The organism is Cedecea neteri, from assembly GCF_000758305.1.
Taxonomy (GTDB): domain Bacteria; phylum Pseudomonadota; class Gammaproteobacteria; order Enterobacterales; family Enterobacteriaceae; genus Cedecea; species Cedecea neteri_C.
Window position 1 is genome coordinate 2,866,733 of the sequence record NZ_CP009458.1, and the last position, 112,182, is coordinate 2,978,914.

118 protein-coding genes and 1 pseudogene (2 of these 119 only partly in view) are annotated in these 112,182 nt (G+C 54.6%); 66 read left to right on the forward strand and 53 right to left on the reverse strand.

From position 1 onward, the window contains the following. The 4 genes from LH23_RS13410 to flgL form a co-directional block, all read left to right on the forward strand. Positions 1-443, forward strand: partial view of a flagellar basal body P-ring protein FlgI gene (locus LH23_RS13410; protein ID WP_039291860.1) — the 3' portion only. It extends 655 nt beyond the left edge of the window; only the last 443 of its 1,098 coding nucleotides appear in the window; the start codon falls outside the window, past its left edge; the stop codon is at positions 441-443. Further along, entirely contained in the window at positions 443-1,387 is a 945-nt protein-coding gene (gene flgJ / locus LH23_RS13415) for a flagellar assembly peptidoglycan hydrolase FlgJ (RefSeq protein ID WP_039291863.1), read from the forward strand. The genes LH23_RS13410 and flgJ overlap by 1 nt, the downstream gene beginning before the upstream one ends. A gap of 75 nt (positions 1,388-1,462) precedes the next feature. Next, positions 1,463-3,118, forward strand: a complete 1,656-nt coding sequence (gene flgK / locus LH23_RS13420) for a flagellar hook-associated protein FlgK (RefSeq protein WP_039291866.1) — start codon at positions 1,463-1,465, stop codon at positions 3,116-3,118. A gap of 14 nt (positions 3,119-3,132) precedes the next feature. Continuing rightward, positions 3,133-4,101 carry a flagellar hook-associated protein FlgL gene (gene flgL, locus LH23_RS13425; protein WP_039291869.1) on the forward strand — a complete coding sequence of 323 codons (969 nt, stop codon included), beginning with the start codon at positions 3,133-3,135 and terminating at the stop codon, positions 4,099-4,101. Between the two features lie 88 nt (positions 4,102-4,189). On the opposite strand, the gene LH23_RS13430 is transcribed toward flgL, so the two are convergent. From LH23_RS13430 to rne, 4 genes are all read right to left on the reverse strand, one after another. After that, positions 4,190-4,372, reverse strand: a complete 183-nt coding sequence (locus LH23_RS13430) for a DUF1869 domain-containing protein (RefSeq protein WP_008453480.1) — start codon at positions 4,370-4,372, stop codon at positions 4,190-4,192. After that, positions 4,372-4,728 (reverse strand): DUF1971 domain-containing protein, encoded by a 357-nt coding sequence (locus LH23_RS13435; RefSeq protein ID WP_039291872.1) that lies wholly within the window; start codon positions 4,726-4,728, stop codon positions 4,372-4,374. The genes LH23_RS13430 and LH23_RS13435 overlap by 1 nt, the downstream gene beginning before the upstream one ends. A 19-nt stretch (positions 4,729-4,747) precedes the next feature. Continuing rightward, positions 4,748-5,074 (reverse strand): DUF1971 domain-containing protein, encoded by a 327-nt coding sequence (locus tag LH23_RS13440; protein WP_039291874.1) that lies wholly within the window; start codon positions 5,072-5,074, stop codon positions 4,748-4,750. Between the two features lie 175 nt (positions 5,075-5,249). Next, positions 5,250-8,474, reverse strand: a complete 3,225-nt coding sequence (rne, locus tag LH23_RS13445) for a ribonuclease E (protein ID WP_039291877.1) — start codon at positions 8,472-8,474, stop codon at positions 5,250-5,252. Positions 8,475-9,043: 569 nt separating this feature from the next. On the opposite strand from rne, the gene rluC reads away from it, so the two are divergent. Further along, a complete protein-coding gene (gene rluC / locus LH23_RS13450) occupies positions 9,044-9,997 on the forward strand; it encodes a 23S rRNA pseudouridine(955/2504/2580) synthase RluC (protein ID WP_197062483.1) in 954 nt (317 codons plus the stop codon). A 34-nt stretch (positions 9,998-10,031) separates the two neighbouring features. On the opposite strand, the gene LH23_RS13455 is transcribed toward rluC, so the two are convergent. Continuing rightward, positions 10,032-10,616 carry a Maf family protein gene (locus tag LH23_RS13455; RefSeq protein WP_039291879.1) on the reverse strand — a complete coding sequence of 195 codons (585 nt, stop codon included), beginning with the start codon at positions 10,614-10,616 and terminating at the stop codon, positions 10,032-10,034. A 232-nt stretch (positions 10,617-10,848) separates the two neighbouring features. On the opposite strand from LH23_RS13455, the gene yceD reads away from it, so the two are divergent. From yceD to LH23_RS13565, 22 genes are all read left to right on the forward strand, one after another. Next, entirely contained in the window at positions 10,849-11,370 is a 522-nt protein-coding gene (yceD, locus tag LH23_RS13460; protein ID WP_039291882.1) for a 23S rRNA accumulation protein YceD, read from the forward strand. A gap of 16 nt (positions 11,371-11,386) precedes the next feature. Continuing rightward, positions 11,387-11,557, forward strand: a complete 171-nt coding sequence (gene rpmF, locus LH23_RS13465) for a 50S ribosomal protein L32 (protein ID WP_016535856.1) — start codon at positions 11,387-11,389, stop codon at positions 11,555-11,557. Between the two features lie 12 nt (positions 11,558-11,569). Next, positions 11,570-12,604, forward strand: a complete 1,035-nt coding sequence (gene plsX, locus LH23_RS13470) for a phosphate acyltransferase PlsX (RefSeq protein ID WP_071842724.1) — start codon at positions 11,570-11,572, stop codon at positions 12,602-12,604. 6 nt (positions 12,605-12,610) lie between these two features. Further along, positions 12,611-13,564, forward strand: coding sequence for a beta-ketoacyl-ACP synthase III (locus tag LH23_RS13475; protein WP_039291889.1), 954 nt, complete (start codon positions 12,611-12,613; stop codon positions 13,562-13,564). 17 nt (positions 13,565-13,581) lie between these two features. After that, on the forward strand, positions 13,582-14,511 hold the full coding sequence (gene fabD / locus LH23_RS13480) for an ACP S-malonyltransferase (RefSeq protein ID WP_039291892.1): 930 nt from the start codon (positions 13,582-13,584) through the stop codon (positions 14,509-14,511). 13 nt (positions 14,512-14,524) lie between these two features. Beyond that, the gene (gene fabG / locus LH23_RS13485) at positions 14,525-15,259 is read left to right on the forward strand and encodes a 3-oxoacyl-ACP reductase FabG (protein WP_008453466.1); all 735 of its coding nucleotides are present in this window, start codon (positions 14,525-14,527) and stop codon (positions 15,257-15,259) included. A gap of 154 nt (positions 15,260-15,413) precedes the next feature. Further along, entirely contained in the window at positions 15,414-15,650 is a 237-nt protein-coding gene (gene acpP, locus LH23_RS13490; protein WP_004157115.1) for an acyl carrier protein, read from the forward strand. Between the two features lie 85 nt (positions 15,651-15,735). Next, positions 15,736-16,977, forward strand: a complete 1,242-nt coding sequence (gene fabF / locus LH23_RS13495) for a beta-ketoacyl-ACP synthase II (protein WP_071842725.1) — start codon at positions 15,736-15,738, stop codon at positions 16,975-16,977. A gap of 109 nt (positions 16,978-17,086) precedes the next feature. Continuing rightward, on the forward strand, positions 17,087-17,887 hold the full coding sequence (gene pabC, locus LH23_RS13500) for an aminodeoxychorismate lyase (protein WP_039291919.1): 801 nt from the start codon (positions 17,087-17,089) through the stop codon (positions 17,885-17,887). A 10-nt stretch (positions 17,888-17,897) separates the two neighbouring features. Next, positions 17,898-18,920: a cell division protein YceG gene (gene yceG, locus LH23_RS13505; protein ID WP_039291922.1), complete on the forward strand. Its 1,023-nt coding sequence runs from the start codon at positions 17,898-17,900 to the stop codon at positions 18,918-18,920. After that, positions 18,910-19,551 (forward strand): dTMP kinase, encoded by a 642-nt coding sequence (gene tmk, locus LH23_RS13510; protein ID WP_039291925.1) that lies wholly within the window; start codon positions 18,910-18,912, stop codon positions 19,549-19,551. Before yceG ends, tmk begins: the two co-directional genes overlap by 11 nt. Beyond that, a complete protein-coding gene (holB, locus tag LH23_RS13515; protein WP_039291930.1) occupies positions 19,548-20,555 on the forward strand; it encodes a DNA polymerase III subunit delta' in 1,008 nt (335 codons plus the stop codon). The genes tmk and holB overlap by 4 nt, the downstream gene beginning before the upstream one ends. 10 nt (positions 20,556-20,565) lie before the next feature. Next, a complete protein-coding gene (locus LH23_RS13520; protein ID WP_039291933.1) occupies positions 20,566-21,360 on the forward strand; it encodes a metal-dependent hydrolase in 795 nt (264 codons plus the stop codon). A 301-nt stretch (positions 21,361-21,661) separates the two neighbouring features. Next, the gene (gene ptsG, locus LH23_RS13525) at positions 21,662-23,095 is read left to right on the forward strand and encodes a PTS glucose transporter subunit IIBC (RefSeq protein ID WP_039291936.1); all 1,434 of its coding nucleotides are present in this window, start codon (positions 21,662-21,664) and stop codon (positions 23,093-23,095) included. A gap of 171 nt (positions 23,096-23,266) precedes the next feature. Next, complete coding sequence (gene hinT / locus LH23_RS13530) at positions 23,267-23,623, forward strand: purine nucleoside phosphoramidase (protein ID WP_039291939.1); 357 nt, start codon at positions 23,267-23,269, stop codon at positions 23,621-23,623. A 4-nt stretch (positions 23,624-23,627) separates the two neighbouring features. Continuing rightward, positions 23,628-24,011: a YcfL family protein gene (locus LH23_RS13535; RefSeq protein ID WP_039291943.1), complete on the forward strand. Its 384-nt coding sequence runs from the start codon at positions 23,628-23,630 to the stop codon at positions 24,009-24,011. Beyond that, complete coding sequence (gene lpoB / locus LH23_RS13540) at positions 24,008-24,649, forward strand: penicillin-binding protein activator LpoB (protein WP_039291945.1); 642 nt, start codon at positions 24,008-24,010, stop codon at positions 24,647-24,649. Before LH23_RS13535 ends, lpoB begins: the two co-directional genes overlap by 4 nt. Then, positions 24,627-25,487 carry a thiamine kinase gene (thiK, locus tag LH23_RS13545; RefSeq protein ID WP_039291949.1) on the forward strand — a complete coding sequence of 287 codons (861 nt, stop codon included), beginning with the start codon at positions 24,627-24,629 and terminating at the stop codon, positions 25,485-25,487. Before lpoB ends, thiK begins: the two co-directional genes overlap by 23 nt. After that, complete coding sequence (gene nagZ / locus LH23_RS13550; protein WP_039291953.1) at positions 25,475-26,497, forward strand: beta-N-acetylhexosaminidase; 1,023 nt, start codon at positions 25,475-25,477, stop codon at positions 26,495-26,497. The genes thiK and nagZ overlap by 13 nt, the downstream gene beginning before the upstream one ends. A 21-nt stretch (positions 26,498-26,518) precedes the next feature. Then, the gene (gene ycfP, locus LH23_RS13555; protein WP_039291956.1) at positions 26,519-27,061 is read left to right on the forward strand and encodes an alpha/beta hydrolase YcfP; all 543 of its coding nucleotides are present in this window, start codon (positions 26,519-26,521) and stop codon (positions 27,059-27,061) included. A 215-nt stretch (positions 27,062-27,276) separates the two neighbouring features. Next, a complete protein-coding gene (locus tag LH23_RS13560) occupies positions 27,277-28,581 on the forward strand; it encodes an NAD(P)/FAD-dependent oxidoreductase (RefSeq protein ID WP_039291959.1) in 1,305 nt (434 codons plus the stop codon). Between the two features lie 213 nt (positions 28,582-28,794). Next, the gene (locus LH23_RS13565; protein WP_071842726.1) at positions 28,795-29,331 is read left to right on the forward strand and encodes a glycine zipper 2TM domain-containing protein; all 537 of its coding nucleotides are present in this window, start codon (positions 28,795-28,797) and stop codon (positions 29,329-29,331) included. Positions 29,332-29,376: 45 nt separating this feature from the next. Here LH23_RS13565 and LH23_RS13570 read toward each other — a convergent pair whose 3' ends face one another. The 6 genes from LH23_RS13570 to iucA all read right to left on the reverse strand — a co-directional run bounded on the left by LH23_RS13570 (position 29,377) and on the right by iucA (position 38,615). Continuing rightward, a complete protein-coding gene (locus LH23_RS13570; protein WP_039291965.1) occupies positions 29,377-30,396 on the reverse strand; it encodes a Gfo/Idh/MocA family oxidoreductase in 1,020 nt (339 codons plus the stop codon). 130 nt (positions 30,397-30,526) lie between these two features. Next, a complete protein-coding gene (iutA, locus tag LH23_RS13575) occupies positions 30,527-32,728 on the reverse strand; it encodes a ferric aerobactin receptor IutA (protein WP_039291968.1) in 2,202 nt (733 codons plus the stop codon). Positions 32,729-32,850: 122 nt separating this feature from the next. Continuing rightward, a complete protein-coding gene (gene iucD, locus LH23_RS13580; RefSeq protein ID WP_039291971.1) occupies positions 32,851-34,206 on the reverse strand; it encodes an NADPH-dependent L-lysine N(6)-monooxygenase in 1,356 nt (451 codons plus the stop codon). A 3-nt stretch (positions 34,207-34,209) separates the two neighbouring features. Then, on the reverse strand, positions 34,210-35,943 hold the full coding sequence (gene iucC / locus LH23_RS13585; protein ID WP_039291975.1) for an aerobactin synthase IucC: 1,734 nt from the start codon (positions 35,941-35,943) through the stop codon (positions 34,210-34,212). After that, entirely contained in the window at positions 35,943-36,890 is a 948-nt protein-coding gene (gene iucB / locus LH23_RS13590; protein ID WP_039291978.1) for a N(6)-hydroxylysine O-acetyltransferase, read from the reverse strand. The genes iucC and iucB overlap by 1 nt, the downstream gene beginning before the upstream one ends. Continuing rightward, positions 36,891-38,615 carry an aerobactin synthase IucA gene (gene iucA / locus LH23_RS13595; protein WP_039296671.1) on the reverse strand — a complete coding sequence of 575 codons (1,725 nt, stop codon included), beginning with the start codon at positions 38,613-38,615 and terminating at the stop codon, positions 36,891-36,893. Positions 38,616-38,747: 132 nt separating this feature from the next. Here iucA and LH23_RS13600 point away from each other — a divergent pair, with 132 nt between their 5' ends. Both LH23_RS13600 and LH23_RS13605 read left to right on the forward strand, forming a co-directional pair. Further along, the gene (locus LH23_RS13600) at positions 38,748-39,959 is read left to right on the forward strand and encodes an MFS transporter (RefSeq protein WP_039291981.1); all 1,212 of its coding nucleotides are present in this window, start codon (positions 38,748-38,750) and stop codon (positions 39,957-39,959) included. A 15-nt stretch (positions 39,960-39,974) separates the two neighbouring features. Then, the gene (locus LH23_RS13605; RefSeq protein WP_008453422.1) at positions 39,975-40,865 is read left to right on the forward strand and encodes a siderophore-interacting protein; all 891 of its coding nucleotides are present in this window, start codon (positions 39,975-39,977) and stop codon (positions 40,863-40,865) included. Positions 40,866-40,894: 29 nt separating this feature from the next. Here LH23_RS13605 and LH23_RS13610 read toward each other — a convergent pair whose 3' ends face one another. Then, positions 40,895-41,530 (reverse strand): TetR/AcrR family transcriptional regulator, encoded by a 636-nt coding sequence (locus tag LH23_RS13610; protein WP_008453420.1) that lies wholly within the window; start codon positions 41,528-41,530, stop codon positions 40,895-40,897. Positions 41,531-41,777: 247 nt separating this feature from the next. On the opposite strand from LH23_RS13610, the gene bhsA reads away from it, so the two are divergent. Then, positions 41,778-42,035 (forward strand): multiple stress resistance protein BhsA, encoded by a 258-nt coding sequence (gene bhsA, locus LH23_RS13615; protein WP_039291989.1) that lies wholly within the window; start codon positions 41,778-41,780, stop codon positions 42,033-42,035. 105 nt (positions 42,036-42,140) lie between these two features. On the opposite strand, the gene ldtC is transcribed toward bhsA, so the two are convergent. From ldtC to LH23_RS13630, 3 genes are all read right to left on the reverse strand, one after another. Beyond that, on the reverse strand, positions 42,141-43,115 hold the full coding sequence (gene ldtC, locus LH23_RS13620; protein WP_039291992.1) for a L,D-transpeptidase LdtC: 975 nt from the start codon (positions 43,113-43,115) through the stop codon (positions 42,141-42,143). Positions 43,116-43,265: 150 nt separating this feature from the next. Further along, on the reverse strand, positions 43,266-46,712 hold the full coding sequence (gene mfd, locus LH23_RS13625) for a transcription-repair coupling factor (protein ID WP_039291995.1): 3,447 nt from the start codon (positions 46,710-46,712) through the stop codon (positions 43,266-43,268). A 174-nt stretch (positions 46,713-46,886) separates the two neighbouring features. Beyond that, a complete protein-coding gene (locus tag LH23_RS13630) occupies positions 46,887-47,951 on the reverse strand; it encodes an acyltransferase family protein (protein WP_039291998.1) in 1,065 nt (354 codons plus the stop codon). A gap of 234 nt (positions 47,952-48,185) precedes the next feature. Here LH23_RS13630 and lolC point away from each other — a divergent pair, with 234 nt between their 5' ends. The 5 genes from lolC (at position 48,186) to cobB (ending at position 53,156) form a co-directional block, all read left to right on the forward strand. Beyond that, positions 48,186-49,385 carry a lipoprotein-releasing ABC transporter permease subunit LolC gene (lolC, locus tag LH23_RS13635; protein ID WP_039292001.1) on the forward strand — a complete coding sequence of 400 codons (1,200 nt, stop codon included), beginning with the start codon at positions 48,186-48,188 and terminating at the stop codon, positions 49,383-49,385. Then, entirely contained in the window at positions 49,378-50,082 is a 705-nt protein-coding gene (gene lolD, locus LH23_RS13640) for a lipoprotein-releasing ABC transporter ATP-binding protein LolD (protein ID WP_039292004.1), read from the forward strand. Before lolC ends, lolD begins: the two co-directional genes overlap by 8 nt. Next, positions 50,082-51,326 (forward strand): lipoprotein-releasing ABC transporter permease subunit LolE, encoded by a 1,245-nt coding sequence (lolE, locus tag LH23_RS13645; RefSeq protein ID WP_039292006.1) that lies wholly within the window; start codon positions 50,082-50,084, stop codon positions 51,324-51,326. The genes lolD and lolE overlap by 1 nt, the downstream gene beginning before the upstream one ends. A 93-nt stretch (positions 51,327-51,419) precedes the next feature. Next, positions 51,420-52,331 (forward strand): N-acetylglucosamine kinase, encoded by a 912-nt coding sequence (nagK, locus tag LH23_RS13650; RefSeq protein ID WP_039292009.1) that lies wholly within the window; start codon positions 51,420-51,422, stop codon positions 52,329-52,331. Between the two features lie 3 nt (positions 52,332-52,334). Beyond that, positions 52,335-53,156, forward strand: coding sequence for a Sir2 family NAD+-dependent deacetylase (cobB, locus tag LH23_RS13655; protein WP_039292012.1), 822 nt, complete (start codon positions 52,335-52,337; stop codon positions 53,154-53,156). A gap of 198 nt (positions 53,157-53,354) precedes the next feature. Here the strand turns inward: cobB and potD are convergent, their stop codons facing one another. Genes potD through potA form a run of 4 tightly spaced genes read right to left on the reverse strand, consistent with a single transcriptional unit; the run spans position 53,355 to position 57,163 of the window. Then, complete coding sequence (gene potD / locus LH23_RS13660; protein ID WP_039292015.1) at positions 53,355-54,401, reverse strand: spermidine/putrescine ABC transporter substrate-binding protein PotD; 1,047 nt, start codon at positions 54,399-54,401, stop codon at positions 53,355-53,357. Then, the gene (gene potC / locus LH23_RS13665; RefSeq protein ID WP_008453392.1) at positions 54,398-55,189 is read right to left on the reverse strand and encodes a spermidine/putrescine ABC transporter permease PotC; all 792 of its coding nucleotides are present in this window, start codon (positions 55,187-55,189) and stop codon (positions 54,398-54,400) included. The genes potD and potC overlap by 4 nt, the downstream gene beginning before the upstream one ends. Beyond that, a complete protein-coding gene (potB, locus tag LH23_RS13670; protein WP_039292018.1) occupies positions 55,186-56,043 on the reverse strand; it encodes a spermidine/putrescine ABC transporter permease PotB in 858 nt (285 codons plus the stop codon). Before potB ends, potC begins: the two co-directional genes overlap by 4 nt. Beyond that, entirely contained in the window at positions 56,027-57,163 is a 1,137-nt protein-coding gene (gene potA / locus LH23_RS13675; protein WP_039292022.1) for a spermidine/putrescine ABC transporter ATP-binding protein PotA, read from the reverse strand. Before potA ends, potB begins: the two co-directional genes overlap by 17 nt. Positions 57,164-57,447: 284 nt before the next feature. Between potA and pepT the strand changes: the two genes are divergently transcribed. Continuing rightward, the gene (gene pepT / locus LH23_RS13680; RefSeq protein ID WP_039292027.1) at positions 57,448-58,674 is read left to right on the forward strand and encodes a peptidase T; all 1,227 of its coding nucleotides are present in this window, start codon (positions 57,448-57,450) and stop codon (positions 58,672-58,674) included. 153 nt (positions 58,675-58,827) lie between these two features. Further along, a complete protein-coding gene (locus tag LH23_RS13685) occupies positions 58,828-59,808 on the forward strand; it encodes a DUF4062 domain-containing protein (RefSeq protein ID WP_039292031.1) in 981 nt (326 codons plus the stop codon). A gap of 425 nt (positions 59,809-60,233) precedes the next feature. Here LH23_RS13685 and LH23_RS13690 read toward each other — a convergent pair whose 3' ends face one another. Next, positions 60,234-60,629 (reverse strand): hypothetical protein, encoded by a 396-nt coding sequence (locus tag LH23_RS13690; RefSeq protein ID WP_039292034.1) that lies wholly within the window; start codon positions 60,627-60,629, stop codon positions 60,234-60,236. Positions 60,630-60,754: 125 nt separating this feature from the next. Between LH23_RS13690 and LH23_RS13695 the strand changes: the two genes are divergently transcribed. Then, complete coding sequence (locus LH23_RS13695) at positions 60,755-60,991, forward strand: hypothetical protein (protein ID WP_039292038.1); 237 nt, start codon at positions 60,755-60,757, stop codon at positions 60,989-60,991. A 318-nt stretch (positions 60,992-61,309) separates the two neighbouring features. Continuing rightward, on the forward strand, positions 61,310-61,840 hold the full coding sequence (locus LH23_RS13700; RefSeq protein ID WP_039292040.1) for a hypothetical protein: 531 nt from the start codon (positions 61,310-61,312) through the stop codon (positions 61,838-61,840). A 93-nt stretch (positions 61,841-61,933) separates the two neighbouring features. Here LH23_RS13700 and LH23_RS13705 read toward each other — a convergent pair whose 3' ends face one another. Then, the gene (locus LH23_RS13705) at positions 61,934-64,360 is read right to left on the reverse strand and encodes a DUF3772 domain-containing protein (protein WP_039292043.1); all 2,427 of its coding nucleotides are present in this window, start codon (positions 64,358-64,360) and stop codon (positions 61,934-61,936) included. 193 nt (positions 64,361-64,553) lie between these two features. Between LH23_RS13705 and LH23_RS13715 the strand changes: the two genes are divergently transcribed. The 3 genes from LH23_RS13715 to LH23_RS13725 are packed head-to-tail and all read left to right on the forward strand — an operon-like array spanning position 64,554 to position 68,263. Next, positions 64,554-65,531, forward strand: a complete 978-nt coding sequence (locus LH23_RS13715) for an ABC transporter substrate-binding protein (protein WP_039292050.1) — start codon at positions 64,554-64,556, stop codon at positions 65,529-65,531. 3 nt (positions 65,532-65,534) lie between these two features. Beyond that, the gene (locus tag LH23_RS13720; protein ID WP_039292053.1) at positions 65,535-67,247 is read left to right on the forward strand and encodes an ABC transporter permease; all 1,713 of its coding nucleotides are present in this window, start codon (positions 65,535-65,537) and stop codon (positions 67,245-67,247) included. Beyond that, the gene (locus tag LH23_RS13725) at positions 67,235-68,263 is read left to right on the forward strand and encodes an ABC transporter ATP-binding protein (protein ID WP_039292055.1); all 1,029 of its coding nucleotides are present in this window, start codon (positions 67,235-67,237) and stop codon (positions 68,261-68,263) included. Before LH23_RS13720 ends, LH23_RS13725 begins: the two co-directional genes overlap by 13 nt. Before the next feature lie 68 nt (positions 68,264-68,331). Here LH23_RS13725 and LH23_RS13730 read toward each other — a convergent pair whose 3' ends face one another. The 9 genes from LH23_RS13730 to rluE all read right to left on the reverse strand — a co-directional run bounded on the left by LH23_RS13730 (position 68,332) and on the right by rluE (position 76,717). Further along, positions 68,332-69,453, reverse strand: coding sequence for a cupin domain-containing protein (locus LH23_RS13730; RefSeq protein WP_008453370.1), 1,122 nt, complete (start codon positions 69,451-69,453; stop codon positions 68,332-68,334). A 73-nt stretch (positions 69,454-69,526) separates the two neighbouring features. Beyond that, positions 69,527-70,996: a two-component system sensor histidine kinase PhoQ gene (gene phoQ / locus LH23_RS13735; protein WP_039292058.1), complete on the reverse strand. Its 1,470-nt coding sequence runs from the start codon at positions 70,994-70,996 to the stop codon at positions 69,527-69,529. After that, the gene (phoP, locus tag LH23_RS13740; RefSeq protein ID WP_008453365.1) at positions 70,997-71,668 is read right to left on the reverse strand and encodes a two-component system response regulator PhoP; all 672 of its coding nucleotides are present in this window, start codon (positions 71,666-71,668) and stop codon (positions 70,997-70,999) included. It abuts the gene before it with no gap. Between the two features lie 380 nt (positions 71,669-72,048). After that, positions 72,049-73,419 (reverse strand): adenylosuccinate lyase, encoded by a 1,371-nt coding sequence (gene purB, locus LH23_RS13745; protein WP_039292060.1) that lies wholly within the window; start codon positions 73,417-73,419, stop codon positions 72,049-72,051. Positions 73,420-73,435: 16 nt separating this feature from the next. Further along, the gene (gene hflD, locus LH23_RS13750) at positions 73,436-74,065 is read right to left on the reverse strand and encodes a high frequency lysogenization protein HflD (protein WP_039292063.1); all 630 of its coding nucleotides are present in this window, start codon (positions 74,063-74,065) and stop codon (positions 73,436-73,438) included. Between the two features lie 22 nt (positions 74,066-74,087). Continuing rightward, complete coding sequence (mnmA, locus tag LH23_RS13755) at positions 74,088-75,197, reverse strand: tRNA 2-thiouridine(34) synthase MnmA (protein ID WP_039292065.1); 1,110 nt, start codon at positions 75,195-75,197, stop codon at positions 74,088-74,090. 53 nt (positions 75,198-75,250) lie between these two features. Beyond that, positions 75,251-75,712, reverse strand: a complete 462-nt coding sequence (locus LH23_RS13760) for an NUDIX hydrolase (protein WP_039292068.1) — start codon at positions 75,710-75,712, stop codon at positions 75,251-75,253. A gap of 13 nt (positions 75,713-75,725) precedes the next feature. Then, a complete protein-coding gene (locus tag LH23_RS13765; protein WP_039292070.1) occupies positions 75,726-76,055 on the reverse strand; it encodes a lysozyme inhibitor LprI family protein in 330 nt (109 codons plus the stop codon). Then, entirely contained in the window at positions 76,052-76,717 is a 666-nt protein-coding gene (rluE, locus tag LH23_RS13770) for a 23S rRNA pseudouridine(2457) synthase RluE (protein ID WP_071842777.1), read from the reverse strand. Before rluE ends, LH23_RS13765 begins: the two co-directional genes overlap by 4 nt. Positions 76,718-76,824: 107 nt before the next feature. Between rluE and icd the strand changes: the two genes are divergently transcribed. Next, on the forward strand, positions 76,825-78,075 hold the full coding sequence (gene icd, locus LH23_RS13775) for an NADP-dependent isocitrate dehydrogenase (protein ID WP_039292075.1): 1,251 nt from the start codon (positions 76,825-76,827) through the stop codon (positions 78,073-78,075). Between the two features lie 92 nt (positions 78,076-78,167). Here the strand turns inward: icd and LH23_RS13780 are convergent, their stop codons facing one another. Continuing rightward, complete coding sequence (locus LH23_RS13780) at positions 78,168-79,781, reverse strand: ABC-F family ATP-binding cassette domain-containing protein (protein WP_039292077.1); 1,614 nt, start codon at positions 79,779-79,781, stop codon at positions 78,168-78,170. A gap of 366 nt (positions 79,782-80,147) precedes the next feature. On the opposite strand from LH23_RS13780, the gene LH23_RS23480 reads away from it, so the two are divergent. Next, a complete protein-coding gene (locus tag LH23_RS23480; protein ID WP_071842727.1) occupies positions 80,148-80,357 on the forward strand; it encodes a DUF6434 domain-containing protein in 210 nt (69 codons plus the stop codon). 77 nt (positions 80,358-80,434) lie between these two features. Here the strand turns inward: LH23_RS23480 and LH23_RS13785 are convergent, their stop codons facing one another. Then, a complete protein-coding gene (locus LH23_RS13785) occupies positions 80,435-81,643 on the reverse strand; it encodes an MFS transporter (RefSeq protein ID WP_039292080.1) in 1,209 nt (402 codons plus the stop codon). A gap of 103 nt (positions 81,644-81,746) precedes the next feature. Between LH23_RS13785 and LH23_RS13790 the strand changes: the two genes are divergently transcribed. Then, a complete protein-coding gene (locus LH23_RS13790) occupies positions 81,747-82,655 on the forward strand; it encodes a LysR family transcriptional regulator (RefSeq protein ID WP_039292082.1) in 909 nt (302 codons plus the stop codon). Positions 82,656-82,714: 59 nt separating this feature from the next. On the opposite strand, the gene LH23_RS13795 is transcribed toward LH23_RS13790, so the two are convergent. Together LH23_RS13795 and LH23_RS13805 are read right to left on the reverse strand one after the other, a co-directional pair. Then, entirely contained in the window at positions 82,715-83,698 is a 984-nt protein-coding gene (locus tag LH23_RS13795) for a glycosyltransferase family 2 protein (RefSeq protein WP_052050228.1), read from the reverse strand. A gap of 194 nt (positions 83,699-83,892) precedes the next feature. Beyond that, complete coding sequence (locus LH23_RS13805; protein ID WP_039292088.1) at positions 83,893-84,648, reverse strand: DeoR/GlpR family DNA-binding transcription regulator; 756 nt, start codon at positions 84,646-84,648, stop codon at positions 83,893-83,895. A 107-nt stretch (positions 84,649-84,755) separates the two neighbouring features. Between LH23_RS13805 and LH23_RS13810 the strand changes: the two genes are divergently transcribed. Together LH23_RS13810 and LH23_RS13815 are read left to right on the forward strand one after the other, a co-directional pair. Further along, entirely contained in the window at positions 84,756-85,340 is a 585-nt protein-coding gene (locus LH23_RS13810) for a GDP-mannose pyrophosphatase (RefSeq protein ID WP_039292091.1), read from the forward strand. A 10-nt stretch (positions 85,341-85,350) separates the two neighbouring features. After that, on the forward strand, positions 85,351-85,710 hold the full coding sequence (locus LH23_RS13815; RefSeq protein ID WP_039292093.1) for a DUF4406 domain-containing protein: 360 nt from the start codon (positions 85,351-85,353) through the stop codon (positions 85,708-85,710). A gap of 245 nt (positions 85,711-85,955) precedes the next feature. Here LH23_RS13815 and LH23_RS13820 read toward each other — a convergent pair whose 3' ends face one another. After that, positions 85,956-86,201 (reverse strand): DUF7661 family protein, encoded by a 246-nt coding sequence (locus LH23_RS13820; RefSeq protein ID WP_039292096.1) that lies wholly within the window; start codon positions 86,199-86,201, stop codon positions 85,956-85,958. A 252-nt stretch (positions 86,202-86,453) separates the two neighbouring features. Here LH23_RS13820 and LH23_RS13825 point away from each other — a divergent pair, with 252 nt between their 5' ends. Further along, complete coding sequence (locus LH23_RS13825; protein ID WP_039292099.1) at positions 86,454-86,645, forward strand: hypothetical protein; 192 nt, start codon at positions 86,454-86,456, stop codon at positions 86,643-86,645. Positions 86,646-86,786: 141 nt separating this feature from the next. Beyond that, complete coding sequence (locus LH23_RS13830; RefSeq protein ID WP_039292102.1) at positions 86,787-87,062, forward strand: hypothetical protein; 276 nt, start codon at positions 86,787-86,789, stop codon at positions 87,060-87,062. 53 nt (positions 87,063-87,115) lie between these two features. Here the strand turns inward: LH23_RS13830 and LH23_RS13835 are convergent, their stop codons facing one another. Continuing rightward, positions 87,116-87,412 carry a hypothetical protein gene (locus tag LH23_RS13835; protein ID WP_039292104.1) on the reverse strand — a complete coding sequence of 99 codons (297 nt, stop codon included), beginning with the start codon at positions 87,410-87,412 and terminating at the stop codon, positions 87,116-87,118. 117 nt (positions 87,413-87,529) lie between these two features. Between LH23_RS13835 and fumD the strand changes: the two genes are divergently transcribed. The 4 genes from fumD to LH23_RS13855 all read left to right on the forward strand — a co-directional run bounded on the left by fumD (position 87,530) and on the right by LH23_RS13855 (position 90,105). Further along, a complete protein-coding gene (gene fumD, locus LH23_RS13840) occupies positions 87,530-87,745 on the forward strand; it encodes a fumarate hydratase FumD (RefSeq protein ID WP_039292106.1) in 216 nt (71 codons plus the stop codon). Between the two features lie 40 nt (positions 87,746-87,785). Beyond that, the gene (locus tag LH23_RS13845) at positions 87,786-88,139 is read left to right on the forward strand and encodes a DUF1304 domain-containing protein (protein WP_197062484.1); all 354 of its coding nucleotides are present in this window, start codon (positions 87,786-87,788) and stop codon (positions 88,137-88,139) included. A gap of 338 nt (positions 88,140-88,477) precedes the next feature. Then, on the forward strand, positions 88,478-88,636 hold the full coding sequence (locus LH23_RS23485; protein ID WP_008456722.1) for a YqaE/Pmp3 family membrane protein: 159 nt from the start codon (positions 88,478-88,480) through the stop codon (positions 88,634-88,636). 359 nt (positions 88,637-88,995) lie between these two features. After that, positions 88,996-90,105: an SDR family oxidoreductase gene (locus LH23_RS13855; protein ID WP_008456721.1), complete on the forward strand. Its 1,110-nt coding sequence runs from the start codon at positions 88,996-88,998 to the stop codon at positions 90,103-90,105. 81 nt (positions 90,106-90,186) lie between these two features. Here the strand turns inward: LH23_RS13855 and LH23_RS13860 are convergent, their stop codons facing one another. Beyond that, positions 90,187-91,035 (reverse strand): Vmh family MBL fold metallo-hydrolase, encoded by an 849-nt coding sequence (locus tag LH23_RS13860; RefSeq protein WP_039292110.1) that lies wholly within the window; start codon positions 91,033-91,035, stop codon positions 90,187-90,189. Positions 91,036-91,167: 132 nt separating this feature from the next. Here LH23_RS13860 and LH23_RS13865 point away from each other — a divergent pair, with 132 nt between their 5' ends. Both LH23_RS13865 and LH23_RS13870 read left to right on the forward strand, forming a co-directional pair. Further along, entirely contained in the window at positions 91,168-92,046 is an 879-nt protein-coding gene (locus LH23_RS13865; protein ID WP_039296679.1) for a LysR family transcriptional regulator, read from the forward strand. A 92-nt stretch (positions 92,047-92,138) separates the two neighbouring features. Then, positions 92,139-92,444 (forward strand): hypothetical protein, encoded by a 306-nt coding sequence (locus LH23_RS13870; RefSeq protein ID WP_039292113.1) that lies wholly within the window; start codon positions 92,139-92,141, stop codon positions 92,442-92,444. On the opposite strand, the gene LH23_RS13875 is transcribed toward LH23_RS13870, so the two are convergent. Further along, positions 92,438-92,791 (reverse strand): DUF488 domain-containing protein, encoded by a 354-nt coding sequence (locus LH23_RS13875; protein WP_039292116.1) that lies wholly within the window; start codon positions 92,789-92,791, stop codon positions 92,438-92,440. The two genes, LH23_RS13870 and LH23_RS13875, sit on opposite strands and share 7 nt — an antisense overlap. Beyond that, the gene (locus LH23_RS13880; protein ID WP_039292117.1) at positions 92,788-93,291 is read right to left on the reverse strand and encodes a DUF523 domain-containing protein; all 504 of its coding nucleotides are present in this window, start codon (positions 93,289-93,291) and stop codon (positions 92,788-92,790) included. The genes LH23_RS13875 and LH23_RS13880 overlap by 4 nt, the downstream gene beginning before the upstream one ends. 162 nt (positions 93,292-93,453) lie before the next feature. On the opposite strand from LH23_RS13880, the gene LH23_RS13885 reads away from it, so the two are divergent. After that, positions 93,454-94,161 carry a CTP synthase gene (locus tag LH23_RS13885; RefSeq protein ID WP_039296682.1) on the forward strand — a complete coding sequence of 236 codons (708 nt, stop codon included), beginning with the start codon at positions 93,454-93,456 and terminating at the stop codon, positions 94,159-94,161. Between the two features lie 54 nt (positions 94,162-94,215). Here LH23_RS13885 and LH23_RS24280 read toward each other — a convergent pair whose 3' ends face one another. The 5 genes from LH23_RS24280 to LH23_RS13905 all read right to left on the reverse strand — a co-directional run bounded on the left by LH23_RS24280 (position 94,216) and on the right by LH23_RS13905 (position 97,784). Then, positions 94,216-94,695, reverse strand: a complete 480-nt coding sequence (locus LH23_RS24280) for a hypothetical protein (protein ID WP_231560124.1) — start codon at positions 94,693-94,695, stop codon at positions 94,216-94,218. Then, entirely contained in the window at positions 94,692-95,054 is a 363-nt protein-coding gene (locus LH23_RS13890; RefSeq protein ID WP_039292121.1) for a tlde1 domain-containing protein, read from the reverse strand. The genes LH23_RS24280 and LH23_RS13890 overlap by 4 nt, the downstream gene beginning before the upstream one ends. Before the next feature lie 51 nt (positions 95,055-95,105). Further along, positions 95,106-95,585 (reverse strand): Hcp family type VI secretion system effector, encoded by a 480-nt coding sequence (locus tag LH23_RS13895; protein ID WP_039292124.1) that lies wholly within the window; start codon positions 95,583-95,585, stop codon positions 95,106-95,108. 227 nt (positions 95,586-95,812) lie between these two features. Next, the gene (locus tag LH23_RS13900) at positions 95,813-96,559 is read right to left on the reverse strand and encodes a class I SAM-dependent methyltransferase (protein ID WP_039292127.1); all 747 of its coding nucleotides are present in this window, start codon (positions 96,557-96,559) and stop codon (positions 95,813-95,815) included. Between the two features lie 22 nt (positions 96,560-96,581). Further along, positions 96,582-97,784, reverse strand: a complete 1,203-nt coding sequence (locus LH23_RS13905) for a CynX/NimT family MFS transporter (protein WP_008456706.1) — start codon at positions 97,782-97,784, stop codon at positions 96,582-96,584. A gap of 98 nt (positions 97,785-97,882) precedes the next feature. Here LH23_RS13905 and LH23_RS13910 point away from each other — a divergent pair, with 98 nt between their 5' ends. Then, the gene (locus LH23_RS13910; protein WP_039292130.1) at positions 97,883-98,683 is read left to right on the forward strand and encodes an AraC family transcriptional regulator; all 801 of its coding nucleotides are present in this window, start codon (positions 97,883-97,885) and stop codon (positions 98,681-98,683) included. Here the strand turns inward: LH23_RS13910 and LH23_RS13915 are convergent. Further along, positions 98,673-100,208, reverse strand: coding sequence for a methyl-accepting chemotaxis protein (locus LH23_RS13915; RefSeq protein WP_039292133.1), 1,536 nt, complete (start codon positions 100,206-100,208; stop codon positions 98,673-98,675). The genes LH23_RS13910 and LH23_RS13915 overlap by 11 nt on opposite strands. A 294-nt stretch (positions 100,209-100,502) precedes the next feature. Here LH23_RS13915 and LH23_RS13920 point away from each other — a divergent pair, with 294 nt between their 5' ends. From LH23_RS13920 to LH23_RS13935, 4 genes are read left to right on the forward strand one after another with little or no spacing between them, the layout of a single operon-like run. After that, on the forward strand, positions 100,503-101,360 hold the full coding sequence (locus tag LH23_RS13920; RefSeq protein ID WP_039292136.1) for an ABC transporter substrate-binding protein: 858 nt from the start codon (positions 100,503-100,505) through the stop codon (positions 101,358-101,360). Between the two features lies 1 nt (position 101,361). Further along, the gene (locus LH23_RS13925) at positions 101,362-102,183 is read left to right on the forward strand and encodes an amino acid ABC transporter ATP-binding protein (RefSeq protein ID WP_039292145.1); all 822 of its coding nucleotides are present in this window, start codon (positions 101,362-101,364) and stop codon (positions 102,181-102,183) included. Next, complete coding sequence (locus LH23_RS13930) at positions 102,183-102,941, forward strand: amino acid ABC transporter permease (RefSeq protein ID WP_039292147.1); 759 nt, start codon at positions 102,183-102,185, stop codon at positions 102,939-102,941. The genes LH23_RS13925 and LH23_RS13930 overlap by 1 nt, the downstream gene beginning before the upstream one ends. Then, positions 102,931-103,626 (forward strand): amino acid ABC transporter permease, encoded by a 696-nt coding sequence (locus tag LH23_RS13935; RefSeq protein WP_039292149.1) that lies wholly within the window; start codon positions 102,931-102,933, stop codon positions 103,624-103,626. Before LH23_RS13930 ends, LH23_RS13935 begins: the two co-directional genes overlap by 11 nt. Here LH23_RS13935 and LH23_RS13940 read toward each other — a convergent pair. After that, entirely contained in the window at positions 103,607-104,053 is a 447-nt protein-coding gene (locus LH23_RS13940) for a DUF441 domain-containing protein (RefSeq protein ID WP_039296685.1), read from the reverse strand. The two genes, LH23_RS13935 and LH23_RS13940, sit on opposite strands and share 20 nt — an antisense overlap. 149 nt (positions 104,054-104,202) lie before the next feature. Between LH23_RS13940 and yoaI the strand changes: the two genes are divergently transcribed. After that, positions 104,203-104,307, forward strand: coding sequence for a small membrane protein YoaI (gene yoaI, locus LH23_RS24285; RefSeq protein WP_231560125.1), 105 nt, complete (start codon positions 104,203-104,205; stop codon positions 104,305-104,307). Here the strand turns inward: yoaI and LH23_RS13945 are convergent, their stop codons facing one another. After that, a complete protein-coding gene (locus LH23_RS13945; RefSeq protein WP_039292152.1) occupies positions 104,308-104,811 on the reverse strand; it encodes a YbaK/prolyl-tRNA synthetase associated domain-containing protein in 504 nt (167 codons plus the stop codon). Between the two features lie 17 nt (positions 104,812-104,828). Then, on the reverse strand, positions 104,829-105,269 hold the full coding sequence (locus LH23_RS13950; RefSeq protein WP_231560126.1) for an NUDIX hydrolase: 441 nt from the start codon (positions 105,267-105,269) through the stop codon (positions 104,829-104,831). Positions 105,270-105,373: 104 nt separating this feature from the next. Between LH23_RS13950 and LH23_RS13955 the strand changes: the two genes are divergently transcribed. Beyond that, positions 105,374-105,799: a GNAT family N-acetyltransferase gene (locus LH23_RS13955; RefSeq protein WP_039292155.1), complete on the forward strand. Its 426-nt coding sequence runs from the start codon at positions 105,374-105,376 to the stop codon at positions 105,797-105,799. A gap of 53 nt (positions 105,800-105,852) precedes the next feature. Here the strand turns inward: LH23_RS13955 and LH23_RS13960 are convergent, their stop codons facing one another. The 3 genes from LH23_RS13960 to ycgZ form a co-directional block, all read right to left on the reverse strand. Next, a complete protein-coding gene (locus LH23_RS13960; protein ID WP_039296691.1) occupies positions 105,853-106,131 on the reverse strand; it encodes a biofilm development regulator YmgB/AriR family protein in 279 nt (92 codons plus the stop codon). Between the two features lie 37 nt (positions 106,132-106,168). Next, positions 106,169-106,447 (reverse strand): hypothetical protein, encoded by a 279-nt coding sequence (locus LH23_RS13965; RefSeq protein ID WP_039292158.1) that lies wholly within the window; start codon positions 106,445-106,447, stop codon positions 106,169-106,171. 158 nt (positions 106,448-106,605) lie between these two features. After that, entirely contained in the window at positions 106,606-106,857 is a 252-nt protein-coding gene (gene ycgZ / locus LH23_RS13970; RefSeq protein WP_039292160.1) for a regulatory protein YcgZ, read from the reverse strand. A 307-nt stretch (positions 106,858-107,164) separates the two neighbouring features. On the opposite strand from ycgZ, the gene LH23_RS13975 reads away from it, so the two are divergent. From LH23_RS13975 to LH23_RS13985, 3 genes and pseudogenes are all read left to right on the forward strand, one after another. After that, a complete protein-coding gene (locus tag LH23_RS13975) occupies positions 107,165-108,355 on the forward strand; it encodes a diguanylate phosphodiesterase (protein WP_039292164.1) in 1,191 nt (396 codons plus the stop codon). A gap of 129 nt (positions 108,356-108,484) precedes the next feature. After that, positions 108,485-109,212, forward strand: a pseudogene (locus LH23_RS13980) (MerR family transcriptional regulator). A 386-nt stretch (positions 109,213-109,598) separates the two neighbouring features. Then, positions 109,599-110,348 carry an SDR family oxidoreductase gene (locus LH23_RS13985; protein WP_039296694.1) on the forward strand — a complete coding sequence of 250 codons (750 nt, stop codon included), beginning with the start codon at positions 109,599-109,601 and terminating at the stop codon, positions 110,346-110,348. A gap of 127 nt (positions 110,349-110,475) precedes the next feature. On the opposite strand, the gene LH23_RS13990 is transcribed toward LH23_RS13985, so the two are convergent. Continuing rightward, positions 110,476-111,759: a YeaH/YhbH family protein gene (locus LH23_RS13990; protein WP_039292166.1), complete on the reverse strand. Its 1,284-nt coding sequence runs from the start codon at positions 111,757-111,759 to the stop codon at positions 110,476-110,478. Between the two features lie 71 nt (positions 111,760-111,830). Beyond that, positions 111,831-112,182 carry the final stretch of a protein kinase YeaG gene (gene yeaG, locus LH23_RS13995; RefSeq protein WP_008456669.1) on the reverse strand. The gene runs 1,583 nt beyond the window's last position, so 352 of the gene's 1,935 nt are visible here — the last part of the coding sequence; the start codon falls outside the window, past its right edge; the stop codon is at positions 111,831-111,833.

The window sequence follows — 112,182 nt, forward strand, 5'->3', positions numbered from 1 at the left end:
GTACGATCCAGATCCGCGTGCCAAGCGGCGGTAGCTCTCAGGTTCGTCTACTGGCGGATATTCAGAACCTTGAAGTGAGTATGCCGGTGCAGGATGCGCGCGTGGTGATCAACTCTCGCACAGGTTCCGTGGTGATGAACCGCGAAGTGACGCTGGATAACTGCGCCGTTGCGCAGGGTAACCTGTCGGTGACTGTTAACCGTCAGAACCAGGTCAGTCAGCCGAATACGCCATTTGGCGGTGGTCAGACCGTCGTGACGCCGCAAACCCAGATTGATTTACGCCAGAGCGGCGGTTCGGTACAGCGCGTTAATTCCAGCGCGAACCTGAATAACGTGGTGCGTGCGCTGAATGCGCTGGGTGCATCGCCTATCGATCTGATGTCTATCCTGCAATCCATGCAAAGCGCAGGCTGCCTGCGTGCGAAACTGGAAATCATCTAATGCTGACTGACGCCCGTTCACTTGCCAATGCCGCGTTTGATGCCAACTCGCTCAATGATTTAAAGGCGAAGGCCGGACAAGATCCTAAGGGTAACCTGAAAGAGGTGGCTCATCAGGTGGAAGGGATGTTCGTGCAGATGATGCTGAAAAGTATGCGTGAAGCGCTGCCGAAAGATGGTCTTTTCAGCAGCGAGTCCACGCGGATGTATACCAGCATGTATGACCAGCAGATAGCTCAACAGCTGAGTGCGAAAGGACTGGGGCTGGCGGATGCGATGGTCAAGCAAATGAGCAACGAGCAGATCGAGCCGTCGGAAACGGCGGGGCAGGTGCCAATGAAACTCGATCCGCAAACGGTCACCAGCTACCAGAACCAGACGCTAACGCAAATGGTGCGTCAGGCCGTGCCTCGGGCGCCTTCTAACGAAGAGCCGATGAGCGGAGACAGTAAAGACTTCCTCGCGCAACTCTCGCTGCCAGCGCGTTTAGCCAGTGAAGCCAGCGGCATTCCACACCACCTGATTCTGGCGCAGGCTGCGCTGGAGTCCGGCTGGGGGCAGCGTCAGATCCGCACCGAAAAAGGCGAGCCGAGCTTTAACCTGTTCGGCGTCAAGGCGACGTCGGGCTGGAAAGGGCCGACCACGGAAATCACCACCACCGAATTTGAAAACGGTGAGGCGAAGAAGGTGAAAGCGAAGTTCCGTGTATATAGCTCGTACCTGGAAGCACTTTCTGACTACGTTGGCTTACTGACGAAAAACCCACGCTATGCTGCCGTGACAAATGCATCTTCAGCAGAGCAGGGCGCTCAGGCGCTGCAAAATGCCGGTTATGCAACAGATCCGAACTACGCACGCAAGTTGACCGGCATGATCCAGCAGCTGAAAGCCATGAGCGACAAGGTCTCCAAAGCTTACAGCACTGATTTGTCGAATTTGTTCTGAACAGACTCAAGTCCCGTGGCCTGCTGCCGATAATAGGTAGCAGAACCTTTGACCACACGCTATCAAGGAACCTTCATGTCCAATAGCCTGATTAACAGCGCCATGAGTGGCCTGAGTGCTGCCCAGGCGGCATTAAGCACCGTCGGCAATAACATTTCTAACTATAACGTAAGCGGTTATACCCGCCAGACGACGATTCTGTCCCAGTCAAAAAGCACCCTGACCGGGGGCGGCTATATTGGCAACGGCGTGTATGTTAACGGCGTGCAGCGTGAGTACGACTCCTTTATTACTAACCAGCTGCGTGCGGCCCAAACGCAAAGCAGTGGGCTGACAACTCAGTACCAGCAGATGTCAAAAATTGACAATATTCTGTCCGGGACGACCAACTCGCTGTCAAAAACCATGCAGGATTTCTTCTCTGGCCTGCAGACCCTGACCAGTAATGCTCAGGATCCGGCGGCTCGTCAGGCGCTGTTGGGCAAAGCTGATGGCCTGGTAAACCAGTTTAAGGTCACTGACCAGTACCTGCGCGACCAGGACAAACAGGTTAACCTTTCGATCAGCAGCAGCGTGGACCAAATCAACACCTATGCTAAGCAAATTGCGAACCTGAACGATCAGATTTCCCGCCTGAAAGGTGTGGGCGCTGGTTCAGCGCCGAATGACCTGCTTGATCAGCGCGACCAGCTGGTTAGCCAGCTAAATCAGATCGTTGGCGTAGATGTCAGCGTGCAGGATGGTGGCACTTATAACGTGTCTATCGGCAATGGTATTACTCTGGTGCAGGGCGACACGGCTAACCAACTGGCGGCCGTTAACTCTAGCGCAGATCCTTCCCGTACGACGGTGGCCTTTGTCGATCCGATCGCCGGTAAAGTGGAAATTCCAGAAAGCCAGCTGAACACCGGTTCTCTGGGCGGATTGTTCACCTTCCGTACTCAGGATTTAGACAGCGCCCGTAACCGCCTGGGCCAGATGGCACAAGCCTTTGCCACGGCAATGAACAGCCAGCACACCCAGGGCTATGATGCTAACGGTGATAAAGGAACCGATATGTTTACTATCGGTGGCCCAACCGTAGTGAGCAACAGCCGCAATACCAGCGGCACGCAGCTCACTGCCACCACCACCGACAGCAAGCAGATTCAGGCCAGCGATTACAAGGTTGAGTTTGTAGGCGGAAACTGGAAAGTGACCCGTCTGTCTGACAACGCCAATATTAATCCCGGCACGACAACGGACGCAGGCGGCAACGTGAGCCTGAACTTTGACGGGCTGAAAGTTGGCGTGAGCGGCACCCCAGCCAACAACGAAAGTTTCACCGTTAAACCGGTATCCGACGCGGTGGTGAACATGAGTCTGGCCGTGAAAGATGAGGCGAAACTGGCGCTGGCAAGCGATCCTACTTCAGGCAAGAGCGATAACCGTAACGCCCAGGCCATGCTGGATCTGCAAAACTCCAAGCAGGTCGAAGGCAACAAATCGTTCAACGATGCGTATGCCACTCTGGTCAGCGATGTGGGTAACAAAACCGCAAGCCTGAAAGTAACCAGCACAACTCAGGGGAACGTGGTGACGCAGCTAACCAAGCAGCAGCAATCTATCTCGGGAGTTAGCCTCGATGAAGAGTATGGCAACCTGCAGCGTTACCAGCAGTACTACATGGCTAACGCCCAGGTCCTTCAGACTGCATCAACGCTGTTTGATGCGTTGCTGAACATTCGCTAACGGGAGCCAGAGTCATGCGTATCAGTACCCAAATGCTATATGACCAGAACATGCGCGGCATCAGTGACGCGCAGAGTTTATGGCTGAGTTATGGCGAGCAGATGAGCACCGGTAACCGCGTTAACCGGCCATCAGACGACCCTATCGCAGCGTCTCAGGCAGTGGTGCTTTCTCAGGCCCAGTCCATGAATGACCAGTACAAACTGGCGCGTACTTTTGCGACCCAGAAGGTTTCGCTGGAAGAGAGCGTTTTGCAGCAAACGGTCTCTTCAATACAAAGCGCCCAGGAGAAAGTTGTTTATGCTGCCAGCAGCGGAACGCTGAGTGATGACGACCGTGCCTCACTGGCAACCGATCTTGAAGGTATCCGTAACCAAATATTGAACCTGGCCAACAGCACCGACGGGAATGGCCGTTATATTTTCGCTGGTTATAAAACAGAAGCGGCGCCGTTTACCGGTGGGGCAGGTAGCATCACCTATCAGGGCGGAACGATTCCGATTACCCAGCAGGTTGACACCGCCAGGACTATGACGATTGGCCATACCGGCAATGATGTTTTCAATCGCATCTCCAGTAACGCCACGCCGGAACCCGATGGTTCACCGAGCGAGACTAACATCTTTAATATGCTGGACTCAGCTATCGCAGCCTTGAAAACGCCAACGGCCGGATTGGACGACGCAGGTAAGAAAGCTCTTGATGCGGCTGTCGCAAAAACAAACCGTGGCCTGAGCAATGCCCTGAGCAATGTGTCCACCGTGCGCGCTGAGTTAGGTACCCAGCTCAATGAGCTGAGCAAACTGGATGACCTGGGCAGTGAGCGGGCGCTGGCGCAAACTGACCAAATGAGCCAACTGGTGGGCGCCGACTATACGGCAACCGTCTCTAACTATGTCCAGCAGCAGGCTGCGCTCCAGGCTTCTTATAAAGTCTTCACTGATTTGCAAGGCATGTCACTGTTCCAGCTTAATAGCCGATAGCCTTTAACGTTTTGGGCGCGTTATGAAACTGAACGCGCTTTATATGCCCGCTTCCGCACCCCGGAGCGGGCTTTTTTTTGTATAAATTTCACCAGCCGCAAACTTCGTGCTCGTCTTCCGTGTCATAGGCGCGCACGGTATTGACCAGCTCTTTGACCACTTCGGCGGCGACGTCCGGGATCAGGAGCGTCATTGGCGTTTCGGTTTCATAGTCAACCGAGACGCCGTTGCTGTTGTTGGTGACGCTGACGGTATAGGTTGCTTTGCCCATCATGAGTGCCTCTGGCTGTTGACCACTTTACCCAGGCCGGTGCCTTCCAGCTTCGCTTCAGGAGAGGCGAAGAAATCGATATTGAAATAAGTGTCATCGGTCAGAAGCTCAATGCGGTGCCACTTCTGCGGCGGGGAAATAGCAAAGGATCCGGCCTCAATAACGATTTCCACGTCGGGAGCCGTGGCGTCGGCGTCGGGAAAACCAAAATATTTCACCGCGCCTTGCATGACGGAGAGGCGACCAAAAACGCCGGCTTTGGTGTTGTGGTGAGTAAATAAAGCGCCAGGGGCGGTCTCTTTCGTCCAGAACGGCGTGGCGCGGGTATGTAGATAGTTTTTGGGAATAGTCAGCATAATAAGATTCCTTCTTGCATTACATTGAGCGGAGCACTTCCGGGGCGACAAAAAAGTCGATGTTGAAGACTGCATCCTCGGTGATTAGCTCGAGGTGATGCCATTTCTCAGGTGGAAATACGCCGAAGTGGCCCGCTTCAACGATCAGTTCTGTTTCTGGCTCGGGCGTGGTGGCGTCGGCATAGCCCAGGTAGCGAACCTTGCCTTGCATGACGCTGAGGCGAGGGTAAACGCCGGGGCGAGTACCTTTATCGAGATGCCGCCGAAACAGGCCTGTGGGAGCAGAGTCTTTATCCCAGAAGGGAGAAGAGCGGGTATGAATGCAGTTTTGCGGTATAGGGAGCATGTTACGTTTCTCCTCAATAAATCCTGCAAGTATTACATCATACAATTGATGGTTGTTTTTATCATAAAGTGCATTTTAAATGCATCTTATGGATTGACGCTTATCTCACTTTTTAGCCCGTTCAGGGCAATAAAAAAGCCGGTCAAGTGACCGGCTTTTTACTTAGCGCTGGAAATTACTCCACGCTTTGTGGGCGAGTGGCTGGTGCCGTGGCCTGATGGCTGGCGCTATGACCGCCGGCAGAGCCTTTCCCGCTGAAGCCAAAGTCCGGGCGAACCCAGTCGCTTTGGCGCGGTGCTTCCGGAGTATATTCCGGAGCCGGGGCACGGGTCATTGGCGCTGTTGCGTGCTTAGCGGCAATTGGCTCGGCATGAACCTCTGGTGCTACAGGCGCGGTTTCTACCGCTGGCGCTGCGTCCACAACAGGTTTTACCTCTTCAACCACTGCAACCGGCGCTTCTTCAACCGTTGGAGCTTCTGCAGCCACCGGCGCTGGTTCGCTGGCTTCTGCAACCACTTGAACAGTTTCTTCCTCTGCAGGCGTACTCTGTTCCACGATCTCTGCGACAGGCGCTTCTTCCACTACGGCAACCGGCTGCGGCTCTTCAGCCACCGATGCTTCAATCACTTCTGGATGGGCTGTTTCCACCACGGCAGCTTCAACAACGGTTTCCACCGCTTTCACCGGCTCAATAACCTGAGTTTCTTCAACAGGGGCAACGGCTTCTACTGCTGCAGCCTCAGCCACGTTGACGTGCTGAACGTCTTCGTGAGCCTGGAAGGCCTCTTCCTGAACAAGCTGATCCTGTGGACGAGCAACAGGGTAAGTGATGAACACTTTCCCGGATGCCAGCTCTGGAGAGGCACAGGCGGCAGCCAGTGGCATTGGAGATACTGCCGGGTAACGCTCATCACGATAGCGACGGCGACGCTGGCCGCTGACGCGCAGGTGACGAGGGGAGCGACGTGAACGGCGCGGCATACCGGCAGTATCACGGTTTTCACCGTTTTCATCCTGTTGCTCTGCATTCACCGGGGTTTCTACAACCGCCGGCAGTGCAATCGGTGCCTGCTCGATGCTGGTCTGTGCAACCTGAGTTTCTTCCACAGCAGCGGTATCGGCAGATTCGAAGCGAACTTTCTGGTTCAGCTGACGCGGCTTACGGCGCTGCATAACCTGAGTACGTTCTTCCTGATCGGCATCCTGCTCAACAACGTTGTCCTGCTGCAGCGCTTTGACTTCCTGCTGTGCCTGACGTTTCTCATCAGAGCGACGGCGGTTACGCTCGCGACGTGGCTGTTGCTCGTCACGGGACTTCTGCTGTTTTTCAGCATCGTCAACGGCTGTTACAGCGTTCTGGCGAACTTCGCGTGACTCCGAGTTCTGCTGCTGACCGTTACGACGGTTACGACGATTGTCGTCACGACCTTCGCGCGGTTCGCGAGCTTCACGGGTTTCATTGTTGCGGTCATCGCGGTTATTACGATTGTCGCGATCGCGGTTGTTACGATCACCGCGTTCATTACGATCGCCACGATCGCGGCGGTTGTTCTGACGGCGGTTATTGTTACGACGATCCTGACGCTGGGCATCAGAGCCAGTTGCTTTTTCTTCCTTCACTTCTTTCACTTCAGCAGCAGCGCTGTCGCCGGCGAAGAGTTTTTTCAGTGCAGAGAAGAAGCGGCTAACCAGACCTGGCTGTGCCGAGGTATCTGCTTTTGGCTGAGCGGCTGGTTTCGCTGCGGCAACAGCAGGTTTCTCCGCCGTGGTTTCCTGTGGCGCAGGTGGCACTTCTGGCATCACAAAGGTGGCCAGAGCAGGCTGCTCAGGGCGCTTACGCTCGGTGTACTCTTCGTCGGATGGCACCGCCATCTCTTCTTCATGCAGCTTAGGCAGCATGTAGCTCAGAGTCTGCGTTTCTTCGCCTTTACGTACGCGCAGTACGGAGTAGTGCGGGGTTTCCATCTGATCGTTTGGCACGATAATCGCGCGCACACCGCCCTGGCGTTTTTCAATGGCGCTTACCGCATCACGTTTTTCGTTCAGCAGGTAAGAGGCAATCGGCACTGGGACGATGGCGTGAACTTCTTTGGTGTTCTCCTTCAGCGCTTCTTCTTCAATCAGGCGCAGAATGGAGAGCGACAGGGATTCGTTATCACGAATGGTGCCGGTGCCGCTGCAGCGAGGGCAGACGTGGTGACTGGACTCGCCAAGGGACGGGCTCAGACGCTGGCGTGACATTTCCAGCAGGCCAAAACGTGAGATATGGCTGATCTGGATACGTGCCCTGTCCTGGCGAACGGCTTCACGCAGGCGGTTTTCAACCGCGCGCTGGTGGCGAACCGGCGTCATGTCGATGAAGTCGATAACGATCAGGCCGCCAAGGTCACGCAGGCGCAGCTGACGGGCAATTTCATCGGCCGCTTCAAGGTTAGTGTTGAAAGCGGTTTCTTCGATATCGCCGCCGCGGGTTGCACGCGCGGAGTTGATGTCGATGGCGGTCAGAGCTTCGGTGGTATCGATAACGATAGAGCCACCGGACGGCAGACGGACTTCACGCTGGAAGGCGGACTCAATCTGCGACTCAATCTGGTAGTGGCTGAACAGCGGAATTTCACCGGTGTAGAGCTTAATTTTGCTGCTGAAATCCGGTCGGCCCAGGGCGGCAATGTGCTGGCGAGCCAGCTCAAGTACTTTCGGGTTATCGATCAGGATTTCGCCGATGTCCTGGCGCAGGTAATCGCGGAAGGCGCGGACGATAACGTTGCTCTCCTGGTGAATCAGGAAAGGAGCAGGGCGGTTCTCAGCGGCCTTCTGAATGGCTTCCCAGTGCTTAAGACGGAAGCTCAGATCCCACTGCAGCGCTTCGGCAGACTTGCCCACGCCTGCGGTACGTACGATAAGACCCATACCGTCTGGCAGTTCAAGGGAAGAAAGCGCTTCTTTTAATTCAGTACGGTCATCACCTTCGATACGACGAGAAATGCCACCGGCGCGAGGGTTGTTTGGCATCAGCACCAGATAGCTGCCCGCAAGGCTGATAAAGGTGGTTAAGGCCGCGCCTTTGTTGCCACGCTCTTCTTTATCAATCTGGACGATCACTTCCTGGCCTTCGCGCAGAACGTCTTTGATGTTCGGGCGACCGTGGGAAGAGTAGTTCGAAGGGAAGTATTCGCGAGCGATTTCTTTCAGAGGAAGGAAACCGTGTCTTTCTGCGCCATAATCAACAAACGCCGCTTCCAGACTTGGTTCAATACGGGTGATTTTGCCTTTATAGATGTTTGCTTTTTTCTGTTCGTGTCCTGGGCTTTCAATATCCAGATCGTACAGACGTTGCCCATCTACAAGGGCGACACGCAACTCTTCTTGCTGAGTTGCGTTAATTAACATTCTTTTCATCGTAACTTACTCATTATTCTTACATTGGCGACAGAGCTGCGGGCATGGTGACGCTAACCGGGAGTGAACCGATGGCCTCGTGACTAAACGCGTGTCGCCAACCTCACGGTTGTCGTTTGCTGAGAGGCGCAAAGTGTCGGTTGCCTGTATTTCATACGGAAATACAGCGCAATTATCGTGGGAATAACCTTAGAATATTTCTTAAGAGTTGATTCCATATTACCGGTCAGGCTGCAACCCGCAGCCCGCTAACTGCCTGAAAGTACAATACGTCTTACGCCATTGCTGCGTGGATGGACGTTCAGGCAAAATGGGTATTCCGCAAACTTTCTTGTTCTAACAAGATTCAACACGGAAAACCGCAACATTATTCCACTGCTAACCTTGTTATAGCAAGATGACTTTTGCTATTAACGTCCCGTTTCTTACAGTTTTTTAACCGCTATTTTAACCTTGCCACAAACGGCATGAAAAAAGGCGGTCTGGACGGTTTAAAACAGAACAGATTGTCAGTTAAGCACATAAAAATGAGTGGCGCTATGCGCCAGGGCTATTTAGAATCGCCGACCATGAAAACAGAGACTCCATCAGTAAAAATCGTTGCAATTTCGGCCGATGAGGCCGGGCAGCGTATCGACAACTTTTTGCTCGCCCGTCTAAAAGGCGTGCCAAAAAGCATGATTTATCGCATCGTCCGCAAGGGCGAGGTGCGGGTGAACAAAAAACGCATCAAGCCAGAATACAAACTGGAAGCGGGCGATGAAGTACGCATTCCGCCGGTGCGCGTTGCCGAGCGTGAGGAAGAGGCCGTTTCTCCGCATTTGCAAAAAGTTGCTGCGCTTACCGATGTCATTCTTTATGAAGATGACCATATTCTGGTACTCAATAAGCCTTCCGGGACTGCGGTTCACGGTGGCAGCGGCCTGAGCTTCGGGGTGATTGAAGGTCTGCGCGCTCTGCGTCCGGAAGCCCGTTTCCTTGAGCTTGTGCATCGCCTTGACCGCGATACTTCCGGCGTTTTGCTGGTCGCTAAAAAACGCTCTGCGCTGCGCTCCCTTCATGAGCAGCTGCGTGATAAAGGCATGCAGAAGGATTACCTTGCGCTGGTGCGCGGGCAATGGCAGTCGCACGTAAAAGTCGTGCAGGCGCCGCTGCTGAAAAATATTCTGCAGAGCGGCGAGCGCATCGTAAGAGTGAATAGCGAAGGTAAGCCTTCCGAGACTCGCTTCAAGGTTGAAGAACGCTACGAGTTCGCTACGCTGGTTCGCTGCAGCCCTGTCACCGGGCGCACGCACCAAATTCGTGTGCATACTCTGCACGCAGGTCACCCGATTGCCTTTGACGATCGTTATGGCGACCGTGAGTTTGATAAGCAGCTTGCGGGTACCGGGCTGAATCGTCTGTTCCTGCACGCTGCTGCGCTGAAGTTTACCCATCCGAACACCGGGGAAGTGATTCGCATCGAAGCGCCGCTGGACGAACAGTTAAAGCGCTGCTTACAGGTTTTACGCAACGCCAAATAAAGAAAAATGCTCCGCGTTGACGGAGCATTTTTTATTAGGCCATAAGCGGGTTACAGTCTTCGTTGCGCAGCATTTCACACAAACTGATGAGCGGTAGCCCGATTAGCGTGTTCGGATCTTTTCCTTCCAGCCTTTCAAACAGCGTGATGCCCAACCCTTCGCTTTTAAAACTCCCTGCACAATTGAGTGGCTGCTCTTTTTGCACATATCGGCGAATTTCATCTTCCGTCAAATGACGAAAATGAACGTCAAAAGGTTCACACTGCGTTTGTAGCTGCCCGTTGGCCGAATTATACAGAGCCAGTCCGGTATAAAAGGTCACGATAGTCCCCCGGGCCAGCAATAGCTGCTGCACGGCATTTTCTTCCGTGTGCGGTTTTCCCGCTATTTGGTTATTCAGAACGCAAACCTGATCGGAGCCGATAATGAGGTGATCGGGAAAGCGTTCTCTTAAGGCTTGTGCTTTGGCCTGAGCCAGACGAGTCACTAAGTGTCGTGCATCTTCCCCTGCGAGCGGCGTCTCATCGACTTCCGGAGCGGCTGTAATAAAAGGCATGCCAAGTTTTTCAAGCAGGCTGCGGCGGAAAGGGGAGGTGGAAGCCAGAACAATCGGTTTCATATTTTTTTCATTAAAGATAGCGAATTGGATGAAGGCATTTTAAACTGTGCCACCGCAATGTGTGCGAATATACCCGTCATATTTTAAGCCGCAGAGGTGTTACCTGCGCTCACTTACCTGAGCCGGGCGGCTGTCTGCAACTTAAACTATTTAGGGTAGAAATGGCAAAAGGCGCTGTTTCCAGGCCTTTTTCTTTGACTCTATGACGTTACAAAGTTAATATGCGCGCCCTATGCAAAAGGTAAAATTACCCCTGACTCTTGATCCGGTTCGTACGGCTCAAAAACGCCTTGATTATGAAGGAGTGTATGCTTCCGATCAGGTTGAGCGTATCGCCGAGTCTGTAGTCAGTGTGGATACTGATGTAGAATGCTCCATGAGATTCGCTATCGATAACCAGCGCCTCGCGGTCTTGACCGGCGATGCAAAGGTCACGGTAACGCTCGAATGCCAGCGTTGCGGGAAACCGTTTGAACATCATGTTCACACAACGTATTGTTTCAGTCCGGTCCGCTCTGACGAACAGGCTGAAGCACTCCCGGAAGCGTATGAGCCGATTGAGGTTAACGAATTCGGTGAAATCGATCTGCGGGCGCTGGTAGAAGATGAAGTTATCCTCTCCCTGCCTGTGGTTCCGGTGCATGATTCTGAACACTGTGAAGTGTCCGAGGCGGACATGGTCTTTGGTGAACTGCCTCCAGAGGCGGAAAAACCAAACCCATTTGCCGTATTAGCCAGTTTAAAGCGTAAGTAATTGAGGAGTAAGGTCCATGGCCGTACAACAGAATAAACCAACCCGTTCCAAACGTGGCATGCGTCGTTCCCATGACGCGCTGACCACCACCACCCTGTCCGTGGACAAAGTTTCTGGCGAAACTCATCTGCGTCACCACATCACTGCCGACGGTTTCTACCGCGGCCGCAAGGTTATCGCTAAGTAATCTGGCGCAACCTTGAGACGTCTAACCCTAGCGTTAGATGCCATGGGTGGGGACTTCGGTCCTTCCGTGACAGTGCCTGCAGCTTTGCAGGCACTGGACTCTAACTCTTCGCTTAATCTTCTTTTAGTCGGCAATCCCGACGCAATCACGCCATTACTTGCCAAAGCTGATTTCGAGCAACGCTCGCGTCTGCAGATTATTCCTGCGGAATCGGTTATTGCCAGTGATGCCAGACCTTCTCAGGCGATCCGTGCCAGTCGAGGGTCGTCAATGCGCGTTGCGCTGGAGCAGGTTAAAGAAGGGCGAGCAGAAGCCTGTATCAGTGCCGGAAATACTGGCGCGCTGATGGGGCTTGCGAAATTACTGCTCAAGCCTATAGACGGGATTGAGCGCCCGGCGCTGATGACGGTATTACCTCATCAGCAAAAAGGTAAAACGGTGGTGCTTGACCTCGGGGCCAACGTTGACTGCGACAGCACGATGCTGGTGCAGTTTGCCATTATGGGGTCCGTGATGGCAGAAGAGGTGCTGGGTATTCCTCGTCCGCGCGTTGCGCTGCTGAATATCGGCGAAGAAGAGACTAAGGGGCTGAACAGCATCCGAGATGCCTCTGCATTATTAAAAACAATGCCTTCAATGAACTATATTGGATACCTTGAGGCTAATGAATTGCTCACCGGCAAGACGGATGTTCTGGTCTGTGACGGTTTTGTCGGCAACGTCACACTCAAGACGATGGAAGGTGTTGTCAGAATGTTCCTTTCACTGCTCAAATCGCAGGGGGAAGGAAAAAAAAGGTCGTGGTGGCTGATTATATTGAAGAAGTGGCTACAAAAGCGCCTGACACGGCGATTCAGTCACCTCAACCCCGACCAGTATAATGGCGCCTGTCTGTTAGGATTGCGCGGCACTGTGATCAAGAGTCACGGTGCGGCCAATCAGCGAGCGTTTGCTGTCGCGATTGAACAGGCAGTGCAGGCGGTGCGGCGGCAAGTTCCCACCAGAATTGCTGCCCGCCTGGAATCTGTATTACCCAAGAGTGACTGAGCGTAAATGCATACGAAGATTATTGGTACCGGCAGCTTCCTGCCTGAACAAGTGCGTACTAACGCTGACCTGGAAAAAATGGTTGATACGACTGACGAGTGGATTGTCACCCGTACAGGTATCCGTGAGCGCCGAATTGCGGGCCCGAATGAAACCGTTTCAACCATGGGTTATGAAGCTGCGCTTCATGCACTGGATATGGCTGGCATTGATAAAAATGACATCGGCCTGATTGTTGTAGCGACAACCTCTTCCACGCACGCTTTCCCAAGCGCGGCTTGCCAAATTCAGGCGATGCTGGGAATTAAAGGTTGCCCGGCGTTTGATGTGGCGGCGGCATGCGCAGGCTTTACCTACGCGTTAAGCATTGCCGATCAGTACGTGAAGTCTGGCGCAGTGAAAAATGCGCTGGTTATCGGGGCCGATGTGCTGGCACGCACCTGCGATCCTGAAGATCGCAGTACCATTATTATTTTTGGCGACGGCGCGGGTGCCGTTGTACTAGGGGCGTCTGAAGAGCCAGGTATCATTTCTACCCATCTGCATGCAGACGGTAGTTATGGCGATCTGTTGACGCTGCCGAACGTCGATCGCGTGAATCCTGAAAATTCAGTTCACCTGACGATGGCCGGGAACGAAGTGTTTAAAGTCGCGGTGACCGAGCTGGCTCATATCGTCGACGAAACCCTGGCTGCGAACAACCTCGATCGCACGGCGCTCGACTGGCTGGTACCGCATCAGGCTAACCTGCGCATCATCAGCGCGACCGCGAAGAAGCTCGGTATGCCGATGGATAATGTTGTCGTGACCCTGGATCGTCATGGCAACACCTCTGCTGCATCCGTCCCTGCTGCGTTGGATGAAGCGGTACGTGATGGCCGTATTAAACGCGGTCAACTGGTGCTGCTGGAAGCGTTCGGTGGCGGCTTCACCTGGGGCTCTGCACTGGTTCGTTTTTGATTAAAGGAATTTTCGACATGACGCAATTTGCTATGGTGTTTCCGGGACAGGGTTCCCAGTCCGTTGGCATGCTGGCCGATCTCGCGGCAAGCTATCCGGTGATTGAAGCCACGTTCCGCGAAGCCTCTGACGCGCTGGGCTACGACCTGTGGGCGCTGACGCAGCAAGGGCCAGCGGAAGAGCTGAACAAAACCTGGCAGACTCAGCCTGCACTGTTGACGGCTTCTGTCGCCCTGTGGCGCGTTTGGCAGCAGCAGGGTGGTAAAGCGCCTGCACTATTAGCTGGCCACAGCTTGGGTGAGTATTCCGCGCTGGTTTGTGCGGGCGTGATTGATTTCGCCGATGCTGTTCGCCTGGTTGAGCTGCGCGGCAAGCTGATGCAGGATGCCGTTCCGGAAGGAACTGGCGCGATGTCTGCCATTATCGGTCTGGACGATGCTTCTATTGCAAAAGCCTGTGAAGAGTCAGCCCAGGGGCAGGTTGTCTCTCCGGTGAACTTTAACTCCCCGGGCCAGGTTGTGATCGCCGGTAACAAAGAAGCCGTTGAGCGTGCAGGCGCTGCGTGTAAAGCAGCGGGCGCAAAACGTGCGCTGCCATTGCCGGTTAGCGTGCCGTCCCACTGCGCACTGATGAAGCCTGCAGCGGATAAGCTGGCAGTGGCTCTGGAAAACATCACCTTTAACACACCGGCAATTCCGGTCGTGAACAACGTTGACGTGAAGTGTGAAACTGCGGCAGACGCTATCCGTAGCGCGCTGGTACGTCAGCTCTATAGCCCGGTCCAGTGGACGAAATCCGTGGAATTTATGGCGGCGCAGGGCGTTTCCCAGCTGCTGGAAGTGGGCCCAGGTAAAGTATTGACCGGGCTGACCAAACGTATTGTTGACACCATGACGGCAACGGCCATTAATGAGCCTGCAACGCTGTCAGCGGCGCTTGAACAATAAAACGAGGAAAACCATGAGTTTTGAAGGAAAAATTGCGCTGGTCACCGGCGCTAGCCGTGGTATCGGCCGCGCCATCGCAGAGACCTTAGTGGCTCGCGGGGCAAAAGTTATCGGGACTGCGACCAGCGAAAGTGGCGCGCAGGCCATCAGCGATTATCTGGGCGAAAACGGCAAAGGCTTCATGCTGAACGTGACCGACCCGGCTTCTATTGAAGCCGTGCTGGACAGCATTCGCAAAGAGTTTGGCGAAGTGGATATTCTGGTGAACAACGCCGGCATCACTCGTGATAACCTGCTGATGCGCATGAAAGAAGACGAATGGAACGACATTGTCGAAACCAATCTGTCATCTGTTTTCCGTCTGTCAAAAGCGGTAATGCGAGCTATGATGAAAAAGCGTCATGGGCGTATTATCACTATCGGTTCTGTGGTTGGTACCATGGGAAATGCTGGTCAGGCTAACTACGCTGCGGCGAAGGCTGGTTTGATTGGCTTCAGTAAATCGCTGGCGCGTGAAGTCGCGTCCCGCGGTATTACTGTGAACGTTGTTGCTCCGGGCTTTATTGAAACGGACATGACGCGTGCGCTCTCTGATGAACAGCGTGCGGGTATTCTGGCGCAGGTTCCTGCGGGTCGCTTAGGCGACGCAAATGAAATCGCCAGTGCTGTAGCATTTTTAGCCTCTGACGAAGCTGGGTACATCTCTGGTGAGACCCTGCACGTCAACGGCGGAATGTATATGGTTTAATCACGGTGAAAAATATTTGCGTTATTTGGGCGAATGCCCGCAAAATAGCGTAAAATCGTGGTTTGACCAGCCGGGATTTGGTTGCATCTTTTTCAACATTTTATACACTACGAAAACCATCGCGAAAGCGAGTTTTGATAGGAAATTTAAGAGTATGAGCACTATCGAAGAACGCGTTAAGAAAATCATTGGCGAACAACTGGGCGTTAAGCAAGAAGAAGTAGTGAACACCGCTTCCTTCGTTGAGGACCTGGGCGCTGATTCTCTTGACACCGTTGAGCTGGTAATGGCTCTGGAAGAAGAGTTTGATACTGAGATTCCGGACGAAGAAGCTGAGAAAATCACCACCGTTCAGGCTGCCATTGATTACATCAACGGCCACCAGGCGTAAGTGAACATCTCCAGGCGGTCATTCGACCGCCTGAGTTTTATCTGAATTGTCCCACTAGTATTTTTTCCCTCCCTGGAGGACAAACGTGTCTAAGCGTCGTGTAGTTGTGACCGGACTGGGCATGTTGTCTCCTGTCGGCAATACCGTAGAGTCTACCTGGAAAGCTCTCCTTGCCGGTCAGAGTGGCATCAGCCTGATCGACCATTTCGATACTAGCGCCTATGCAACGAAATTTGCTGGCTTAGTAAAGGATTTTAACTGTGAAGACATCATCTCGCGCAAAGATCAGCGCAAGATGGATGAATTCATTCAATATGGAATTGTTGCTGGCATTCAGGCCATGCAGGATTCTGGCCTCGAAGTAACGGAAGAAAATGCGAACCGCATCGGCGCTGCAATTGGCTCTGGTATCGGTGGCCTGACGCTGATTGAAGAGAACCACTCTTCTTTAGTTAATGGTGGTCCTCGTAAGATCAGCCCGTTCTTCGTGCCTTCAACGATCGTCAACATGGTGGCAGGTCACCTGACCATTATGCTGGGTCTGCGTGGTCCGAGCATTTCCATTGCCACGGCTTGTACCTCTGGCGTACACAATATTGGCCATGCAGCACGTATCATTGCCTATGGCGATGCAGACGCAATGCTGGCAGGTGGTGCAGAAAAAGCCAGTAGCCCGCTGGGCGTTGGTGGCTTTGGCGCGGCGCGCGCACTGTCTACTCGTAACGACAACCCGCAAGCGGCGAGCCGCCCGTGGGATAAAGATCGTGACGGCTTCGTACTGGGCGACGGCGCAGGCGTCATCGTACTGGAAGAGTACGAACACGCGAAAAAACGCGGCGCGAAAATTTATGCAGAAGTTGTTGGCTTTGGTATGAGCAGCGATGCCTACCACATGACTTCTCCACCAGAAAACGGCGCAGGTGCTGCGCTGGCGATGGAAAACGCACTGCGCGATGCAGGGATCTCCGCAGGGCAGGTTGGCTACGTCAACGCCCACGGCACCTCTACACCAGCAGGCGATAAAGCCGAAACGCAGGCGGTTAAGTCTATCTTTGGTGCTGATGCAAGCCGCGTGATGGTGAGCTCAACCAAATCGATGACCGGCCACCTGTTAGGTGCGGCGGGTGCAGTAGAATCTATCTACTCCATCCTTGCGCTGCGCGATCAGGCCGTGCCGCCAACCATCAACCTCGATAACCCGGATGTTGGCTGCGATCTGGACTTCGTGCCACACGAAGCACGTCAGGTGAGCGGTCTGGAGTACACTCTGTGTAACTCCTTCGGTTTCGGTGGTACCAACGGTTCGTTGATCTTCAAGAAGATCTAATCGTTTCGTAAAGGGCCCGCTTGCGGGCCCTTTTGCTGTTCAGAATTCCCCTCTTGTCGTTCACGAATCCCTCTGGCAACCTTACGCTTCCGTCTCCTGAGGAATCCTTATGTTTCTTATTAATGGTCAATGGCAGGAAACGCTACCGGCGAACGACCGGGCGATTCAGTTTGGTGACGGCTGCTTTACCACCGCCCGCGTTATTGATGGTGCAATATGTTTTCAGGCGGATCATCTTCACCGCCTGCAGCAAGCCTGCGAAGCATTAATGATAGGGCCGGTTGACTGGGAAGAACTCAACGATGAGATGAACATGCTCGCAGCCACTGAAACCAGTGCCGTACTCAAGGTGATTATTTCTCGCGGTGCCGGGGGGCGTGGCTACAGTGCGTCAGATTGCACACAGCCTACGCGAATACTCTCTCTTTCGCCTTACCCTGCCTTTTATTCCGCCTGGCGCGAGCAGGGGATCACACTGGCGCTCAGCCCGATAAAGTTAGGGATCAATCCTGCGCTGGCAGGCATTAAACATCTTAACCGGCTTGAACAGGTTCTTATTCGTACGCATCTTGAACAGACAGCCGCCCAGGAGGCGCTGGTTCTTGACAGTCAGGGGAGCCTGGTGGAATGCTGTGCGGCTAATTTATTCTGGCGCAAAGGCGATGACGTTTATACGCCGCGTATTAACGGTGCGGGCGTGAATGGCACGATGCGTCAGCGCATTATTGCGTGCCTGGCTGATTCCTCCTGGCGGCTGCATGAGGTCAATGAAGGCCTGGAAACGCTGGCCGATGCGGATGAAGTCATCATTTGCAATGCGCTCATGCCGGTTGTACCGGTGAACCAGGCCCAGGACTGGCACTATACATCGCGTGAACTTTGCTGTTTCTTAGCGCCACTTTGTGAGTAACCGATTACCGATGAAAAAAATGTTTCGTTTCTTTCTGGTTTTGCTGATTGTGCTTGGCATCGCCGCCGGTGCAGGCATGTGGAAAGTGCGCCAGCTGGCAAAAGCGCCGCTGCCCATTAAACAGGAAACCATTTTCACCCTGAAGCAGGGCACCGGACGTTTAGCTCTGGGCACCCAGCTTTATGAAGAAAAACTGATTACTCGCCCGCGAGTTTTCCAATGGTTGCTGCGCGTTGAACCGGAGCTGGCCAAATTTAAGGCGGGTACATACCGTCTTACTCCAGGAATGACGGTTACCGACATGCTCCGCCTGCTGGCCAGTGGGAAAGAGGCGCAGTTCCCGCTGCGCTTTGTGGAAGGTATGCGCCTGAGCGATTTACTCGAGCAGCTGCGAGATGCCCCATACATTCAGCACACGCTAAAAGACGACAGCTATTCGACCGTGGCGGAGGTGCTGAAATTTGAGCACCCTGAATGGGTCGAGGGCTGGTTCTACCCGGACACCTGGATGTACACCGCCAACACCACAGATGTCGCTTTGCTTAAGCGTGTGCATCAAAAAATGGTTAAAGCTGTGGGGCAGGCCTGGGAAAGTAAAGCTGATGGTCTGCCTTACAAAACCGAAAATGATCTGGTGACGATGGCTTCGATCATTGAGAAAGAGACTGCTGTCGCCGCCGAGCGTGACCAGGTGGCCTCGGTCTTTATTAACCGCCTGCGTATTGGTATGCGCCTGCAAACCGATCCCACCGTTATCTACGGGATGGGGGAAAGCTATAATGGTAAGCTCACGCGCAAAGATCTCGAGACGCCCACGCCGTATAACACTTACGTGATTAGCGGCCTGCCGCCAGGCCCGATTGCGGTGCCGAGTGAAGCGTCATTGCAGGCGGCTGCGCATCCGGCAAAAACGCCGTATCTCTATTTTGTTGCTGACGGCAAAGGTGGCCATACGTTTAGCACAAACCTCACCAACCATAACAAAGCGGTGCAGGTGTATATCAAAGCTCTCAAGGATAAAAATGGACAGTAAATTTATCGTCATCGAAGGCCTGGAAGGCGCCGGGAAAACCAATGCCCATAATGTGGTCGTGGCGACCTTAAAAGAGCTGGGTATCAGCGAGCTGACGTTCACGCGTGAACCTGGCGGCACACCGCTTGCCGAGCGCCTGCGTGAGCTAACGCTCAACAATGCCGGGATCGGTGATGAGAAAGTAACGGATAAAGCCGAAGTGCTGATGTTCTACGCGGCGCGCATCCAACTGGTAGAGACGGTGATCAAACCGGCGCTGGCGCGTGGTAGCTGGGTCATTGGCGATCGCCACGATCTCTCCACTCAGGCCTATCAGGGTGGCGGACGTCAGATTGACCAGCAGTTATTGATGGCGCTGCGCAACACCGTACTGGGTGACTTTTATCCTGACCTGACGATTTATCTCGACGTGACGCCTGAAGTGGGGCTGACCCGTGCCCGTGCCCGGGGCGAACTTGATCGTATCGAGCAGGAATCTATCGACTTCTTTAACCGTACGCGCGCGCGTTATCTGGAACTGGCAGGTCGCGATAGCCGCATTAAAACCATCGACGCCACTCAGCCGCTGGATGACGTTTCTCTGGCCGTGCGTGAAGCCTTACTCAGCTGGTTCCGGGAGCAGCAACAGTGAAATGGTATCCGTGGCTGCGCGGCGCGTTCGAGCAGCTTATCGGCCAGTATCAGGCGGGCCGTGGGCATCATGCGCTGCTGGTTCACGCGCTGCCGGGCCTGGGGGATGATGCTTTAATCTACGCCTTGTGCCGCTGGCTGATGTGCCAAAGCCCGGAAGGCAATAAAAGCTGCGGCCACTGCCATAGCTGCCAGCTGATGCAGGCGGGTACGCACCCTGACAGCTACTCCCTTGAAGTAGAAAAAGGCAAATCCAGCCTCGGGATTGATGCCGTGCGAGACATCACCGAAAAGCTTTACGGCCACGCTCAGCAGGGCGGGGCAAAAGTTGTCTGGCTTAAAGATGCCGATCTGCTCACCGAAGCCGCGGCGAACGCGCTGCTGAAAACGCTGGAAGAGCCGCCAAAAAATACCTGGTTCTTTCTGAGCAGCCGCGAACCTGCTCACCTGCCCGCGACGCTTCGCAGCCGCTGCCTTTACTGGCACCTTGCGCCACCGGACGAACGTTTTGCTCTGGCATGGCTGGGGCGCGAAATAACGGCCTCTGTAGAAGAGCTTCAGGCGGCGCTGCGGCTTAGTTCCGGGGCACCTGCCGCAGCGCTGGCTCTTTTACAGCCCGAGCAGTGGAAGGCCCGCCAGCAGCTTTGCGAGAAGCTGACTCAGGCAGGAGAGGCGAACAACATGCTGGCTCTTTTGCCTGCATTAAATCATGAGGATGCTGCCCGCCGCGTCCACTGGCTTTGCGCGCTGCTGGTTGATGCCCTCAAGTGGCAGCAAGGGGCAGGGGCATGGCTCACCAACGCGGATGTGCAGCCGCTGGTGGCAAGCCTTGGCGGACGCTATTCTCCGGGCGTGTTACAAAGCCTGCTTCACCACTGGTTCACCTGCCGCGATGCTTTACTTAACGTAGTCGGCGTTAACCGCGAGCTTCTGCTCACGGAAAGCCTTCTTACGTGGGAGCGTCTGGCTCAGCCAGGCGCACTGCTTCACTCACATCATCTCTAAGAGTATTACTATGTTTCTGGTCGACTCACACTGCCATCTCGATGGCCTGGATTATCAATCCCTGCATAAAAACGTCGATGACGTTCTGGAAAAAGCGGCCGCCAGGGACGTGAAGTTTTGCCTGGCTGTGGCGACTACCCTTGAGGGTTATCGGGGAATGCGTGAGCTGGTGGGGGAGCGTAACAACGTGGCCTTCTCGTGTGGCGTACATCCGCTGAACCAGGACGAAGAGTACGACGTTGAAGAGCTGCGCCGCCTGGCCGCCGAACCCGGCGTTATCGCGATGGGGGAAACCGGGCTGGATTACTTCTATACGCCGGAAACAAAACCGCGCCAGCAGGAATCTTTCCGTAACCATATCCGCATTGGCCGCGAGCTGAACAAGCCGGTGATCGTCCACACACGTGATGCCCGCGCCGATACGCTGAGCATTCTGCAGGAAGAAAAAGTGACAGAGTGCGGCGGGGTACTACACTGTTTCACGGAAGACAGAGAAACGGCGGGTAAACTGCTGGATATGGGGTTTTACATCTCTTTTTCCGGGATAGTGACCTTCCGGAATGCCGAGCAGCTGCGTGACGCCGCGCGTTATGTCCCGCTGGACAGAATGCTGGTGGAAACAGACTCCCCGTATCTTGCACCAGTGCCACATCGCGGGAAAGAAAACCAGCCGGCCATGACGCGTGATGTTGCCGAATATATGGCCGTACTGAAGGGCGTTTCGCTGGAAGAACTGGCTATTGCCACCACGCAGAACTTTGCTGATTTGTTCCACGTCCCCTTATCCCGCCTGCAATCTCTCTGAAATTCATAGTTATTTTAAAGCTCGTAATTAATAGCCTAAGCGAGTAAAGTGCACCGCCATAAAATGAGCGGTGCACGCTCATTTTGAACCATTTGTACGCGTGTTATGTAAATTAATGAAAGTTTTTCGCGCGATCGGCTGAGAAACGTGATAGCCGTCAAACAAAGTTTTCGTTATTTATTTTACTCTGCGTAATAAATAAAAGGACACTTAGATGTCCTGTTTATGAACCGGTTCTCCCCCCGGTTCGATGCGTAAATGCGTACAAAAAAAGCACAAATACTCAGGAGCACTCTCTATTATGTTTAAGAATGCATTTGCTAACCTGCAAAAGGTGGGTAAATCGCTGATGCTGCCAGTCTCCGTACTGCCTATCGCAGGTATCCTGCTGGGCGTCGGGTCTGCAAACTTCAGCTGGCTGCCGGTCGTTGTCTCTCACGTTATGGCGGAAGCGGGCGGTTCAGTCTTCGCCAACATGCCGCTTATTTTTGCTATCGGTGTGGCGCTGGGCTTCACTAACAACGATGGCGTATCTGCCCTGGCGTCGGTTGTTGCCTATGGCATCATGGTGAAAACCATGGCCGTGGTCGCGCCTCTGGTCCTGCACCTGCCTGCGGAAGAAATTGCAGCTAAACACCTGGCGGATACCGGTGTGCTTGGCGGTATTATCTCCGGTGCAATTGCGGCCTACATGTTCAACCGTTTCTATCGCATCAAGCTGCCTGAGTATCTGGGCTTCTTCGCCGGCAAACGCTTTGTACCGATTATCTCCGGTCTGGCGGCTATCTTCACCGGCGTAGTACTGTCCTTCATCTGGCCACCAATCGGTACCGCTATCCAGACCTTCTCTCAGTGGGCTGCATACCAGAACCCGGTTGTTGCCTTCGGTATCTATGGCTTCATCGAGCGCTGCCTGGTACCGTTTGGTCTGCACCATATCTGGAACGTTCCATTCCAGATGCAGATCGGTGAATACACCAACGCTGCGGGCCAGGTATTCCACGGCGACATCCCTCGCTACATGGCAGGCGACCCAACTGCGGGCAAACTGTCCGGTGGCTTCCTGTTCAAAATGTACGGCCTGCCGGCTGCGGCTATTGCTATCTGGCACTCTGCTAAACCAGAGAACCGTGCAAAAGTGGGCGGGATCATGATCTCCGCGGCGCTGACTTCGTTCCTGACCGGTATCACCGAGCCAATCGAATTCTCCTTCATGTTCGTGGCACCGATTCTGTACGTGATTCACGCGATTCTGGCGGGTCTGGCATTCCCTATCTGTATCCTGCTGGGTATGCGTGACGGGACGTCCTTCTCTCACGGTCTGATTGACTTCATCGTACTGAGCGGTAACAGCAGCAAGCTGTGGCTGTTCCCAATTGTCGGTATCTGCTACGCGATCGTGTACTACACCATCTTCCGCGTACTGATTAAGGCACTGGATCTGAAAACCCCGGGTCGTGAAGACGCCACCGCAGAAACCACCGCTGGCGCAACCAGCGAAATGGCACCTGCTCTGGTTAGCGCATTCGGCGGTAAAGAAAACATCACTAACCTCGACGCTTGTATCACCCGTCTGCGCGTTAGCGTGGCCGACGTGGCTAAAGTTGACCAGGCTGGCCTGAAAAAACTGGGTGCAGCAGGTGTGGTTGTCGCAGGTTCCGGCGTTCAGGCTATTTTCGGCACCAAGTCCGATAACCTGAAAACCGAAATGGATGAGTGGATCCGTAACAACTAAGTTTGTTCGGGGAGCGATAAGGGAGGCGAAAGCCTCCCTTTTTTGTTGCAGAAAAAAGACGAATTTGTTTTAAAGGCCAGCACTTAACGAAAGAAAAGCGCGCAGAAGGTTGAGTCAAGTGAGCGCCTCGCTCATACTCCCAACACCGTTTTCTCCTTCAAGGAACCGCTCATGGCCGAAGAAACTATTTTCAGTAAAATTATTCGTCGTGAAATTCCGGCGGATGTAGTTTACCAGGACGATCTGGTTACCGCGTTTCGTGATATTTCCCCTCAGGCACCGACCCACATCCTTATCATTCCAAACGTGCTTATCCCAACGGCCAATGACGTCAAAGCTGAACACGAGCTTGCGCTAGGGCGGATGATGACCGTTGCAGCTAAAATTGCGGAACAGGAAGGTATCGCCGCTGACGGCTACCGCCTGATCATGAACTGCAACCGTCACGGTGGGCAGGAGGTGTACCATATTCACATGCACCTGCTGGGTGGCCGTCCGTTAGGCCCAATGCTGGCGCATAAGGACTGATCCCATGTCGCGCTTTTCCCTGAGTCTGTTAGCGATGCTGCTGGTGGCGGGCTGTAGTTCTCGCCCTGCCATTCCGGTAAACAACGACCAAACCCTGGTCATGGAATCTGCGGTGTTAGCGGCCGGGATTAGCGCGGAAAAACCGGATATCTCTCAGCAGAACGGTGCCACGGTGGCCGAATCATCGCTGTATAATGAGCAGCATAAGCCGGTCACGCTGTACTACCGTTTCTATTGGTACGATGCAAAAGGGCTGGAAATCCACCCGCTTGAAAAAGTACGTACCGTTACCCTCCCGGGGCAGTCTTCGCAGCGCATTGACTCGACTGCAGCCTGGCCGGGGGCCAAAAAAGTACGTCTTTCTCTCTCTGTAAGGAGCGAATTTTGATTAGGGGACTTCATCGTTATCTGGCCGTCACTGCGGTGGCGCTGATCCTGACCGGGTGTATTAATCGCGGCGAACAGCCTGCCCCGGTAGAAGAAGCCAAACCTGGCGTAGAGCAGCCTGCTCAGCCGGAGCCTACCGTGCCAACGGTACCGACCGTGCCGACACAGCCTGGCCCTGTGGAACAGCCAGAGCCGACTATTCCGGCTCAGCCTAAGGTTCGCACCTACGACTGGAACAGTGCCATGCAGCCGATGGTCGGTAAAATGCTGCAGGCTGATGGCGTGACGCCGGGTAGCGTGTTGCTGGTGGACAGCGTCAACAACCGCACTAACGGCAGCCTGCAAACCAGCAGCGCGACGGAAGCCCTGCGCGGTGCGCTGGCCAACAATAATAAGTTCACGCTGGTCTCTGCGCAGCAGCTCTCGATGGCTAAGCAGCAGCTTGGGCTTTCCCCACAGGACAGCTTAGGCACGCGAAGCAAAGCCATTGGGATTGCGCGTAATACCGGCGCCCAGTACGTGCTTTACACCAACGCCAGCGGCAACGTGAACACGCCTACGCTGAAAATGCAGCTGATGCTGGTGCAAACCGGCGAAATCATCTGGTCGGGTAGCGGTGCTGTTCAGCAAACCAACTAAAGCATCGCTCGATGCGGCAGTGACTCGATACCTTCCGGCGGCTCAGGCCGCCGGTTGTGTTTCTGCGCTCGAAGGATTGAGCGGGACAAGTTACCGCGTGGATACAGGATCAGGGCTCTTTACGGCAAGAAAGCTGCCCGAACAGCGTTTACCTGGGATTTCCCTTCGGCGGCATCATCGCGCGCTCAGGCAGTTGCCTGGCGGTATTGCGCCTGAGCCCTGGTGCCTGGCGGAAGGCTGGCTGTTCACCCGCTGGCTTAACGGCGAGGTTTTGCCGAACCTGGCCCCGCTCACTGAATTAACGGGCTTATTGTATTATCTTCACCGGCAGAAACCGTTTGGTTGGCGCATAAGCCTGGTCCCGCTGCTTGAGTTTTACTGGCAGGAAAGTGACCCGAACAGGCGAACCCTGGCCTGGCTGCGTGAATTAAAACGCCTGAAGCGTTGCAAGGAGCCCCGGCCTCTTCGGCTGGCCCCTCTGCATATGGATGTTCACGCGGGCAATCTGGTGCGGCAACCAGGCAATCGTCTGGGGCTTATAGACTGGGAATACGCCGGAGACGGCGATATTGCGCTGGAGCTGGCCGCCGTGCTGGCGGCGAACGCTGTCGACAGCGAAGCGTTGCTGGCGCTATATGCTGCCCAGGCTTCACTGAGTCTCGAAGCCCTGCGCCTGCAGGTTGCGCGCTGGCGGCCATGGATAACGTTACTTATGGCGTCCTGGTATGAATGCCGCTGGCGGCAAACCGGGGAGCAACATTTTATTACGCTGGCAGACGACGCATGGTGCGCGCTGCGGGCGAGCAAACATCAGGAGAGAGTATTGTGGGCCCAGTAATGTTGGATGTGGCTGGCTTCGAGCTGGATGCGGAAGAGCGTGAAATTTTGCAGCACCCGCTGGTGGGCGGTTTGATTCTTTTTACCCGCAACTACCACGACCCGGAGCAGCTGCGTGAGCTGGTCCGCCAGATCCGTGAAGCTTCGCGTCATCGTCTGGTTGTCGCCGTCGATCAGGAAGGCGGCCGCGTGCAGCGCTTCCGCGAAGGGTTTACCCGTCTGCCTGCGGCACAATCTTTTGCGGCACTCCGCGGCCTGGAAGAGGGCGGCAAGCTGGCGGCAGAGGCAGGCTGGCTAATGGCGAGCGAAATGATCGCCATGGATATCGACATCAGCTTTGCGCCGGTGCTGGATATCGGGCACATCAGCGCGGCCATTGGGGAACGCTCTTACCACGAAGATCCGGCCAAAGCGCTGGCAATGGCCACGCATTTTATCGACGGGATGCATGCTGCGGGCATGAAAACCACCGGCAAACACTTCCCGGGCCACGGGGCGGTCACCGCCGATTCCCACAAAGAAACCCCGCACGACCCACGCCCGAAGGCGGAAATTCGTGAGCATGACATGCGCATTTTTGCCTCGCTGATTAGCGAGAATAAGCTGGATGCCATTATGCCTGCGCACGTTATCTATGATGAAGTTGATCCTCGCCCGGCAAGCGGCTCTGAGTATTGGCTGAAAACGGTCCTGCGCGGCGAGCTGGGCTTTAATGGCGTGATTTTCTCCGACGATTTGTCGATGGAAGGCGCGGCTATCATGGGCAGCTATGCCGAACGCGGTCAGGCATCGCTGGACGCCGGTTGCGATATGATCCTCGTCTGCAATAATCGTAAAGGGGCGGTGAGCGTGCTGGATAACCTGTCGCCGGTCAAAGCAGAGCGTGTTACAGGTTTGTATCATAAAGGGTCATTTACCCGCGATGAGCTGCGTTCATCCGATCGCTGGAAGCAGGTGAACCAGCAGCTGGAAGCGCTGCACGAGCAGTGGCAGGCGCATAAAGCGGGCTAATATTCATGTGGTGAGGATGCGATGATTATCTATTTGCACGGTTTTGACTCAAACAGTCCCGGTAACCATGAAAAAGTGCTGCAGCTTCAGTTTATCGATCCCGATGTGCGGCTGATTAGCTACAGTACGCTGCATCCGAAGCACGACATGCAGCATCTGCTGAAGGAAGTCGACAAGATGCAGCAGCTTACCGACGACGAACGCCCCTTAATTTGCGGCGTGGGTCTCGGCGGGTTCTGGGCGGAACGCATTGGTTTTCTCTGCGATATGCGGCAGGTTATTTTTAACCCGAACCTTTACCCCCATGAAAACATGGAAGGGAAGATCGACCGGCCGGAAGAGTACGCGGATATCACCACCAAGTGCGTGCAAAACTTCCGTGAGAAGAACCGCGACCGCTGCCTGGCTATTCTGTCGCGCAACGACGAAGCGCTGGACAATCGGCGCACGGCAGAGGCGCTGCATCACTACTATGAAATCGTCTGGGACGAGCAGCAAACCCACAAATTCAAAAATATTTCCCCGCATTTACAGCGCATTAAAGCTTTTAAAACCCTGGGCTAATTTTTCCCGCGCAATAACATAGGCCAGCCTCGTGCTGGCCTTTTTGTTTATCTTTTCGGCATAAAAATTGATGTACATCAATTTTGGTATGACCAATGCACCCTTCATGTTATTCTCGATAAAGTTTGGCGTTAAACGTGCAGTAACCCTTTGTTAATTAAAGGTTATTTAGATAACTTTTAATTAACAATTGGTTAATATTTTAGGGGGTCAAGTTGACTACACCATTGAAAAAAATAGTGATTGTTGGCGGCGGCGCTGGTGGTCTGGAGCTGGCGACTCAGTTGGGTAAAAAACTGGGACGCGGCAAAAAAGCCAAAATTACTCTGATCGATCGCAACCACAGCCACCTGTGGAAACCGCTGCTGCATGAAGTGGCCACCGGCTCGCTGGATGAAGGCGTGGATGCGCTGAGCTACCTGGCCCACGCGCGCAATCATCATTTCCAGTTCCAGCTGGGTTCCGTGGTGGATATCAACCGCGAAAGCAAAACGCTGACCATCGCCGAGCTGCGCGATGAAAAGGGCGAGCTGCTGGTGCCTGAGCGCAAGCTGCCTTACGACACGCTGGTGATGGCGCTGGGGAGCACCTCCAACGACTTCAACACGCCTGGCGTGAAAGAGAACTGCATCTTCCTCGACAACCCGCATCAGGCGCGTCGTTTCCATTCTGAGATGCTGAACCTGTTCCTGAAATACTCCGCCAACCTCGGCGCGAACGGGAAAGTTAATATCGCTATCGTGGGCGGTGGCGCGACGGGCGTTGAGCTGTCTGCGGAACTGCATAACGCCGTTAAACAGCTGCACAGCTACGGCTATAAAGGGCTGACCAACGAAGCGCTGAACGTCACGCTTGTGGAAGCCGGGGAACGTATTCTGCCTGCGCTGCCGCCGCGTATTTCTGCCGCCGCGCACAGCGAACTGACCAAGCTTGGCGTTCGCGTGCTGACGCAAACCATGGTCACCAGCGCCGATGCACATGGCCTGAATACCAAAGACGGCGAGTTTATTGCAGCGGATCTGATGGTCTGGGCGGCAGGTATTAAAGCGCCAGATTTCATGAAAGAGATCGGTGGCCTTGAAACTAACCGCATTAACCAACTGGTGGTTGAGCCGACGCTGCAGACCACGCGTGACCCGGACATCTACGCTATCGGCGACTGTGCGTCCTGCGCTCGCCCGGAAGGCGGTTTCGTGCCTCCTCGCGCTCAGGCAGCGCACCAGATGGCTTCCCGCGCGCTGACTAACATTCTCGCGCAGATGAAAGGCCAGCCGCTCAAAGCTTACAGCTATAAAGACCACGGCTCGCTGGTTTCCTTGTCCAAATTCTCTACCGTGGGCAGCCTGATGGGTAACCTGATGCGCGGCTCAATGATGGTGGAAGGCCGCATCGCCCGCTTCGTGTACATCTCTCTGTACCGTATGCACCAGATTGCGCTGCACGGCTACTTCAAAACCGGCCTGATGATGCTGGTGGGCAGCATCAACCGCGTGATTCGTCCGCGCCTGAAGCTGCACTAAGTTTTATTTCCTCCTGAAAACCCGGCCATCGCGCCGGGTTTTTTATTGCCAATGAACAGCATAAAACTCGGCATATTCCTGGCTGATTGATCGGAGTTGTCTTAAACACGCGTTTTCACCGCACGATCCCGCACTTTTGATCCGTTGTCTGATTTCTCAATATTGTCACCGCAGTGCAAAATTAGGTTAACAACAAGGTCAGGAGGATGTCCTGTGAATAAATCAATGTTAGCGGGTATAGGTATTGGCGTGGCCGCTGCGCTGGGCGTGGCTGCGGTAGCCAGTTTGAATGTGTTTGACCGTGGTCCTCAGTATGCACAGGTGGTGTCAGCGACGCCAATCAAGGAAACGGTTAAAACACCGCGTCAGGAGTGCCGCAACGTGGCCGTGACGCACCGCAAACCTGTTCAGGATGAGAACCGTATTTTAGGTTCTGCTCTGGGCGCGGTAGCCGGAGGCGTGATTGGTCATCAGTTTGGCGGTGGACGCGGGAAGGATGTTGCCACGGTTGTGGGCGCACTGGGCGGCGGTTATGCCGGGAACCAGGTGCAGGGCGCGATGCAGGATGGGGACACCTACACCACCACCCAGCAGCGCTGTAAGACCGTGTATGACAAATCAGAAAAAATGCTCGGCTATGACGTAACCTACAAAATCGGCGATCAGCAGGGCAAAATCCGCATGGATAAAGACCCTGGTACTCAGATCCCGCTGGACAGCAAAGGCCAGCTGGTGCTCAACAAAGCCTGATATCGAGGCTTAAAACAAACCCGCCCTCCGGCGGGTTTTGTGTTTCTAGTGCTCGCCGCGCAGCGTTTGCTGCAGCGTCAATAAAGCCCTGACTTCCTGAATTCTGCGGCGGGTTAAGGCGGGAATCGCCTCTGGAGCCTGCTCAAACAGCGTTTTACCAGCAAAAATAATCTCTCCGAGGCAGCGGTCGTACAGCGGCCCGCTTATATCCAGTTTTACCTCGTCGTCAATGCTCAGGGTTTCATCCACTCCACGTCGGTCAACGGCAATCACTCTGCCATCTTTTAGCACGATATTGATGCCTTTTTGCCCACCGGCTGGCCCGGCATATTTGTTCAGTTGCAGCACGCAGGGGATGCCGCCCATCTCCCCTCGTAGCAGCGCCTGGCCTTCTGCCGTGGTGACATCGCCGGGCAAAATACCGTTGCCGAGTCGATCTTTGGCAAGCAGCAACTCAAGCTCGAGCGCTTCACCAGCACCCACCTGCATCAGCGTTTCCCGCATCATCGCCAGCACGTGCGTGCCGATGTCCACGATAACGCCGTCCGGGTGGCGCAGCTCGCGAGTATCGGGCTCGCCGGTGGCAAAATTCAGCGCAATGGGCTCTCCGGCGGCATTAAACCCGCTGGGTTCTAGCAGGAATCCCTCGATACGATCGATATCTTCAAGGCGGTCGATAAAACGTGCCGCATCGGTTCTTACCATCCAGTGATCCAGCGCGAGCACTCGCGCGGCAATGGCCGGTTCGCATAACAATGATGCCAGTTCGTCGAGTTGCTGAAGCGTTGCCGCGACGGGTTTTTCCACCACGATGGGCACTGAACTTTGCTGTAAAAACTGTTTCAGCATCGGCCAATGCTGGAGCGATGAGGTGGTGATAAACACCAGATCAAGCGGCAGCGCCAGAAGCTGGGTTAAGGAGGGGAGAAGCGTGATGGCATCAGAGCGGTAGCGCGGGGCGGGATCAAACCCATAGCAAACTACATCATGTCGGGAAAGCCGCTTAATCGCCGGCAGGTAAGCCGTTTCTATCACGCTGCCCACGCCAATAAAGCCAATTTGCATATTGTCTCCGGTCATAAGAGAGGAAAATATCCCTTATTTTTAAAAGACTATTTTGCGAGGGTCGAGGGATAAACTGTTAGGAAGGGTAAGCGGGTGAACTTGCCCGGCGACTGCCGGGCAAGGAAGAGGCTTAGAACAGGACGGAGTAGTTCATGCCGAAGGTGCGGCCACGGCCTTTATAGTCATACAGCGAAGCAGGACCGTAGCCTGGGCTGTAATACAGTGGCGCACGCTGGCCCCAAACAGTGGTGTAGTCGCGATCCAGCAGGTTCTCAACGCTGAAGCTGAGTTTACCCACCGGTAGCTGGTAGCTGCCGAGCAAATCAAGCGTGGTGTAACCCTTAAGTTCATTCCCCACATTGTCGCTCTCGCTAAACGATGTTGTGCTCTGTACGCGAAGACTCCACGGATCCGGCGCCCAGCCAATATAGGCAGTTGCCTTCGACGGGCTGGCGGATTTAACGTCAACCTTTGCCCAGCTACCGTTCACTTTTGACTCGGTTTTTAAGACGTTGAAGTTAGCCCCAGTACTCCAGTCGCTGTCAGGGATAAAGTAATCCACCGCGCCTTCCACGCCATAAACCCGGCGTTTGTTGTCATTCACGCTAATGGTCAGGTCGGTATTGGGGACGACTTCCTTATTGGACAGGGAGTAATAGGCGGCCATCTGCGTGCGCAGGTTGTCCCCGGTGTAACGCCAGCCCAGCTCGTAAGAGTCAACCTTTACGCCCTGCAGTTTGCTCGCGCCGACGTTGACGCTGTTGGTCAGCGGCAGGTGGCCATTAACCGCCGCTCCGTAGGTGCCACGACCGTAGTATTTACCTGGATCCGGCAATTCTACGCCCTGGGAGAAGTTCAGCCACGTCTGCTGGCGCTCGGTGAGGTGCACCAGCAGGCCGGCGTTGAACAGGAAATTGTCGTAGTTTGTGGAGCCGCCAGGGATAGCATCGGCGGATTTCACTTTACCAGAGGCAATTTGCTGTTGCTGCGCGTAGCCGATGAAATCATCAATCTTGTTCTCGGTGTACTGGTAACGCACGCCGCCGCTCAGGGTAAAGATCTCGTTTATGTCATAGCTGGACTGCAGGAACGCCGCCATGTTGCTAATGTCATACGCCGGGTAACGTCCGGTGGTATAGATTTTCTGGTTGTTCAGGCCGCCGGAAGCGCTGGCCTGCGCCAGATCGAAGAACATCTGGTTAGAGGTGAAGCGCTCGTGGTCCGCGTCCAGACCGTAGGTAAGCTGCCAGCCGTCGAGCGGTTTGCTGTTGAAGGTCAGTTTCGCGCCGTACTGGTTAGTGTCCTGCTGGGAAGAGGAGAAGGCGGTCGCTTTTTTGTTCGCGTTTACCGTCGGGAACGGATAGAACAGCAGCGACTCATCACGGTAGTAAACCTGGCCCACCAGCTCCTGGCCGAGGAAATCGCTGTTGGAATACTGCATGCTGATCAGGTGGCGTTCTGTGCCCGGCACACGGTCAGAGTTCAGCCCTTTGCTGACGTACGGGCTGCTCGTCCCGCTGATGGCTGAGAAGTTTTTCCCGAGGTTCAGGCCGTAATCGTCGTCGCCCTGACTTTTGTAGTATTGGGTGACTAACTGCAGCTGCTGGTTTTCATCGATGTTCAGCGTCCCGGTGCCCATCACGTCCAGGCGATCGGAATACTGTAAACCGGTCTGGGTGTTGTCGAGCAGGGTGGCATCGCCGTTGCCGTCAAACCAGCCGCCGAATTTCTGATAGGCCACTGACGCACGGCCAGAAATATGGTCGTTCCCGCCGGAAATGGCGCTGGCGACGCGCTCATCGTGGTCTTTGCTGCTGTTAAAGCCGCTCTTGATACCGGTTTCAAACTCTACCTGCGTATCTTTCTGGCCTTTTTTGGTCACGATGTTGATAAGCCCGCCGGTACTGCCGCCGCCGTACAGCGCGGTCGCACCGGAAATGACTTCAATATGATCGATGTTGAACGGATCGATAGAGTCCAACTGGCGGGTGTCGGTACGGGAAGAGTTGAGACGCACGCCGTCAACCAGCACGACCAGCGGGCGACCACGGACGTTCATGCCGTAGTTGGTACGGCTCTGGCTGCTGACGTCGAGGCCGGGGATCAGCTGGGCCAGCGCATCTTTAAACTCTTTGCCGCCCTGGATCTGCTGCTCCAGTTCGGCTTTCTCGATCACCCAGGTGGTTTGGGCCATTTCGGCGACGGTGCGGTTGCTGCGGTTGGCGGAAACCACCATCGTCTCGTCACTGGTTTGCTGTGCTACTGCCGGCGCCATCATGGCGAGCAGTAACGGATTGAGCGCCCAAAGCGTTTGCTTTTTGGTTATCATCATTGTTCCTTCATACGGGCTGACAAACATCGGCCCAAATATGCTGTGTCCTCGTCATTCTTCAATTTGACGTGGGGTTAACGGTTGCCCCCGTCCCGCAGCAGCCTGCGTTCCGGGGGATAAACTCAGTTAGCGCCAGGCTGCATTTCGAATGATTTTGAGGAGTAGTGAGTTAAGGACGCAGCGCTATGCTGCGGTTTTTCCCGGCTGCCGCTGCGCCATTGAATCAGCGCGGGCGGCGTACTGAGATCGAACAAATCACGCCCCAGCGCGCGATTCAGAATTTTGGCGGAGCGCCACGCCATCAGGCTCAGCTGCGGCTCGGCAATGCCGTGGGTTTGCATACTGGCGTTGACCGCAAAAATGTTATTGCCGGCCGGGCCATTCCACTCCAGCGTAAAATCGTCGCGCACTTTGAAGTTGCACTCATCAAGCATCGTCATGCGTGGCATTAACGGCGAAAGCATCTGCGGCAGCGTCGGGCGGTAGCCAGTGGCGAAAATCACCACGTCGCTGTCCAGCGTGTCATAGCCCTTGTCCAGATGGTGCTCCAGCAGCAGTTGCCAGCCCTGGCCACGGCTTTCCAGGCCGGTGACTGAGCGGCTCGGCAGCAGGCGCGCATTGCGCGGCAGCCCCAGCACTTCAAAGCGGTGATACAGCTCGCGGTAGATGGTCAACAGCGAATCGGCGGTAATGCCGTCGGAGGTCATCTTCTGCTCATCGAGCATTTTTTGCCGCGCGTCTTCATTCAGGCCCACAAAGCCGGTGACGTATTCCGGCGTGAAGTATTCGTTGGCAAACGCGGCTTCATCCAGCGCGTTAAAGTTATTGCGGCGTGAAACCCAGTTCACTTCGGCGACTTCGCCCCAGGCGCCACGGAACGCATTCAGGAACAGATCGGCGCCGCTTTGCCCGCCGCCGACAACCGTAACGCGTTTCCCGGCCAGATTCGGCAGGCGCAGGCTCATTTCGCTGGCGTGGAAGCAGGTCGGCGTGGCGGTTTTTACGCACGGCGGCAGGTGAGGCTGTTTGCCAATCCCGAGGCAAATGTTGCGCGCCAGCGTTTCCCCCTGGCCGGTTTGCACCACAAACAGCTTGCGCTGCTCGTCGAAGTCAACGCGCTCAACCGTCTGGTTAAACTGCAGGTTATTCATGCCCTCTGCGGCCCAGCGAAGGTAGTCCGAAAACTCATCGCGCGAAACGGTGCGCAGCTCGGTAGTCAGAAAACGGTAGAATTTTTTACGTTTCACCAGGTAGTTCACAAAGCTGAACGGGCTGGTGGGGGCCACGGCGCTGACCAGGTCTTTCAGGAACATGGTCTGCATATGGCAGTCCGGCACTAGCATGCCCGGGTGCCACGCAAAGTCAGGGCGGCTGTCAAAGAACTGGCTGCTAAATCCCTCTGCTTCGTGAGACAGCGCCGCAATGCTCAGGTTAAACGGGCCGATACCTACGCCAATAAAATCAACAGTGTTTGTCATAATTCAATCCCTGGTTACCAGCCACAGCGGGTTTTGCAGATCCTCGAGGTAATTCGGCAGCATGCGGCTGCCGCCGTCCTGGTCAGGCCAGGTCAGTTTTACCGGGTTCAGCACAACGCGGATGATTTGTGGCTTAAAGAGTGAGAAAAGCGCAAAACGCGCCGACATTTGCGGGTGTTCCTGCATGTAATCACTCAACACTGCGGCCAGCAGCTGATAAAAGCGTCTCTCCGGCACGCCAAGGCGGGCCATGAGCGGCGAAACAAAACGCAGCACCGTCACAAAATGGCCGGTCTGCAAATCATGAATTAAATAGTCGGCGCTCAGGCGGGCGGTTACGTCCCGTACTTCCTGAGGCAGGGAGTCCATCTCCGGGAACTCATCCTTCACCAGACGCATATCACCCTGAAAATCTTTCAGTAGCACGCGCTGCGGCACGCCGTCTTTCATGGCGAGCGTAATATTTTGTCCGTGGGCGATCAGCGCCACGCCGTAGCGGCAGAGCAGGTGATACAGCGGCACCACCACCACGCGGAACATCTGCGTCAGCCAGGCTTCTGCATCCAGGCCAGAGCGGGCAATATAGGCCCCAATCAGCGGCTGATTGTTCTCGTCGCACTCCATCAGGGTCGCCATCAGAATCGGCGTCTCATCAGGCTTCAGCCAGCGAGTCGGGTTCTCGCGCCAGATAACACCCAGCATCTCCTGGTAGCGATAGGGCGCCTGAGCCAGCGCGGCGTAACCTGTATGAGAAACATAACCGGCAGCCGGTTCGCCGAGGATCACCGCGCCGGTTTTCACCAGCGTGCTGTCGGTAGCGAAGACGTTTTGCAGCCAGCGGGAAGCCAGCGGCCCGGCGGCAATGTACTTGCCCGGAATACCGCGATAGCAGGAGGTGTTGTAAATCGTCAGCGGCAGCTTGATGTCTAAACCGCCCTGGCGGCTGACGTTGGTCAGGGTGCGCAGCGACTGCTGGGCCAGCCACTGGTCGCCAAATTCGCCCAGAGAAACCATCTTGCCTTCGGCGAGATCGGCCACGAAATCCAGCGCAATTTTCTGCTGCCACTGCCACGGATGCACCGGCAGAGGAAGCCAGCCATCATCCAGACCATTTTCCTGCCACGCCTGCGTAAAGCGGGCCAGTTCCTGCACGTCCATCGCGGCGGAGATAAGCTGCTGAATATCCAGCTCGCTGTCGCAGCGCCAGACCATATGATCGCGTTTGACCGCCAGCCAGTGCAGTTGGAAGGTATTGGCATACTCCGGCGCATAACGCTCCAGCGCCTCTTTGCCCCAGCCGCGACGCCCTTTGTTAAAGGCAAATTTCGGGTGACCGCTCAGCAGGCACTGCAGGCGGTCGGCGTCGAGGTCGATCAAGTCTTCAGCGCTCATGCCTCGGCGCGCATTCAGCAACTGCAGGTCGCCCAGCAGCGTGGCGTACAGATCCTGCATATGCTCGGCCACGGTAGCGTCGCTCATCGACAGCACCGGCTTGAGCTGCATGAGCAGCGTCTGCGCCAGCACAGGCTCGTCCGCGCAGCGCAGCGTCTGGGCGTCTACCCATAGCCAGCCCCAGATGCCGCGTTCGGCATTAAAATGCCACTCGGCCCCGGCTAAGCTGATGCAGTAGCGATTGTCGCCCAGCGATTCGGCCTGAAAAACCTGCTCGTACTCCAGCTCAGCCAGCATTTTTGCTACCAGCTGGCGGTTAACGAAATCCCAGTCCTTGCGATTCATTACAGGCCTACCTCGCTAAAGAAGTTGTGACGGTCCGCCATGACCAGGCGTGAACGCTTGTGCGGGAAGTCAAATTCCTTGCGCGTCGCATAGCCCGCTGGCTCCAGATGTTTGAACAGGCGCTGGTTGTCAGCGCGCGGCTCCAGCACGGTGCGCTGGGTGCGCGGCTCGTCCAGCAAGAGATAGTGAGTCAGCCCACGCAGCCAGCTTTGCACATAGTGCGCGCCGCGCCACTGCTGCTCGCCCACCAGCAGATGCAGGCCGCGATCAAAGGGCTGCCACGGGTAATGGCGGCCAATGCGATCTTCCGCTGCCCAGTAAATTTCGAAGTAGCTGAACGGCTGGTCGTCAAAGCAGCCGATCAGCGGAAACGCATGTTTCCCGGTGAGCTGACGCTCCAGATACGCGGTTTGTACCTCCAGCGAGCCGCTTTGCTCCCAGAAATAGTCCACGCGCGGATCGTTCATCCAGCGGGTAAAACGTTCGGCGTCCAGCGCCGGATCGGCCACGCGGAAGCTCAGCGTTTTGCGAACGCGCGGATCGTAGCGGCGGTAAACTTCCCCGGACGGGCGGGCAGGGCGCAGCGGGAAGTAGATCTCGCGCTCAGCGTCAAACACCATTTCGCCGGAAGCGTGCTTCGCCGGAGCACTGAGCCACAGCGGTAGCTGCCAGAAGGTTGCGCGGTGAACGATATCGCTTTTCAGCAGATCGAACAGCACCAGCGCCTGCGGCTCTTCCCGCCATTCGACGTAAGGCAGCACGATGGACGTAAGCTGCGGTGCCGCGACGAACATCTGATCCAACGCATCGCGTAGCCAGCCTGCGGGCAGTTCGCCCGGCCAGTGCAGAACCGCGCCGCCGTCCTGGCCCCAGCTCAGATTCAGAGGCTTATTGAGTTTTTCACAGCGCAGCCCGTGCCCGCCGTGAACAATAGATGCCTGAAACATTCAGCCCTCCTGAGCCAGCAGCGGGTTCACAAAGTCGAAGTAAATCACTGACGGATCGACGATGGTGTTTTCGTTATGGTCGTGCAGGTAGCAGAAGAAGTTCCCCTTCACGTTCCAGTGCGGGCTTTCCAGCACATAGTCGAGGCAGGTTTTATGCGTCACCTCGTCGCGCACGGCGCTAAGCGCGGTGCGAACACGGCTCATCAGGTTCACTTCGCTATCCAGCCCCGCAGCACCCAGCGCGGCGGTGACGGCGAAGGTCGAATTGACCAGCAGGTAGTAAGGGAAGTAGCGCAACAGTTGTTCGCGGGTAAAGACGTTTTCCGCCTGTGCTTCGCCAATCATGTCGAGCCAGCCGGCGGCATGCGGCATAAAGGCGCTGCCCTGGCAGTCACGGTAGATAAGCCCGACCGGCAGATCCTGCTGCATCTCCACCAGAATGTTTTGCTGGTGAGCCAGCAGCACCAGGCCGTAATCCGCTTCGGCGGTAAACAGCGGCTTCAGTACCTGCTGGCAATAGGCATCGACCCAGGCGTGTGCGGCCTGTTTCGGCGTGATCCCCAGGCGAGTGCTCAGGCGGTTCACGGCGGCAACCAGCAGGGAATCTCCTCCATCAGGGGCTGACTGGGTCAGGGAAACCAGCACGTTAGTCTGGCTCTGCGGCTGCTCAACCAGCAGGTTTTCGCGCAGGGCAAGCAGGCTTTCTTCCATGATGTTGCCGTGGAGATCACGCAGCCCGGCCCAGCCGTCTTCCTGCATCACGCGGAAGGTCGGGAAACGGGCCTGCAGCGTTTGCCAGCGGTCAGTTTGCGCCAGACGTGCCAGGCGCATGCCGCGTTTAACTTCTTTCACCGACAGCGTGCGCACGGAGTTGGTCAGGCGCACGCTCAGGGAGAATTTGATCATGTCACGGCTGGTGGCGCAGTACAGCGAGCGTGAAGACGTGGTCGGTAACCACGGCGCGCCCGCCTCGCCTAAATCTTTCACCAGCCCTTTAGCGACCAGTTGCTGGCACCAGTCCTGCTCTAGCAAATAGCCCGCCTGCCACGGATGCAGCGGGAACAGCCATTGGTTATCGCTCAGTTCACTCAGCAGCTGCGGCGCATTTTCAGCGGCAAAGCGCGTCAGGCGCTGCTGCAGATTGAGATGCAGACTTTCACCCGCCAGGTAGCTTTTATCTACGGCAAACCAGCGCAGCGGGAAGTGGGGGGCGAAGTCAGGCAGGTAGCGCTCGGCTTCCTGCTGGTTAAACGGTTCGTGGGATTTCGGCGCCGGGTGGAAGGCGTGTCCCACCAGCAATGCCTGCTCGGCTTCACCAAAATTCAGCGCTTTTTCGCGCAGCCCATTCCAGTCATGACGGGCTTCAATCGCCTGCTGCGTGTGGGCATGGCTTTCCATTACGCGTTGATAAAACGCCTCGCAGCCTGTGGCCGGCAGCATTTGCTGGTGCTGGAGTTTGTCGACAATCAGCTGGGAAAGGGTGGCGAAATCTATCGGCTGGCTGCCGGTGGCATTGACCAGACGAGCCGGGAATTCGAAGCGGTGATGCTGGGTGGGGGAGAAGTAGGCCACCTTGAAGTGGAGCGCCTGCTGTTCCCCCAGGGGGATAATAAGTTCGGCTGGATGGCTGTCGGTCAGTCGCCAGTCGTTGGTTTCACGGACAAGGGAATTAAGAAAGCACTGTGCGGCCACATCCCAGGCCAGCGTTTTATTTGGCAAAGTCATCATCAAACAGTTTCCACGCGTTATGATAATGCGAATTCTGCCGATAACGTTTCTCATTATCAATAACAATTGTTAGAATAGATAAAATTAATTTTACAAATACGCACAATAACTCCACGGATTAGTAACATTTTGACATCGCTTGAACTGGCGGATTCGCCGCAAAAATCCCTTTCCTGTTGGCCACTTGCGCTGAGCGCCGGGCTGCTTGGCGTCGGGCAAAATGGCCTGCTGGTCGCTATCCCGGTGCTGGTGATGCAGACACATTTGAGCCTGTCCGTCTGGGCGGCATTGTTAACGCTTGGGTCGATGCTGTTTTTACCCTCCTCGCCGTGGTGGGGGAAACAGATTGCGCGCCTGGGCAGTAAGCCCGTGGTGCTTTGGGCACTCGGAGGCTATGGCGTAAGCTTTATGCTGCTGGGGCTTGGCTGCCTGCTGCTGGCCACGGATGCGGTCGCGGGTTATCTCGGATTGGGCATATTGATTGTGGCGCGGATTATCTACGGGTTGACCGTCTCGGCGATGGTTCCGGCCTGCCAGGTCTGGGCGCTGCAGCGTGCCGGGGAAGGAAAGCGCATGGCGGCGCTGGCCACGATCAGCTCCGGGCTGAGTAGCGGGCGCTTATTTGGCCCGCTTTGCGCCGCTGGCATGCTGGCGATTCACCCGCTGGCGCCGTTGGGACTTCTGATGATCGCCCCGTTGCTGGCGCTGGTGATGCTGTTACGGTTACCGGGTACACCGCCGCAGCCCGCAGCCGAACGTAAAAGCGCTCGCCTTCGCCCGGACTGCCTGCCTTATCTACTTTGTGCTTTGCTGCTTTCCGCCTCGGTCAGCCTGATGCAGCTGGGGCTTTCTCCGGCGCTTGCCCGCCAGTTTGCGACGGATACCGCCGCGATTAGCCATCAGGTAGCCTGGCTGCTGAGCCTGGCTGCGGTGGCCTCGCTCTCCGCGCAGTTCGGCGTGCTCCGGCCTCAGCGCCTGACGCCGATGGCGCTGCTGTTAAGCGCCGGACTGCTGATGATCGTCGGCCTGGCGATGATGATTTCTGTTCAGCTGTGGCTGTTTTACGTTGGCTGTGCGCTACTGTCGTTCGGGGCGGCGCTGGCGACCCCGGCCTATCAGCTGCTGCTGAACGACAAGCTTGCCGATGGTGCGGGGGCCGGCTGGGTGGCGACCAGCCATACCCTGGGCTACGGGCTTTGCGCCATGCTGGTGCCGCTGGTGTCTAAAACCGGGGCCGAGGCGGCGCTGATTATGGTGGCCTTTTTAGCCGCCGTATTATTTACCGTGGTGTCTGGCGTTATCTGGCGCAGTCGCCACCGTTCACGTCATTCTGCAATTTAAGCGTAAGGAAAAGTTATGGCTGGAGTTCAGGGCTATCGTCTGTTTAACGTTCAACTGGCGCGGAAAACGGCCGTGTCGCCTTCGCTGCTGAGTCTGGTGTTTAGCGGGCCTGATGTGGCGCAGATGAAATGTGACTCGCCGGATCAGCGTATTAAAATGCTGTTCCCCTCCGAAGACGGGACGCCGCCGTCACTGCCTGCCGAAGGGCAGTGGTACCAGATTGCCCAGGGGATGCCGAAGGAGAAGCGCCCGGTGATCCGTACCTATACGCTGCGCCATGTCGATCCTGCCCGGCAGGAAGTGACGGTGGAATTTGTCAGTCACGGCACCGAAGGACCGGCCTCCGCCTGGGCGATTAATTCTGTCCCCGGTGATGCTATCCAGATTGTGGCCCCCAACGCCGCCCACCCGGAAGACAGCGGCGGCTATGAGTGGACGCCGCCTGCCGGGCTGCGCAATGCGTTGATTATCGCTGATGAGACAGCTTTACCCGCCGCTCGCGGCATTCTGGAAATGCTGGCTCGCCAGGCTCAGCCACCAAAAATACAGGCCTTTTTTGAAGTGCCGGACGAAGGGGACTGCGTGGACTTAAGCGCCTATGGCTTCGCCGAGATCAACTGGCTGCCGCGCAAAACCGTCTCTGCCACCCACGGCGAATGCCTGATTCAGGCGGTGAAAATGCAGGCGAGGGTGCCGGAAAGCGGCCATCACGAAGCCGTTCAGGAAGAGGCCGAAGGCGAACTGCTGTGGGATAAAGCCACCACCGGCAGCAACGAGTTTTACGGCTGGGTAGCGGCGGAGTCGACGGTGGTTAAGCTGCTGCGCCGCCATTTGATTGGTGAACGCGGCGTTGAGCATGAAGCGATTAACTTTATGGCCTATTGGGCGAAAGGGCGAGTTCGTTAGTAAAAGGGCGGCCATTGGCCGCCCGATAATCAGATCTTCTTCAACTGCGGCATTAACATCACCGTGGTTTTCACAATCTGCATTAACTCTTCATAGCTGGCGTTCTCGCGGGCGCTGACCGACATCCCCTGAATGATGCAGCACAGGTATTTCGCCAGGCAGCGAATATTGCGCTCCGCCGGGATCTCGCCTTTTTGCTGGCGCATTTCAAGGAAACGCACCAGCGTTTGTTCCTGCACGGCATGGCGGGCTTTTATCGTCGCGGCGATGTCTTCCGACGACGCGGCCAGCACGGATGAGGTGCAAATGATAAAGCAACCAGCGGGCGTGCTCTTATCGGTAAAGCATTGCGCAACCGCGGAAAGATAGTTCTCCAGCGCGGCTTCCATGGTCTGCTCCTCACAAAACAGGCAGGCCTCGTGCTTAGCCGCAAAGCGCGCGATATAGCGATCCAGCACCGCGCGGAACAGCCCTTCTTTGTTGATGAACTCCGCATAGAGCGTTGGGGCTTTTGCCCCGGTGGCTTCTACCAGATGCGCCATGGATGTTGCTTCATAGCCATGCTGCCAGAAGAGTGTCATGGCCTTGTCGAGTGCTGCTTCCCTGTCAAACACCTTTGGACGGCCACGGCTTTTTTTGCTGCAACTTAATGTCTCGGTTGCCATACCTGCCGTTTAACCTCTGTCTAATTAGTGAACACTTATTATAAAAATAATCGGCGGCGGTAGCCAGCGCCATGTTATGAAAAATAATTATTTCTTATCACAATGAAAAATAGCGTTTTTTTTAATTAATTAACGGTCGTTATTAAAATGTGTTGACGCGTGATGTAGATCACGTTTATGATTTAGTTATCGATCGTTAACTAATTAAGTTTAACGACCTAACATTCACCTGCTTAGGACCTGAATCATGAAAACCTTAACTACGCTGTTCGCTGCCGCCGTCATTAGCTCACTCTCATTTGCAAGCTTTGCGGCTGTAGAAGTCTCCGCCACGCCTGCCGGCCAGCAAAAAGTCGGCACTATCAGCGCCGATGCGGGCAGCAACCTCTCTTCCCTGGAAGAACAGTTGGCCGCGAAGGCCGATGCAATGGGCGCTAAATCGTTCCGTATTACCTCCGTTAACGGTCCGAACACCCTGCACGGTACTGCCGTCATCTATAAATAAGCCAGACGTTAACCCTCAATACGTTTGACCTTATTCGTTATATGCCACTGCAAGCAAAAGGCCCTGTCTTTCGACAGGGCCTTTTTTTACGTCTAAAACCTGAACTTAGATTTCGTTTGCTGGCTGGTCGGCCGCATGGGCATTGACGTTGACCGGCATCCCGGAACGATGCTCCATGGCCTGTTCCATCACCTGCGCATCGGTTTTAGGTGCATTGCGGAACTGCGTCATCTGCTCGTTCAGCACAATCGGCAGGACTTTCGGGTCGTCATCAATCGCTTTGGACAGCGGCTGGTGAACTTCAACCAGGCGGGAGCCGTCCGGCTCAACGGAAGCTTTGATTGGCGTGTTGATGATGCGAACCGAAGTGCCGACCGGAACCGTGTTAAACAGCGCTTTAATATCGCCGTCGCGCAGGCGGATACAGCCGGAGCTGACGCGCATACCGATGCCGAAGTCGGCGTTGGTGCCGTGCAGCAGGTACACGCCGCCGAACGCCGCCAGGCGAATCGCGTGGTGCCCCATCGGGTTATCCGGCCCGGCAGGAACTACGGCCGGGAGCTTGATCCCTTGCGCCAGATAACGCGCACGAATATTGGCCGTTGGCGTCCAGGTCGGGTTAGCGCGTTTATCGGAGATTTTTGTCACCATTGTCGGCGTCAGCGTGTCGCCGCCCAACTGGCCAATACCAATCGGGTAAACGGTGACGCTGTTTTTCCCGGCAGGGAAGTAGTACAGGCGCAGTTCGGCAAGGTTAATCACAATGCCCTCGCGCGGGACGTCCGGCAGCAACATCTGGCGCGGGATGGTCAGCACGCTCCCGGCACGGGGAACATAAGGATCCACGCCCGGGTTGGCCTGCAGCAATGCCAGGAAACCGACGTTGTATTTTTTGGCAATAGCCTCCAGTGAACCACCATCGTTTTCAACCTGATGGAACAGGTTTTTGCCGATAAGGCGGCTGTTAGCGGCGGGAAGCGGATAATCGTTAGCGCTGGCGGGCAGCGCCATGGCCGCGGCACCCAGTAAGGCTGCGGCGGTAAACCAGCGGCGGAAAGACAAAGTACGCGATGCAAACATAGCTTAAACCCTGCGATATTAATGGCTAATTTTTTAGGCAGATAAACGCCAATTATCGCTGAGCTGCGTGTCGGGAAATCCTGGGGATTGCAAAGGATGTGTAAATGTCACAGAAAATTGCGCCTTACCGGGCGGTAAGGCGCAGAGGCATCAGGCCGCAGCGTTTTCCGCCAGGTTGCGCATAAAGTTACGCACCCATTCCATGCGCGTTTTCCGGTCCTCAAGCTCCTGGAAGAACTTCAGTCGGGTAGGGCCGTCCAGGCGGTAGTGCTGCGGCTGCTTCTGCAACAGGCCAATCAGCCACACCGGGTCAACGTGGTTTTTCTCCGCGAACTCGATGGTGCCGCCTTTTTCATTGCCTTCAATCTTACGCACGCCCAGCTTTTGTGCCTGCTGGCGCAGCGCGGCGATATCCAGCAGATTACGCGCCGCATCCGGCAGAAGGCCAAATCGGTCGATCAGCTCGACTTTCAGCTCGTCCAGTTCGTGCTCGCCTTTGGCGCTGGCGATGCGCTTATAGAATGACAGGCGCGTATTGACGTCGGGAATAAAATCATCCGGCAGCAGGGCGGGCATCCGCAGCTCGACTTCCGTCTGGCTGTTGGTAAGGTCTTCCAGAGAAGGCTCTCGGCCCTCTTTCAGCGCATCGACGGCGTTTTCCAGCAGCTCCATGTAGAGCGAGAAGCCGATAGTTTCCATCTGCCCGCTCTGGTCTTCTCCCAGCAGCTCGCCCGCGCCGCGAATTTCCAGGTCGTGGGTGGCTAATGCGAACCCGGCACCTAAATCTTCCAGCGAGGCAATGGCCTCCAGGCGCTTTTGCGCGTCCGTGGTCATCGCTTTCGGATGTGGCGTCAGCAGCCAGGCATAGGCCTGGTGGTGAGAGCGCCCGACGCGGCCACGCAGCTGGTGAAGCTGCGCCAGACCAAAGTGGTCGGCCCGCTCAATAATAATGGTATTGGCGGTCGGAATATCGATCCCGGTTTCGATGATCGTGGTGCACACCAGTACGTTAAAACGCTGGTGGTGGAAATCGTTCATCACGCGTTCCAGCTCGCGCTCGCGCATTTGGCCGTGGCCGATGGCAATACGTGCTTCCGGCACGAGTTCCGCCAGGCGGTCGGCGGCTTTCTGGATATTTTCGACGTCGTTGTAGAGGTAATACACCTGGCCACCGCGCAGCACTTCACGCAAGATGGCTTCCCGCACCACAAGATTGTCGTACTCGCGCACGAAGGTTTTCACCGCCAGGCGGCGAGCCGGCGGCGTGGCGATAATCGACAAGTCACGCATGCCGCTCATTGCCATATTCAGGGTGCGCGGAATTGGCGTTGCGGTCAGCGTCAGAATGTCCACGTCGGCGCGCATCGCTTTAATACGCTCTTTGTGGCGTACGCCGAAGCGGTGCTCTTCATCGACGATCAACAGCCCCAGATCGCGCCATTTCACGTCGGCCTGCAGCAGCTTATGGGTGCCGATCAGAATATCGATTTTCCCTTCGCTTGCCTGTTCCAGAATTTGCGTCTGCTCTTTGGCGCTGCGGAAGCGGGAGAGCATCTCAATGCGCACCGGCCAGTTGGCGAAGCGGTCGCGGAAGTTGTCGTAGTGCTGCTGAGCCAGCAGGGTCGTCGGCACCAGCACCGCCACCTGCTTGTTGTTCTCCACCGCCAGGAATGCGGCGCGCATAGCTACTTCGGTTTTACCGAAGCCCACGTCGCCACACACTAATCTGTCCATCGCCAGCGGGCGACACATGTCGCTCAGCACGGCGTTGATGGCCTGGGCCTGATCCGGGGTAGTTTCAAACGGGAAGCTGTCGCAGAACAGCTGGTACTGCTCGCGATCGTGCTTAAAGGCAAAGCCTTCTTTGGCGGCGCGCATCGCATAGATATCCAGCAGCTCGGCGGCGACATCGCGCACTTTCTCCGCTGCCTTCTGTCGGGCGCGGGACCAGGCATCGCTGCCCAGTTTGTGCAGCGGCGCATTTTCATCGGCACCGCCTGCGTAGCGGCTGATCAGGTGCAGGGACGAAACCGGGACGTAAAGTTTGGCGTCGCCCGCGTAGGTCAGCATCAGGTATTCGGCGGTAATGCCCCCGGCTTCCAGCGTGGTCAGTCCGGCGTAGCGGCCCACGCCGTGTTCCAGGTGAACCACCGGCTGGCCCGCATGCAGCTCGGCCAGGTTGCGGATCAGGGTGTCCGGGTTAATGGTGCGGCGGCTGTCCTGGCGACGGCGGCTGACGCGCTCGCCCAGCAGGTCGCTTTCGCAAATCAGCGCCCGGTTGCGCAGGGTATCTATAAAGCCGTGTTCGCTGGCACCAATCATCAGGTAGCGGCCAGTGCCTTCGGCTTCTTCCAGGCGGTAAATGCGTTTTGGTGCGATTTTGATGCGCCCGAGCAGTTCGCCCAACGCTTCACGGCGGCCTTCACTTTCGACCGAGAAAATCACCGGCCCGGTGAAGGACTCGAGGAACTTCCGCAGACTGTCCAGCGGGGCTTTTTGCTGAGCCTGCACGGCCAGATCCGGCAGCGGCTGGTAACCCAGGTTCACGTTGGCGGCTTTCTTCGCCAGCGAATCCGTTTTGAGCTGTACGCGCGGCCAGGCTTTCAGCTCGCTAAACAACGAGTCGGTTTTCAGCCACAGATCTTCCGGCGGCAGAAGCGGGCGCATAGGATCTACGCCGCGATTCTCAAAGCGCGCATTCGCGTCCAGCCAGAAGCGCTCGGCGCTGGCTTCCAGATCGCCGGTATTCACCAGCAGCGTGTTGGCCGGGAAATAGCTAAACAGCGTCGGCAGAGGTTCGCTGAAGAACAGCGGCTGCCAGTATTCGATCCCGGCAGGCAGCGTGCCTTTGCTCACCTGCTGGTAGATATGTTCGGCGTCACGCTTGACGTCAAACTTGTCGCGCCACTGGCTGCGGAACAGCTCAATGGCGTTCTTGTCGGTCGGGAATTCATGGGCCGGCAGCAGATTGATGGCGTCCACTTCTTCCAGTGTGCGCTGGGAATCCACGTCGAAGACGCGCAGGCTGTCGATTTCATCGTCAAAGAAGTCAATGCGGTACGGCTGGGCGCTGCCCATTGGGTAGAGGTCAAGCAGGGCACCACGGGTGGCGAACTCGCCGTGCTCCATGACCTGATCGACGCTGCGATACCCGGCCTGTTCCAGCTGTGCGCGCAGGTTATCGCGCGACAGGCGCTGGCCTTTTTTCATCACCAGCGCGTGGCCGTGCAGGTAGCTGTGCGGGCAAACGCGCTGCATCAGCGTGTTCACAGGCATGATCAGCACGCCGCGCTGCATGGTCGGCAGTTGATAAAGCGTGGACAGGCGCGAGGAGATGATTTCCTGGTGCGGCGAGAAGCTGTCGTAAGGCAGCGTTTCCCAGTCGGCGAGATTGACCACCAGGTTGTCGGTGAACTGGGTGATTTCATCATGCAGGCGCAGCGCGTTCTGCATATCCGGGGCAATCAGCACCACCGGGCCGCTATGGCGTTCAACGATTTCGGCGACTTCGGTCGCACAGGCCGAACCGGTCAGCTCGCCCAGCAGGCGTTGTTCGGCGGCTTTTACGGGTAAGGAATAGCGATAGTGTTCAGGCATAGATTGCGTCAGGATCTCGTAAGTTGTGCCGTCAGCCTGAGGGCAAACGGTGCGCGAGCCATTGATAAGCAGTTGGATATTATTATCCCCGATCGCTTTGTATAAGCAACCGAATCACCGAAATAGGGACGCTGGGGTAGAAAAGCAACCCGCTCAGGCGGGCTGCTGAAGTATTTACCGGCTGGCGGCGATTTGTGTGGGAGGGGAGAAAAACAGATCGCCGAACAGCGCGACGGAAAGCTTGCGGAAACCGAGGCCAACCAGCGTACAAATGCCCAGGCTAACAAACGGGTAGACCAGCAGAATCGCCAGCACCAGCGTGTCAGAAAACTCACCGCTGTTGATTTTAGCCAGCATCACCAGGCTTATGGCTTCGATCAAAATACGGTGCGTGGTGTAAATGGCAATCGTATTCGAGCCTACCACGTTCAGGAGGCCGTCTTCACGTGCTTCGCGCCAGCCGTTCAGCAAATAGAACCCGCGCAGGATAGCCACAATAGACACCAGAGAAATCACCAGCGGCACGTTTACAAAGTAAAGCGCCAGCGATCCCAGGGCTATGCCTGCGCAGACAAACGGGTGTTGCGAAAAGCGGAAGTCCTTCATCCAGGCCATCAGCAAAGGGCCAAACCACGCGCCGAGGCCGTAATACACCATATTACGCACCACGCTGTTCAGCCCCCACCACGGCAGCGGCACAAAGGCGATAACAACGTTGATGCCCATCAGCGCCAGCAGCACCGGGATGCGGTAGCGGCGCAGGGCTTTAAACATTACGAAGTAAACCAGCAGGGCGTAGAGGTACCACAGGCTGGTGCTGGCCTTCGCCATGCTCAGAGCAAACTGCCCCAGCGAGTCGGCGTAAGCGGCGTTAGATGCCGGATTGCGCTCAAGATCGGGTGCCAGCCACTGGTTAAGGTGCGTCAGCGCGATCCACTGGATCAAGCCCCACAGCAGCAGTACGTAAAAAATGTTCCACAGCCGCTTGTCCACGCTGTCGCGCCATTTCACTTCATGGATGTAGCGGGTGATCAGGTAGCCGGAAATAAAGAAGAACACCGGCATTCGGAAGGGAGCGAGGTAGAGATTAAGGTAAACCCAGAGTTTGGCGACATACAGATTCAGGCCGGGCTCGAGAGATGTGAGGTGAGGGTAGAAAGTAATCACCGAATGGTAGATAACCACCAGGCAAATGCATAATCCTTTGATTTGGTTGATCCAGAGTTGCTTTTTCTTCATGCGATATCCGCGTCGTGACGGGCTCCAGTTGTCATGGGCCTGCTATCCTGGTGTCAAACCGATGCGATCTCGACCTCAATTGTCTGTTTTTGGCGCTGATTTGGTAAATTTAGGAAAAGGTGCAGGCACTTGAGATGTAACGGGAATAATTTAGTCGACGGAATTCATTTGGCCGGGGAGGTGTCGTATACTTCCCGGATCTTTGCTTAGGCAACCCGCAACAAGACGGATTTCATGTATCAACCTGTCGCGTTATTTATAGGCCTGCGCTACATGCGTGGGCGAGCAGCGGACCGCTTCGGTCGCTTTGTCTCCTGGCTGTCGACGATTGGTATCACCCTCGGGGTGATGGCGCTGGTCACGGTTCTTTCGGTGATGAATGGCTTCGAGCGTGAGCTGCAAAACAACATCCTCGGCCTGATGCCGCAGGCGTTAATCACGTCACCTTCCGGCTCTATTAATCCCCAGCAACTTCCCGCCGATTCCCTGAAACTTCAGGGCGTGACGCGTATTGCGCCGCTGACTACCGGTGACGTGGTGCTGCAAAGCGCCCGCAGCGTGGGCGTGGGTGTAATGCTGGGCGTGCAGCCGGACGAGAAAGATCCGCTTTCCCCGTACCTGGTTAACGTCAAGCAAGCCGATTTGGTGGCCGGGCAGTACAACGTCATCCTCGGCGAGCAGCTCGCCGGCTCGCTGGGCGTTAAGCGCGGGGAAACCATTCGCATTATGGTGCCGTCCGCCAGCCAGTTTACGCCGATGGGGCGTTTGCCGAGCCAGCGTCTGTTCACCGTGATTGGTACCTTCGCCGCCAGCAGCGAAGTGGACGGCTACCAGATGCTGGTCAACCAGCAGGACGCCTCGCGCCTGATGCGCTACCCGGCGGGGAATATCACCGGCTGGCGTCTGTGGCTGGCTGAGCCGCTCAAGGTCGATGTGCTGAGCCAACAAACGCTGCCGCAGGGCACCGAATGGAAAGACTGGCGCGAGCGCAAAGGCGAGCTGTTCCAGGCCGTGCGCATGGAGAAAAACATGATGGGGCTGCTGCTGAGCCTGATCGTGGCCGTCGCCGCCTTTAACATTATTACTTCCCTTGGCCTGCTGGTGATGGAAAAGCAGGGCGAGGTGGCGATTCTGCAAACCCAGGGGCTGACCCGCCGCCAGATCATGACGGTGTTTATGGTGCAGGGCGCGGGTGCGGGCGTGATTGGCGCGCTGCTCGGGGCTTTACTCGGGGCGCTGCTTGCCAGCCAGTTGAATAATTTAATGCCGATCATCGGCATCCTGCTTGATGGCGCGGCCCTGCCGGTCGCCATTGAACCGGTACAGGTTGTGGTGATTGCCATTGTGGCGATGGCCATTGCTTTGCTGTCCACGCTTTACCCTTCGTGGCGCGCCGCCGCGACCCAACCCGCTGAGGCTTTACGTTATGAGTAATTCTGTCCTGTTGCAGTGTGACAACCTGTGCAAACGCTATCAGGAAGGCAAGGTGCAAACGGATGTGCTGCACGATGTCAGCTTCAGCATCAACGCGGGTGAACTGATGGCGATTGTCGGCAGCTCTGGCTCCGGCAAAAGTACGTTGCTGCACCTGCTGGGCGGCCTGGACACGCCGACTTCCGGCGACGTGGTGTTCAACGGCCAGGCGATGAGCAAACTCTCCTCGGCGGCGAAGGCGGAGCTGCGTAACCGCGAGCTGGGCTTTATCTACCAGTTCCACCACCTGCTGCCGGACTTCACCGCGCTGGAAAACGTGGCGATGCCGCTGCTTATCGGCAAGAAAAAGCCGGAAGAAGTGCAGAAGCGAGCGCTGGAGATGCTGGCCGCTGTTGGGCTGGATCACCGCAGCAGCCACCGCCCGTCGGAGCTGTCCGGCGGCGAACGTCAGCGCGTGGCCATTGCCCGTGCGCTGGTGAACAACCCGCGCCTGGTGCTGGCGGATGAGCCGACCGGTAACCTGGACGCGCGCAACGCCGACAGTATTTTCGAGCTGCTGGGCGAACTGAACGTGCGCCAGGGCACCGCATTCCTGGTGGTAACCCACGATCTGCAGCTGGCAAAACGCATGTCCCGCCAGCTGGAAATGCGCGATGGCCGCTTAACCAGCGATCTGACCTTGATGGGAGCGCAGTAATGGCTTCCCCGCTTTCTCTATTGATTGGCCTGCGTTTCAGCCGTGGGCGACGCCGCAGCGGCATGGTGTCGCTGATCTCGGTGATCTCCACGCTCGGCATCGCGCTGGGCGTGGCGGTGCTGATCGTCGGCCTGAGCGCGATGAACGGCTTCGAGCGCGAGCTGAAAAACCGCATTCTTGCCGTGGTGCCCCACGGTGACATTGAGCCGGTGAACCAGCCCTTTACCAACTGGCAGCGGGCGCTACCCGAGGTGGAAGGCGTCAAAGGCATCGTGGCCGCCGCGCCGTATATTCGTTTTACCGGGCTGGTGGAAAGCGGGGCGAATCTGCGCGCCGTTGAAGTGAAGGGCGTTGATCCCGTGCAGGAAACGCAACTGAGCGCTCTGCCACAATACGTCCAGAACAATGCCTGGGCGAACTTCAAGGCCGGGCAGCAGCAAATCATCATGGGCAAAGGCGTGGCGGACGCGCTGAAGGTGAAGCAGGGCGACTGGGTGTCGATCATGATCCCCAACAACGACGGCGGAACCAAGCTGATGCAGCCCAAGCGTGTCCGACTGCAAATCGCCGGTATTCTGTCCCTGAGTGGCCAGCTGGATCACAGCCTGGCGATGGTGCCGCTGCAGGATGCGCAGGGTTACCTGGACATGGGCGATAGCGTCACCGGGATAGCCATCAAGGTAAATGACGTGTTTAACGCCCGGCAGCTGGTACGTGACGCGGGGCTGGCAACCAATTCCTACGTGCGTATCAGCAGCTGGATTGATACCTACGGCTATATGTACCGCGACATTCAGATGATCCGCGCCATCATGTATCTGGCGATGGTGCTGGTGATCGGCGTGGCCTGCTTTAACATCGTTTCCACGCTGGTGATGGCGGTGAAAGACAAGAGCAGCGACATCGCGGTGCTGCGCACGCTGGGGGCCAAAGACGGCCTGATTCGCGCTATTTTCGTCTGGTACGGGCTGCTGGCCGGGCTGCTGGGCAGCGTCAGCGGCGTGGTGGTTGGCGTGCTGGCTTCGTGGCAGCTGACCAACATTATCGGCGTGATTGAAAAACTCATCGGGCACCATTTCCTGTCCGGTGATATTTATTTCATTGATTTCTTACCTTCTGAGCTGCACTGGCTGGACGTGGTTTATGTTCTGGTGACAGCGCTGGTCCTTAGCCTTCTGGCTAGCTGGTACCCGGCCCGGCGCGCAAGCAATATCGATCCGGCAAGGGTGCTAAGTGGACAATAAATTCAATTAACTATAATTTGCCCTACATCATTCGAGCTGTGACCCGGCAGAACCCAGGCGCAGCTTGAAGCACAGCGGGCATTGGGAGCAGCGATGTATTACGGATTTGATATCGGCGGCACTAAGATTGCACTCGGCGTTTACGACCAGCAGCGGCGTTTACTTTGGGAAGCCCGGGTTGCTACTCCTCATGACAGTTACGAAAATTTCCTCGACGCGGTGGTCGGGCTGGTGGCGCAGGCCGACGAGAAGTTTAACTGCCGCGGCTCGGTCGGCATTGGCATTCCGGGCATGCCGGAAACCGACGACGGCACGCTGTATGCCGCTAACGTTCCGGCTGCCAGCGGCAAACCGCTTCGTGCAGACCTGAGCGCCATGCTTGAGCGGGACGTGCGCATCGACAACGACGCCAACTGCTTTGCGCTTTCCGAAGCCTGGGACGACGAATTCCTCAACTACCCGGTGGTGATGGGCCTGATCCTCGGCACCGGCGTCGGCGGCGGCATCATCATCAACGGCAAATCTATCACCGGCCGCAGCTACATCACCGGCGAATTCGGCCATACCCGCCTGCCGGTGGACGCGTTGGAAATCCTCGGGCGCGACATTCCGTTTACCCGCTGCGGGTGCGGGAAAAACGGCTGCATCGAAAACTACCTCTCCGGGCGCGGCTTTGCCTGGCTGTGGCAGCACTTCTACCAGGAGCCGCTGGACGCGAAAGAGATCATCTCCCGCTACCGCCAGGGCGACGAACAGGCCATCGAGCACGTGGACCGTTTCCTGGAGCTGCTGGCCGCCTGCCTCGGAAATTTATTGACCTCAATTGACCCGCATCTGGTGGTGATTGGCGGAGGATTGTCTAACTTTAGCGATATCTACGCTCAACTGCCGGAACGCCTGCCGAAGTACCTGCTGCCGGTTGCCGCAGTGCCGCGTATTGAACAGGCTCGCCACGGTGACGCAGGCGGTATGCGTGGCGCGGCATTCCTCCACTACACGGAGTAAGTCATGCTTTCTCGTCGTCAGCACCGGCTGAGCCGGTTTCGGAAGAACAAACGCCTGCTGCGCCAACGTTTGCGTCAGCGCATCTTTTTCAGAGACAGGACAGGGCCGGAAGCGATGGACAGACCAAGAGTTGTTGTACTGACCGGGGCGGGGATCTCCGCCGAATCAGGTATTCGTACCTTCCGGGCTGCCGATGGGCTGTGGGAAGAGCACCGCGTTGAAGACGTGGCGACGCCGGAAGGCTTCGCGCGTGACCCGGCGCTGGTGCAGCGTTTTTATAACGACCGCCGCCGCCAGCTTCAGCAGCCGGAAATCCAGCCCAACGCCGCGCATCTGGCGCTGGCGAAGCTGGAAGAAGCGCTGGGCGACCATTTTGTGCTGGTCACCCAGAATATCGACAACCTCCACGAGCGGGCAGGGAGCAAAAACGTCATCCATATGCACGGCGAACTGCTCAAGGTTCGCTGCGCCAGCAGCGGCCAGGTGCTGGACTGGCAGGACGACATTACCCCGGAAGACCGCTGCCACTGTTGCCAGATTTCCTCGGCGCTGCGCCCGCACGTCGTCTGGTTCGGCGAAATGCCGCTGGGCATGGACGAGATTTACCAGGCGATTGCCACCGCAGATTACTTTATTGCCATCGGGACTTCCGGGCACGTTTATCCGGCGGCGGGCTTTGTGCACGAGGCCCGTTTGCAGGGGGCGCATACCGTGGAGTTGAATCTGGAACCAAGCCAGGTTGGCAGCGAGTTTGAAGAGAAGCATTACGGGCTGGCGAGCCTGGTGGTGCCGGAGTTTGTGGATAAGCTTTTGAAGGGGTTGTAGTCGGCGGTTAACCCTCACCCCGGCCCTCTCCCTGGAAGGGAGAGGGGGAAAACCGAAGGTTTATGCTCGATCAAGTCCCTTTGTTTTTTGGGGAGAGGAGTGAAAACCGAACTCGATCCAATTCCCTCTCCCCTTTGGGGAGAGGGTTAGGGTGAGGGGAAAATATCAACCTCGATCCCGTTTTTGGCGAAGTTAGACCTACCGCCCCGCCTTCAACCGCTGATAATAAGACTCATACAGCGCGCTCGCGTCACCCACATCATTCTGCCACTCGCCAGCCTTAATCACCTCCGCATCCGGGTACAGCGACTTATCTTCCGCCACGTTCTTCGGCAGCAGCTTGCGGGCTTCGAGGTTTGGCGTCGGGTAACCGATGGTTTCCGCCACCTGCTTAGCCACGTCCGGGCGCAGCAGGAAGTTGATCAGTTTCAGCGCACCGTCGACGTTCTTCGCGTTGGCCGGAATCGACAGGTTATCCATCCAGAAAATCCCGCCTTCCTTCGGCCAGACGATCTCCAGTGGCGTCCCGGCCTGGCGAGCCACGTAGGCCGAGCCGTTCCACACCATGCCAAGGTTCACTTCGCCTTCCATATACGGGTTGGCCGGGTTGTCGGAGTTAAACGCCGCCACGTTTGACATCAGCTTTTGCAGCTCGTGGTACGCGGCCTCAATCTCCTTCGGATCGGTCGTGTTGCCGGACAGGCCAAGCTTGCGCAGCGCCATCTGGAACACTTCGCGCGCGTCGTCGGTCAGCAGCAGGCTTTGCTTATACTCCGGCTTCCACAGGTCGGCCCAGCTGGTGACGCTTTTCGGATCGATAGCGTCGCTGTTCACGCCAATTGCCGTAGCGCCCCAGATATACGGGATGGAATAGTCGTTGTTCGGGTCGAACGGCTTGTTCAGCATATCCGGGTCGAGATTTTTAAAGTTGCTGAGCTGGCTCTTGTCGATCTTCTGGATCATCCCTTCTTTGCGCATCTTCGCCACAAAGTAGGTGGACGGCACCACGAGGTCGTACGCGCCGTCTTTGTAGGTCTTGAGCTTGGCGTACATGGTTTCGTTCGACTCGTAGGTCGAATAAATCACCTTGATGCCGGTCTCTTTGGTGAACTGCTCCAGCAGGCCTGGCGGCACGTACTCGGTCCAGTTATAGAAATAAAGCGTCTTGCTGTCGTCGGCATGGGCGGCGCCGAGGCTGAGCGCCAGAGCGCCCGCAGCAAGCAGGTGGCGTGGCCATTTTTTCATTTTAACGTCCCCTGAGGTTGAGTTTTATCGCGAAGAATCAGCTGGCTGGCGATCACCAGCAGCAGTGAAAGTAACAGCAGAATGGTGGCCAGGGCGTTCACCTCCGGCGAAACGCCGACCTTGACCATCGAGTAAATTTTTAGCGGCAGGATCTCGTAGCTTGGCCCTGTAACGAACGAAGACACCACCACATCGTCCATCGACAGGGTAAAGCTTAGCAGCCAGCCAGCGGCCACGGCGGGCATCGCCAGCGGCAGAATAATTTTGCGCAGAATGGTCAGCTCGCTCGCGCCGAGGTCACGCGCCGCTTCCAGCATCTTCACATCGAACCCTTTCAGGCGTGAGTAAACGGTGACCACCACAAACGGCAGGCAGAAGGTGATGTGGGAAAACAGCAGCGACCAGAAGCCGAGCGACACGCCCAGCAGCATAAACAGCACCAGCAGCGAGATAGCCATCACGATGTCCGGGGACATCATCACCACAAACAGCATCCCGCTGACGAACGGCTTGCCGCGAAAGCGATAGCGGTACAGCGCCACGGCGGTAAGCGAGCCGATAAGCGTGGCGGCGCTGGCGGAAAACACCGCCATCGTCAGCGAATGCTTTGCGGCCTGCAGCAGGCTGTCGTTATTCATCAGCAGGCTGTACCAGTTAGTGGTAAAACCCTGCCAGTTAATGCCGAAGCGCGAACTGTTGAACGAATTCACGATCAGAATGACGATCGGGATATACAAAAAAGCGTAAATGGCGGACATAAAGCCGCCGCGAAGCAGGCGTCCGATCATTCCAGTTCCACCTTCTTGTTAAGCAGGCGCGCCGCGCGCCAGTACACCAGCAGCATCAGGCCCATTACCAGCGTCAGCGTAATACTCGTCGCCGCGCCAAACGGCCAGTCGCGAATGTTGAGGAACTGGCTCTTAATCACGTTGCCGATCAGCAGGTTCTTCGCGCCGCCCATCAAATCCGAGACGTAGAACAGGCCCATCGCCGGCAGCATCACCAGCAGACAACCGGCGACAATCCCCGGCATGGTCAGCGGCAGAATAATGCGCACAAAGGTTTGCAGCTTGCTGGCGCCGAGATCCCGTGCCGCCTCAAGCAGCGGCTTGTCCAGCTTCTCAATGCTGGAATAAAGCGGCATCACCATAAACGGCAGCAGGATATACACCAGGCCGATAATCACCGCGCTCGGGGTGAACATGATGCGGATCGGCGTGTCGATAAGCCCCAGCCACAGCAGGAACTCGTTGAGATAGCCCTTGGTGCTGAGGAAAATCTTCAACCCATAAATGCGGATCAGCGAATTGGTCCAGAACGGCACAATCAGCAGGAACAGCAGCAGCGGGCGCACCTTTTCCGGCAGCAGCGCCAGAAACCAGGCGAAAGGGTAGCCGAGCACCAGGCAGGCCAGCGTGGCTATCGCCGCCATATTCAGCGAGTGCAGCAGCACCTGGGCGTAAAGCGGGTCGGCCAGCCGGGTGTAGTTATCCAGCGTGAAGACCATGCTCACGAAGTTGTCATTATCGCGAGTCAGGAAGCTGGTAACGATGATCATCAGGTTGGGCAGGAAGACAAACAGCAGCAGCCAGCCCACCACGGTGGCAATCACCACATTCTGGAATTTACGCGAGCTCTTCATCTGCCAGCACAACCTCCCAGCTTTCTACCCAGGTCACCGCCATTTTTTGATCAAGCGAATGGTCAAAGTCCGGGTCGTCTTCGTTAAAGAACTCGCTGACCATCACCATCTTGCCGTTTTCCAGCTCGACGGTGGACTCCAGCGTCATGCCTTTGTAGTTGCGCTCGCGCACGTAGCCAATCAGCCCGTCCACTTCGCGGGCGTCGTTGATCTCTTCCACGCGCAAATCTTCCGGGCGCAGCAGCACCTTCAGGCTTTGCCCGACGGTCACCGGCTGATTCACGAAGATGTGGCATTCGCGGCCTTCCACGTTCGCCCGCACGCGCTGCTCGTCGATGCGCTCGAGCACCGTCGCATCGAAGATATTGATCTCGCCGATGAAGCTCGCCACAAACAGGTTCTTTGGCTCTTCGTAAATTTCTCGCGGCGTGCCGTCCTGCTCAATCTTGCCGTCGCGCATCACCACGATGCGGTCGGACATGGTGAGGGCTTCTTCCTGATCGTGCGTGACGAACACAAACGTAATGCCGAGCTTGCGCTGCAGGGCTTTCAGCTCGTTCTGCATCTGCTTGCGCAGCTTGTAGTCCAGCGCCGACAGCGATTCGTCGAGCAGCAGCAGCCGGGGTTTATTCACCACCGCACGGGCGATGGCGACGCGCTGCTGCTGGCCGCCGGAAAGCTGGTTCGGCTTGCGCTGGGCGAACTCTTCCAGCTGCACCATTTTCAGCGCTTCGGTCACGCGAGGGGTGATTTCCGCCGCCGGGGTTTTCTGCATCCGCAGGCCAAAGGCGACGTTTTCAAACACCGTCATGTGCGGAAACAGGGCATAGCTCTGGAAAACGGTATTCACGTGGCGATGCTCGGCAGGCACATGGGTGATGTCCTGATTATCGAGCGTGATTTGCCCGGCATCGACGGTTTCTAACCCGGCGATAAGGCGCAGTACGGTGGTTTTGCCGCAGCCGGAAGGGCCGAGCAGCGTCAGGAATTCACCATGATTAATGGTGAGGGAGAAGTCAGAAATTACGGATTTACCATCAAAGCGCTTGGCGACTCCCGCCAGGTTGACCAGCATGGAGTGCGAACGAGGCTGTTTTTTCAATTTTTTACGCTGTCCCATAAATGACGTATCCGGAGCGAAGGATACGGGGTTTGTGATTAACCACCTTGGGTTTTGGCACGTTGAGTAAGGGCTGGCATTCTACGGCAAAGCGGCGGGATCGCCAATCCCGATGGCCACAAAGCCTGGCCGTTATCGTCTACGGTTAAAGGTACGTTTTACCCTGACTTTGTTACGTTCTGCGAAAACTATTTTTTTCCGTAACCGACTAAAAGTGACCTGACGCAATATTTGCCCGATGCGGCTTATTGATAATTGATGTCACTAAAAACGAGGGTGGCTAAATGGATAAATTACTTGAGCGCTTTTTGCAGTATGTCTCTCTGGATACACAATCCAAGCCCGGCGTTAAGCAGGTGCCGAGCACCGAAGGGCAATGGAAGCTCCTGCGCCTGTTAAAAGAGCAGCTGGAGCAGTTGGGGCTGGTGGACGTCACGCTCAGCGACCACGGCACGGTGATGGGCACGCTGCTGTCGAACGTCGGGCACGCTGTCCCGGCCATTGGTTTTATCTCCCACGTTGACACCACGCCGGACTTCACCGGCAAAAACGTGAACCCGCAGATCGTCGAGAATTACCGCGGCGGCGACATCGCGCTCGGCATCGGCGATGAGATCCTTTCCCCGGTGATGTTCCCAGTGCTGCATCAGTTAATGGGCCAGACGCTGATCACCACCGACGGCAAAACCCTGCTGGGCGCGGACGACAAAGCGGGCGTGGCGGAAATCATGACCGCGCTGGCGGTATTAAAAGGCAAAAACGTGCCGCACGGCGACATCCGCGTGGCCTTTACCCCGGACGAGGAAGTTGGAAAGGGCGCGCATTTCTTCGACGTCGAAGCCTTTAACGCCGAATGGGCCTACACCGTGGACGGCGGCGGCGTGGGCGAGCTGGAAAGCGAGAACTTCAACGCTGCCTCCGTGACCATCAAAATCATCGGCAACAACGTGCACCCCGGCACCGCCAAAGGCGTGATGGTGAACGCCCTGTCGCTGGCGGCGCGCATCCACGCCGAAGTCCCGGCGGACGAAAGCCCGGAATGCACCGAAGGCTACGAAGGCTTCTACCACCTGAACACCATGAAAGGCTCCGTCGACCGCGCCGAGATGCACTACATCATCCGCGACTTCGACCGCGAGCAGTTCGAAGCCCGCAAGCGCAAAATGATGGAGATCGCCAAGAAAGTCGGCAAAGGCCTGCACCCGGACTGCTATATCGAGCTGGTCATAGAGGACAGCTATTACAACATGCGCGAGAAGGTGGCCGAGCATCCTTATATTGTCGAGGTGGCCCAGCAGGCGATGCGCGACTGCGACATCGAGCCGATCATGAAGCCGATCCGCGGCGGCACTGACGGCGCCCAGCTTTCCTTCAAAGGCCTGCCGTGCCCGAACCTGTTCACCGGCGGCTATAACTACCACGGCAAGCACGAGTTCGTAACTCTGGAGGGGATGGAGAAAGCGGTGGCGGTAATTGTGCGGATTGCTGAGCTGACGGCGAAGGCGGGGTGAGCTGATTTAAAAACTACTAATATTGGGAGGGGCTTTTAGCCCCTTTTTATCGTTTTTCAGTTTCAGAATTCCTCAGGTAATTTTAATATCATTATCTGGAAAATAATTTAAGGAATGATTACTTTATTACTTTAATGTATAAGGGGTTTATTCGTGGATAAAAGATATCAAGTATTTGTAAGCTCTACCTTTACAGATTTACAAGAAGAACGTAGCAATGTAATACAAGCTCTTATGGAAATGGACTGTATCCCTGCTGGGATGGCGCTTTTTCCTTCGATTGATGTAGAACAATGGACTTTTATCCAAAAAGTAATCGACGATAGTGATTATTACCTTCTTATTATTGGTGGTAGATACGGAACTCTTGCCGAAGATGGTTTGAGCTATACTGAAAAAGAGTTTGATTATGCTATATCTAAAGGACTCAAAGTTGTAGTTCTTGTCCATGAAGATCCCGATGCTTTACCTCTTGCAAAATCGGAAAAAGAACCGGCATTACGTGAAAAACTTCAACAATTCATCGAAAAAGCTTCATCCGGAAGACTCAGAAAAACATGGGTTTCGGCCAAAGATCTCCCTGGAATTGTTGCATTAAGTTTAAATAAAACTATCAAATCTTATCCTGCAATAGGATGGGTTCGTGCTGACAAAGCTAGTAACGAAAGAACTTTGTATGAATTAAATGAATTGAGAAAAAAGAATGAAGAACTCCTAGAAAAAGTTGAAGAATTAAATAATCTCTCTAATGTTATGAGTTTAGATAACTTGGCATTTTTTGATGATATTTATGAGTTGCCTTATGAAATAAGTTCTTTTAATTGGGCAGATTCAAGTGTAGTTAAAGAGAAAAAAATAATGGATATAAAATGGATGTATTTATTTTCTATAATCAGTCCGTTTTTAATAGAAGAGTCAACGGATCATAATGTTCATGAAATAATTAAAAAACATATTGAAAGATATTTGCCTCATTCATATACTCATACCACAATAGATGCGCAGGATATAAAAACAATTTACATTCAATTTAAAGCATTAGGACTGCTGGAATATAATGATGTAAGTTGGAAATTAACATCTAAAGGGAGTAAGTTAATGATGCAGCTTAGAACTATTAAAAATAATGAATGAATTTTTTATTTTACTTCTAATCTAGTGGGTGTTAAATAGTATACGCTGACCGCTGCAAATGGTCAGCTATCATTTGGAATAATATTTTTGGTGTAATTGTTATCTATTATTGTGAGTGTAATTAAATTTGCATGATTGGTGATTTTAAAGTTTTGCAATGTCATGTGTTTTTAGAATTATCATAAATTAATTAATGATGTGGGTTAAATACATCCTATTAGCACGTGATTTAATTATTGAGAGAGTGTTTTTATATGTTATGCTGAGGTTGTTAGTTATTAAAGTAAGTTTTTTATTTTTCTAGTGCTTAAGGGGTAATTAACAGCTGTAAACTGACCGTATAATAAGAATGTGAATAATAGGGATTAAACCGAACTTTTCTAAGGTTTCACTTCTTGTTAAAAAGGATTTCTATATCCTTATTATTATATGAAGTTTTTCATTTGCCCTTGACTAACCCCAATCCGCATAACATCATGTGGAAACAACGATTTTATCACCACCTCTTCATTGAAAATGAATAGTTTAGGAGATAGCGCCATCACATCGTAGATATTGCTAATCACCAAATTTAGACGGGTTTTGAAAACGGGAATGTCCGCATCATCTGTGATGGCAAAAACAGCCATGTCCTTCAATGCCATATCTCTCAGCAGCGTATCCGTGATGTCATAATCAATAAAATCCATTTTGGACCACTCGATGTCTCCGTTTTGCCATGGATATTGATGAAAAATACCCATGGCTTGATTCAGCTGCTCGCCTTCAACAATAGTGAAATCGTCTTTAAGTGCAGTCCTACATTCTTCAAATAACGTCATACTCTTCCCATGGCAGATTATGTAGCTTAATGTTAATGCTCATTTTAGCAATTTTCTGGTATAAATATAGCCATTGAACCGCTCTTATGATTGAAAGTTTACCTTAGATCAGGAAAGTATATTCCATGATGCATGAACTTTGGACAAATGAAGAAGGGCTTGATTTGTTTTGCCTTGCCGGTCAGCAAGGCGATTCAACTCGCGGATTGCTCGAACCTGGATCCAGATTGGTTTGGTCCTGCGAGGCTGGCTCCCACTTTGAAGCCATGACGCAGTACTATCATTATCGTGGTTGGGGAGAATATACAACGGATTTTCCGGAGCAGGATAAACAAACATACAGGGAATTGGGGTGGGAATAATATTTGTTGGACAATAATTAGATAAAGTTTCCATATAACAAATAGAGAGAGTTAAATAGAGCTCTAAAAGAGTAATTGAAGTGAGAATTATTTCCCAATGCAACCCAAGTTTCCAAGTATCACATTTCCGCGATCCCCCTCGAATTTTTTAGGTTTCCAATAATTTTAAACCAAACCACTGTTGACTTATCCAGTACAAAAAACAGAGGATAATACCCAAGAAGCAATCAAAGGTAACCGAAGAAAGAATTCGCCCCCGAAAGGTGCGCCAACACCAGACGAGGGCTAACCACAACGTAACTTATAGGGAGTCACATCATGGCTAACGCCGATAGTAACACATTCACGCACGCGGAAATGACGAAGGATCAAACGATTATTGCTATGGACATCGCAGCGTTATTAAAAATGCCGCTGGGCGCAAAGGACGATTTATTTCATGTGCTGCATATTTGCAGCTGTTGGATGGATGAATTAGTCGAAAGACATAGCCACGCTGAATATATTGCGCTGGTGGGGCGTTTGCAGGCGGGGTTTAACGTGCTGAGGGTGGTCTTAACGCATCAACTGCCGCCGCACCTCATTGAGCTGTTAACGGTGGAAGAGGGGCAAGAGGCGGCGCCCTGCACCGTGTCGGAGGCCGATTCGGATGTACTCTGCGAATATTGCTGCGCCGTAACCCAGGTGCTGTTGGGCCAGCAGCTTGGGCAGGCTCAACAGGTGCAGATGACAGATCTTCTCAGCCAACTGTTCAGCCTGCTGGAAGAGAATTTAACCGCGCCGCGCTTCGTGCGCACGAAGAAAGGGCTGGCGTGGATGAGCGGAGAACTGGTGCAGGGTCTGCACTAAATAAACGGCGTCCCGCCTTCGCTGTGACAAAGCACGGCGAAGGCGGGTTGAGCACCGGAGAGTCAGGTAAGTAGCCCGAAAACCCGCCTCAACCTAAGACGAAAACTCATCGTCATCGTCCAAAGCTTTCGCCCGCTGCTTCATAAAAACAACTTCCTGCGGGCTGGACAGGTTCACCTCATTTTTGCGCAGCAGCTTGAGGATATTAAACAGCAGTTCGCTTTTGCTGGAGCCGACCATCCGCGGGCTGGCGACGTAGCCGGTCACGCTCAGGATAATGCCCTCCGGCCCCAACTGGCTGAAGCGCACATACGGCGCAGGCGTCGGCAGGATCACCTCATAATCCTGGTAGGCGCTGAGCAGTAAATCGCGCACCAGCTCCGGGTCAATATTGGTCGGGAAGGTCAGGGCGATGGTGACCACCCCTTGCGCGTTGCCCATCGTGGCGTTGCGCACGTTCTGGGAAATCAGCTGCGAGTTGGGGACGATCATCGTCGAGCGGTCGCTGAGCTGGATCTCCGTGGCGCGCACGTTGATCCGCCGCACGTCGCCCTCGATGCCGCCGATGCCGATCATATCGCCGACCTTGACCGGGCGTTCGGTGAGCAGGATCAGGCCGGAGATAAAGTTCTTCACAATCTCCTGCAGGCCAAAGCCAATCCCCACCGACAGGGCGCTGACAATCCAGGCCAGGTTGTTCCACTGAATGCCCAGGGCGGCCAGGGTGATGAGGATCAGCAGCACGTAGCCGACGTTGGTAAACAGCGTAATCAGCGACGCGCGAATGCCGATATCGGTAATGGTTTTGGGCAGCAGCTCCTGGCTGAGCCAGCGCTGGGTTACACGCAGAATGTACAGGCCAATCACCAGGCAAAGCACGGCGTTCAGCAAGTTGCCGGGCACGATGTGCAGTTGCTTCAGCCCGTCGCCGCTTAAAATCGCCACCAGCTTGCTGATCAACAGGCTTGGCGTGGTGGTGCCGAAGGTGCCGTTAAACAGCGCGATGATGGTCATGAGTATCAGCGCGCATTTGGTGAAGGCGGTAAACACCACCGCCAGCTGTTCAAGGTGCCGATCTTTAAACCGCAGCGACTTTTTCATCGCCTGGCCGGTGGTGGTGTGTGGTGAAAACACAGCGGCGAAAAAGTCGGTGGCGAAGGTCACCAGATAATAAAACGCCACCAGCACCATGCCGAACCAGATGACCTGGTAAGTCAGGTAGCGGGCGAAGGCGATGTAACCCACCAACAGCGAAGCCAGAATCGCCAGCGAGGCGAGCATGACCAGCAGGCAGACCAGGGCGTCGAGCCGGGAGCGCTTCTCGGCAGAGTCGCCGTTTCTTTCCAGCAGACGGTGGGCGTGTTGTACGCGCAGCATCATGGCCAGCAGCACGCTGGCCATAACGGCAGAAATCAGCCCGTTGGCGCGGATCGTGGTGCCGAGGCTGGCACCAATCGTATTATTAATCAGGTCGAGGCAGCCAATGAGCAGGCCGAGAATTGCCAGCAGCGGCGGGAAGTAACGCACGCTTTCGGCCACGCTATCGTCGAGCTGCACCAGCCGCCATGAAGGGCGGTTCAGGGACAGGAACGCGCGGCCTGCGCCATAGATCAATGAGCAGAACACGGCCAGCTGGACGAAGCCGTCGACAAAATCGCTCACCTGGGGAGAGAACTCTGCCACCCGTAAAAAGGCACTTTTTACAATCGAAAGTGCCAGCACAATGGTAAACATGGTCACTAACGTGCTGGCCAGCGTGTTGAAGCTGCGGCGCAGGCGGCCATCCGGCAACCAGGTGATGTTGATCCAGACCAGCAGCCGCTCAATCAGAAAGCAGCCGGAAAACGCAATCGCGGCCGCGGCCACGAACAGCCAGAAGGTGCCCCAGAACCACTCTGGTTCCCAGGCTGCCTGCCAGGTTTCCAGCAGCTGATTGCCAAAGGCATTGAAGCGCTGGATATCCACCGCCTGAGTATCGGCTTCCTGGAGCCAGAAGGTGGCGCTCAACATGCTCCCGCTGTTTGACGCCAGCTGGGATTTAAAATAGGTGCGGCGGAGATCGTTAATCTGGATGCCCAGCGCGCGAATGTTGGTTTGCAGGCTTTGCGAGGTGCTGATGGCCTCATCAATCTGCTTTTTGTCGCTGTTCAGCGCGTTGCGCTGCTGAGACACGCTGGCGGTTTCATTCCCTGCGCCAGACTCCGGGGCCGGCCCCAGCACCTGTAGCTGAGCCTGCACTTTGTCGTGCATCGGCTGCAACAGCGCGGCCAGGCTATCCACCTCCACGCCCAGCTTTTGTGTGGTGTCGAACAGCTTGATCAGCCGGCTGTCAGTGTTGGTCTGCGAAACCTGCTGCTTAATGTTGTCTATCTGCGTTTTGTATTGTTTCAGCTGCCCGGCAATTTCTTTCAGGCTAGGCTCCTGGTCTTCGGTCGGGGCCGCCAGGCTGCTTTGGGCCGTCAGAAACAGGCCGACAAATAACAGGCAGGAGAGGAGGAAAGTATGCAGAGATTTGCTCATGGGATTACGCTCAATGTCCCTATTAACGTTTCCCAAGTATGGGCAGACGGCGATCGGATTGCCATTTTTTATCACCGGCAGGCCAGAGGGGTTACTTATCCTGCTAGTCTGAAAGATCTGCTCGCCAGGTTCTGGTCATACTCTTGTCAGATTCGGCTGTTTTAATCGTCGCAACGGAAAAAAGGGACATAAAATGATGAAAAAACATGTGTTGTTGACGATGCTACTGGCGGCAATGAGTGCTTCAGCCCTGGCTAAATCCACCTTAACGCTTTACACCAGCCAGCCCAATGAAGATGCGCAGACCACTGTCAGCGCCTTTGAAAAAGCTAACCCGGACATCGAAGTGAAATGGATCCGCGACGGCACCAGCAAGCTGACCGCCCGTTTACAGGCGGAAATGGCCGCCGGGGGCGCCGCTCCGGACGTGCTGCTGATTGCCGACAGCGTGACCATGGAATCCCTCAAGCAGCAAAACCTGCTGGCGGCCTACAAATCGCCGGAAGCGGCGCGCTTCGATGCCCAGCTGTATGACAAAGACGGCTATTACTACGGCACCAAACTGATTACCACCGGCATCGCGTACCACAGCAAAGCCCCGGTCAAGCCCACTTCCTGGCTCGATTTACTCAAACCTGAGCTGAAGAACATGACCACGCTGCCAAGCCCGCTTTACTCCGGCGCGGCGCAGATCCACCAGGCCGCGATCATGGGCGCCCCGACGCTGGGCTGGGATTACTACGAAAAACTGAAGGCCAACGGGGCGATGCCACAGAGCGGCAACGGCGCGGTGATGAACGCCATTGCCTCCGGCAGCAAAGCCTACGGCATGCTGGTTGATTACATGGCGATCCGTGAGAAAGCCAAAGGCGCGCCGATTGAGTTTGCCTTCCCGACCGAGGGCGTGAGCATTGTCACCGAGCCGGTGGCAATGATGAAGGGCGCTAAAAATCCCGAAGCGGCGAAAGCATTTATCGACTTTGTGCTCTCCAAAGCGGGGCAGGAGCTGGTGCTGAAACAGGGCTACCTGCCTGCCGATGCCAGCCTGCCGGTTCCGCAGGGCTTCCCGCCGCGCGACAGCATCAAAATCATGCCGTTTGATGCCGCCAAAGCGCTGGCGGACACCGCCGCGAACAAAAAGCGGTTTGCAGACCTGTTCGGTAGCCGCTGATTGATGATCAGCCCGGCATTGTCTCGTCCCGACGACGGCAGCCTGATGAAAGGGCTGCTGCGCCTGCTTATCGTCGTCATTGCACTCTTAAGCCTGCTCCCCAGCCTGCAGCTGCTGATCTCTGCGTTGGTGGACTGGCGGCTCGGCGGACAGAGCAGCCTGGGCCGCGTGCTCAGCAACCCAAACACCTGGGTCGCACTATGGAATAGTGTGTATACCAGCGGCCTGGGGGCGCTGCTTTCCCTCCTGCTGGGCAGCCTGTTTGCCTTTTGCCTCGGCCTGATGAACATCCGGGGCCGTCAGGCCTGGGCGTTTCTCTTTATGCTGCCGATGATGATCCCGCCGCAGGTCACGGCCCTGAGCTGGCTGCAGCTGTTCGGCCCCGGCAGCGTGCTGCTCAACAGCCTCGGCCTGGCGCCGGGGTTTGGCAGCCCCAATCCGCTTTATTCGGCGGAGGGGATCGCCTTCCTGCTCGGCATCCAGCACGCGCCGCTGGTGTTCCTGACCCTGCGCACGCAGCTGCAAAGTTTGCCGCAGGAGCAAATTGAGGCGGCGAGGCTGAACGGCGCTTCTCTCTGGCGAGTTTTCATCGATATTATTCTGCCGCTGTGCCGACCCGCGCTGTGGGCCGGGGCGGCGCTGGCCTTTGTGTCCTCCCTCGGCAACTTCGGCATCCCGGCGATGCTCGGTATCCCCATCTCCTATTTCGTGCTGCCCGTTTACATCTACCAGACGCTCTCCAGCTTTGGCCCGTCGATGCTGAACGAGGTGGCTTCGCTCTCGGTGCTGATGGGCGTGCTGGCCGTCGCCATTGTGACGCTGCAGGGCATCATGCAGCGACGATACGCTTTGCCGCTGATAGGCATGGCCGGGCGGACGGCAAGTATTGCGACAGGGAAAGGGCGGCTGGCGGTGGAGATCCTGCTCGCGCTCGTGCTGGGCGGGATGCTGGTGGCCCCGTTGCTGGCGCTGATCGCCACCTCGCTGGTGCCAACCCTGGGCGTGCCACTCAACGGCGACACGCTGACGTTTGCCGCCTGGACTGGCATTTTTGATGAGCAAAGCGCCACCTGGCGGGCGCTGACTAATAGCTTGCTGCTCTCCGTCAGTGCCGCCGCGCTGTTGATGGCGCTGAGCCTGCCGCTGGCCTGGCTGCTGGTGCGTCGCCCCAGCCGGCCTTTGCGCTGGCTGCACAGCCTGATCGACATTCCCTACACGCTGCCCGGCGTAGTGCTGGCCATCGCCTGCATTCTGTTGTTTGCGCGCCCGCTGCCGCTTCTGAACGTCAGCCTCAGCGGCACGCTGACGATTATCTTCTTCGCCTACCTGACCCGCTTTCTTACCGTCTGCCTGAAGCCGGTTCACACCAGCATGCTGCAGCTGGATCCGGCGATGGAAGAGGCCGCGAGCCTGGCGGGCGCGGATGCGTCCCAACGGTTACGCCATATCGTGCTGCCGCTGCTGGCTCCGGCGGCCTTTGCCGGTGCGCTGCTGGTATTTCTCACGGCGGTGAACGAGCTGACTGTCTCCGCGTTGCTCTGGAGCGCCGGGAAAGAAACCCTCGGCGTGGTGGTTTTTAACCTCGACGAAAGCGGTGACAAGGTGATGGCCTCGGCGATTTCCGTGCTGGTGGTGGGGCTGGTCGCCGTGGTGATGCTGTTGCTCGGCGCGCTGGGCCGTTATTTACCGAAAGGAGTTATTCCATGGCAGAGCTAAGGCTGGACAAGCTCAGCAAATTCTTTGGCGAGCAGGCCGTGGTGAAGGATCTCAGCCTGACGATCCCGTCCGGGGCGTTTACCGCCCTGCTGGGGCCGAGCGGCTGCGGCAAAACCACCACGCTGCGGATTGTGGCCGGGCTGGAGTCGTTGAGCGGCGGTCGCCTGTGGCTGGGTGATAAGCTGCTGGCCGACAGCGGCACTCACGTTCCGCCGGAACAGCGTGACATGGGCATGGTGTTTCAGTCCTACGCCCTGTGGCCGCACATGACCGTCGGCGAAAACGTCGGCTACCCGCTGAAGCTGCGGCAGGTTAACGGCGCGGCGCGGCAGAAACGGGTGATGGAGGCGCTGGAGATCGTGGAGCTTGGGGCCTATTTCGGGCGCTCGCCCCAGGAGCTCAGCGGCGGGCAGCGGCAGCGGGTGGCGCTGGCACGTTGCCTGGTCTCGGAGCCGCGCGTGGTTCTGCTTGATGAGCCGCTGGCGAACCTCGACCGCCATCTTCGCGCCACCATGGAACAGACTTTCCGCGAGTTTCACCGCCGCACTGGGGCGACGTTTGTCTACGTCACGCACGACCAGGCAGAGGCGATGGCGCTCGCCAGCCATATCGCGGTGATGCACCAGGGCGAGCTGATGCAGTGGGGCACGCCGCAGCAGCTTTATCAGCAGCCGCAGAATAGCTGGGTAGCCGGGTTTATCGGCCAGGGCAGTGTGCTGTCCCTCGCCGTATCGCCAGGCATACAAAGTCTGGATCTCGCGGCATTGCATGGCGGCCTGGATCAACCGGGGCGCGATAAAACCGTGCCGGTGCTGGTTCGCCCGGAGCATGTACAGATTGCAGGCAGCGGGCCAGTGGCCAGCGTTGAAAGCTGTATTTATCAGGGGGAACGCTATCTGCTGGAGCTGCGTTTGCAGGACGGACAGGCGCTGAGCGCGTTTCATTCTGCGCCGCTGGCGGTGCGGCAAAGCGTGAATGTGCAGCTGTTACAGGGCTGGCGGCTGGATGCGGCGTGAGTGAGTCACACTGTTGGCAGGAATATCCCGCCTTCGCCGCGATAAAACGGCGAAGGCGGGGCAGGGATTTAGTCTTCGAAGAACCAGTAGCCGCTGTTCACCAGCGCGGCTAAGGTGGCGAGGAAGGAAGGATCTTCCAGCGCATCACCAAACTTCTCCGCGTCCAGCTTGATGTGGCTGGCCAGCGCTTCCACCGCCGGGCGGTGCGGGCTGTCGAGCTTCTCGCCGTTCACATACACCTCTCCGGCCACGCGCAGCACGCGCAGGCCGCCCAGGCGCACCAGCTTGTCGCCCTGCTGCAGCGCGTCGTAGATCTCATCCGGCTGATAAGGTGGCTCCGGCGGCGCAACGTCCAGCTCGTGGCGGGACTGGGTAATAAACTCGCCAAACCAGCTGTGGAAGGTCTCCGGCTGGTTAACGATGTCCAGCATCATCTCGCGCAGCTTGTCGATTTCCTGCGGCAGAATATCCGCCGGGTGCTGGCGCTCGGGCACGTCCGGATCGGTATAGCGTAACCCGCCCAGCTCGCGCTGCAGCACGTAGTCGGCAAAGCCGCTGATCAGCTCGCGGCCGCTTGGGGCGCGGAAGCCGACGGAATAGTTCAGCGCGTTTTCCAGCGAGTAGCCTTCGTGCGGGAAGCCTGGCGGAATATACAGAATGTCGCCCGGCTCCATCTCTTCGTCGATGATGGCGTCGAACGGCTCAACCTGGAGCAGGTCCGGGTGCGGGCAGTGCTGTTTCATGGCGACTTTTTCGCCCACGCGCCAGCGGCGGCGGCCCACGCCCTGAATAATAAACACGTCGTACTGGTCCAGGTGCGGGCCTACGCCGCCACCTGGCACAGAGAAGGAGATCATCAGGTCGTCAATGCGCCAGTCGGGCAGGGCGCGGAAGGGGCGCATCAGGGCGCTGGAAGGTTCATGCCAGTTGTTCACGGCCTGCACCAGCAGCGACCAGTTGTTTTCGCCGAGGTGATCGTAGCTCTGGAACGGGCCGTGGCTGACCTGCCATTTGCCGCCCTGGTGGCTCACGAGGCGGCTGTCCACCTCGCTTTCCATGGCAAGTCCAGCCAGCTCATCCGGTGAAATAGGGTCGATGAAGTTTTTAAAGCCGCGCTTCAGCACCACAGGGCGTTTTTGCCAGTAGCGTGCAATAAAGTCGGGCCAGTTTAAATCCAGGTGATAATCCATATTATTGTCTTCCTGCAGATGGAGGAGCCTGACACGGATTATAACGGATGGCGAGCCGGGTTACGGGACTATTTCACCCTTCATTCTGTTCCGGCTGCTGGCGGGCAAAAATCACCTCCATGCGCGCGCCACCCAGAATACTGGCACTGGTTTGGATCTCGCCGTTGTACTGCTCGACAATTTCGCGGGCAACCGACAACCCGACGCCCTGGCCCGGGCGCAGCGTATCGGCTCGCTGGCCACGATCGAAGACCATCGCTCGTTTGCTCTCCGGAATACCGGGGCCATCGTCTTCCACAATCAGGTGCAGCGCGTCGTCGGTCTGACGGGCGGTCACTTCCACAAACTCGAGGCAGTATTTACAGGCGTTATCCAGCAGGTTGCCCATTACTTCCATGAAGTCATTTTGCTCGCCGATAAAGGTGATTTCCGGCGAAACGTCCAGCGTGATGTTCACCCCTTTGCGCTGGTAAACCTTGTTCAGCGCTGAACAGAGGTTGTCCAGCAGCGGTGCAACGGAATGCAGCTCACGGCTGAGCAGGGCGCTGTTGCCGCGCATGCTGGCGCGATGCAGGTAGTAGCCAATCTGCTGCGAGATGCGGCTGATCTGCTCCAGCATCACCGGTTCGGCCTGCTCGACGTTCATCTTGTCGGTGCGCAGCGACCGCAGGGTCGACTGCAGCACGGCGAGCGGGGTTTTCAGGCTGTGGGTTAAGTCCGTCAGCGTGGTGCGGTATTTGTCGTGCCGATCGCGCTCGGTGCGCAGCAACTGGTTAAGGTTACGCACCAGGCTTGTCAGCTCTCGGGTTGTTTCCGGGTTCAGGCTGTCGCGGTCGTGTTTTTCCAGCTCGCGCACTTCCTGCGCCAGTTCCTGAATCGGGCGCAGGCTCCACCAGGCGGCCAGCCACAACAGCGGTACCACCAGCAGCAGGTTGGCCAGCAGGACGTAAATAAACCAGCTCCACACCATGTACGAGCGCTTCAGCTCGATAGGAATGGTGTCCACCACGACCACGGTCAGCGCCGGCATGCGCGCCGTCGCCGGGTAGAGGTTGACCGCCACCGAGTGGGTCATCTCGTAGCCGTCGTCGCTCTCGTCATCGTGCATGTCTTTCAACTGGGCGAGGCGGTCTTTGTCGTTGTCCAGCAGGGCGCTACTCGTCGCGTAGTCGGCCTCCAGCTCGTGGAAGCCGTTGCCGGTCAGCCACTCTTTCTGGATCTGCTGCACTACATCCGGGACGTTGCGCTGCATCCACAGCAGTTTGCCGTGCTCGTCGTAAATCAGCGCCATGGTTGGGCTTTGGATGCTGATGTTGTCGGGCAAGTCCACCTGCAGCTTGCCGTCCTTCCAGCTGGAGAGCGTATAGAACAGGTTACTTTCCCCGCGCAGCAGGCGGAAGGTGGTTTTATCGAAGCTGACGCTGTAGCCAACCAGCGCCACCAGGCCGTAAGCCAGGGAAAGCACCATCACAACCGCGGCGGTAGCCAGTAAGAAACGAACCCGCAGCGAAAGCGGCAGGATATGGCGAAAAATATTCAGCATTTAGTGGAGATCGAACCTGTAGCCCTGCCCGCGCACGGTGGTGATCACTTCCTGCGGGTATTCAGCCTGAATTTTTTTACGTAAACGGCCCATCAGCACGTCAATAGTGTGGCTTTCGCGCAGCTCGGCGTCCGGGTAGAGCTGCAGCATCAGCGAATCTTTGCTCACCACCTTCCCGGCGTTGCGGATGATGGTTTCCATGATGGTGTATTCAAACGCGGTGAGCTTGATCAGGTTGTCGTTGATCGACAGCTCACGGCGGGACAAATCGACCTGGAACGGCGGCAGGGAAATTACCTGCGAAGCCAGGCCGCTGTTACGGCGCATCAGCGCCTGCATACGGGCGACCACTTCTTCCAGATGGAAAGGTTTGGTGACGTAGTCATCGGCCCCGGCGCCCAGAACTTCAACTTTGTCCTGCCAGCCTTCACGGGCGGTTAATACCATGATGGGAATGGTCACATCGTGGCTGCGCCAGCGGCGGATCAGGCTCATGCCGTCTTCGTCCGGCAGGCCTAAGTCAACAATTGCGATGTCCGGGGTATGTTCATTCAGGAAATAGTCTGCCTCTTTGGCATCCTCGGCCGCATCCACCTGGTGGCCTGCTTCACGCAGCTGTACCTTAAGGTGATGACGCAGCAGGGCATTATCTTCCACGACCAGTACGCGCATTGTATTTCCTCAATCCATTCATAGTATTGATAGTTTAGCGCTAATTATTAATGACAGGAAATAAACCTCGTATAAACAATGCCCTTATGGAGATTAACGCTGAGTCAACAACCCTGTTCGACTGGGGACCCTCACCCTAACCCTCTCCCAGAGGGAGAGGGGATAAAAAATATACCTTGTCACTTGTTTCCTCCCTCGCCCCTTTGGGGAGAGGGGATGACAAAGGTGCTTTGTCACTTGTTTGCCCTTTGCCTCTTTGGAGAGGGGGAGATGACGAAGGTACTTTGTCACTTGTTTTCCCCCTCGCCCCTCTGGGGAGAGGGCCGGGGTGAGGGGCAAACAGCAAGCAAAAAAAAGCCCTCCGAAGAGGGCCTTTTTCATTACTTCAGCTCGTCAACCATGGTAATGGCGCGGCCAATATAGTTGGCAGGCGTCATGGCTTTCAGGCGGTTTTTTTCTTCTTCCGGCAGCTCGAGGCTGTCGATGAACTGCTTCATGCCTTCGGCATCTACGCGCTTGCCGCGGGTCAGCTCTTTCAGCTTCTCATACGGCTTTTCGATGCCGTAGCGGCGCATCACGGTCTGAATCGGCTCGGCCAGCACTTCCCAGTTGTGATCCAGCTCGTCCAGCAGGCGGTCGCGGTTCACTTCCAGCTTGCTCACGCCCTTCAGCGTGGACTGATAGGCGATCAGCGCATAGCCGATACCCACGCCCAGGTTACGCAGCACGGTGGAGTCGGTCAGGTCACGCTGCCAGCGGGAAACAGGCAGTTTGCTTGCCAGGTGCTGCAGCACGGCGTTGGACAGGCCGAGGTTGCCTTCGGAGTTTTCGAAGTCAATCGGGTTCACCTTGTGCGGCATGGTGGAGGAGCCAATTTCACCGGCAATAGTCTTCTGCTTGAAGTGGTTCAGGGCGATGTAGCCCCACACGTCGCGGTCGAAGTCGATCAGGATGGTGTTGAAGCGCGCGATGCAGTCAAACAGTTCGGCGATGTAGTCGTGTGGTTCGATCTGGGTGGTGTACGGGTTCCACTGAATGCCCAGAGACGTCACGAACTCTTCGCTGAACTGGTGCCAGTCCACTTCCGGGTAAGCGGCGATGTGGGCGTTGTAGTTGCCGACCGCGCCGTTGATTTTACCGAGGATTTCAACGTTGCCAAGCTGACGGAACTGGCGCTCCATGCGGTAAGCGACGTTTGCCATCTCTTTCCCCATGGTGGACGGGGTTGCCGGCTGGCCGTGGGTACGGGACAGCAGCGGGATATCACGGTACTGCACCGCCAGGTCTTTCACCGCGTCGATGATTTTACGCCAGTACGGCAGCACCACGTCTTTACGCGCGGTGTCGAGCATCAGCGCGTGGGACAGGTTGTTGATGTCTTCGGAAGTACAGGCGAAGTGAATAAATTCGGACACCGCGTGCAGGGCAGGGATCGCTTCCACTTTCTCCTTCAGGAAGTATTCCACTGCTTTCACGTCGTGGTTGGTGGTGCGCTCGATGGTTTTGATGCGCGCGGCGTCAGCCTCGCTAAACTCGGCGACGATTTTATCAAGGTAACCGTTTGCGTCCGCATCAAAAGCAGGAACTTCCTTGATCGCTGCGTGCGCGGCCAGCTTTTGCAGCCAACGTACTTCGACCTGTACGCGGAATTTCAGCAGACCGAATTCGCTGAAAATAGCGCGCAGAGCGCTGACTTTGTCGCCGTAGCGCCCGTCAACGGGGGAAACGGCGGTCAGTGAGGATAATTCCATAACAACTCCTGAGAGGTTAACAATGAGCAAGAATTTGTTTGGCCTGATCGGTCAGGCGACGACGAGAAAACATTAACTGCAGGCGGCCACCGCCAACCTGATGCCACAGCACGGCGGCACGGATCCCGGCCAGCAATGCGGCGCGTACTTTACTTTGCACCTGCGGGCTTTGCAGCACGGCAGGGGAACCGGTGACCTGAATACGCGGGCCAAGCGGGCTGATGACATCCACGTAAATCCCGGCCATGGCGCTCAGTAGCGTATCGGACTCGAGATCGAAGTGCTCCAGCTGGCGCTGCAGGCCGTTAATTTTGCTGCCGAGCGTGTCCATCGCGCCTTTGGCGGCGTGGAGTTTACGCTCCAGCACCATCAGGCTGAGCGTATAGCGCGTCAGCTCGGCGTTCATCCCCTGGCGGCTGCTGGCGTTCAGCACGCCAAGCAGAGTTTCAAGCCCGAGCTTAAGGTTAGCTTCGCTGCCACCAAAAACATCCAGGGTTGAGCCTGGGTTCTGGTCAATCACGCTGTTGAGCGAGACGTGGAGCGCGTCGCTGTCGCAATGACCCTGATGTGCCAACTGCTGAACCAGACGGGCTGACTGGCAAATGCCGGCCAGCGCGAGAGTAATGTCGTAGTAGTTTTTAGCCACCAGGCTGCGTCCTTGTGTGTAATTAACTGACGAGCGGCAAACGCTGCTCGATAATGCCGCCGCCGAGGCACACTTCGCCAAGGTAGAACACCGCGGACTGCCCAGGGGTGACGGCGGCCACCGGCTCTTCAAAACGCACTTCTATGCGCTCGTCGTCCAGCGGCGTGATCGTGCAGGGGATATCCGTCTGGCGGTAGCGGGTTTTCACCGTGCAGTTCAGCGGCGCGGTTAGCGGCTCGCGATCCACCCAGTGAAGCTGCTGGGCAACCAGCCCGACCGACATCAGACGCGGGTGATCGTGACCCTGCGCGACGATAAGAATATTGTTGGCGACGTCTTTATCGACCACGTACCACGGATCTTCAGATCCTTCTTTGGTGCCGCCGATGCCGAGGCCTTTACGCTGACCGAGGGTGTGATACATCAGCCCCTGGTGCTCGCCGACGGTTTCGCCGTCTACGGTAATAATTTTACCCGGCTGGGCTGGCAGGTAGCGGCCCAGGAAGTCGCGGAACTTGCGTTCGCCGATAAAACAGATGCCGGTGGAGTCTTTTTTCTTCGCGGTGACCAGATCCAGCTCTTCCGCAATGCGCCGCACTTCCGGTTTTTCCAGCTCGCCGACCGGGAACAGGCTTTGGGCAATTTGTTCGTGGCTCAGCGTATAGAGGAAGTAGCTCTGGTCTTTGTTACCGTCCAGGCCACGCAAAAGCTGGCTTTTGCCGTTCACGTCAGCGCGGCGCACGTAGTGGCCGGTAGCAATGAAATCGGCACCTAAATCTTCGGCGGCAAATTCCAGGAAGGCTTTAAATTTGATCTCTTTGTTGCAGAGGATATCCGGGTTTGGTGTGCGCCCGGCTTTGTACTCTTCGAGGAACAGTTCGAACACATTGTCCCAGTACTCTGCGGCAAAGTTAACGGTGTGCAGTTCAATGCCCAGCTTGTCGCAAACGGCCTGCGCATCGGCTAGATCTTCCGCTGCGGTGCAGTACTCCTCGCCATCGTCTTCTTCCCAGTTCTTCATGAACAGGCCTTCCACCTTATAGCCCTGCTGTATCAGCAGGTAAGCGGAAACGGAGGAATCGACGCCGCCGGACATCCCGACGATCACTTTTTTCTGGCTGTTATCAGACATGGAGAGACTCACGACATTGAACTTCAAAGCGGCGTATTCTATCACGCAGGCCGCTACTTGACACCCTCTGTAAACGGCCAGTTAAAAGCCCCCAGCACCGACAGGGGATAACGCGGTTCCTGCTGGTAACAGCGAATGCTTTCGGCGACCAGCGGCGAGCGCAGATTTGCCGCATTGATAATGGCTTCTGCATCGAGCCACAGGCAGCGGTCAATGTCGCTGTCGTGCGGCGTGGTGGGCAGTTGCTTATCCAGATCGATAGCAAACAGGAAGCGCAGGAAAGGTGTGTTATCCGGGGCGATCCACTGGTGCATGCGGATAAAGCTTTGCGGCTCGGCGGTAATCCCCGTTTCTTCCCACAGCTCGCGCTTTGCGGCTTCAAGCAGCGTTTCGTCGGCTTCGAGATGCCCGGCAGGCTGGTTCCATAGCGCTTTGCCGCCAATGGTTTCTTCGACAACTAAAAACTGACCTTCGGCCTGGACAACGCAGGCCACGGTGACGTGCGGCTTAAACATCGCTTCTCCTGGGTTAAAGCGGTTTGTCGATTTTGGCGTAAATGGCATCCAGCGCGCTGATGCGTTTGTTGTACTGCGTGGTCAGGCAGGTGACGTTAGACCCGCAGCTCTGGCGCTCTTTGAGCCAGGCCTGCTGCTGATCCTGCATGGCGCCCTGGCCACCCATGGCAAACAGCCCTTTTAAGAACTGATATTTGGTGGCCATTTCGACGTCTTTATCATTCAGCGCCCGGTGGGCACAAATCGCTTTTTCATCTGGCGCATTGGCTTTGGCGCAGTCAAAACTTGCCGCGCCCGCGGTGGTGGAGCCGATAAGTAAGCTCAGCAACAGTATCTTTTTCATTTCAGTTGCTCCTGGGGGACTTCGCGCCACTCGCCGTTGGCCAGGCCTTCCAGCGTGTAATCGCCCATGGCGTAGCGGATAAGGCGCAGGGTAGGGTAGCCCACGTGCGCCGTCATGCGGCGAACCTGGCGGTTACGGCCTTCATAAAGCGTGATCTTCAGCCAACTGGTGGGAATCGCCTTACGTTCACGAATCGGCGGGTTACGCGGCCACAACCATTCTGGCTCGGCAACCAGCTCTGCGCCTGCAGGCAATGTGGGGCCGTCATTCAGCTCGACGCCGTTGCGCAGGGCGCTCAGCGCTTCCTCCGTTGGCTCGCCTTCAACCTGCACGTAATAGATTTTGCCGGTGCGTTTGCCCGGCTGAGTCAGTTTGGCCTGCAGCGCCCCGTCGTTGGTGAGCACCAGCAGCCCTTCGCTGTCGCGGTCGAGACGCCCCGCGGCATAGATGCCTTGTAAAGGAATGTAATCCTTTAGCGTGCTGCGCCCGGCTTCGTCGGTGAACTGCGGCAGCACATCGTAGGGCTTATTGAAGATAACCAGCTTCTTTGGTCCGTCTGGCTTCTTGCGCCTGGCGGCTTGTGGGTTGCTGAATCGTTTAACTTGGTGATTCCTAAAAGAAGTTTTGTTCATAGTGTTTTCAGCGCGGGTGGATTGACGCATTATAACGGAAAACATGAGTGATTGGCGCGAGCCCGATATTGCAGTAGTATGAGCCCGCAAATTACAAATCATTAACAAAAAACCAGAAGCGCTCGAAGGAGAGGTGAATGGAAAGCAAAGTAGTCGTTCCGGCGGAAGGTAAAAAGATCACCCTGCAAAATGGCAAAATCAACGTTCCTAACAACCCGGTGATCCCGTTCATTGAAGGGGACGGTATTGGTGTGGACGTGACCCCTGCCATGATTAAAGTGGTGGATGCTGCCGTGGCAAAAGCCTACAACGGCGAGCGGAAAATTTCCTGGATGGAAATCTACACCGGCGAAAAATCTACCCAAGTTTATGGCCAGGACGTCTGGCTGCCAGAAGAAACTCTGGACCTGATTCGTGACTACCGCGTGGCCATCAAAGGCCCACTGACTACCCCAGTCGGCGGCGGTATTCGCTCCCTGAACGTTGCCCTGCGTCAGCAGCTGGATCTGTACGTTTGCCTGCGCCCGGTACGTTACTACCAGGGTACCCCAAGCCCGGTGAAACAGCCTGAGCTGACCGACATGGTTATCTTCCGTGAGAACTCCGAAGATATCTATGCGGGTATCGAGTGGAAAGCGGACAGCGCTGAAGCGGACAAAGTTATCAAGTTCCTGCGTGATGAAATGGGCGTGAAGAAAATTCGCTTCCCTGAGCACTGCGGGATCGGCATCAAGCCTTGCTCCGAAGAAGGTACCAAACGCCTGGTACGTGCGGCCATTGAATACGCGATCACCAACGACCGTGATTCCGTGACCCTGGTGCACAAAGGCAACATCATGAAGTTCACCGAAGGCGCGTTCAAAGACTGGGGCTACCAGCTGGCTCGCGAAGAGTTCGGCGGCGAGCTGATCGACGGCGGCCCGTGGGTGAAAATCAAGAACCCGAACACCGGCAAAGAGATCGTGGTAAAAGACGTGATCGCCGATGCGTTCCTGCAGCAGATCCTGCTGCGTCCTGCGGAATACGACGTGATCGCCTGTATGAACCTGAACGGCGACTACATTTCTGATGCCCTGGCGGCACAGGTTGGCGGCATCGGTATCGCCCCTGGCGCTAACATCGGCGACGACTGCGCGCTGTTCGAAGCGACCCACGGCACCGCACCTAAGTACGCAGGCCAGGACAAAGTAAACCCAGGCTCCATCATTCTGTCCGCAGAAATGATGCTGCGTCATATGGAATGGTTCGAAGCAGCTGACCTGATCGTTAAGGGTATGGAAGGCGCTATCGAAGCTAAGACCGTGACCTATGACTTCGAGCGTCTGATGGATGGCGCTAAGCTGCTGAAATGCTCCGAGTTTGGCGACGCTATCATTAAACACATGTAATCAGCGCTGCTGGTGATGTGATAACGGGAACCTGATGGTTCCCGTTTTTTATTATGTTTGAATTTGCATCTGCCATAAGATCATTCCACCTGCTAAGAGGGTGATAATTCCCAGCCCTTATCCCCCGCAACCAGCCAATGTGTTAGCTCAATCTGGCTGAGAAATACCTCATCGTGTGACACCACCATCAGGGTGCCCTGGTACTGATTGAGGAAAGATTCCAGCGTATGCAGGGATACAATATCCAGATGATTACTCGGTTCATCGAGCAATAAAAAGCTGGCGGGTGAGTCAGCATAAATTAGCATTGCCAGCGCAGCTTTAAGTTGTTCCCCGCCGCTAAGTTCGCCACAGGGTAATGACGCACGAGATGCATCCAGCCCAAGCTGGGCAAGTTGCATACGCAGATGGGATTCCCCCGCCTGCGAGTTCACTGCCAGAAGTTGCTCAAGTGCCGTTTTTTGCCGATCCAGAATGGACATCTGCTGGTCAAGATAAGCTGTTTTAGCCCTGACCTCTCGATGACCAGACACCGGCAGCAACAGACCCGCTAAGGTTTTTAATAATGTTGATTTACCGCACCCGTTTGAACCGACGACACCGATCCGTTGGCCGCCGTTAATGGTTAGTGTTATCTCGCGAAAAGACGCAGGAACAAAAGGTAAAACGACTTCGTCAAGTGTGGCCACATTCTGCGGTAATGCCTCGAATGTAGAGGTTATATGCATAGCAACAGGCGTTGATACCTCGATTTGCTTAGTGGCTTGCTGCACCTGCTGGCTAAGTAACTCCTGCGCCTGGGTTTGCTGCTTTACCCGTTTTCCTGCTGAAGCCTCACTGCGGCCTTTTTGACGGCCCAGCAGTATTTTTGCCTGATTCGCATTCTTGCCCTGGCGGGTACCCCGAGATCCTCGTTTTTCAAGTCGTTCGCGCTGTTCACGCAATGCCTGCTCTTCACGCTTACGCTCGGTTTTGAGGCGTTCCAGGTTATGCGCAGCGGAGGACGTCTCCTGCGCTTTCATTTGTTGGTAAAAATCATAGTTACCGCCGTAGCTGCGTAAACCAAGCGACGATAGTTCGACTATTCGCTCCATCTGTTGAAGCAACTTCCGGTCATGACTGATGAGCAACAGACCACGGGGCCATTGTTGCAATTGCCGCATCAGCGTCAGTCGGCTGGCGGCATCCAGATGGTTTGTTGGCTCATCAAGGATAAGAAAATCTGCCTCAGATAGCATCGCGCCTGTGAGTGCCACCCGCATGGCTTCTCCGCCACTCAGCAGGTTGATCGCTGATCCTGGCGAAAGGTAACCCAATCCAGCGGACTCCAACTGCGCCTGCAGCCGCTGGCGAAGGTCCCAATTATCACCCACAAGGTCAAAATCTGCCGGGTCGATGCTGCCTGCCTCAATACGATCTAGCGCGGCTAACTGCGTGTCGACTCCCGCAAGCATCGCAACACTATGATAATGGTGCGGTGTCAGATGTTGTGCCAGATATCTGACACGACCTGAGCAACTACGCCGGCCGGAAGTGGGCGCAACCAGGCCTGAAAGAATTTTTGCCAGCAGGCTTTTACCCACGCCATTTCTGCCGACCAGAGCAGTATGTTGATGGTCGAATTGTTCAGTGAGATTTGAGAAAAGGGGTTTGCCATCAGGCAATACAAAAGAAACGCGATCGAGCGTTAGAATAGAATTCGTCATGCGATAACCCTGAAATTAATGCACCAAAACAGCCCCCGAAGGAAACTGCATAAAGGCCGTCAAAGATGACGGTGGGCATTAATTGCGCATTGGACGAATACCTCTAAAGAGACGTGAAAGTGGACGGATTATAAAATTGCCAATTTCCGTCTGTCAAATAACATCCAGCGACCAGCCCACGGTATTAGATACAACGGTCAGCGAGCAATGTCGGTTTGTTAAACCTGACACCACAGATGGAGATGGCGCGGATGTTCATTCTTTTTACGCTTCTTACGAAGCCCGGTTCTTGCCTGGCGCATGCATTTCAGCGTTAGTCTGTTAAGTTTAATGCTGTTATCGGTTGCTTATTACAGGAGTGAACAAGTGAACATCGACTGGCACAGTGCTGTATTAACACGCTCGACTGTCGTGGATAAAAACTACAAAAATACGCAAAACGTCCGCCGTTTCATGGTGGTTGAATGTGGGCCGCACTTTCGATTTGATCGTGAATTTATGGCGTGGATACGAAATGATCACCCAAAAAATTTGGGTGATGTCGTAGATGAGTGGAAGCGCAGGCATTCATTCTAGAGAAAGAACGCCCACGTTTCGCATTGGGAGTCCCTCCGCTCCATGTTTGTCCACATCGTACCCGGCCAGTTGCTAATCTAATCACTCATAAGGCGTTCAGCCTGAATTGCCCGTTTAGCCAGTTTCTTTTGCAGAATAATAACGAGAATTGGGTGCCCTGATGCGGAAATGGCACATAGCCCCAGCAACGTGTTCATATTCTCTGGTGCTATGTCATGAGCGGGTAATAGAAAAGAAGAGAGGAAAAATGCGGCAGTAGTCATCAGATACATTATTGATGTCTGTAGGGAAGCGAATCCTGCTCGTTGCCCGTCATCTGGAAACTGAATAGTAAGCGCCGAAGAGGAAACCAGACGACTGTAAGATGCCCCGAGAAATAAAATAATAAATAACGCCGAATGCGGATAGCCCAGTACGGGGATTAGCAAACTCAGTATAAAAACGAGGGTTGAGCCTGCAGCCAGACTCAAAGCAGAAAAACGTGACGTTAAAGCACCGGTCATTTTGGTAGACAGATACCCGGCAATGCCTCCGGCGAAGAACAGCCAGGGCAACTGCTCCAGTGAAGCACCCAACTGCCGGGTCATTAATGGCACCAGGACTGGGATTATCAGCATCGGGCAAAACTGTACCAGCGCATTGCCCGAAGCGAACAGTAAAGTATCTCTATCGAGAGACAATGTGGGGGATGTGTCGCAGGAGACCGGATCTCGAGGAATAAAGGAGACAATAAGTGGCAAGACTAATAAACACAGGGTACTGATTAACCACAACGCGGCATGCCAGCCATAATGAGCACACAGATATAATATTGTGGGCATGCCTGCAATGCTTACTAGCGAAAATGACGCAATCACCGTTGCCAGCATTTTCCCGCGCAAGTTAGCGGGGGCGTGATTGATCAATATGCTAATCCCCACTCCCATTGTTGTTCCTCCCACCAGGCCCGCACAGAATCGCAATGCCAGCAGAAGGTTAAAACTGGAGGTGAATGTAGTCAAAAGCGTCAGCAGGCCCAGCAGCGCCATATTGGCGAGTAAAAAACGTTTCTTGTTGAAACGACCGATCCAGTAGAAGGCCATAATGCCCGACAGGACGGCCCCGAACGTATACATCCCGGAGACATAGCCTGAGAATGAAATAGGCACTGAGAAATCTGCGGCCATAAAAGCAAAAATAGGGTTAAACATCATGTATTCCAGCGCGTTAGTGAACTGGACAAAAGCCATGATAAGCGCTATCCGCATGAGGGATTTATCGTTAAACGTCTGTGTGACGGGTGGCATAACAGGCAACCTGTGGATGAAAGATGCCCGAGTTTAACTACTATCAATACCGGTGATTAGGTGGTAAAAATGGCACTGATTATTATCATTTATGGGATAGTTGATGCGTCCGGCGCTTGATTTTAATACCCTGAAAGTGTTCATTGCCGTGGTGGAAAGAGAAAGTTTTGTTGGTGCATCAAAAGTGCTTGAGATGCCGACATCCAACGTGAGTCGCTGTATCTCTCAGTTAGAAGAAAAACTGAATCTGCAGCTCATTGAGCGCAGTACCCGGCATATGAAACTCACCCAGGCGGGGCATCTGCTTTATACCCGGGCGAAACCATTGGTTGAGGCGCTTGAGCAGACTGAGACAGAATTAACTTTGCGGCAAATGCAACTCAAGGGTCCACTACGTATCTGTATTCCGAATGAACTGGGGCCTGCATTGCTAGGGGGGATCATTGCCGATTTTGCCTGTCGGCACCCGGACCTGGAAATCAGTTGTGTCACCAATCTGTCCGGGTTTGAATCCCTGCGCGACGATCTGGATTTAGCGATCATTGTTAGCCGAGGCCAGATGGATGACAGCGACTATATTGCCCGCCATCTGTTGACTATCCCTTGTACTGTGGTTGCAGCCCCGTCTCTCATTCAGCGTTATGGTACGCCTGCTCGCATACAGCAATTTGAAGCATTGCCCTGTATTACAACCGTAAGTGCATTGAAAGGAGCGCCCTGGCAGTTCGTCAATAAAAAGGGGGGATTCGAGACTATCAAGGTGAAAGGGCATTATCGGGTAAACAGCGGAGAGATGGCCGGGCGAGCGGCGGTAGCAGGCGTCGGGTTTGCCATTCTGGCGAAACAAGCCTGCCAGCCCTACATTGACGATGGCCGTTTAATCGAAATTGAGTTGGAGCAAACGGCAGCCCCGCTGCAGCTGTATGCGCTCTATTCCGACCGGCGTTATTTGCCCGGTAAAATAAGAGCGTTGATTGATTTTATGCATCAGGAATTGAGTCGTAGATCCTGAGTAATTTAGGAGGATATTACTCAGGGGGGATATTTACCAACAGCAATAAAAATTTTTAATTATCTACGTAAAAGCTTATTTTTAATGAGGAATTTTATTCTATTAAGCTGACAATATTCTCTGAGGAAGTAGAGTTTTATTCTCTTACTGATTCTTTCATTCTTGCTGAAAGGTAAGGTCAGTGATTTTATTTTCTTGATCTGATCGGCATCAAAGAAACAATAACCATGCACATTCGTACTGATCCTTCTTAATAGGCCGTATGTGGAGTGTACGGCAGGGGCCAGAATGTTCGCTGCATCTGGATCACTTTTATCAAGTATTTCTCTAAATGTAGCCAGTGCAAAGATAACATCATCGATATCTTTTCTTGTTGGTGTGTTTGTTATGCTGCCCTCTCTTACTCGGTAAAGAAGTAGTTCATCCGTAAGGCTATAGATGCTTTTCACTTCATTGTAAATTAAAGGTGTTGTGGCAACGTCCTCATAGTTCCGACCGACAGGATAATGTACTTTATTAAATAACTCTCTTTTATAAACCCTGGACCATGGGAACCATTCGTTTCGCTGGAAAACATCACGCAGATCTAGCAGGGATTTTATGTCTAAAAATCCCATTCTGGTGACCATTACAACAGGTGTGCGTATGTTATGATTTCCATGATAAAAACGGTTTGCATTAAACTCAATTAAATCAACACTCTTGCTCTCTAGTATGGGTTTTATTTTTCCCCAAAATGTATTCTCCCAAAGATCGTCTCCATCAAGTAATGCTAAATAATGTCCCACTGCCATATTGATGCCAGCGTTCCTGGCTGCTGAGATGCCCTGGTTTTGTTGCGAGATAACCTTAATCTCTCTTGCTGTGTGGTTTTTTATAAAAAACTCTATTTTTTCGAGGGAACGATCTGTAGAGCCATCATTGACGATAATGATCTCGACGCGATCGTCTATTTGTGCATATACGGAGCTTAAGCACTCATAGATGTAATCCTCACAGTTATAGCAAGGAATGATGACGCTTAATAAAAAATTTGAAACCATTAACGTTACCCTGTTTTTATATAATGTATTAATTATCCTAAAAAACCAGACGCTTCATCTCAAAGCGTTAGAGATTTTATCAGTAGCGAAATGGGATAGAAAGCTGAAACTGGCTGCACACAGATACGCTCCTCGCCTCATGGCGAAGTTCAGCTAAGCATGGAATTCTACGGAATTGTATCAGTAAACGGGCATTAAGCTTTCATCACCGTGATGCCTTTTGCTTCCATACTGTTGACCCAATTCTCATCGGTATCGCTGTCAATCACGACCGTGTTGATTAAGCCCAGGTCGCCGATTACGAATGATGAAGCGGTGTTGATCTTTTCCGGTGACGCCAGCACGACGGTTTCTGCGGCTCTGCCGGAAAATGCACGTTTTATGCATGCTTCTTCGTAATCACCCGTGGTTAACCCTGCTTCGGGATGCACGCCGGTCACACCCATGAAGAAAATATCCGCATGAATGTTGCTGATGCCTTCAATCGCCGCCGCCCCGACGGTGACAATGGAGTGCTTGTAGAGGCGGCCGCCAATCAAAATCACCTCAATGAAAGGCTTATCAATAAGCCCCAAAGCGACACTGGGGCTGTGGGTCACCACCGTGATACGCAGGTCATCGGCGAGGCAGGCAATAAGTTCGGATGTGGTTGTTCCCCCGTCAATCATTACCACCTGGCCTGAGGAAATCAGTTCGGCTCCCTTTCTGGCAATCTTAACTTTAGCATCAGTTTTTAATGACTTACGCTCAGAAAAAGTGGCCACTGCAGAAGAAGAGGGCAAGGCGCCGCCGTGAACACGTTGCAAGTGGCCTTCTGCGGCAAGCTCGCGTAGGTCCCGGCGGATAGTGTCCTCTGAAACGTTAAATCGTCCACTCAGAGTTTTTGAGAGAACCTGACCTTCGACATGAAGTTGCTCCAGAATGAGCTGTTTACGTTGGTGAGTGAGCATAGGGTAGTCCTTGAAAATGCATGTTCATGCATGTTATTGCACGATTGATCTTGAATTGGCACGATGATGCTGTTTATGATGCGAACACTACGTAAACAGGAGTGAACATGCAACCCAAACGTGCAGAAGTACGGATCGTCGAGGACAGGATATTGTCCGATGACTGGTATTCGCTTAAAAAATATACCTTTGATATTCAGCGCAGAAACGGCGACTGGCAGCGGCTGAGCCGCGAAGTTTACGATCGGGGTAATGGGGCTACCATCCTGCTTTATAACCGTGACAGGAAAACCGTCATCTTAACGCGTCAGTTTCGTTTTCCGGTCTTCATGAACGGTCACGATGGTTATCTGATCGAAACGGCCGCAGGGCTGCTCGACAATATGGATCCAGAAAACCGCATAAAAGCGGAAGTTGAAGAAGAAACTGGCTTTCGAGTTTCCAGCGTGCAGAAGGTTTTCGAAGCTTACATGAGCCCGGGGTCGGTAACGGAGAAACTCTATTTTTACATCGCTGAATATCATGCTGGTGACAAGGCTGGCGTGGGCGGCGGAATAGAAGCTGAAGGTGAAGATATCGAAGTGTTAGAGCTGACCATCGATGCTGCCCTGGGCGCCGTTGAACGTGGCCTGATCGTCGATGGTAAAACCATTATGTTGCTTTATCACGTTGCTCTGAAAAGTATTCTGTGAGGCTCTCAGCATGAAACAACTCATTCTTATCGCCGGCCCCTACCGCAGCGGTACTGACGGGAAACCAGATCTTATCGAGGCCAATCTTGCCCGGCTGGAAAATGCCGCGCTAAAGGTATACCAGCGGGGGCACATTCCCGTCATTGGCGAATGGCTGGCGCTGCCCCTGGCTAAAGCCGCAGGTTCTAAAGCTATTGATGATGAAATTGCGGAATCTATGTTTTACCCGGTTGCGCATCGGCTGATCGCAAAATGTGATGCCATATATCGCATTGAAGGCGAGTCTAAAGGGGCCGATATGGATATCGACGTTGCACGCAAGTATGGGCTGGCTGTTTATTTCCGCCTGGAAGACATCCCGCAGGCATGATTTTGGCGTTCAGTTGCCTGCCAGTGTGCAGGCAACTGGCGGCGTCTTCAATGAACAGTATATTCAATCATGAAAACAACATTTGCCCTTAAACATACTTGAGATGTGAATCATCTGTGGCCGGGAATAAGCGTTAAATCAGGTCCCGATATAAATCGCTTTAGTTTTAAACCCGTTATATTTTCCCTGACCCTGATTGATATTTGCTAGTCCTTCTGCTTATAAATTCCGGTGTTTTTATAGGGTTAAATCTTGCCCGAGGACGACCCACCGGCATTAATTAAACGGACATCCGGATGCTTTTCACTCGCCGCTTCATGGTAAATATCCCCGAGCCAGCCGGAGAGTTCCTGCTCCGTTAGCCATGGTGGAATAACCACGTCATAAATCCTGGAATATTTACCCTCATTAGGATCGACGCGATAAAGCAGCCATTGTTCACTGACTTTCTTTATGCCCAAACGCCTGCCAAAGACATCAAAGTGCAGCATACTTCCCCCTGGAGTGCCCATATATTTATTAATGATAATCGTTGCCGGGCATGTTGCACAGGCCAATATTTAGTCGGCATTTCTCCTCTTGTAAAATTCAGACATAAAAAATCCGCGAAATGTTACAGAGTTGTATCAATGAGTTATTTGCCGACGTTACAAAAGGGCGGGGTATTAGGAAAAGATCCCAGTTTTGTCTGAGTTCTCTTGTGCTAGTTTAGAAAGACAGGGAATTTGATTTATGGAGTGAGTATGGACAAGCACGTCTTCGAGGAGCTTCATCCTGAAACGCTGCAGGTGATCGGGGCGGCTGTCGTGCAGCTGCTGGCGCGTAAAGAGGCGTTATCGCGGGAGTCGATAGCCGACATGATACATAAGCTCTATGCCAATGGCCTGGATGATATGTCAGTACAGAGGGCGGTTGATGTCCTGATTCTGGGGTAAGCCGGCGTTCAGGGCCGTCTTTTAGTACGCTATTTTTCTACTGCTTTGGTCAGCAATGTTCAGTTTTAAACTGATTGTCCTAAAGTGGCATGAAGATGTTAAAATTGCATTTGATTATCATTATCATAAAAGGGATTGTTTATGAATAAGACGCTTATCATCTGCACTATGTTATTGACCACCCACGCTTATGCCGCGAATAAACCCGCTTCTGAGCTGGTCTGGAGTGAAGCTGAAGAAGAGCCAGGCTGCCACGGCAATATCTGCGTGAGCAACGAAAAGAATCAGCCTATCAACATGTATGGCAAACTTGATAAAGGTGACCAAAAGCTGCTGTCCGATCCTTATTCTAAATACGATCGTGATAACAGCAACAGTACCGCCCGGGCTGGCGTTACGTTTAAATGGGATGATTAACATAAAGGCGCTGAGAGGCGCCTTTTTTGATCGTGGCAAGTACTCCGGCGTATTTACGGTGGCCCAGGGAAGGCCTCAACATATTTAATGGTGAAGTCAGGGAACGAATCCACTATCTGAATTTTATAATCCGGGAAAGAATCGACTATTTGCCATTGCCCGGGGGAATCCGCAAAAGCATCGACTTTCTGAACATCCAGGTCTTCAAAAGCATCGACAACCTGCACTTTATAGTCCGGAAACGAATCGACAATTTGGATTTTGCCGTAAATTTGTGAGACATCCACAGCCAATACTGCGGAGGAAGAAAGTGCGGCCACGGTCACCAAAATCACTCCTGATAATCTCATCTCTGGCGTCCTGGTTTATTATTTACTAGTGGATAGCATAGCCGTTTTTCTCCTCTCAGGTTATAAATTCGTGACTTAAATGCTACTGTAAGATCAAACAGATAAGCCGGAGGCGAGATGGATAAAAAAACAAAAGATGACCTGTTGTATCAGGAGATGTGCCGCGTGGTGGGCAAGGTGGTACTGGAGATGCGGGATCTTGGGCAGGAGCCTAAACATATCGTGATTGCCGGCGTGGTCAGAACCATGCTGGCTAATCACAAAATCAAACGTTCCCCGCTGACCAGCGAAGCGATGGAGCACGTGATAGAGGCGCTTGGCTATGAAGTTTAGCTGGCGTCTGGCGACTCAATAACCCCCTCAGGAATCATCTATGATTGCCAGTATTCTTATCGGCCTGGTGGCTGTGATTCACCTTTATATTCTGGTGCTGGAAATGGTGCTATGGGATAAACCTGCGGGGCGAAAGGCTTTTGGTTTGTCCCCTGAGTTCGCTCAACAATCGAAAACCCTGGCTGCCAATCAGGGGCTGTACAACGGTTTTTTAGCAGCGGGATTAATTTATGGACTTCTGGCGGCGAGTAGCAGCTATGAGTTTAAACTGTTTTTCCTAATTTGCGTGCTGGTTGCTGGCTTATTTGGTGGTTTAACGGCCAGTAAGAAAATACTTTATGTACAGGCGGCTCCTGCGGCATTGGCATTGATTGCATTATTCGCGGGAATATAATCGAAAAAACCCGGCAAACGCCGGGTCACCATAAGGCTATCATCATTAATATAATTGGTGAACGACCGGATCGTTTTTTGAGTGGTTCCGGCCCCTCCAGCGGAGGAGAAATATAGGCATATTTCGATAGCGGAATGAGGGTTCATCAAGCTACCGAAGGCAAGAAATTATCCTGAGTTGTTATGGTTGGCAAGTGCCGCATGATATTTTTTTCAACGTTGAGTTATGAAACTAAATTTTCCAGAATTATCGCGCTGAACAAAGCTCTGGGATTCGTCTACGCTTTAAAGGTAAGGCGTTTTTTTAGCATGGACTAATCTAATTTATCAGGAGTTTATATGGGATTTTGGCGAGTCGTTTTCACAATTATTCTGCCACCATTGGGCGTGCTTATCGGTAAAGGTTTTGGTTGGGCCTTCATCCTCAATATCATCCTCACCCTGCTGGGCTACTTCCCCGGCCTGATTCACGCGTTCTGGGTTCAGACCCGGGATTGATCTGTTTGGCCTCTGTTGTGCCCCTCGTCCGAGAAAAAATGACCGCTTTGGCCACTCATCTCCAGCCCACTGTTGTGGGCTTTTTATTTCCTGTAAATTAAAAAGAGTTCCTGATTACCCAGAAATAACGGTTCTGTTTATCGTTTATTAAGGTTTTCTTAATATTCCCGACATCAATAAATAGTGAAAATAATCCCGTCTGAAATTAATTTTTTCTTTTTATTTTTCTTTTAAAACAAGGATGTACAAACCGTTACACGAAAGTGCTGGGCATTATGTAAGGGTAATCCGCTTTATTGAGGAAACGTTTATTTTTACCATCTTACTATGCTCGTGTTTTCACTCCTGAGGTTATAATAATGAGTCAACTTTTGATTACCGGTGCGACAGGTTTCCTGGGCGGCGCGGTTTTAGCCCGATCCCTTTCTGAATCCTCTTTCAATACAGTATTGCTATTGGTGCGAGCGAACTCTCCTCAGGAGGGCGTGGCCAGAATCAGAAACAACCTTGCTAATTTTGGTTGTACTGAAGCACAACTGGCGCAAATTAACCCGGAAAATATATTGCTGGGTGATTTAGCCGAGCCTGAACATTTTCTGGATGATGAAAGACTGTCCAGCGTCACTCACGTTATTAACTGCGCCGCGGTGGCATCGTTTGGCGAGAACGCGCTGATCTGGAAAGTTAACGTGGAAGGCACTCTGCAGTTTGCTCGCCGCATGTCCCAGGTGAAGGGCCTGCAGCGTTTCCTGCATGTCGGCACCGCGATGTCCTGTGTACCAGATGCGGGTACGCTGGTGACTGAAAGTATGTCGAGCAAGCCGGAAGAAGAGCACCTGGTGCAGTACACTTGGTCTAAATCCACCATCGAACGCATGATGTCCGAGCAATTCCCGCAGCTGCCGCTGGTTATCGCTCGTCCGTCCATCGTGGTTGGCCACAGCGAGCAGGGCTGCCGCCCGTCCAGCAGCATCTTCTGGGTCTTCCGCATGGTGCTGATGCTCGGGAAATTCATGTGCTCCCTGGATGACAAAATCGACGTTATTCCGGTGGACTATTGCGCAGAAGCGCTGCTGCTGCTGGCGAAGAGCGATTCTCTGAAAGAGAAGATCTACCACATCTCCGCCGGGGACGTGAGCAGCATCCGCTTTGCTGACATCGATGAAGCGATGTCCAGCGCGCTGAACCAGACGCCGATCTTCTCCAATTATGAGCAGGTGGATTACAGCGAACTGGTGAAAAGCCGCAGAAGCTTCAAATCCATTTACGGACCGTGCAATGAGCGCTTAATGCTGCGCGCGATGCGTCTGTACGGGGAGTTCTCTATGCTGAACGTCCGTTTCTCTAACGAGAAGCTGCTGGATTTAGGCATGTCGCCGCCGCCGCGCTTTGTGGATTACATCAGCCGCTGCGTGGAAACCACCCGGGATTATTCTATTCCCGAGCTGATGAAGGTCGACTTCAAATAATAAAAAAGGGAGCACAGGCTCCCTTTTCAGTTTTTGCATTTTATTAAAGGGAGCGTTTGCTCCCTTTTAACGTTTAGAGAATCACCACTTCATTTCGCCGGTATTCACTTTGGCGCTCATCTCCAGCGAACTTTCATCGGCCAGACCCGGATATTTTTGCTTCATTTCAGCGATGACCGGGGCGCTTTTACCTTTCTTCAGCGCCAGCTCAAAGTCGGCTAAATAGTCGCCGGTAAAGACCACCGGGGCCGCGCCTGGTTTGACTTCGCCAATGTAGTGGCCCGGGATCACGCGTTTCGGCTTCAGGGCCGCCATTTCATCCAGCACGTCGCGCCATTCCTGACGAGCTGCTTTGGTCTGAGAATCGGCAGTCCAGACGTGAATGCCGGAGCTGACGCCCACGCCACCGAGAATGGTTTTATTGGCCGGGATCCACAGATACGCCGCGTGAGAAGCAGGCTGGCGCAGCTCAATTTTTTCGCCGTCGACGGTAAAGGTTGTCTCATGCGTCACCTGCGGCACGAACACTTCTTTTGGCGCGCCGTCTTTCAGAATCGGACCCCAGTATTTGAGCTTCTCTGCTTTGGTTTTGTTGATATGGTCGACGACCAGAGGCGTGGCTTCAATTTTTACCTGTGGATACGCCTTAACAATGGGCTCGAGGCCGAAGTAATAATCCGGGTCACCGGCGGTGATAAGCACGCGGGTCAGCTTTTTGCCGCTGTGCTGAATCATTTTCACCAGCGCTTCACCATCTTTAACGCTGAACTGGGCATCGACCAGCGTGGCTTCTGTTGGGCCGCTAATCAGCGTAGAGGTGACCGGGAAAACGCCTTTGTCCTGCGGGTTGTAGACGTCGAGCGTCAACGGGGCAGCAAAGCTTGCGCTGGAGAACAAAAGGGTGGCCGCGGCCAGGGTCTGTGTCTTCATCTTTTTCTATCCTGATTAACTAAATCAATGGGCCCGTTTGGGAATGAGAAACAGTGTAAATTGCATTTTGTGAATCGTAATGGCCTTATTCAGGTAAGATGAGTTTCATGAATCGAACAGATGGGCGAAAGAATGGACAGGATCATTGCTGCAAAAGTCTATACCCGCATTTGTGAACTGGGTAGCCTGAGCGCGGCGGCTCGGGCGTTAAATATGTCCCGGCCAATGGTGAGCCGTTATCTCGAGCAAATGGAACACTGGGCGGGAGAACGGCTGCTGCATCGTTCCTCCCGCAAGCTGACGCTAACGCCGACCGGTGAGCGGGTGCTGCAGCAAACCCGGGCGCTCAACGAGGTGGCGGAAAGTATTGCGGCGCAGAAGCAGCAGGATCTGCCTTCGGGGACTCTGCGGGTGGCCTGTTCCCAGTTTGGCGCCCGGTATTACATCGTGCCTTTCTTGTCTGATTTCCTGCGCGACTACCCGGATGTGAGAGTCGAGTTGCACGTCAGCAGCCAGGCGGTGAATATGATTGAGGAGCGTATCGATTTGGCTATTCGCATCACCAACGATCTCGACCCTAATATTATCGCCCGCCGCCTGGGGGAATGTGACTCCCGGCTTTATGCCTCGCCTTCCTACATTGAGAAAAGAGGGATGCCGCGCACGCCGGGCGATCTCGAGCATCACAATTGCCTGCAATATAGCTATTTCCTGCGCAACATCTGGCAAATGGTGGATGAAAACGGCGACCCGCTGAACGTGGAGGTGAGCGGCAACTTCAGTGCTAATGACTCCGTGGTGCTGATGGACGCGGTCGCGGACGGTGTGGGGATTGCGATGCTGCCGGTTCAGGATGCTCAGCCACGGTTTGAGAGTGGGGAACTGGTCAAAGTGCTTGAAGCTTATCCGCCGCGCTCGATGGGGATCTACGGTATTTACCGGAGCCGAAGCTATCTGCCCGCTGCACTGAGGCTGTTCCTGACGGCGCTGTCGGACCGGCTTGCAAAATAAATTAAGAAAAACCTTAGTTACGGGTGGCCATGCCGTTTACTTTTTGCTCCAGGAATGTTCTGATCTCGCGGCGAAAAGTGAGAGGAGCAGCAATGTTTCAATTAAAACCGGGCAGCCTGGCGATGATCATCGGCGCTCGTACCGCCGCCGGGCGGGTGAATATTGGTAAAGCGGTAGAGCTGTTCGGGCTATGCCAGCCGGGGGAACGCTTTGTTAATCCGGTGACTGGCGTAGTTACTCAACTGCCGTTGGAGGCTAACTATCCGCTGTGGCTGGTAACCGGCGAGGTTATCGCCTTTGATGGCCGCCAGGGCTACGCCTTCGTGCGTGCCGAGCATTTAATGCCGCTGGACAAAGATTTTTCCCCGCAGGAAGACGAACTCCACCTCAGCTATTGATCCCGGCAGTGGCGTAAAAAATCGGCCAGCACCAGCGCATGGTTCTGGTCGGTATTTTTTGCGCCATACAGCAGTGTCAGCGTGCCGTTTTCACCGTGTCGGGCAAGCGCCTGGACTGCGTCCTGATGTTGTTCCAGCTCTTGCCTGTAGAGTTTGCTGAACGTGGCAAAGTCGATAGTTTCGCCATGAAAGGCTTTGCGTAGCTCGTTCGAGGGCGCCAGCTCCTTCGGCCATTCATCGTAGTGCAGGTCGCTTTTTTTCATTCCTCTCGGCCACAGTCTGTCCACCAGCACGCGGTAGCCATCATCTTCAGCCGGAGCTTCATAGACGCGTTTACAGCGGATCATGCCTGCTCCTTATCGACGCTCTCAAGCCTGCTCAGCAACAGCGGGATCTGATGGTCAGCAAAGACTTCGATGCCGTGCTGACGCAACAGCGCTGCCGCGACCCCCTGACCCGGTATTGTTTTGCCTGCAAAGTTGCCATCGTAAATTTTCTGGCTGCCGCAGGTCGGGCTGCCGTCGGTAAGAATAGCAAACTGGCAGTTATTCTCCCGGGCGGTTTGCAGCGCGAGCCAGGCGGCAAGAAGATAAGGTTCGGTGACGTTTTTGCCGTCGCTTTCCAGAATGGCTGCACGACCGAGCAAGGCCGCTTCACCGTTGCCTCCGCTAAGCTCAGCCGGGAGGCGCGGCGTTGGCAGCCCGGCGGCGAGTTCGGGACAGTGGATAACCAGGCGGCCTTCAGCCTGAAGTTGGGCGAGGGCGGCGCCAGTTTGTGATTTTTCGCGGCCATCATAGCGGACCTGAAAGCCCATCAGGCAGGCACTAACCAGTATTTTTGCTTTCATTTTCTTCTTCGATGAAGTGAACCTGACACGTTACTACATTGTTTGCCACGGCGGAAAGAGGCGAAAGACTGCCAATTTTTGCGGTTGTCAGCGCAAAGCAAAACGCCTACTCTATCATTCCTTATGTTGTTCTCTTCCCTCAAACATAAGGCCAACCAAAGCATGTCAGACTCACAGTTGAAATCCACTTTACGTATTGCGCTTGTCGGTGATTATAACCCGGCGGTGATTGCACATCAGGCCATTCCTCAGGCGTTAGATAATGCGGCTGCCGCGCTTGGCGTCAGCGCGGATTACGACTGGGTCTCCTCGCTGGAAGTGACCAGCCCTGAAGATCTGGTAGGCTACGACGCAATCTGGTGCGTACCTTCCAGCCCTTATCTGAATGAAGATGCCGCTTACCTTGCCGTTCGCTTTGCGCGAGAAAACGGCGTTCCTTTCCTCGGCACCTGCGCCGGGTTCCAGTATGCGGTGGTGGAGTATGCGCGTAACGTGCTCGGCTGGGCAGATGCAGGCCATGCGGAAACCGCGAGTGAAGGGCGCCTGGTGATTGGCCGCCTGAGCTGCTCGTTGGTGGAAGTTTCTGACAACATCTCGCTTCTGGCTGACTCTACGGTTGGGCGTGCCTATGGCAAGACGGAAATCGAGGAGGGCTACCACTGCAACTACGGTATTGCGGAGCTGTTTGCCACCGCGCTTGCTGGCGAACCGCTGAAGCCGACCGGCTGGGATAAGCAGGGCGAGATTCGCGCGGTTGAACTTCAGGGGCATCCGTTCTTTGTGGCAACGTTGTTCCAGCACGAACGCAATGCGCTAAAAGGCAAAGCATCCCCGTTGGTTGAGGCTTTCCTGGCCGCCGCTGAGAGATAAAACCAGAAAGCCCGCTTGGCGGGCTTTTTCTGGAACATAATGCTAACTGCTATTTTATTTTTTTATTACATGGGTCAATGTATATAAACATTTATCTCTCCATGCGTTTGGGGATACTAAATGATCAAGTGCACTTTTTGTTTTCGAATAATAATGTTCAATTTCTTGCTGTGTAGGTTCGATAAATGGCATACCACATATGGAATTGACGTTTTTATTGTTGACGAATTTTAACACTTCAGATGGGTTTATGGGTAAGGCATAGGCCATGGATATATTAAGGCCTTCCTGGAGTGATGTTATACCCAGAAACGGGTGTTGGCTTAACGTAGGGTAAAGGTCTATCCAGCGAGTTCTGCCTTCTGATATATATTCAACAAGTTGATCGTATTCATTTTCCGATATCGCAGAGATATCATTGGTTCTTGATGCTGTGATAATTCTATCAAATAAATTCTGCTCAGAAGATCCTGCCTGAGTAGGTGTGCATGCAGTTGAGAAAATGATAAGCATAGCAGCGATCAGTTGCTTCATTTTACAATCAACTCCATATCACCACTTTCTGCAATAGCTCTTCTAACATTAAAGGCAGCGACAATGCACCCATTGGAAGCTGTACCGTAACCATTATCGCCGTGAATAAGAAAGCCAGCACGACCACACATGTTATTACCAGCATAGGGTGTTAAACGTAGAACAAATCGTCCGGCAGTAGGATGCCTGGCTATAGGAGCCCCGATCTTATATTTTCCTCTGGGAAGTGGGCCTTTGTTCACCTCACACTCTAAGCTTGGATCATCTTTATATCCTTCAGCACCAGCATAGAGAGCAGTAAATTTAAACTCTCCATTTTGAGTGAAAGATTTTTTCTTAACATCATAAATCCATGTCATATCAATTCCTTAGCGTGGTTTGGTTATGATGCTTGCTATAAAATGAAAAAACTAAGCTCGTTCTTTCCATGAATCTGAGTGTTGGATGTTTCCATCACAGAATTTCCAGGTTATTTTTTCATATCTTAGCGTTACTGACTCGAGATGGTTCATGTTAATGATTGATTTAATGTTATGCATTAATGGGTTGACTGAAACAACTTTAACTCCTTCAAGAAGCATATTGAAATATTCTTCCTCTTGGCCAGCGTAGTTTATTTTATACCATTTTATTTCTGCTGATTTTAATGTTTGCCCTGAGGATACGGCCTTATAAAGATATGGACTTGATGAGTCAAATTCTTTTTCAAACTCTAATGCACTATGAACGCGAGTTCCGGTAAGTTTTCCAGTATGAGAGTCAGTCGGTATGCTCAAGCCATGCATGAAGCTTAGAAGCTCTATGCTTCCCTCTCGATCCTGTATGTCTACGGAACCTTTAATCTCTGCACCACCGTCGTCCTTTAACCAAAGATAAGCTGGAATAGCCATTGATTTACACCTCTGAAATGAATAAGGCACTTAAATTACAGGAATTGTCGAGGCGGCATTTGATATTTATCAATTAAGTAATGTTATTGCCTGTTGACATAATTATGATTTATATTTTCATGAGCTAATATTTATTTAATGAATGAATTTTGGGGGCGAGTTACCTACCCCCATGTAATTATAATAAGCTGAAGAGTTTTATTTAAATGATTCCCATACTGTAGACCTTATCTTTCACAAGGCTTAGTCGCCCGAAGAATCAAAAAGGCCGGGCGGCGCATCTCTTTTGCCAGACGTGGGTGCTGTGCCAGGGTTTCTGCCGTCGGCTTAGTTTCCAGCATTCGGGTGAGGGCGAAGCCGCTGTCGAGCAGGGTATTCACATAGGTTTCCGTGGTGCGGTGGTACTTTTGCACATCCTCCACGAACCAGCTAGTGTGACGTAAACCTTGCTGGTGGTAGTGATTCACCGGCCAGATAACCTCCTCTTTATAGGTCTGCCAGCCCACCGGGAAAGCGGTGCACATCGGATGTTCCACGGAGAAGATAAACTGCCCGCCGGGTTTTAACGCGGCAAAGACAGTGTTGCTCAGGCGGGCGAAATCTTCGAGGTAGTGCAGCGCCAACGATGAAATTGCCAGGTCCCAGGTTTCACCTTCCGGTGAGAATTGCTCCAGCGGTAAATTGTGGTAGACGATGTTTGCGTCCTGCGTTGCGGCCCGCGCCTGGGAGAGCATCTTTTCCGAGATATCAAAACCCGTCACGCTTGCCGCCCCGTGGGCGCGGGCGAAGCGGGCAAAGTCGCCAAAGCCACAGCCCAGGTCGAGGATCTTCTGGCCATCCAGCGCGGGCAGCAGAGAGTAAAGCTCGGGGATCTCCAGCAGCCCGTTAAGGCCGGAGTCCTGCTCCCGTAACTGACGGTAATTTTCAAAGAATACCGGGTCGTCAAAAATGTTCTGCGGTGCCGATGATGCCATTCGATCCTCCTTGTTAGTCTGTTCAGGCCGCGGCTTTCTCCGCCGCGCCAATCTCTTTCTGGCGTCCAGCATAAGCCCCAAAGACGCCCATGACGACAGAAAGTAGCGCACAGCCTAACAACGGTATCGCCCAACTGCCGGTGATGTCATGAATCTTCCCCATCACCGGTGGGCCGAAGGCGGCCAGAAGATAGCCTACGCACTGCGCCATGCCGGACAGCGCCGCTGCCTGGTGTGCGGAACCGGTGCGCATGCCAATGAACGAGAGCCCGAGGATCATTGCCGCGCCGGAGCCAAATCCGCCGAGGGATACCCAGAAGATAGAGAAAGCTGGCAGCAGCCACAGGCCGAGCGTCGCCAGGCACCACAGCAGCGCCATCAGAGCGGCAATCCCGCGCTGGTCTTTCAGGCGGCTCAAAATCAGGCCGACAAACAGCCCCGGAATGGCAGTGGCGAGCTGCAGAATGCCATGTATCGACCCGGCTTCGGCTTCGTTGTAGCCGTGGCTTATCAGAATTGAAGGCAGCCAGCCAATAATCACGTAATAGACCAGCGAGTTAATACCGAGATACAGGGTGACCTGCCAGGCCAGCGGCGAGGACCAGATGCCGCGGCTGTGCAGCGCCGGGTTGCCGGACAGGTTCATCACCGTGCTGCTGCCAAGCTGCGGCAGCCAGACAATCAGCGCCAGCAGCGGGAAGATCATCAGCGACAGCATCGCGCCGGACCAGCCAAAGCCGTGCAGGGCAATCGGCACCACCATCACTGAACCGAGTGCGGCGGCAACGCCCATCGTGAGCGAGTAAGCGCCGGTGAGTTTAGCCACCTGGCCGGGGAAGTCGCGCTTAAGCAGGCTGGGTAATAGCACGTTGCCCATGGCGATCCCGCAGCCGATGATGGCCGTGCCGATGTACAGCAGCGCGGCGTGGCCAGCGGAGCGTAAAGCAATCCCGGCGCAGATAATTAGCAATGCGCCAAACAGGCTGCGCTCGGTGCCAAAGCGGCGGGCGATCCCGGCGGCAAGCGGGGAAACAACCGCAAAGGCCAGCAGGGGCAGGGTGGTTAAAATCCCGATCTGCGCGGTGGACAGCGCAAGTGCATCGCGCACCATATCCAGCAGCGGTGCCGCGCCGGTAAAGGTAACGCGCAAGGTGGTGGCAATCATCAGAATGCCGAGCAGAAGCAGAGCGCGGCTCTTTTTGCTCGCTGAAGTCGTGGAGGTCATATGTTGGTGTCCTGAAAAACGGTAAGGCAAAGATACACGCTTCTGCCTTTTTACGAATCAAGCTAAAATGACAGATTATCGCTAAATTCGGACATGCTATGGAACGTGACCTGGATCTCGAAGGGTTTGACCCGGACAGCATCGTGACGCCCGCGCTGGCGTTTCGCATTCGCGCCGCGCAAACCTACAACGAAAAGCCCATTCACACCCACCGAAAAGGGCAGCTGATTCTGGCGCTCCATGGCGGGATCACTAGCGAAGTGACCAACTCGATGTGGATGGTGCCGCCGCAGTATGCGGTGTGGGTGCCGGGGCAAATGCCACACAGTAACCGGGTAACGGCGGACGCGCGGCTCTGCTTTTTGTTTATTGAACCGGATGCGGTTGCTATGCCGCAGGAGTGTTGCGCGCTGAAGATCTCGCCGCTGGTGCGGGAACTGATTCTGCGTTTGTCTAACGTTCCCCACGAACATCTCGGCTGCGCGCCCACTCAACGGCTTGTACAGGTGCTGTTTGATGAGCTGCCTAATCAGCCGGTGGAGCAGCTCCAGCTCCCGATCTCCTCGCACCCGAAAATACGTGCGATGGCGGATAGCATGGCGAAAAACCTGAAGGAGAAGAAAACGCTGGCGCAGTGGGCGAACGATATGGCGATGAGCGAGCGCAATCTTGCCCGGCTGGTGGGGAAAGAAACGGGGCTGAGTTTTCTGCGCTGGCGGCAGCAGATGCAGCTCATCGTGGCGCTGCGTTATTTGATAAGCGGGATGACGGTGCAAAATGTGGCGGAGTCGCTCGGTTACGACTCCACCACAGCGTTTATTACCATGTTTAAAAAGGCACTCGGCACCACGCCGGGGCGCTATTTAAGCACCCTGGGCGGGGACGATTTTACAGACTAGCCAGCTTAAACTGAGACACGGCGGTATTTAGCTCATAGGTCTGCGCCAGCAGCGATTCAGCCGCCTCGGAGGCCTGGTTCACCATCGCCGCGTTTTGCTGCGTGGTGACATCCATCTGGCTGATGGCGGTGCTGACCTGCTCAATGCCGCTGCTTTGCTCATCGCTGGCGTGGGTAATTTCCACCATCAGCGCGGCGACGCGCTTCACGTCCTGTACCACGGTGTTGATGGTTTTGCCCGCTTCGTTGACCAGTCGGCTACCGCTGGCGACCTGATTCACGGAGTCTTCAATTAACTCTTTAATCTCTTTGGCCGCGCTGGCGCTGCGCTGGGCCAGGCTGCGAACCTCTCCGGCGACAACTGCAAAACCACGCCCCTGGTCACCGGCTCTGGCGGCTTCTACCGCTGCGTTGAGCGCCAGGATGTTAGTCTGGAAGGCAATGCTGTCGATAACGCCGATGATGTCGGTGATTTTGTTGGCGGAGCTTGAAATGCCGTCCATGGTTTCCACGACCTGGGCCACTACCGCACCGCCTTGTTCCGCGCTTCTTGAGGCGGTATTGGCCAACTGGCTGGCGCTTTGGGCATTTTCTGCGTTTTGTTTTACCGTGGCGGTCATCTCTTCCATCGACGACGCCGTTTGCTCCAGCGCGCTGGCCTGCTCCTCGGTGCGAGAGGCGAGATCGATATTGCCGCTGGCAATCTCGCTTGAGCGGGTGGAAATCTGGTTGCTGCTTTCGTGCACCAGATGGATGACCATGGTGAGCTGCTGACACATGGTTTCCATTGCGGCCATGACGCTGGTTCTGTCGCCGTCGCGCACTTTCACTTCGCAGGTGAGATCCCCGCAGGCTACGGCATTGGCAATCTCGGCCACTTCACTTGGCTCGCCACCCAGTGAGCGGAAAATCGTGCGGTGAACCCACCAGCCAACAACCAGCAGCAGCAGCACGGCGGCACCGGAACCAATCAGTTGCCATTGCGTAGAGTTTGCGCTGCTGTGTTGGGCTTTTTCTACTGCGTTATCGGCATACTCGGCGGAGGCTTTGACAAAGGATTCAATGCCTTTCTGGTGGGCAAAAAAGTCTTTATCGGCCGCTTTCAGCTTTTCAAATAGCGGCGTCGGCGCGCCCGAACGAATAAGCTCCACCAGGTCATTGGCATCTTTGATCATCGCCATCCCGGCCTGGTATTGCTCCCCGAGCAGATTCTGCTGTAGCTCTGGCGGCAGGGCGGCCTTCCAGTAATCAACGCGCTGGTGCCATTGCGCGCTGAGGCGCTTAATTTCGGCATCGGCCTGATCGACGCTCAGCGTGCCTTCCACCACGCGCGATAGCACCAGCCGCAGTTCAATCAGGTAAATCGGTGCGGGCTTGATGTCAGACATCAGATCCTTTGCCAGCAGGCCGCTTTCGGTACTTTGGGCACTTCGGTGGCTGCCGTAGAGTGAAATGGCGGTAACCAGGGCGGACATCAAAATCGAACAGCAAATTAATAACAACAAATTGTGAGCCAGTGATTTCATTTTGCCTCTCCTATTATTTGAAAAGCTTATCGGCCCAGGAGAAGGGAAACTTTTTCACCAGATCTGAAAACTCGCGGGTGAGTCACAAATTTATGCCATAAATCGGCAATTTTTTATTTTTAAAATAATCACTTAACTCAATTATTTGTTAAATCTATAAGTAAAAGATTTAACTCAGGATTAACTAATATGTTTTCTGCATATGCAATGCAGGATTAAGCATTGGCGAGGGAAAGGCGCTTGTGCGAGCGTAAAGGCATAGCTCGCTCACAGACGGGATAACAAGGAAAATCAATGGCACAGGTAAAGGCTTTAACGCACACAACTTCACACACAACAGCGCAAAGTAAATTCACGCTCTCTGCTTTGGTTCTGGCCCTGTCCGGCCTGGCCTCCGCCGCGGTTCACGCAGACCAGCTGGCGGATATTCAAAAAGCGGGCGTGGTTAAAGTGGCCACTTTTGACGCAAATCCACCTTTTGGCTCTATAGATGCTAAAACGCACGATATCGTGGGCTATGACGTTGATTTCGCGAAAGCACTGGCTAAATCCTTAGGCGTTAAGCTTGAACTGGTGGCCACCAACCCGGCGAACCGTATTCCGCTCCTGCAGTCCGGTAAGGTCGACCTTATCGTGGCGGATATCACGATTACGCCGGAGCGCGCCCAGGTGGTGGATTTCTCTACCCCTTATTTTGTGACCGGGCAGCAGTTCCTGGTCCCGGCTTCCGGGCCGGATAAGCTTGAGGATTACGCGAAAGGGCGCGTGGGTGCGGTGAAAGGCACCACCGGAGAACAGGCGCTGGTGCAGCGTTTCCCGTCAATTCGAGTGCTTTCTTATGATGATATCCCGCTGGCTTTTACCGCGCTGCGCAACGGTAACGTCCAGGCTATTACTCAGGACAGCACTATTCTTGCCGGGCTGCTGGCCGAAGCGCCGGATAAGGCGAAGTTTAAAATTCTGCCGGACCTGCTGAGCAAGGAAGAGATTGGCGTTGGCGTGAAGAAAGGGGAGCCTGCCCTTTTGAAAGCGGTTAACGACGAGCTGGTGAAGCTGGAACAAAGTGGCCAGGCAGAGCAAATCTACAACGCCTGGTTTGGCCCCGACAGCAAAACCCCGCAGCCGCGCAGCTTTAAAATTGTAGCCAAATAATATGTTTAAACGACCGCCTCATTTGTCCGCAGCTTCGGCTGCGGATTTTTTGCATCTACAGTCTGCCAGCGTTGAGTTTCGCAAAGCGAGTAAAAATTATGGTGAAACGGCCGTCCTGCGCGAGATAGACCTGACTATCGCGGCCGGGGAAGTGGTAGCGATTTGCGGCCCGTCCGGTTCGGGGAAATCGACGCTGATACGGCTTATCAACCAGCTCGAAACCCTCAGCGATGGCGATATTTTTATCGATGGTAAACCCACCCGAGCGCTGAATAACAGCACGCTACGCCGCCTGCGAAGCCGAATCGGGTTTGTATTTCAGCAGTTTAATCTTTACGCCCACCTGACGGCCGAGCAGAACATTACGTTGTCATTAACTCACGTTCACGGCTGGAAGCGTGAGGCCGCGCATCAGCAGGCTTTGGCACTGCTGGCCCGTGTCGGCCTTGCAGACAAAGCGCAGCATTATCCGGCGCAGCTTTCCGGCGGGCAGCAGCAGCGCGTGGCGATTGCCAGGGCGCTGGCGTCGTCGCCACAAATTATCCTGTTTGACGAACCGACGTCGGCCCTCGACCCGGAGATGATCGGTGAAGTTCTGCAGGTGATGAAAGATCTCGCCCACAGCGGCATTACCATGATTGTGGTCACGCATGAGATGCAGTTCGCGCGTGAAATTGCTGACCGCGTGGTGTTCATTGACGGCGGGGCCATTCTCGAGCAGGCAGCCCCGGCGCAGTTTTTCCGCTCGCCGCAGCATCCGCGCGCGCGCCGTTTTCTGCAAAAAGTGCTCGACCCACTGCATGCTGATACCGGGGCCGGGTGATGAACAACTACTTTGACTGGTCGGGCGTGCTAAGCGGGGCGCCGCGAGCCTGGCTTATCTCCGGTTTGCTGACTACCGCATGGGTAACGCTCGCCGGGATAATCATTGCGACGCTGTTTGCCGTGCTGCTGCTGGGGCTTCGGCTCGCCGGTGGCCGGGCGGGGCGCTATTTCACGGCGAGCTGGGTCTCCATTTTTCGCAATACGCCTTTGCTGGTGCAGCTGCTTTTCTGGTATTTCGCCGCGTGGAATGCGCTGCCGCAGAGCTGGCGTGGGTTTATAAACGACGATCACAGCTGGTCTCAGCTGCCCGGTGGCGTCTGGTGGCTGACGCCGGAGTTTCTCTGCGCGGCGTGGGGACTGGGCGTTTTCACTTCTGCTTTTTTAGTGGAAGAGATCCGCAGCGGGTTGCTGGCGGTGCCGAAGGGGCAAACCGAAGCTGCGCTTTCTCAGGGCTTCTCTGAGTGGCAGCTTTTTCATACCGTGCTGCTGCCCCAGGGTGTGGTTAACGCGTGGCAGCCGGTGGTCGGGCAATATCTCAACCTGATGAAGCTCTCCTCGCTGGCCACGGGTATCGGCTTTGCCGAACTCACCAGTCAGGTGCGACGCATTGAAAGCTACAATGCCCACGCGTTGGGCGCTTTTGCCGCAGGTACGGTGCTTTATTTGCTGTTGGGGCTGGCAATGAGCGGGCTATTTACACTCTTTGCGCCAGGGAAACGCGGGTTACGTAAACCGGAGGTACAGCATGATCGCTAACATTTCGGTGATTACGGACAACCTCGACTATTTGCTGTGGGGAAGAATGGCTCAGGGAGAGCCGGGCGGCGTGCTGTTAACCCTGATGATGGCCGTGGGCGCTGGCGTGCTTGCCCTGGGGTTAGGTTTATTGCTGGCCTGTGCTGCCTGGCGCTACGGCGGTATTGTGCGGCGGGGGCTTTTCCTCTGGGCCGATCTGATTCGCGGCATTCCGCTGATTTTTGTGATCTTCTGGCTCTATTTCCTGCTGCCCGCTATTACCGGGCGTGATTTACCGGGGCCATTAACCGTCACGCTGGCGCTGGCCTGGTTTACCTCTGCGGCGGTGATGTACACCACGCTGGCGGCGCTGAATGCGCTGTCTAAGGGGCAAAATGAGGCGGCGATTGCCGGTGGGTTTACGCCGTGGCAAACGCTGAGGTTAGTGCTGCTGCCCCAGGCGCTGCGCAACGCTTTACCATCGTTTGCCGGGCTATTTATCTCGCTTATCAAAGACACGTCGCTGGCGTTTATTGTCAACGTGCCGGAGCTGACAACCGTGGCCGGGCAGGTCAACAGCCGGGTGCAGATTTACCCGGCGGCTATTTTTATCTTTACCGGCCTGGTTTATTACCTGCTGTGCAGCGTGCTGGCCTGGCGCATTCACCGCTGGCAGCGGCAGGGCGCTACTGCTTACCCACGATAAGAGAAACCAGCCCGGCGGCGATCAGCGGCCCAACGGGGACGCCACGGAACAGGGCGACACCAAGGACGGTGCCGACCAGCAGGCCGCCTACCAGACCCGGCTGGCTGCCCATAAGCGTCACGCCGCGCCCGCCGAGCCATGAAACCGCAACCCCGACGACAATCGCCACCAGCGATTTCCAGTGAGTGAAAGAGTGGATCAGGTTGCTGGCGGGCAGAGTGCCGCTGGCTATTGGAGCCATCACGCCGATGGTCAAAATAATGATCCCCACCGTCAGGCCCTGTTTCTCAATCCACGGAAAGAAAGTGTTCAGCGGGGTGACGCGCACAATAATCAGCACGAGGATGGAAACTGCGACGGTGGTGTTATGGCTGACAAAACCTAATCCTGCCAGGGCCAGAAGGATCAAAAGCGTGGGGTCAAAAATCATGATATATCCTTGCCAAATAAGAAGTTTTTAACTTTTATTGTTGTGTTGAATGGCGACAGCGACTCTGTGGCCGTTCATCATTCTGTCATTTTTGTGGTCAACAATTAAGTGATATGACAGCAGGAAACGGCTTACAGGAGAAAAGGATGGGCGATCCAGCGTTATTCGACACGATCTGCATCACTGCCGCGTTCTTCGGGATCGCTTCGGTATTGGTGCTGTCTGTCCTTTATCTCGAACGCCTCGGCTAGCTATTCGGGGCGGTGAAAATTGACCAGCTCCGGGCGCGCAATGCGCAAGTAATCCTGTGTATCCATTACCACTGATTTTTCCAGCAACCCTGCATTGAAGGCAATCTCCGAAAAGCGCTCGAAAATAGAGGGGTCGGCCACCAGCCGCAGCTGAGCGTGAAAGCTGAACGGCGGAATCGCACCAAACACACATCGGGTTAACTCATCTACTTCCGCCGGGCTTGCCAGCGATGCTTTCAGGCCGCCCAAATGCTGCGCCAGCAGGCTCAGATCCGCCTGTTTGTCCGCCGCCAGAATCGCCAGCACGTGCAGTTTTACGCCGTTGCCTTTCACTTTGCAGACCAGCGCTTTTGCGCCCTGGCCAAGCTCGGTACCTCGGATCGCCGAGACCTCTTCACATTTCCCTGCCGCCACGTGGTTTACCACACGGTAACGAGCCTGTTGCTGCTGTAATAAATCGATAAGTTGCTGATGGACGTCTTCGCCTTTTGCGTGGGGTGTCATGCGCTGCCTCTTGATGATTACCAGCCGTATTCGGAATAAATCTCTCCGTCGATAATAGCGCTGATGGCCTGCTTAACATAGGGCACGGTGTTCTCCGGTAACTCCCTGATATTGACCCATAGCAGGTCAGAATGCTTATCCGGTTCGGCGATATAAGGCTCGCGCTGCCAGGAAGCGCAGAGAAAGAAGTGGCCCATCCACGAGCGATCTTCGGTTTTAACGTGCATCGAGTGAACCGACCTGAGGGCTTCGGTCTCAATGATCACCCCCGTCTCTTCATAGGCTTCTCTGGCTGCGGCATTAAGCAGCGTTTCACCGCTTTCAAGGCCGCCTGCGGGCAGGCTATAAAAGCCGTCCATCCAGCCGGTGTTCGCTCTGCGGATGAGACAAATTTCGTCGTTGCGGCGCAGGACGACAAATACGGCGACGGAAAGCTGGTAGCGTTCTCTTTTCATCATTTTCGACTCTTGCTTTTGTGGTCTGTGAATATATACAGTGTTTATGGCCAGGCTCAACGCAAGAACTGGTAGGGTGACAATGGGCAATGTCAGTGAGGTACGCGATGTCGGGTTTCAAACTAGAAATTTCTGATCAAATCAGCGAGGAATATTCGCTGCCCATCGAGGCAGGACTTGGTGAGTTTAACGATGCGATGAGCGGGATAAACGATCGCCAACCGCTGGCGGTTGTGGTTCGCAGTCCCGAGAGTGGGAAAGTCGTTGGTGGGATGTTGGGGCGTTCGTCCCTCGGCGTGCTGTTTATCGATCTGTTTTATTTACCGCCTGAGTTAAGAGCGCATGGATTAGGCAGCGAGATCCTGAAGACGTTTGAAGCAGAAGGGTGCAGGCGCGGCTGTGTGGCCGGTTTTTTATATACCATCAGTTTTCAGGCCCCGGATTTCTACCGCAAACATGGCTGGGAGGCATTTGGCAAAATCGACTGCTTGCCCGAAGGCACCAGCCGTTTCTTTATGAAGAAGACGCTGTAATGCAAAAATAATAAAGGCCGGTTCTGGCCGGCCCTCAACGTTCCGCGCACTTTTTAAATGTCATCCACGGTGTGACCGACAACAATCTCTAAAGCATTGCGATATACGTCGCACATGACGACATCTTGAGTCGTTTCGAGTGCGTCAACCAGCCAGATAATAATAGCTTTATTGGAAACAGTCTTATTGGCAGACAAAATAGCGGTGACAGCCTGACTGATGGCCGCATTTTCTTCCGCGTGCCGGTCTGCCGTGCTTCTTATAAAGTCGGATAATGCGTGATCTACGATTCCGGTGTGCATTGCAGAGGTATTGGAAATTAGCTGTGTCATAGTCATTCACCGTTTTTCAGTTGTTGGCCATGGGCCGCTAGTGGACATTTTTTGCGTTAGGTTGTTTCGTCTCAGCTGCGCCTGAACGCGCTTCTTTTTCTGTCTTTTCTGCCAGAGACCGCGAGAGGTTGCCCTCGATTTCAGCGATAACGTTCTGCAAAACCCTACGTCGCCGTGGCGTCTGCTCTGATATAAGCATCGCTTCTAATCTTGCAATTAAAGCTCGGGTGTTGATTGCGCTGGCGCTGTTTAGCAACGACAGCGCGGCTTCGCCGATAATCTCGTCCGTTAATTGTTCATCGTCGCTTCTCTTCACTTTGTCACTCCTGATTTCCTCGCCATGGGGTCAATACCGCTGGCATGAAGTCATTAGCCGGAGTCTGAGAATGAGGAAGAACTTAGTCTTTATACTTCAGGGCTTCTCTCCCGCCAGGGAGCGTAAGCATTGCTCTGTGAGAACTCCGGGCTGGTTGTTTACTGGCTAGTGAAAAGCATGCCCAGCAGAGCCTGATAATGCTTTTCTTCTTCCGGTTCAGAAACGCGATCCAGGCGAGAAAGCAATTTCGTACAGATCGCTTTTCTGTTCAGGTTGCGCCCATCACTGAGAATTTCGAGCACGATTTGCCCCATCGTTTCCTGCTGAGACAGCGGCGCTACGCCATTGAAATAGCGAGTAATATCATTTTCTACGCTGTTCTGGCCTGGTGTAAAAGTGTTCTGTCGCATAAATCGCTCCTGTAAGTTCACACTTTGCAAGATGTTAATTAAGTTATGCAATTGCTATAAAAACTGTACATAAAAGTGTATTACTTCGCTTTCTGTTTTTTGGCTAAAAGTGCTAATCGTTTATTATCAATATCTTATTTGTTTGTTTTTTTAGTTTACTGATACGTAAAATTGTACATACTGCTTAAAGGTAAATGACGAGCAAAACACTCCATGTTGTTAAGTTGTTTAGTCTTTGTTGAGTTTGTGGCGACGTCAGGGCGGGGATCTGTTAAGTTAATCCCTTAACCTTTCGCTGGAACCCGCCATGCTCACGACAGTTATCTACCGTAGCCACATCCACGTCAGCACGCCGTTTGAGGTTTTGGAGGCGATGGTTTCCGCGGCAAATACAAAAAATATTGACGCTAATGTGACGGGAATTCTGCTTTTCAACGGCAGGCATTTCTTTCAACTATTGGAAGGCCCGGAAGAGGGCGTGCAGAAGATTTATCACGCTATTTGTAAAGACCAGCGCCATTACAACATTGTTGAGTTGCTTTGCGATTACGCCCCAGCCCGTCGCTTTGGGCGAGTGGGCATGGAGCTTTTTGATTTAAGAGAGCATGATAAAAACGATGTCTTGCAGGTCGTTTTGGAAAAAGGGACTAGCCGATATCAACTGGCTTACGATGACCGGGCCTTAAGTTTTTTCCGGACCTTTATCGAATCGACGGAAAAAGAGAACTATTTTGAAATCCCTCCGCGTGATGCGTGGGAATTTATTCTTGATGAGCCAGGCCACTCGGTATCAAGTAAACACACGCTGCATGAAAAGATAGTTTTTCAACCGATTGTTGATCCCATGGCTCGTACTGTAGCGGCAGTAGAGGTGTTGACCACGGACGCTAATCCAGCGGCAAAGGAAGGGGGCGATGTTTACCAGGCTGAGCTGCTGAATGCGAAGGCCGCTTTTGCCGCAGCATGCGCCGCTAATATTGGCTTGCAAACGCTCTGTATTAATTTGCTGCCGATGACGTTGGTCATGATTCCTGACGCCGTGGAACAAATGCTGGCGGATATCGGGGCAAAAGGACTTGTTCCCGAGCAGGTGGTTATTGAGTTTACCGAAAGCGAAATTATGCCGCAGATGGATGCGTTTACCGATGCTATCAGGCAGCTTAAATCGGCCGGTATCAAGCTTGCGATTGATGATTTTGGCGTCGGCTTTGCCGGGCTACAGCTGCTGGCACAGTTTCAGCCTGAGAGGCTTAAAATTAATCAGGCGCTGATTCGGGGGATTCATAAAAGTGGGCCACAGCAGGCGATTATCCAGGCCATAATCAAATGCTGCGCCTCGCTTGAAATCGCGGTTTCAGCCACGGGTATTGAGCAACCGGAAGAATGGATGTGGCTCGAGGCTGCCGGTATTTCTCATTTTCAGGGGGATTTGTTTGCTAAACCCTGCGGCTACGGAGATTTCCGTATTGCCTGGCCGGAGCGTAAAGCAGAGCTGTGATATTTGCCGCAGGTCGTGTCCCAAAGGGATCAGATTTCACTTGTACAACTCGTAAAAAAATTGTACACATTGAACAGATTGACTGATGTTTCAATGGAGACGTGGGATCTGTGTACGGGGAGGGACACTATGGCCTATTACACTATCGGTGATGTAGCAGAGCGATGTGGCATCAACCCGGTCACCCTGCGTGCCTGGCAGCGCCGTTACGGCTTGCTAAAGCCCCAGCGAAGCGAGGGGGGCATCGACAGTTTGATGATGCGGATATCCAGCGCATCGAAGAAATCAAATACTGGATGAGCAAAGGCGTTTCAGTAGGCAAAGTAAAAGCCCTGCTGGAGCGTAATCATGTGCCCGAAGAGCAGCTGTGGTTGACGCTGCAAGAAGAAATGATGCTGCTGGTCAGGAAAGTTAATCCGACAAAGCTGCGTGAGAAAATTATTTCTCTGAGCCGGGAGCACAGTGCTGACCTGCTGATTGATAATCTCTTACTGCCCGTAAGGCAAAAACTCAGCCAGGATGAATCCACGGCTTTGTTGATGCGCAGCCTGCTGGATGGCGTGTTGATCCGCCATTGCGCCCAAAGTCTGGTAGAGGTGCAGAGCCAGAGTGGCGAAGAAATCCTGCTGATTGGCTGGCAGACTGACGATCGGGCTGCGTTATGGCTGGAAGCATGGCGTTTGTCCCGCAGAGGCCTGAGCGTGAACGTATTTGCCGAGCCGGTGGAAACCTTGCGTCCGGAGCTTTTTCCTGGGCAGCCTATTTTTCTATGGACGGGAAAAGCATTACTGGCCGCCCAGCAAGAACAGATCCTCCACTGGAAGCAGTGGGGATACGACATTGAACTCCATCAATAAGCAGGCGTCAGCCTGATTCAGGCTATTCCCCCGTTTTCTATAAAAAGCCGGTGAAGCGCCGGTTTTAAGCTTTTCCTTATCCGCTGCAAACCGATCCGTTTCAGGCACACCTCTCAACGTGGGATAGCCTTAAAAACATCCAAAACGCCTTCTCCAAATGTTGAAGGCTTGTCATTTCACGCACCCTATCCGGTTTTGCCGGGCCTGCCATAATGCATTTATCCATCAATAAGTTAATTAAAAATCAAGAAGCAGAGTTTTTATGGCATAGCCTGGACATAGGCTTACGGATAAGCCGCTGAAATCAACCGGCGACACGGATCAAGAAAATTAACAGAAAGATTCAAAATAAGTTTCGGAATCTGATTAATGAAATGGGGAAAGTGATGAAATTACTTGAAGGTAAAGTCGCTGTGATTACTGGCGCCTCGGAAGGTATTGGACGGGCTGTTGCTATTTTGTTTGCTCAGCATGGCGCTTCGTTGATTCTGAATGCGAGGAGTCAGGCACCGCTGGATGCGCTGGCGGCGGAGCTTCGTTCCGTTGGCAGCGATGTCAGGGTTTTTGTCGGGGACGCAGGCGAAGAGAAAACGCATGCTTCAATCGCCGCCCTGGCTGCTGATGCATTCGGCGGTATCGATATTGCGGTCAATAATGCCGGTACAACGGGCGCTATCCGTCCACTGGCAGAGATCGCCCCTGACGAATGGCAGCATACGCTGACCGTTAACCTGACAGCGGGTTATCTCGGTGCCCGGAGCCAGATCCCGTTGATGCTCAAACGAGGTGGGGGTTCTCTTATTTTTATCTCCAGCTTCGTCGGTACCAGCGTAGGTCTGCCGGGAATGGCCGCATATGCGGCGGCTAAGGCCGGGCTGATGGGGCTGGTGAAGGGGCTTACCGCAGATTATGCCGGGCAAGGCATCCGTGCCAATGCCTTACTGCCTGGAGGAACGGAAACCCGAATGGCTGGTGATGAGCATCAGAAAGCCTGGGCTGCGGGGCTGCATGCGTTGAAACGTCTGGCACAGCCGGAAGAGATAGCCAGCGCGGCACTGTTTCTGGCGAGTAATATGTCGAGTTTTGTGGCTGGTTCAGCCCTGTTTGCCGACGGGGGAAATGCTGCGGTTAAATAGGAAGCCGCTTGAACATGACTTTTTGAGTGTCGGGCGATTTCTTAGAAGGCACTGAATGCATGAACCTGTTGCCAATTGAATCCGTTTGGCAACAGGTTTTTATCTTATAACATACTGATTTTATTAACTAGCTATGAGAGTCTGAAGTCTGTTTCTGGAACAGCTCCCGGAACACAGGATAAATATCGTCCTGATCTCGGATATGCTGCATCGCGAAGTTCTCGAAGGTGGCCTGCAGATTTTCGTACTCGCGCCACAGGGTCTGGTGCGCCCGGCGGGTGATTTCGATGTAGCTGTAGTAGCGCACTACCGGCAGCAGTTTTTTCGCCAGGATCTCATGACACAGCGGCGAGTCGTCTGCCCAGTTGTCACCGTCCGAGGCCTGCGCGGCGTAGATGTTCCACTGCGCCGGATCGTAGCGCTCCTGCACCACTTCATCCATCAGCTTCAGGGCGCTGGAAACAATGGTCCCACCGGTTTCCTGTGAGTAGAAGAACTCGTGTTCGTCCACCTCTTTCGCCTGAGTATGGTGGCGAATATAAACCACCTCCACGTTTTTATAGGTCCGGCTCAGGAACAGATAGAGCAGGATATAAAAGCGCTTGGCCATGTCTTTCGTCGCTTGGTCCATCGAGCCGGAGACGTCCATCAGGCAGAACATTACCGCCTGGCTGGAAGGTTCCGGGCGTTTCTCGTAATTCTTGTAGCGGAGATCGAAGGTGTCGATAAACGGCACGCGGGCAATTTTTTCCCGCAGTTCCGCAATCTCTTTCCGCAGACGCTCCTCTTCCAGCAACTGAGCAGGTTCGCTGCGGCTGACGGTGTCGAGGGTCTCTTCGAGCTCGTGCAGCAAACGGCGTTTACCCGCGCTCATCGCCGTGCGGCGCGCAAGCGAGTTTTGCAGCGAGCGAACAACGCTGATATTGGCCGGGACGCCGTTAGAGGTAAACCCGGCGCGATGGGATTTAAATTCGGTGATCTGCCGGTGCTGGTTGCGCTTCAGGTTCGGCAGCGCCAGATCCTCGAACAATAAGTCGAGATATTCATCTTTGGAGATCTGGAAGACGAATTCATCCTGGCCTTCGCCGTCCTGGCTCGCCTGACCCTGGCCGCTTCCACCGCCGCCTCCGCCGCCCTGCGGGCGCTCAATGCGGTCGTTTTGTACAAAGTGGTCGTTGCCGGGATGGACGCGGTGACGCAGGCCACCACGACCCTGATGAAACATCGGTTCGTTGATATCCTCAATGGGGATGGACACGGACTCGCCGCTGTCCACGTCGGTCACCGAACGCTTGTTGATGGCCCCGGAAATCGACTGTTTGATCTGCGCCTTATAGCGGCGCAAGAAGCGCTGGCGGTTGACCGCGCTCTTGTTTTTGCCGTTAAGCCGCCTGTCTATGAAGTAGGCCATAGTTCCCCCAACTGCTTATGCCAGGTGCGCAAACAGGCCACGCCGCCCGGCGTGACCTGCATGAAACTCCCTTAAGAAGACTTACGGACCCGCAGATACCATTCACACAGCAGGCGAACCTGCTTGCGGGTGTAGCCTTTCTCCATCATCCGATCGACAAAATCATCGTGTTTCTTCTGCTCGTCGGTGGAGGTTTTGGCGTTGAACGAGATAACGGGCAGCAGCTCTTCGGTGTTCGAGAACATTTTCTTCTCGATAACCGTGCGCAGCTTCTCGTAGCTGGTCCAGTTTGGGTTGCGACCATTATTATTGGCGCGGGCACGCAGCACGAAGTTGACGATTTCGTTACGGAAATCTTTCGGGTTGCTGATCCCGGCCGGTTTTTCAATTTTCTCCAGCTCCGCGTTCAGAGATTCCCGGTCA

Coding starts and splice junctions, on each gene's coding strand:
- LH23_RS13725 (WP_039292055.1), top strand. CDS start 67,235: ATGGCAGAGCTAAGGCTGGACAAGCTCAGCAAATTCTTTGGCGAGCAG.
- rluE (WP_071842777.1), bottom strand. CDS start 76,717: ATGCGTCAATCCACCCGCGCTGAAAACACTATGAACAAAACTTCTTTT.
- bhsA (WP_039291989.1), top strand. CDS start 41,778: ATGAAAACCTTAACTACGCTGTTCGCTGCCGCCGTCATTAGCTCACTC.
- LH23_RS13910 (WP_039292130.1), top strand. CDS start 97,883: ATGGAACGTGACCTGGATCTCGAAGGGTTTGACCCGGACAGCATCGTG.
- LH23_RS13890 (WP_039292121.1), bottom strand. CDS start 95,054: ATGACATGGATTTATGATGTTAAGAAAAAATCTTTCACTCAAAATGGA.
- LH23_RS23485 (WP_008456722.1), top strand. CDS start 88,478: ATGGGATTTTGGCGAGTCGTTTTCACAATTATTCTGCCACCATTGGGC.
- LH23_RS13475 (WP_039291889.1), top strand. CDS start 12,611: ATGCATACGAAGATTATTGGTACCGGCAGCTTCCTGCCTGAACAAGTG.
- yceG (WP_039291922.1), top strand. CDS start 17,898: ATGAAAAAAATGTTTCGTTTCTTTCTGGTTTTGCTGATTGTGCTTGGC.
- lolD (WP_039292004.1), top strand. CDS start 49,378: ATGAGTAATTCTGTCCTGTTGCAGTGTGACAACCTGTGCAAACGCTAT.
- LH23_RS13700 (WP_039292040.1), top strand. CDS start 61,310: ATGGCTAACGCCGATAGTAACACATTCACGCACGCGGAAATGACGAAG.
- phoQ (WP_039292058.1), bottom strand. CDS start 70,996: ATGCTGAATATTTTTCGCCATATCCTGCCGCTTTCGCTGCGGGTTCGT.
- LH23_RS13900 (WP_039292127.1), bottom strand. CDS start 96,559: ATGGCATCATCGGCACCGCAGAACATTTTTGACGACCCGGTATTCTTT.
- LH23_RS13705 (WP_039292043.1), bottom strand. CDS start 64,360: ATGAGCAAATCTCTGCATACTTTCCTCCTCTCCTGCCTGTTATTTGTC.
- LH23_RS13435 (WP_039291872.1), bottom strand. CDS start 4,728: ATGCTGACTATTCCCAAAAACTATCTACATACCCGCGCCACGCCGTTC.
- LH23_RS13870 (WP_039292113.1), top strand. CDS start 92,139: ATGTTTCAATTAAAACCGGGCAGCCTGGCGATGATCATCGGCGCTCGT.
- ldtC (WP_039291992.1), bottom strand. CDS start 43,115: ATGTTTGCATCGCGTACTTTGTCTTTCCGCCGCTGGTTTACCGCCGCA.
- LH23_RS13785 (WP_039292080.1), bottom strand. CDS start 81,643: ATGCCACCCGTCACACAGACGTTTAACGATAAATCCCTCATGCGGATA.
- ycgZ (WP_039292160.1), bottom strand. CDS start 106,857: ATGCGACAGAACACTTTTACACCAGGCCAGAACAGCGTAGAAAATGAT.
- LH23_RS13520 (WP_039291933.1), top strand. CDS start 20,566: ATGTTTCTGGTCGACTCACACTGCCATCTCGATGGCCTGGATTATCAA.
- potB (WP_039292018.1), bottom strand. CDS start 56,043: ATGAAGAGCTCGCGTAAATTCCAGAATGTGGTGATTGCCACCGTGGTG.
- LH23_RS13780 (WP_039292077.1), bottom strand. CDS start 79,781: ATGACGAATTCTATTCTAACGCTCGATCGCGTTTCTTTTGTATTGCCT.
- LH23_RS13630 (WP_039291998.1), bottom strand. CDS start 47,951: ATGAAGAAAAAGCAACTCTGGATCAACCAAATCAAAGGATTATGCATT.
- LH23_RS13950 (WP_231560126.1), bottom strand. CDS start 105,269: ATGATGAAAAGAGAACGCTACCAGCTTTCCGTCGCCGTATTTGTCGTC.
- potC (WP_008453392.1), bottom strand. CDS start 55,189: ATGATCGGACGCCTGCTTCGCGGCGGCTTTATGTCCGCCATTTACGCT.
- LH23_RS13885 (WP_039296682.1), top strand. CDS start 93,454: ATGTCAGACTCACAGTTGAAATCCACTTTACGTATTGCGCTTGTCGGT.
- LH23_RS13570 (WP_039291965.1), bottom strand. CDS start 30,396: ATGCAAATTGGCTTTATTGGCGTGGGCAGCGTGATAGAAACGGCTTAC.
- LH23_RS13605 (WP_008453422.1), top strand. CDS start 39,975: ATGGCTGGAGTTCAGGGCTATCGTCTGTTTAACGTTCAACTGGCGCGG.
- icd (WP_039292075.1), top strand. CDS start 76,825: ATGGAAAGCAAAGTAGTCGTTCCGGCGGAAGGTAAAAAGATCACCCTG.
- LH23_RS13845 (WP_197062484.1), top strand. CDS start 87,786: ATGATTGCCAGTATTCTTATCGGCCTGGTGGCTGTGATTCACCTTTAT.
- LH23_RS13820 (WP_039292096.1), bottom strand. CDS start 86,201: ATGCTGCACTTTGATGTCTTTGGCAGGCGTTTGGGCATAAAGAAAGTC.
- rluC (WP_197062483.1), top strand. CDS start 9,044: ATGAAAACAGAGACTCCATCAGTAAAAATCGTTGCAATTTCGGCCGAT.
- LH23_RS13925 (WP_039292145.1), top strand. CDS start 101,362: ATGTTTAAACGACCGCCTCATTTGTCCGCAGCTTCGGCTGCGGATTTT.
- LH23_RS13955 (WP_039292155.1), top strand. CDS start 105,374: ATGTCGGGTTTCAAACTAGAAATTTCTGATCAAATCAGCGAGGAATAT.
- potA (WP_039292022.1), bottom strand. CDS start 57,163: ATGGGACAGCGTAAAAAATTGAAAAAACAGCCTCGTTCGCACTCCATG.
- LH23_RS13455 (WP_039291879.1), bottom strand. CDS start 10,616: ATGAAACCGATTGTTCTGGCTTCCACCTCCCCTTTCCGCCGCAGCCTG.
- LH23_RS13985 (WP_039296694.1), top strand. CDS start 109,599: ATGAAATTACTTGAAGGTAAAGTCGCTGTGATTACTGGCGCCTCGGAA.
- cobB (WP_039292012.1), top strand. CDS start 52,335: ATGCTTTCTCGTCGTCAGCACCGGCTGAGCCGGTTTCGGAAGAACAAA.
- LH23_RS13865 (WP_039296679.1), top strand. CDS start 91,168: ATGGACAGGATCATTGCTGCAAAAGTCTATACCCGCATTTGTGAACTG.
- LH23_RS13945 (WP_039292152.1), bottom strand. CDS start 104,811: ATGACACCCCACGCAAAAGGCGAAGACGTCCATCAGCAACTTATCGAT.
- iutA (WP_039291968.1), bottom strand. CDS start 32,728: ATGATGATAACCAAAAAGCAAACGCTTTGGGCGCTCAATCCGTTACTG.
- LH23_RS13765 (WP_039292070.1), bottom strand. CDS start 76,055: ATGAAAAAGATACTGTTGCTGAGCTTACTTATCGGCTCCACCACCGCG.
- LH23_RS13960 (WP_039296691.1), bottom strand. CDS start 106,131: ATGACACAGCTAATTTCCAATACCTCTGCAATGCACACCGGAATCGTA.
- rne (WP_039291877.1), bottom strand. CDS start 8,474: ATGAAAAGAATGTTAATTAACGCAACTCAGCAAGAAGAGTTGCGTGTC.
- LH23_RS13810 (WP_039292091.1), top strand. CDS start 84,756: ATGCAACCCAAACGTGCAGAAGTACGGATCGTCGAGGACAGGATATTG.
- mnmA (WP_039292065.1), bottom strand. CDS start 75,197: ATGTCTGATAACAGCCAGAAAAAAGTGATCGTCGGGATGTCCGGCGGC.
- flgL (WP_039291869.1), top strand. CDS start 3,133: ATGCGTATCAGTACCCAAATGCTATATGACCAGAACATGCGCGGCATC.
- purB (WP_039292060.1), bottom strand. CDS start 73,419: ATGGAATTATCCTCACTGACCGCCGTTTCCCCCGTTGACGGGCGCTAC.
- LH23_RS13715 (WP_039292050.1), top strand. CDS start 64,554: ATGATGAAAAAACATGTGTTGTTGACGATGCTACTGGCGGCAATGAGT.
- LH23_RS13720 (WP_039292053.1), top strand. CDS start 65,535: ATGATCAGCCCGGCATTGTCTCGTCCCGACGACGGCAGCCTGATGAAA.
- mfd (WP_039291995.1), bottom strand. CDS start 46,712: ATGCCTGAACACTATCGCTATTCCTTACCCGTAAAAGCCGCCGAACAA.
- yceD (WP_039291882.1), top strand. CDS start 10,849: ATGCAAAAGGTAAAATTACCCCTGACTCTTGATCCGGTTCGTACGGCT.
- LH23_RS13795 (WP_052050228.1), bottom strand. CDS start 83,698: ATGGTTTCAAATTTTTTATTAAGCGTCATCATTCCTTGCTATAACTGT.
- iucD (WP_039291971.1), bottom strand. CDS start 34,206: ATGACAAACACTGTTGATTTTATTGGCGTAGGTATCGGCCCGTTTAAC.
- phoP (WP_008453365.1), bottom strand. CDS start 71,668: ATGCGCGTACTGGTCGTGGAAGATAATGCCCTGCTGCGTCATCACCTT.
- fumD (WP_039292106.1), top strand. CDS start 87,530: ATGGATAAAAAAACAAAAGATGACCTGTTGTATCAGGAGATGTGCCGC.
- iucB (WP_039291978.1), bottom strand. CDS start 36,890: ATGTTTCAGGCATCTATTGTTCACGGCGGGCACGGGCTGCGCTGTGAA.
- LH23_RS13990 (WP_039292166.1), bottom strand. CDS start 111,759: ATGGCCTACTTCATAGACAGGCGGCTTAACGGCAAAAACAAGAGCGCG.
- LH23_RS13855 (WP_008456721.1), top strand. CDS start 88,996: ATGAGTCAACTTTTGATTACCGGTGCGACAGGTTTCCTGGGCGGCGCG.
- LH23_RS13440 (WP_039291874.1), bottom strand. CDS start 5,074: ATGCTCCCTATACCGCAAAACTGCATTCATACCCGCTCTTCTCCCTTC.
- rpmF (WP_016535856.1), top strand. CDS start 11,387: ATGGCCGTACAACAGAATAAACCAACCCGTTCCAAACGTGGCATGCGT.
- lolC (WP_039292001.1), top strand. CDS start 48,186: ATGTATCAACCTGTCGCGTTATTTATAGGCCTGCGCTACATGCGTGGG.
- LH23_RS13690 (WP_039292034.1), bottom strand. CDS start 60,629: ATGACGTTATTTGAAGAATGTAGGACTGCACTTAAAGACGATTTCACT.
- ycfP (WP_039291956.1), top strand. CDS start 26,519: ATGATTATCTATTTGCACGGTTTTGACTCAAACAGTCCCGGTAACCAT.
- LH23_RS13930 (WP_039292147.1), top strand. CDS start 102,183: ATGAACAACTACTTTGACTGGTCGGGCGTGCTAAGCGGGGCGCCGCGA.
- LH23_RS13815 (WP_039292093.1), top strand. CDS start 85,351: ATGAAACAACTCATTCTTATCGCCGGCCCCTACCGCAGCGGTACTGAC.
- flgK (WP_039291866.1), top strand. CDS start 1,463: ATGTCCAATAGCCTGATTAACAGCGCCATGAGTGGCCTGAGTGCTGCC.
- LH23_RS13920 (WP_039292136.1), top strand. CDS start 100,503: ATGGCACAGGTAAAGGCTTTAACGCACACAACTTCACACACAACAGCG.
- hinT (WP_039291939.1), top strand. CDS start 23,267: ATGGCCGAAGAAACTATTTTCAGTAAAATTATTCGTCGTGAAATTCCG.
- lolE (WP_039292006.1), top strand. CDS start 50,082: ATGGCTTCCCCGCTTTCTCTATTGATTGGCCTGCGTTTCAGCCGTGGG.
- pepT (WP_039292027.1), top strand. CDS start 57,448: ATGGATAAATTACTTGAGCGCTTTTTGCAGTATGTCTCTCTGGATACA.
- yoaI (WP_231560125.1), top strand. CDS start 104,203: ATGGGCGATCCAGCGTTATTCGACACGATCTGCATCACTGCCGCGTTC.
- iucC (WP_039291975.1), bottom strand. CDS start 35,943: ATGAATCGCAAGGACTGGGATTTCGTTAACCGCCAGCTGGTAGCAAAA.
- LH23_RS24280 (WP_231560124.1), bottom strand. CDS start 94,695: ATGAAGCAACTGATCGCTGCTATGCTTATCATTTTCTCAACTGCATGC.
- fabD (WP_039291892.1), top strand. CDS start 13,582: ATGACGCAATTTGCTATGGTGTTTCCGGGACAGGGTTCCCAGTCCGTT.
- LH23_RS13830 (WP_039292102.1), top strand. CDS start 86,787: ATGAATAAGACGCTTATCATCTGCACTATGTTATTGACCACCCACGCT.
- LH23_RS13975 (WP_039292164.1), top strand. CDS start 107,165: ATGCTCACGACAGTTATCTACCGTAGCCACATCCACGTCAGCACGCCG.
- ptsG (WP_039291936.1), top strand. CDS start 21,662: ATGTTTAAGAATGCATTTGCTAACCTGCAAAAGGTGGGTAAATCGCTG.
- LH23_RS13695 (WP_039292038.1), top strand. CDS start 60,755: ATGATGCATGAACTTTGGACAAATGAAGAAGGGCTTGATTTGTTTTGC.
- potD (WP_039292015.1), bottom strand. CDS start 54,401: ATGAAAAAATGGCCACGCCACCTGCTTGCTGCGGGCGCTCTGGCGCTC.
- pabC (WP_039291919.1), top strand. CDS start 17,087: ATGTTTCTTATTAATGGTCAATGGCAGGAAACGCTACCGGCGAACGAC.
- LH23_RS13610 (WP_008453420.1), bottom strand. CDS start 41,530: ATGGCAACCGAGACATTAAGTTGCAGCAAAAAAAGCCGTGGCCGTCCA.
- LH23_RS13915 (WP_039292133.1), bottom strand. CDS start 100,208: ATGAAATCACTGGCTCACAATTTGTTGTTATTAATTTGCTGTTCGATT.
- LH23_RS13790 (WP_039292082.1), top strand. CDS start 81,747: ATGCGTCCGGCGCTTGATTTTAATACCCTGAAAGTGTTCATTGCCGTG.
- LH23_RS13935 (WP_039292149.1), top strand. CDS start 102,931: ATGATCGCTAACATTTCGGTGATTACGGACAACCTCGACTATTTGCTG.
- acpP (WP_004157115.1), top strand. CDS start 15,414: ATGAGCACTATCGAAGAACGCGTTAAGAAAATCATTGGCGAACAACTG.
- LH23_RS13905 (WP_008456706.1), bottom strand. CDS start 97,784: ATGACCTCCACGACTTCAGCGAGCAAAAAGAGCCGCGCTCTGCTTCTG.
- nagK (WP_039292009.1), top strand. CDS start 51,420: ATGTATTACGGATTTGATATCGGCGGCACTAAGATTGCACTCGGCGTT.
- iucA (WP_039296671.1), bottom strand. CDS start 38,615: ATGACTTTGCCAAATAAAACGCTGGCCTGGGATGTGGCCGCACAGTGC.
- LH23_RS13880 (WP_039292117.1), bottom strand. CDS start 93,291: ATGAAAGCAAAAATACTGGTTAGTGCCTGCCTGATGGGCTTTCAGGTC.
- LH23_RS13835 (WP_039292104.1), bottom strand. CDS start 87,412: ATGAGATTATCAGGAGTGATTTTGGTGACCGTGGCCGCACTTTCTTCC.
- LH23_RS13860 (WP_039292110.1), bottom strand. CDS start 91,035: ATGAAGACACAGACCCTGGCCGCGGCCACCCTTTTGTTCTCCAGCGCA.
- LH23_RS13895 (WP_039292124.1), bottom strand. CDS start 95,585: ATGGCTATTCCAGCTTATCTTTGGTTAAAGGACGACGGTGGTGCAGAG.
- flgJ (WP_039291863.1), top strand. CDS start 443: ATGCTGACTGACGCCCGTTCACTTGCCAATGCCGCGTTTGATGCCAAC.
- LH23_RS13875 (WP_039292116.1), bottom strand. CDS start 92,791: ATGATCCGCTGTAAACGCGTCTATGAAGCTCCGGCTGAAGATGATGGC.
- LH23_RS13825 (WP_039292099.1), top strand. CDS start 86,454: ATGGACAAGCACGTCTTCGAGGAGCTTCATCCTGAAACGCTGCAGGTG.
- LH23_RS13760 (WP_039292068.1), bottom strand. CDS start 75,712: ATGTTTAAGCCGCACGTCACCGTGGCCTGCGTTGTCCAGGCCGAAGGT.
- LH23_RS13430 (WP_008453480.1), bottom strand. CDS start 4,372: ATGGGCAAAGCAACCTATACCGTCAGCGTCACCAACAACAGCAACGGC.
- LH23_RS13535 (WP_039291943.1), top strand. CDS start 23,628: ATGTCGCGCTTTTCCCTGAGTCTGTTAGCGATGCTGCTGGTGGCGGGC.
- LH23_RS13730 (WP_008453370.1), bottom strand. CDS start 69,453: ATGGATTATCACCTGGATTTAAACTGGCCCGACTTTATTGCACGCTAC.
- tmk (WP_039291925.1), top strand. CDS start 18,910: ATGGACAGTAAATTTATCGTCATCGAAGGCCTGGAAGGCGCCGGGAAA.
- LH23_RS13805 (WP_039292088.1), bottom strand. CDS start 84,648: ATGCTCACTCACCAACGTAAACAGCTCATTCTGGAGCAACTTCATGTC.
- fabG (WP_008453466.1), top strand. CDS start 14,525: ATGAGTTTTGAAGGAAAAATTGCGCTGGTCACCGGCGCTAGCCGTGGT.